Source organism: Bradyrhizobium sp. CSA112, assembly GCF_029051645.1.
In the GTDB taxonomy this organism is placed as follows: domain Bacteria; phylum Pseudomonadota; class Alphaproteobacteria; order Rhizobiales; family Xanthobacteraceae; genus Bradyrhizobium.
In genome coordinates, this window is the sequence record NZ_JAACFS010000011.1 from 56376 (window position 1) to 171718 (window position 115343).

Sequence of the window (115343 nt, forward strand, 5' to 3'; positions counted from 1 at the left end):
CTATGGCGATCCGTACGATCCGCCGAATCCGAATTTTCCATTTCTCGATCCGACGCGGCGTACCGTGGAGCGCTTTATCTACAGCCGCGAAACCAGCAAGGACAGTTTGACCTCGGACAGCAACGTCGAGCTGAAATTCGGCACCGGCCCGGTGCTCCATAAGGCGCTGGTCGGCCTCGACTACCGCGTTCTCAAGGAGCGCGCGCGATCCGGCTCCGGCTACGACACCACGCCGTTCGACCTCTACGCTCCGGTTTATACGGCTCTGACCCCACCGGTGCTTTCGCCCGAGCCTGACCTGCGGCAAAGCCAGCTCGGGCTTTACGCGCAGGACCAGATGCGGCTCGGACCGTGGCTCGCTGTTCTCGGCGTTCGTCAGGATTTCGTCGGCAACAATGTGCAGGGATCGCCGAGTGAGGACACCAAGGCGACCACCGGCCGCGCGGGATTGATGTACGAACTGCCGTTCGGGCTGACGCCCTACGTCACTTATGCACAGTCGTTCACGCCGGTCTTCGGCTCCGCTTGCGTTGGCGGTACCTGCAAGGCGCAGCAGGGCGAAATTGTGGAACTCGGATTCAAGTACAATCCAATGCCCGGCACGGCGATCAACGGTGCGATCTTCGACACCACCGAGAAGAACCGGCTGGCGAGCGATCCCGGCGGCTCCGTGTTCTCGGTCCAGACCGGCCAGGTGCGGATTCGCGGCGCCGAGCTCGAAGTGATCAGCCGTGTGACCCCGGACCTCGATCTGATTGGCGCCTATTCCTATCTCAACGCAGTGATTGAAAGCGGCGACAATGCCGGCAAGCGTGTCGAAGCCGTTCCCGATCATCAGGCCTCGCTATGGGCGAAGTACCGTCTCACCGCGCTCGGCCTGCCGGGTGTCACGATCGGCGGCGGCGTGCGCTACATCGGCGAATCCTGGGACGGCACCGACACGCTCCGCACGCCTGATTACACCCTGTTCGATGCGATGATCCGTTACGAGACCGGGCCGTGGCGGTTTCAGGTCAACGCCAGCAACCTTGCCGACAAGCGTCATGTCACCACGTGTCTTTCCCGCGGCGATTGCTTCTTCGGCATCGGCCGCACCGTGCTGGGGAGCGCGACGTACAGGTTCTAGGTTGGTCCGGAAAAGGCGAAGCCGATCTTAGGCCGGCTTCGCCCGATATGTCGCCAGAAACATCCGCGTCGCGCTGTCGACTACATGCGCGATGCGCTCCGCCGATGGCGCCGGCTCTGCCTGAAACACGAACGGCAGAAACAGCGTCGCCTGACACATCTGCAGGAATTGCGCGGCGGCTAATCCACAGTCATCGATCGCAAGATCGTCCGTCCCGACATGGGCCCGCAGATATTCAGCAAGACCGTTGATCGTCTTCGCCAGTACGTTCTCGTAGAACTGGCGTCCGACCTCCGGCATCCGCTCCGCGATCGCCATCACCGTGCGGATTGACGATCCGCCGCCTGGCCGGCAGATCGATCCGATGTAGGTTTGGCCGAATTCCCGCAGCGTCGTTTCGACATCGCGCCGGGGATCGAGATTGTAGGCGATCTTGCCCTTTTCGAGCGCTTCGTCCTCGACGATGGCCTCGAACAGCCGGCTCTTGTCGGCGAAGTAGACGTAGAGTGTGCCCTTGGAGACGCCGGCGGCGCGCGCGATCTCGTTCATGCTCGCGCCGTCAAAGCCCAGATCCATGAACACCTTTCGCGCGCCGTCCAAAATCTGCCGGCGCTTCGAACTGTCCTCCTCGCCGAAGGGATGAATGGTGTTTGTCGTTGATGCAACCATTGGTTTATCTTCTCGCGCGAGAATTCAACCCGCGATAGGACAGGAAGCTCTTCTCGCGTTATGGTCCTATCGTAGCAATGTATCTTGACCGAACCGTTCGGTCAATGGTAGTTTTCGATCAGTGTGGCAATGCGGCCGGTTTCCTGGCCTCACCAGCATCGTGACGTTCGGAGTGGGGGAGGCCGGCAATGGCCGCAGCGAGAGACCAGGCCGCACGCATCGTTCGCGCCGGATCGGAAACGGCGAACGATGAAGCTGCGCCCGAGGCCGGCGCCCAGCTTGCGGACCAGTTGCGGACTAACGTCGCGGAAGAAACCCGGCGTCGTCCCGCCGAGTCGCCCGGCGCCGAGCGGCCAGTCGCGCCATCCACCGGCACCGATGCAGCGGCGGCGAAATCGGGCAAGCGCAAATTCGTCATGATAGGCGCGCTTGGACTGCTCGCGCTGGCCGCGATCGGTTACGGCGTCTACTTCGTCATGGTCGGGCGCTTCTATGTCTCGACCGATGATGCCTATGTCCGCTCCAACAACACCATGCTCGGCGCCCGGGTGTCCGGCCATGTCGCGGCAATCCTGCCTCGCGACAATTCGCTCGTTGGCGCCGGCGATGTAATTTTCAGGATCGACGACGGCGATTACCGGATTGCTGTGGAAGCCGCGCGCAGCAAGATCGCGACCCAACAGGCCACCATCGACCGCATCGGCCGTCAGGTCACGGCGCTCGAAAGCGCCGTCGAGCAAACCAAAGCGCAGCTCGCTTCCGCGGAAGCCGCGATGAAGCGCGCCGGCCTCGACTTCGATCGCCAGCAGGCGCTGAGCACCAAGGGTTTTGCCTCGCGCGCCGCCTTCGAGGTCTCTGAAGCCAGCCGCGATCAGGGCGTCGCTGCGGTGAGGTCGGCGCAAGCGGCCTTTGACGCCGCGCGCGACAATGTCGAGGTGACGAAAGCGCAACAGGCCGAGGCCCGCGCGCAGCTTGCGGAATTGCAGACCCAGCTCGCCAAGGCGGAGCGCGACCTCGCCTTCACCTCGGTGCGTGCGCCCATCGACGGCACCTTCTCCAACCGCCTCGTCAATGCCGGTGATTTCATCCAGGCCGGGCAGCGGCTTGCCAATGTGGTGCCGCTCAACGACGTCTTCATCGACGCCAACTACAAGGAAACCCAGCTCAAGCGCATCCGGCCCGGCCAGCCGGTGAAGATTTCGGTCGACGCCTACGGTCACCGCAAGTTCGCCGGCGTCGTCGACAGCATTTCACCGGCGGCAGGCTCGGTGTTCACGCTGCTGCCGCCGGACAACGCCACCGGCAATTTCACCAAGATCGTACAGCGGCTGCCGGTTCGTATTCGCGTGCCGAAGGAAGTCGCAAAGCAGAACCTGCTGCGCGCCGGCATGTCGGTCTACACTACCGTCGACACCCGCGAGGGCGCGGCCGACGCGGACAGCGAGGCCGATCTCGATGCGCCCGGGATGGTTCAACCGCAGTAATTGTTCCTGAAGCCCGGGCGAAAGCCCGGCGCCCGTGCCGAGCTGACCATGGCCGACGCCACCGCCGCATCGCCTCCCGCGATGAATGCCGCGAACGACGCATCCGAGCGCATCCCGCCGCGGCGGCTGTTTGCGTTTCTCATCATGGTGTTCGGGATGTTCATGTCGATCCTGGACATCCAGGTCGTCTCGGCGTCGCTGTCGGAGATCCAAGCCGGCCTGTCGGCCAGCTCCAGCGAAGTGTCGTGGGTGCAGACCTCTTACCTCGTCGCCGAGGTAATCGCGATCCCGCTGTCCGGCTTCCTGTCGCGCGCGTTCGGCACCCGCCTATTGTTTGCGATTTCCGCCTCCGGCTTCACGATCGCGAGCTTCTTCTGCGGATTTGCCTCGACCATCGAGCAGATGATCCTGTGGCGCGCAATCCAGGGATTTCTCGGCGCCGGCATGATCCCCACCGTGTTCGCATCCGCCTACACGGTATTTCCGCGCTCGAAATTCCACATCGTCGGTCCGATCATCGGGCTTGTCGCGACGCTGGCGCCGACCATCGGGCCCACCGTCGGCGGCTACATCACCGGCATGATGTCGTGGCACTGGCTGTTCTTCATCAACATCGTCCCCGGCATCGGCATCACCATCGGCGTGCTGGCGCTGGTCGATTTCGACCGGCCGAACTTTGCGCTGCTCGAGCATTTCGACTGGTGGGGCCTCCTGTTCATGGCGGGCTTTCTCGGCACGCTCGAATATGTGCTGGAAGAAGGCCCGCAGTCGCAGTGGCTGGAAGACACCTCGATCGCGGTCTGCGCAGCGATCTGCGTGGTCTCGGCGATCGCGTTCTTCTGGCGCGTGCTCAGCGCGCGCGAGCCGATCGTCGACCTCAGAACCTTCACCGACCGCAATTTCGCCGTCGGCTGCCTGATCTCGCTCTGCGTCGGCGTCGGCCTTTACGGTCTCACCTACATCTATCCGCGCTATCTGGCCGAAGTCCGCGGCTACAGCGCGCTGATGATCGGCGAGACCTTGTTCATCTCGGGTCTCACCATGTTCCTCACCGCGCCGATCGTGGGGCGGCTGATGACGAAATACGACATGCGCTATTTGATCGCGATCGGCCTCGTCCTGTTCGGGCTCGGCACCTACCAGATGACGTGGATCACCAAGGACTATGATTTCTACGAATTGCTGATCCCGCAGCTCCTGCGCGGCGTCGGCATGATGCTCGCAATAGTGCCGACCAACACCATCGCGCTCGGCACGCTGGCGCCGGAGCGGGTGAAGAACGCCTCCGGGCTGTTCAACCTGACGCGCAACCTCGGCGGCGCGGTCGGGCTTGCCGTCATCAACCAGGTGCTCAACGAGCGCACTGATCTGCACATCTCGCGCCTGCACGACCGCGTCACCTGGGGCAACGCGACCGCGGTCGAAACGCTCAACATGTTGACCCAGCGCATGCAGGGCATGGGCGATTCCGCACTGATGGCGATGAAGCAATTGTCGCAGATCGTGCACCGCCAGGCGGTGGTGATGGGCTATGGCGATGCCTTCTTCATGCTGACGGTGTTTTATTTCGGCCTGAGCCTGTTCGTGCTGGTGCTGAAGAAGCCATCCGCAGCGGTGGCTGGCGGCGACGCCCATTAGTACGAGTGGCAACACGCGATCACGCTGATGTCATGTTGCAAATCACCCGCGATGCATTTATAAGCAGCGCATTGTCGCTCGAACCGGGGAGATTTGCATGATTTCGATGTATTCGCAGATCGCGCCCTCGCGTCCGATGCTCGTGCTGGTATTTCGGTCGCGTCGCTGAGCGCGATCTCCGCCGGCCCTGATCGGGTCTGACACCCGATCTCCAAAGCTTCCCAACGACTTAACGCTATTGTTCAACGACGCTTGCGTTCGGCCTGAAGCCACCGCGCGTCAATTCAGATGGAGCCGGCGTGTGTCTGCGCACAGCCGGATGAGGCCATGACCGTTCAAACAGACAAACGACCCGCGGCGATTCGCGTGGTGATCCCGTTCGTGTTCCGCCACTGGCTGCAACAGCCCGGCCGCGCCGTCGTCGTCGCCGGCGGGCTGCTCGGCGCGACCGCGGCCGACCTGTTCATGCCGATCTTCTCCGGCCGCCTGGTCGATGCGCTGACCTCGGGCGCTTCGGACGCGGCGGCGCGACATGCCGCGTTCGTTGCCTTCGGTGGGATCGTGGCGCTCGGCCTGTTGTCGATGATCCTGCGACTGACCGGCCTGCAGGCGATCGTGCCGTTCACGCTGAAGACCATGTCAGACGTGTCGCGCGATGCTTTTGCGCGCGTGCAGCGCTTTTCGACCGACTGGCACGCCAACAGCTTTGCCGGCTCAACCGTGCGCAAGGTCACGCGCGGCATGTGGGCGCTCGACCTGCTTAACGACACCATCCTGATGGCGCTGGCGCCGTCGCTGCTGGTGCTGCTGGGCTCGATGATCCTGCTCGGGCTGCACTGGCCCGTGCTCGGCGCGGTCATCGCAGTGGGCACCGTGATCTACGTGTCGATGACGCTGGCGTTCTCGGTGAACTACATCGCCCCCGCTGCGCGTGTCTCCAATGCCTGGGACACCAAAGTCGGCGGCACGTTGGCGGACGCCCTGACCTGCAACGCGGTGGTAAAATCCTTCGGCGCGGAAGCGCGCGAGGATGCGCGGCTTGCCGGCGTCATTGGCCGATGGCGCACGCGCGTACGTCGAACCTGGCTGCGCTACAATTACACCTCCACCGCGCAGCTCGCGGTGCTGCTGTGCTTTCGCGCTTCCGTGATCGGCGGGGCGATCCTGCTGTGGATCGCGGGTCGCGCCACGCCGGGCGACGTCACCTATGTGCTGACCAGCTACTACATCATCCACGCGTATCTGCGCGACGTCGGCATGCACATCAATAACCTGCAGCGTTCGGTGAACGACATGGAGGAGCTGGTCGCGATCCATGGCGAGCCGATCGGCATTGCGGACGCGCCTGATGCGAAGCCGATCGACATCCAGGGCGGCCGCATCGTGTTCGACGACGTGACGTTCCACTACGGCGGCCATCGCGCGCCGTTGTATGGCGGCCTGTCGGTAGAGATCCGCGCCGGCGAGCGGGTCGGCCTGGTCGGCCGTTCCGGCTCCGGCAAGACCACCTTCGTCAAGCTGGTGCAACGGCTCTACGACGTCAGCGGCGGCAAGATCCTGATCGACCATCAAGATATCGCTTTAGCCACGCAGCAATCGCTGCGCAGCCAGATCGCAATCGTGCAGCAGGACCCGATCCTGTTTCATCGTACGCTGGCCGAGAACATCGCTTATGGCCGGCCGGGCGCCAGCATGGCTGCAATCGAGCAGGCGGCCCGGCTCGCCAACGCGCACGACTTCATCCTGCGGCTGCCGAAAGGCTACGGCACGCTGGTCGGCGAACGCGGCGTCAAGCTGTCGGGCGGCGAGCGGCAGCGTGTCGCGCTGGCGCGTGCGTTCCTGGCAGATGCGCCGGTTCTGATCCTGGACGAGGCGACCTCGAGCCTCGATTCGGAATCGGAAGGCTTGATCCAGCAGGCGATGGAGCGGCTGATGAAAGGGCGCACCTCGATCGTGATCGCCCACCGGCTATCGACGGTGCGCAGCCTCGACCGCATCCTGGTATTCGACCGCGGCGAGATCGTCGAGCAGGGCACGCACGCGGCGCTGACGGCGCGGCCCGGCGGCATCTATCGCGGGCTGTTCGAGCTGCAGGCCACCGAGTTCGGCCGCATCTCGGCGGCCGAATGAGGTGAGCATTGTTGCGGGCCCGATCCATGTCGGAATATGTTTTCCGGCATCAAGGGGGCTCGCGCGATGCGCTGGTTTGAGAAAGAGCGGAAGCCGGATGTCTGGGAAGTTGCCGACGATCAGCCGTTGGGCGATATCGGCGCGGCCCACAAGATCCGCAACATCTGTGTTTCCGCAGGCGCCATCGCGGAAAAGATGGCGGCGCCCGGCGGGCGCGATGCCGAGAAGAAGCGAGCCGACGACGCTCAACGATACCAGGCCGCCATCAAGTGCGCGCTCGAAATAGTGATGCAAATCTCCCACGATTCGATGCGTGACGTTTCAGTGAGCCAGATCATCAAGCTGTGTGTACAGGTGGATCACCTGAAAACCGCAAGGGTTCTACTCCGCGCCATCCAGTCGGAAAAGATGAGGGCAGAGTTGGTGGCCGATCACCCGAAGCTAATCGATCAGGATGCCGCCAACTGAGGCGGCTTCCGATCGCGTTGCGGCGGTGAGGGCGCCGCCTTGGCGCGCGTTCGCGTCGAGATCGCAACCGTCACCACGACCGCCGCGGCGAACAGCAGGATCTGCAGCGTGATGGTCTCGCCGTTGAAGAACGCTGCGAGCGCAAAGGTGACGAAGGGCTGCAGCAACTGGACCTGTGAAACCCGCGCGATGCCGCCCATCGCCAGCCCGGCGTTCCATGCGAAGAACCCGATCCATTGCGAGAACAGCGCAACGTAGAGCAGCCCAAGCCATGGCTTCAGGGCTATCTGGCCGACATCGTGCGGCATGGTCAGCACTGCGGCCGGGATCGAGAGCGGCAGGCCGATGACGAGGATCCAGCTAATGACCTCCCAGCCCGGCATCTGCGATGTGAGCCGGCCGGAGAACGCATAACCGATCGCAGATACGGCCACGGCCGCAAACAGCAGGAGATCGCCGGTCGAGAACGCGCCGCCGCCTTCCCTTAAGGAAAACGCGATCACCAGCGCAGCGCCGGCGACGGAAGCGATCCAGAACAGCGGCCTCGGCCGCTCATGGGTGATAGCCACGGCGACCAGTGCGGTGGCGATCGGCAGAATCCCCAGCACCACGCCGCCATGCGAGGCATCGACCGTCTGCATCCCCAGCGACATCAGCAGCGGAAACAGGACGGCGACACAGAGCATCGCAATGACGAGTTGCCCCCACAGCGCACGGGGTGGCAACGGGCGGCGCAACACAAGAAGGAGCACCAGCGAGCATAGCCCGGCGATCGCGGTGCGCAGTGAGGTCAGTGCAATCGGATCAATTTCCGCAACCGCGATCCGCGTCGCCGGCAGCGTGCCGCCGAAGATCACCATGCCGATGAAGCCCAGCAGCAGGCCGAGACGTTCGCGCGACGAAGGAGAACTCATGACGCGATTGGTCAGCTGCTTTGCAGGTTAGCGTACAGCAATCTACTCGGAGCACATGGCGGCTATGCGCTTCTATCTCGGAGCAATGCTGCTCCACACCAATCCGATCCCCGACAGAAACAGCAGCGCCAGCACGACGTCGTAGAAGTTTCGGTCGTTCAATGCGTGGTAGGTGCGCATGCCGAGGTGCGCACCGATCAGCGTGCCGGGCATCGCCAGCATCGCCAGCCAGAACACGTCCATCTTGACGAAACCGCTGGCGATCTGCAGGCAGAGCGCAGCGCCCAGCACGCTGCCATTGAAGACCTGAAAAACGCCGCGGCGCTGATCCTTGGTCCAGCCGCGGATGCTGGCCCACAGGGTCGGGAGCGGGCCCGAGAGACCAGCGAGGCCGCCGAGAATGCCGCCGGCAAATCCGACGCATGTGTCGGCTATGCGGCTGCCGAAGCGGAACGCCATCGGCTTGCGGATGAAATAGAGCGCAGTCGGAAACACCAGCAGCATAACGCCGACGCTGAGCTTGAAGTTCTGCGGATCGGCGCGCGCCACCAGCAACGCGCCGATCGGCATGCCGACAAGACCGCCCGCCACGAACGGCCCGGCCAGCTTGAAGTCGATCACTTTCCACATCGACGGCAGCGTCGAGATCTGCGAACTGACCGAACAGATCAGGACCAGCGGCACGGCAATCGCCGGCGGCACAATATAAAGCCAGATCCCCAGCGCCATCAGCGCCGTTCCGAAGCCGGAGAGACCGGAGACAAAACCACCGGCAAGCGCGCCGGCCAGCAGGATTGCGTAGGTGGATACGTCCACTCTTTAATATTCCCCTGTCATTCCGGGGCGCATCGAAGATGCGAACCCGGAATCTCGAGATTCTCGGATGTGCAATCGCACATTCCAGTTCGATGCTTCGCATCGCCCCGGAATGACGTTGAATGTTGCCGCGACGTTTACACGAGGCACGGGGAAGGTACTATCGCAATCGAAGCCTTCAACAATAACCTGGTGGATGGCGCTTCTGCAAAAGATCGTCGCGTAGTCGCGTAGCCCGGGTGTAGCGCAGCGTAACCCGGGTCAGCGCGCCGCGAATTCGAAGATCCCGGATTGTGCTACGCTCCATCCGGGCTACGAATTGTCTCCAACAGATTGACTCTCCGACCTGCGCCTAACAAGCTGGGGTACCGGCGGTCGACGTCGATCGTGGAGGCGGTCATGACGGCCAGAACGACGGCAGGCATCGAGACGTGGTCAACCGGTCAGGTTGAGCCGTCCCGGCGCTTGGACTACTGGATTGGCGCGGTCTGCGAATGCTTTCTCGAGATGGACATCACGACGCCGGTTCGGCCGGGATTCGACTGCTCCATCGAGCGCGGGCAGCTCGACACAATCGGCATCAACCGGGTGCAGGGTACCGGCCAGCACGTCTATCGCAGGAAAGCGAGCGTCGAGCGTAGCAAGACCAATTACTATTACCTTCTCTGCAAGACCGACAACGACTGGATGGCAACGCAAAACGGCCATTCGGCGCGCCTGCAGCCGTTCGATCTTGTGCTTCTGGACTCGAGGCGCTGCTACGATTTCAACTTTCCGGTCACGGCGAATACGCTTTCGCTCGAACTGCCGATCTCCTGGGTCGAATCGTGGATCATCAATCCCGAGCGGCGTATCGGGCAACGCATCGACGGTCGCGCCGGCTGGGGCGCGGCGCTCAGCGCATTCGCCTGTCAATTGACACCCGAGCTTGCGGTCAATCGGCCGTTACCCGCGAAGCTTCTCATTGACCAGCTCGGCGCCCTGCTGGCCCTTGGCTACGGCAGCGAGATCCCGGCCTCGGCCTCGGAGCAACGCGACGCCGCAAAACTTCTGGACCAGATCAGTGGCGCCATCCGGCTGCGCTACGCCGAACCGGGGCTGACGGCTGTAGCCGTCGCAGAGCAATTGCGCGTTTCCGAGCGGACCTTGCATCGCTGTCTCAACAACGCCGGGCTGACGTTCAGCGGGCTTCTCAACGATTGCCGGATGGCGGTCGCGCGCAGGATGCTGAGCGAACCCCGGTTCGATTGCATTAGCGTCGGCGGGATCGGGCTGCGGGTCGGCTTGTCCGACCCATCCCACTTCATCCGCCAATGCCGTAGATATCTTGGCATGACGCCAGCCGCGTTCAGGCGGCAGCGCTGACGCCCAGTCGTCGTGTTCGCTGGCGTAAATCGGCGATCGCGATGGCCGAATTCGGCCATCCCCGGCGCAACGCGATCCCTATCAAGGTCTGATTCCGAAATGAGGGGAGACGGAAATGACAGACCTTTACGTCCTCGTGCATGGCGCGTGGCATTCCGGCGCCGAGATGGAAGCGGTGGCCGGCCATCTGCGCACGAAGGGGCACATCGTGCATTGCCCGACCATTGCCGGCAACAACCAAAACGACGATCGCGACAAGATCGGCCTCGAGCACGCGATTGTCTCGATCGCCACTTACATCGAACAGAACAATCTGCGCGACATCAGGCTGGTCGGCCACAGCTATGGGGGAATGGTGATTTCAGGTGTCGCCGACCGTCTGACTGACAGGATCAGGCGCCTCGTCTACGTCAACGCGTTCGTTCCGCTGGACGGGCAGTGCCTCAACGACATGGTGCCGCCGCACTATGTCGGCCTGTTCGATGCGGTGGCCGCCGCGAACAAGAACGCCGTGATGCTGCCGTTCGAAATCTGGCGCGATGCCTTCATCAACGACGCCGACCTTGAGCTCGCGAAGTCTGCCTTTGCCAAGCTCAACCCGCATCCCTACAAGACCTTTACCGACAAGATCGCGCTGAAGCGGGCGCTGGCGGAATTGCCGGTCGGCAAGTCCTACGTCAATTGCCGGCAGGACATTGCGCTGCCTCACGGCCTGCCATGGCATCCGCGCCTGTCCGAGCGTCTCGGTCTGTTTCGCTTGACCGAGTGCGACGGCAGCCATGAGATGTTCTTCAGCAACCCGGCGCGGCTCGCGCAGGCGATCGAAGAGGCGGGGCGCGACTGAGGCATCAGCCAGTCGCGTAGCCCGGATGGAGCGCAGCGAAATCCGGGATCTGTGCACCAGGTTAGCTCAGTAGTTCCGCATATCGACACGGCATCTGAAACTGGCAGCGGCCCATTTCGCTGCGCTCCATCCGGGCCACGGGTTGCGCTGATTGAAATGGCGAGGGGTCCGGCGTGCTTGCGCCGAACCCCTCATTCTCAAAACATCAGCCAGCCTGTAAGCCGGGTTCTGTAGGGCACCATTCTTGCGAATGGTACGTGACGGCCATTCCTCTGGGACCAGGTTTGCACATGGCCTCGAGCAACCTACCCGGACGGCGAGCCTGACATTGCCCTGCGGTGTTATCGCTTTCGCGAACGGACCCGCGTTGCCGTCCCTATTCGGTTTTGCTCCCGGTGGGGTTTGCCATGCCGTTTCCGTTGCCGGATACGCGGTGCGCTCTTACCGCACCTTTTCACCCTTGCTCCGTCCGGAGACGGAGCGGTTCGTTCTCTGTGGCACTTTCCCTGGGGTTGCCCCCGCCGGACGTTATCCGGCACCGTATGTCGATGGAGCCCGGACTTTCCTCCCCCGCAGCCTTTCGACCGTAGCGGGAGCGGCCGTCCGGCCGACTGACACCCTACGAATGGGGATTCCGGCGCGCCGCGTCAAGCGATCGCAATGGTTAATCGGGTTCCATACGTGCAATTTTGACAGAAGCGGCATGGCGGCATTTGATGTTGGCTGATCGATTTGAGGATGAGTAGCGGTGACACGCGATGAATATGCCTGCCGGCCTTGGTGAAGCACTGCTGCGCAGCGCTTCCGACGCGATCATCGCGACCGATCGCGATGGACGCATCAGTTTCTGGAATCCCGGCGCCGAGCGCATCTTCGGATTCCCGGCCGGGGAGACCATCGGCCAGTCGCTTGACCTGATTATCCCTGAGAATTTGCGTGCACGGCACTGGGCCGGCTTTCGGCATACGATGGCGACGGGAACGAGCCGCTACGGCCACGGCGATCTGTTGTCGGTGCCCGGTCTGACAAAAGACGGCCGGCGGATATCGGTCGAATTCACCATCGTATTGCTGCGAAATGAATTGCAGGAGGTCACAGGGACGGTGGCCGTCATGCGCGACGTGACGAAGCGCTTTGCCGAAGTCCGGGAGCTGAAGCGGAAACTCGCCGAGGCCGGCGGGCAGTCCTGAATACCCACTGGCATTGTTCACGTTTCCGGTATGAAGTTGTCCCTCCCGAAAGGGTCGCTCCACCGCCAAAATAAATTTCCCAGACGATGTCGTTTTGCTGGAGGCCCGTTCGACTGGGTGTCGGCGATCCAGCCGGTAAAAGAAGGAGTTTCCAAAATGCAGTATCTGTTGTTGATCTATCGGAGCGAGGCCGAGTTTGGCAAAATGGACGCCGCGGCGCGGAAGGCGAAGACGGCGGAATACGGCGCGTTCACCCAGTCCATTATCCAGAGCGGCCATTTCAAGGCCGGTGACGGCTTGCAGCCGACCACGACGGCAACCACCGTGCGCGTCCGCGACGGCAAGACCCTGACGACGGATGGTCCATTCGCGGAGACCCGCGAACAGCTTGGCGGCTATTATCTGGTCGAGGCCAAGGATCTCGACACCGCGCTGGCGATCGCCGCGCGGATTCCCGAGGCCACGATCGGTTCGATCGAGGTGCGGCCGGTCATGGTTTATGATTGACGGCGCATGACGCCCATCGAAATCGAAAAAGTCTTTCGCGACGAGGTGGGGCGAGCGCTGGCCACGCTGATCCGCCTCGTCGGCGATTTCGATCTTGCGGAAGATGCGTTGCAGGATGCGTTTGCGGTGGCGCTGGAACGCTGGCCCGCCGCCGGCCTGCCGTCCAATCCACGTGCGTGGCTGGTCAATGTCGGGCGTAATAAGGCGATCGACCGCGTTCGCCGCAACGTCGCATTTCGCGGCAAGCAGCAGGAGCTGACGCGCGAAATCCTGCTCAATGCGTCGGCGCCGTGCGAGGCCGCCGATGGCGTGCTCGACGACGACATGTTGCGGCTGATCTTCACCTGCTGCCATCCGTCCTTTGCGGCGGAAGTGCAAGTGGCGCTCACGCTGCGCACGGTGTGCGGGCTCACGACAGCGCAGGTCGCGCGCGCCTTTCTCGCCAGCGAAGACGCGATGGCGCAGCGCCTGTTGCGCGCCAAGCAGAAGATTCGTCTTGCCGGCATTCCTTATGAGGTGCCGGAGCGCGACGCGTTGGAGCCGCGGCTGCGCGGTGTGCTCGCGGTGATCTATCTCGTCTTCACCGAAGGCTACGCGGCAACCTCCGGCGAAGATCTGATGCGGCCTGACCTGGCGCGCGAAGCGGTCCGGCTGGCAAGGCTGCTCGATGCGCTGATGCCCGGGCGCGGCGAGATCAAGGGGCTGCTGGCCCTGATGCTGTTGCACGATTCCCGCCGCGCCGGCCGCGCGACTGCCGGCGGCGACATCGTGCTCTTGGAAGAGCAGGACCGCAGCCTGTGGGACCAGCACCAGATCGCCGAGGGCTTGGTGCTGGTGGAAGACGCGTTGCGGATGCCGGGGCGGCCGCAATCCTATGCGGTGCAGGCGGCCATCGCGGCGCTGCATGCGCGTGCGCCAAGCTATGAAGATACTGATTGGCCGCAGATCGCGGGCCTGTATGAGGTGCTGCTGCGGATCAGCCCATCGCCGGTGATCGAACTCAATCACGCCGCGGCGATATCGATGGTCGACGGGCCGGCGCGGGCGCTTGATCTGGTCAATGCGTTGGAAGCGCGGGGCGGACTGAAAGGTTATGAACTGCTGCCGGCCGTTCGCGCCGATCTGCTGCGCCGGCTCGGCCGGCGCGATGCGGCGCGCCAAGCATATCAGGCGGCGACGGCGGCGACGCAACTCGAGCCGCTGCGGCGATTTTATGCGCGGCGGATCGCGGAGATGGGGTAGCTTTTCACCTCGCCCCGCTTGCGGGGAGAGGTCGGATTGCGGAGCAATCCGGGTGAGGGGTACAGGTCTCACGTCGTTCAGAACTCGTGGATAGAGCCCCTCACCCCAACCCTCTAAGAGCAAGCTTCGCTTGTCTCGACCCCGCAAGAGCGGGGCGAGGGAGTGCAACTACCTCGCCGCCACCGTCGTCGCCGCGCCCGTCGGCAGGCTCGTCAGCAGCGCGTGCAGCGTGCTGATCGTCGAATGATCGGCGATGCCGTCGACGCGCGCGGGACGGAAGTGGCGCTGGAACGCGGTAACTACTTCCATGGTCGGGCCGTCGAACTTGCCGGTGGTCGGGACTTTGTAGCCGTATTTGGCAAGCGCCATCTGCAGGCCTGCGACGTCGTCGCTGATGCTGCCGAGTTTGAGCGTTTCGCCGCGCACGATCGGCGCCGGCTGCACCCAATGTCCGACGCCGGAATTCGCCAGCGAATGCCACGGAAACTTTTCTCCGGGATCCTTCTTGCGCGCCGGGGCGACGTCGGAATGCGCGAGCACGCGATGCGAAGGAATTTTGCGGCGTAGCATGATGCCGCGGCACAGCGCGATCACGGCGGCGATCTGGCGCAGCGGGAAGTCCGGATAGCCCCAGTCGTGGCCGCGGTTGATGATCTCGATCCCGATCGAGCAGGAATTGATGTCTTCCTCGCCGGCCCAGGAGGAGACGCCGGCGTGCCAGGCGCGCTTGGCTTCCGGCACGCATTGCACGATGCGGCCGTCTTCCAGCACGATGTAATGCGCTGAAACGTCGGTGCCGGGGGTGCAGAGCTGGGCAATCGCGCCTTGCACGTCCGGCATGCCAGTGTAGTGCAGCAGGATCATATCGGCGAGGCGGCCGTTGTTGCGCTCGCCATAGTTCGGCGACGCGATGACGTCGGAAGCAATCGATGAATCGGGAGTAAAAGTCTTCATGTCGGCGTTGGCCCTGGGAACGGGAAGGGCGCGTTGACGCCTCGAATCAATACCAGCAGATGCGAACGGACCAGAAGCCATTTTTTGGACCCAAACCGGGCGGGAGAACGGCAGTATCGTGTTATAAGTGGCAATACCATTTACTATTCATTTACCTCGTGCGTGCGCAATCCGGTGGCCGAGTTCCATCACGCATTTTGACCGGGTGTGTGCGGGGCGCATCACCATTTTTCGGCGTCTATAAAGGCGCGCAAAACCTTAATCGAACCATCAACGCTTTCTTAACGCTAAGTGCCGTTACTAAGTGGTGAAGAGCCGAACCGGGTTGGGGACGGCCGAAGCCCTCTTTCGCGCTCGAAATGCCATGGCAACCCAGCAAATTCCGTCTGGAAATGAGCGGGCGCGAGGCCGGGCAGAAGGCAGCAATCGCGCCGAGTCGCGGCCGTTGGGCCGGAACAGCCCGGCGAAGCGCAGAGATTTGAGGCGCAATGGGCTCGTTCGCGTCCAGTTTTCGTACCATCGACTGCAAAGCGCCGGGGGACGGCGCATGAGCCCGGCTGCGCCGCGTCATGTCTCGGTGCTCGGCCGCGAGGCGGTCGAGATGCTCAACCCCAAAGACGGCGGCATCTATGTCGACGCGACCTTCGGCGCCGGCGGCTACAGCCGCACGATCCTTAGCGTCGCGGGAACCCGAGTCATCGGCATCGACCGCGACCGGTCAGCGATTACCGGCGGGTTCGATCTGGTCGAGCAGTCGGAGGGACGGCTGACCCTGGTCGAGGACCGATTCTCCAACCTTGCGGACGTCTGCGCGGCGCAAGGCGTCGCTGCGGTGGATGGCGTCGTGATGGATGTCGGCGTTTCCTCGATGCAGCTCGATCAGGCCGAACGCGGCTTCTCGTTCCGGCTCGGCGGTCCGCTCGACATGCGGATGGGCCATGACGGCCCGACCGCAGCCGATGTCGTGGCGAAGGCCTCCGAAGCCGATCTCGCCAACATCATCTACATCTTCGGCGAAGAGCGCCATTCGCGCGCGGTGGCGCGCGCCATCGTCGCCGCGAGGAAAGAGGCGCCGATCACGACCACGCAGGCGCTGGCCGATATCGTCGGCAAGGTGGTGCGCTCCAAGCCGAACGAGATTCATCCGGCGACGCGCACGTTCCAGGGCTTGCGGATTTTCGTCAACGCCGAGCTCGACGAGCTGCATCTGGCGCTGGTGGCGGCCGAGCGGGTGTTGAAGCCCGGCGGCCGGCTTGTGGTCGTGTCGTTCCATTCGCTGGAAGACCGCATCGTCAAGGATTTCTTCAATGCGCGCGGCAAGACCGGCGGCGGATCGCGACACTTGCCCGAAGTTGCGCGAGTCCCGCCGAGTTTTCAGATCCTGACCAAACGCCCGGTCACACCAGGTGAAGCGGAAGTGGCCGCCAATCCGCGCGCGCGTTCCGCGAAACTGCGCGCTGCCGAGCGGACGGATGCGCCCGCGCATGCCGCAGGCCGCCTGCCGGGCTGGCCCAATCTCGCCGATGTCATGAGGGGAGGCTGATCATGCGGATCATCCACTTCCTCGTCATCGGCGTTCTGGTGTTCGCGGCGGCTTACGTCTACCGGATCAAGATGGAATCGACCTCGCGTGTCGAGCGTGTGCTGCGGCTCAACGCCGAGATCCGCGAGCAGCGCGACGCCATCGCGGCGCTGCGTGCGGAATGGGCCAAGCTCGATGCGCCGCTGCGGCTGCAAGGGCTGACCGAACGCCACCTCGGCCTGAAGCCGCTGAACGCCACGCAGTATGATCAGTTGAGGAATCTGCCGGAGCGGCCGCCGGCCTTTGCGAGGCCCGGCGCGCCCGATCCGATTGGCGCGATGATCAACACCATCGAGGCGGCCGCCGAAGCACCGCCGACAACCGGGTCCGTGCCCAAGCCGGGAGATCAGCAATGACAGGCCGCGCGCTTGCCAACCTCAGGAGGCCCGCGGAACCGTGGCGGCAGCGGTTGATCCGCAGCCTGCTCTACGGGCGCGACGTCGACCGCGCCGCCAAGGCGCGGGCCCGCGTGGGGCTTGCGATCCTGCTGTTTGCGGCGATCTATGCGGTGCTGGCCGGACGTCTGGTGATGTTCGCGGTCGGCGCCGACAGCCACGGCGCGCGCCGCACCGCCTCGCAGGACGCGATTGCGACCGCGCGGCCGGATATCGTCGATCGCAACGGCGAGGTGCTGGCGACCGACGTCAAGGCGCCGAGCCTGTTCGGCGAGCCCAGGCGCATCATCGACAAGGACGAGGCAATCGAGCTCCTGACCGCGGCGCTGCCAGACCTCGACACCGCGGAGGCGCGCACGCGCCTGTCGTCGCGCAAGGGATTTGTGTGGCTGAAGCGCGAGATCACGCCAAAACAGCAGCACGACATTCACAAGCTCGGCATTCCCGGCATCGGATTCCTGCGCGAGAACAAGCGCGTCTATCCGACCGGCGCCGCGGTGGCGCATCTGATCGGCCTCGTCAACATCGACAACGCGGGCATCGCCGGGATGGAGAAGTGGCTGGACAATAACGGTCTGGCCGATTTGCACCGCGCGGGTTTCGCCACCGATCGGCTGCAGAAGCCGGTGGAACTGTCGATCGACCTGCGCGTCGAGCACGCGCTTCGCGACGAACTCTTGAAGGCGAAGGAAAAATACAAGGCGAAGGCGGCTTCCGGCCTCGTCTCCAACGTCCGGACCGGCGAGATCGTGGCCCTGGTGTCGCTGCCGGATTTCGATCCGAACAATCCGAAGGAGGCGCACGATCCCGAGCGCATCAACCGCCTGACCACCGGCGTGTTCGAGATGGGCTCGACCTTCAAGGCGCTGACGCTGGCGATGGCGCTGGATTCCGGCAAGGCCAACCTCAACACGCTCTATGACGGGCGCGGGGCGCTGAAGTTCGGCAAGTTCACCATTCACGACACCCATCCGGTCGGCCGCGCGATCACGCTGTCGGAAGTGTTTACGTTCTCCTCGAACGTCGGCGCGGCCAAGATCGCGCTTGCGCAGGGCGTCGAGGCGCACAAGGCGTTCCTGAAGAAGCTCGGCCAGATGGACCGGTTGCGCACCGAACTGCCGGAAAGCGCCTCGCCGATCGTGCCGAAGCGCTGGACCGAACTCAACACCATCACGGCGGCTTTCGGTCATGGCATCGCGGTGGCGCCTCTGCAGGCGGTGATGGGCATTAACGCCTGCATCAATGGCGGTCTCCTGATTCCCCCGACCTTCCTCAAGCGGTCGGAAGAGGAAGCGAGGGCGATCGCCAAGAAGGTGCTCAGAACCGAAACCTCCGACAAGATGCGCTATCTGATGCGGCTGAACGCCGAGATCGGAACCGCCAAGAAGGCCGACGTGAAGGGCTATTATATCGGCGGCAAGACCGGCACCTCGGAAAAGGTCGTCAACGGTCGCTATTCCAGGAAGCAGGTGCTCAACTCGTTCACGGCGATCATTCCGGCCGACAATCCGCAGTACCAGTTGCTGGTCATGCTGGACGAGCCGAAGGCGCTGCCGGAAACCCATGGCTTCATCACCTCGGGCTGGAACGCGGTGCCGACCGGCGGCAAGGTGATTGCCCGCATCGGCCCGCTGCTGGGCATCGAGCCGCGCTTCGACCTGCCGCCGTCCGACCGCCTTATTCTTGCGGCATCGAAGACAACCCAGTAAGGCGTATGTTACGCGCGCCGCGCTGCGCGCCGGGCCGGACTGGAGCACTATGAAACTTCGCGAACTCTTCAGCGATGACGCTGCGATCGAGCCGCAGGCGGAAGCTGTCGATGTGAAAGGTCTTAGCGTCGACAGCCGCGCGGTGAAGCCGGGCGACCTGTTCTTTGCGCTCGCCGGCAGCAAGACCGACGGTTCCCGGTTTATCGATGCGGCGATAAACGCGGGCGCGGTTGCAGTAGCAGGTGACCGCGCTTCGCCGGACCGCCGCGTGCCGTTCATCGTCACGCTAAATTCGCGCCGGGCGCTGGCGCTGGCCGCGGCGCGATTCTATCCGCGGCAGCCCGCGACCATCGCGGCGGTGACCGGGACCAGCGGCAAGACCTCGGTCGCCGCGTTCACGCGCCAGATCTGGGAACGGCTCGGCCACGCTTCCGCCAGCATCGGCACCATCGGCCTCGTTTCGCCAAAGCGCACGGTCTACGGCTCGCTGACGACGCCGGACCCGATCGCGCTTCACAGGCAGCTCGACGAGATCGCGGGCGAGGGCGTCACGCATCTGGCCTTCGAGGCATCCTCGCACGGGCTCGACCAGTTCAGGCTCGACGGCGTACGCATCGCCGCCGGCGGCTTCACCAATCTCACGCGCGACCACATGGATTATCATCCCGATGTCGCGCACTACCTCGCCGCCAAGCTGCGGCTGTTCCGCGATCTCGTTGCGCCAGGCGGCGTGGCGGTGATCTCGGCCGATCATGATTGCTCGCCGGAGGTGATTGACGCGGCGAGGTTACGATCCCTGCGGATCATCGACGTCGGCCGCAACGCGGATGGCGAGGGTGAAGGCATCCGCCTCGTTGGTGCGATGGTCGAAGGATATGCCCAGAACCTTGCACTGGCGCATCGCGGGCGCAGTTACACCGTCAAGTTGCCGCTGGTCGGCGAATTCCAGATCGAGAACGCGCTGGTTGCCGCCGGGCTCGCGATCGGCACCGGCAGCGAGCCGGCCGAGGTGTTCGCTACGCTCGACCATCTCGAAGGCGCCAAGGGGCGGCTGGAGCGGGTCGGCGAGCACAATGGCGCGCCGATCTTTGTCGATTATGCGCACAAGCCGGACGCGCTGGCGAAGGCGCTGCAGGCGCTGCGGCCCTACGCCAAACGCAAGCTTGTCGTTATCTTCGGGGCCGGCGGTGACCGTGACGCCGGCAAGCGCCCGATCATGGGCGCGATTGCGGCCGAGAATGCCGACCAGGTCATCGTCACCGACGACAATCCGCGCAGCGAAAATCCGGAAGCCATCCGCGCCGCTATTCTGGCAACGGCGAAGGGCGCCAGCGACATCGGCGATCGTGCTGAAGCGATCAGGGCCGGGATATCGGCGCTGCAGCCCGGCGACGCGCTCTTGATCGCCGGCAAGGGTCACGAGACCGGCCAGATCGTCGGCGACAAGGTTTTGCCTTTTAGCGATCACGAGGCGGTGGCGGCCGTGCTGGCGGCGAGGGTGGCATGAGCACGACGCCATTGTGGACCATTGCCGAAGTCGCGCAGGCGCTGGGGCTGTCCGGCGAATACCCCGCCACGCCGATTGATTTCGTCACGCAGGACAGCCGTCTGGTGAAACCCGGCTGCCTGTTCGTGGCATTGAGCGGCACGCCGAGCGGCGGCTTCATCTCCAGCTTCGCCAGCGCACGCGACGGCTGGGAATTCGCCGAAAAGGCCGAGGCGGCCGGCGCGGTGGCGATGATCGTTCCACACCGAATTGCCGGCGTGAGTGTTCCCCAATTGGTGGTCGGGGACACGCTGATCGATGGCCTGTGGGGCCTTGCGCGCGCGGCGCGGGCGCGGTTCAAGGGCCCGGTGATCGGCCTGACCGGCAGCGCCGGTAAGACCAGTACCAAGGAATTCCTCGCCGCCTACCCGAACGCCTATGCCAGTCCGAGCAGTTTCAACAATTTCTGGGGCGTGCCGCTGACGCTGTGCAATGCCAGTCCCGCCGCGAGCGTCTGGGTGGTCGAAATGGGCATGAACCAGATCGGCGAGATCGCGCGGCTCAGCGAACTGACCAGGCCGACGGTCGCTCTTGTCGTGAACGTGCAACCGGTGCATCTGGAAAAGCTCGGCAGCCTGGAAGCGATCCGGCGCGAGAAGGTCAGCATCGCGCAAGGTCTGCCAAAGGGCGGCGTGCTGGTGTTGCCTGGGGATGTCGAGGCGCCGGAATGGAACGGCAGGGTCGTTCGCTTCGGCGAGGGATCCGATGTGCGGGAGCTGAACCACGCGGCCCAGGGCGAGAGCTGGAACGTCACAGCGCAGGTGAACGGCGGGCCAATCGAATTCGGCCTGACGCCCGGCGCACCGCATCGCCTGCAAAACGCATTGGCTGCGCTGGCGTCCATCCATGCCGCCGGGCTCGAACCCGCGGCGCTGGCCACAGAACTCAGCCGTGTCGGCATCATGACCGGCCGCGGCGTGGAGCAGGCGGCCCATGGCGTCACCGTGATCGACGACAGTTTCAACGGCAACCCGGCCAGCATGGTGGCCGCGCTCGGCAGCCTGAAAGCACGGCCGGTGAAGGCAGGCCGGCGCGTCGCCATTCTCGGCGACATGCTGGAATTGGGCGCTGATGCGCCTGCCTATCACGAGAAGCTCGCGACCGACCTGCCCGGCATTGACGGCATTTACTGCGTCGGCCCGCTGATGCGCCATTTATACGATCTCGTGCCGGCGGAGCGGGCGCTCGGCTGGCATGAAGACCCGGCTACGCTCGATCCCCAACAAATCGCCGCATTGCTGCGGGACGGGGACGTGGTGGTCGTCAAGGGCAGCAAAAAGATGTTCTGGGTGAACAAGTTTGTGCCAAGGCTGCTGGCCGCCTTGCAGGCAAAGGCGTAAACTGGCCGCACTTGACGGCTGTTGTTTCCGCCAGACGCGATTCGTCAATACCCCATGCCTGAGCAAGATTTGCTTGGTTTGAGGATGAAAACGATTATCAAGGCGTTCCCGGAACGAACGCGCTCCCGGAGCGCTTCCCGTTAAGGACGGCGCAACCAAGCCGCGTGATAGGGCCTACCTGAATGTTTTACTGGCTGATCGAGCTTTCCAACACCGTTCCCGGTTTTGGTATCTTCCGCGGCGCGTTCAACGTGTTTCGCTACATCACTTTCCGCACCGGCGGGGCGATGGTGACGGGCGCGCTGTTCGTATTCCTGTTCGGGCCCTGGATCATCGATCATCTGCGGCTGAGGCAAGGCAAAGGCCAACCGATCCGCACCGATGGCCCGCAATCGCACCTGATCTCCAAGAAGGGCACGCCGACGATGGGCGGGCTGATGATCCTGTCGGGCCTCGTGGTGGCGACGCTGTTATGGGCCAATCCGCTCAACCCCTACGTCTGGATCGTGCTGGCGGTGACGCTCGGCTTCGGCTTCGTCGGATTTTACGACGACTATTTGAAGGTGACTAAACAGAGCCATAGTGGCTTTGCCGGCAAGCTGCGGCTCCTGATCGAAGCGGTGATTGCGCTCGCGGCCTGCTACGCGCTGGTGCGGCTCGGCCGCGACGCAACCTCGACCTCGCTTGCGATACCCTTCCTGAAAGACGTGGTGATCAATTTCGGTTGGTTCTTCATCATCTTCGGCGCGTTCGTGATCGTCGGCGCCGGTAACGCGGTCAATCTGACCGATGGTCTCGACGGGCTTGCGATCGTGCCTGTCATGATCGCCGCCGCCAGCTTCGGCATGATCTCGTATCTGACCGGCAACGCGGTCTTCTCCGACTATCTGCAGATCAGGTACGTTGCCGGAACCGGTGAGCTCGCGGTGCTCTGCGGCGCGGTGCTCGGCGCCGGCCTCGGATTCCTCTGGTTCAATGCACCGCCGGCCTCGATCTTCATGGGCGATACCGGCTCGCTCGCGCTCGGTGGCATGCTCGGCGCCACTGCGGTCGCAGTAAAGCATGAGATCGTGCTCGCCGTGATCGGTGGGTTGTTCGTGCTGGAAGCCGTCTCCGTGATCGTGCAGGTGGCATCGTTCAAGCTGACCGGAAAACGCGTGTTCCGGATGGCGCCGCTGCATCACCATTTCGAGCAGAAGGGCTGGACCGAGCCGCAGATCGTGATCCGGTTCTGGATCATTTCGGTGATGCTGGCACTGGCCGGCCTCTCCACGCTGAAGCTGCGCTGATGATCGTGCATTTCTACGGCCGTCATTCCGGAGGCCGCGCAGCGGCAATCCGGAATCTCGAGATTCCGGGTTCGTGCTTCGCACGCCCCGGAATGACCGTGGAGGCGTTATGATCCCCGTCACCTCCTTTGCAGGCAAGACGGTCGCCGTCTTCGGTCTCGGCGGTTCGGGCCTTGCGAGCTGCCACGCGCTGAAGGTCGGCGGCGCGGAAGTGATTGCAGGCGACGATAGTGCCGACAATATCGCAAAGGCAGCCCAGGCCGGCTTCACCACCGCCGATCTGCGCACGGTGTCGTGGTCGAATTTTGCCGCGCTGATTTTGACGCCCGGCGCGCCGCTCACCCATCCGGCGCCGCACTGGTCCGTGCTGATGGCGCGGCAGGCCGGCACTGAAGTGATCGGCGACGTCGAATTGTTCTGCCGCGAGCGCCGCCGTCATGCGCCGGACGCGCCGTTTATCGCCATCACCGGCACCAACGGCAAGTCGACCACCACGGCCCTGATCGCGCATCTAATGAAGGTCGCCGGCTATGACGCCCAGATGGGCGGCAATATCGGCACGGCGATCCTGTCGCTGGAGCCGCCGCGGATGGGACGCGTGCATGTGGTCGAGATGTCGTCCTACCAGATCGATCTGGCGCCGTCGCTCGATCCTTCCGTCGGCATTCTCCTTAATATCAGCGAAGACCATATCGATCGCCACGGCACGCTGGAGCATTACGCCGCCGTGAAAGCGCGGCTGGTCGCTGGCGTGCAGCCGCAGGGCACGAGTATTGTCGGCGTCGATGACGGCTGGTGCCGCAACATCGCCGACCGGCTCGATCAGGCCGGCAAGCGCGTGGTGCGGATCTCCGTGAGGAACCCGCTGCCCGATGGCGTCTATGTCGAGCGCGAAACCATCGTGCAGGCGGCGGGTGGCGCGCGCAGCGAGATCGCAAGGCTGGGCGGCATCGGTTCGCTGCGCGGCCTGCACAATGCACAGAACGCAGCTTGCGCTTCGGCCTGCGCGCTGGCGATGGGCATCTCGACCGACACCCTGCAAAACGGCCTGCGCAGCTTTCCCGGGCTCGCGCACCGCATGGAGCAGGTCGGCCGCCGCGGCAACGTGCTGTTCGTCAACGACTCCAAGGGCACCAATGCCGACGCCGCCGCGCATGCGCTATCGTCCTTCGCCGACATCTTCTGGATCGCCGGCGGCAAGCCGAAGCAGGGCGGCATCACCGGCCTGTCAGAATATTTCCCGCGCATCCGCAAAGCCTATCTGATCGGCGAGGCCGCACAGGAGTTTGCGGGAACCCTGGGTGAACGCGTGCCGCACGAGATTTCGGAGACGCTCGATGTTGCCGTGGCCAGCGCCGCGCGTGACGCAGAGGCGTCGGAGTTCGTCGATCCCGTGGTGCTGCTGTCACCCGCCTGCGCCTCGTTCGACCAGTACCGCAACTTCGAAATCCGCGGCGCTGCGTTCCGCGATCTGGTGACGGCGCTGCCGGGCGTGAAGCCGGTGGTTTGACTGTAGGATGGGTAGAGCGCAGCGAAACCCATCATCTTTCGCGAACCCCTGCATGATGGGTATCGCTTCGCTCCACCCATCCTACGCGCTAGATTGCCGCTCGGGCTCGTTCGAAGGCGTCGCAAATGGCAATTCATTATCCCTCGCATCGCCGTATCAGCTTCGCGTTTGCGGTTCTTTCGGCGACCTTTGCGTTTAATGCCGTCGTGCATGCGGCGTCGCCGGTGCCCGACAGCGTGTCTCTCAGCGAGTCGACGATTTCGTGGAGCACGGTCAAATACGCGACCTCTGCGGAGAACGGATTCGTCAGCGGGTCGCTCGACAAGACGGCCATCGTCGATCGCACGTTCAAGACCTACGTGCTCGAGAACCGTTATCTGAAAGTAACGCTCGTCCCCGAATTTGGCGGGCGCATTCTTTCCATTATCTACAAGCCGACCGGCCACGAACAACTTTATCGCAACGAGGTAGGCGTACCCTACGGAATGAAGGCCGGCGTCTTTTATTACGACTGGCTGATGGTGTATGGCGGCATCTTCCCTACCTTCCCGGATCCCGAGCACGGCAGGACGTGGCTGAAGCCGTGGGATTTCAAGGTAGTGAAGGAGAGCGCCGGCGAAGTGACGGTGTCGATGTCGCTCAAAGATGATTTCGCGTATTCCGCGGCACCAACGCAGTTTCTCAAGGGGGCGACGGGTATCGAAGCGACTTACTACGTCACGCTGAAAGCCGATCGCGCCGCGCTCGATACGCGCGTGGTGCTGAAGAATCCGCAAGCCCAGGCGGTCGATTACGAGTACTGGACCTGCACGACGCTCGCGCCAGGATCGGACCCGAACAATCCCAAGACGACCGGCGGCGCTGAAATCATCGCACCGATCGAGGCCTACAGCACGCCCGCCTGGTCGGCGAATCTGGCCGGCGGCGACGAGAGCTTAGGTCAGGGCAGGAGCCGTTTCGAAAAACTGCGCTACTTCAAGAACTGGCCGACGATGGGCATCGCGTACGCGGCGCCCGATATGCAGGGTGGCAACTTTTGGGGTGTCATCAATCACGACAACGAAGAGGGAATCATCCGCATCGCTGACAACACAGTCACGCCGGGCCTGAAGATGTGGACGTGGGGATATCCGTCGTTCACGAACGAAACTGACGCACGCAAGGACCCGAACGAATCGCGGCCTTACGTCGAATTGTGGGCCGGCGTATCGGACCAGTTTTTCCACCGCGCTCAGCTTCTCGCGCGAGGTGAGGTGTCGATTCCGGAAACCTACAGCCCGATCGTCGGCATGAATAATGTGACACATGCGAACGAGAACATCTTGATCAATCTCTCGACCGCAGCCTCCGGTGTGAATCTTCAGTTCTTCAGCATCGAGCTGGCCACGCCGCTACGCGTCACGTTGAAACGCGGCGATGCGACATTGTTCAATGATGCCGTGAAAGCCGACCCGAAAAACGGAAATCGCATTTTTGCGACGATTCCGGCCGGTGGCAACGGCGAACAGGTGCGGCTGGCGATCACGACCGCGGATGGGAGAGAGCTGATCGCGGCCGAGACGAAAATAAGGTAATTTTATTGTAGGATGGGTAGAGCGCAGCGAAACCCATCATCTTCGCCAAATGCAATTGATGGGTATCGCTTCGCTCCACCCATCCTACACAGCGTTGCTGGTGTCCCGGACGCGTTGCGGCATGTAATGCCGCTACGCTGAGCCGGGACCCACAGCGCCCTGGGCCCCGGCCTAGCAGCGCATCGCTCCGCGCTGGGCAGCATCCGGGGCGCCCGCTCGCCTCAAATCATTCCCAATTCATTAACCCCCCATAAACCATCCTGCCTCACCAATGGGCGTTACCTCTGCCATTTTGGGGACGCCCATGCTCGCCCGTGACCAACGCACCCCGTTTTCGGACTGGTGGTGGACCGTGGATAAGCTGCTGTTGGCGGCGATTTCCGCGCTGATCCTAGGTGGCGTTATCCTGTCGCTGGCGGCGAGCCCGCCGGTGGCGACCAGGATCGGCCTCGATCCCTTCCACTTCTTCAGCCGGCACATGCTGTTCCTGCTGCCGTCTTTCCTGGTGCTGATCGGGGTGTCGTTTCTGTCGCCCAAGCAGATCCGCCGGCTGGCGCTACTGGTGTTCGTATTGAGCGTTATCTTGATCGTGGCGACGCTGGTCTTCGGCGCGGAGGTGAAGGGATCGCGGCGCTGGATCACGCTGCTCGGCGTCAACATCCAGGCTTCCGAATCCGCCAAGCCCGCCTTCGTCGTGATGGCGGCTTGGCTGTTTGCGGAATCGACCAAGCGGCCGGAAATGCCGGCGACCTCGATGGCGATGGTGCTGCTGCTAACGCTGGTGGCGCTATTGGTGATGGAGCCGGATTTCGGCCAGACCATCCTGATCCTGATCGTGTGGGGCGCGCTGTTCTTCATCGCCGGCATGCGGATGATCTGGGTGGCCGGCCTTGCCGGCGCCGCGGCTGCCGGATTGTTCAGCGCCTATCTGTTGGTTCCGCACGTCGCGGGCCGCATCAGGCGCTTCATGAATCCGGCATCCGGCGACACCTTCCAGGTCGACATGGCGATGGAAGCGTTCTGGAACGGCGGTTGGTTCGGGCTCGGGCCGGGCGAAGGTATCGCCAAGCGCAGCCTGCCGGACAGCCATACCGACTTCGTGTTTGCGGTGGCCGCCGAGGAGTTCGGCATCATCCTGTGCCTGGCGCTGGTTGGGCTGTTCGCCTTCGTCGTGATCCGCACGCTGACCCGCGCCTATGCGACCGAGGACATGTTCGCGCGCTTTGCAGCGTCAGGTCTTGCCATTCTGTTCGGCATGCAGGCCGCGATCAATATGGCGGTCAATCTGCAACTGATCCCCGCCAAGGGCATGACGCTGCCCTTCATCTCCTATGGCGGCTCCTCGATCATCTCGCTGGCCTATGGCGTCGGCATGATGCTGGCGTTGACGCGACAGCGTCCGCGCACCGAGGTGGAATCGATGAACGCCGCCGGCGTGGCGCGTTACGCCTAGAGCACGCTCTGTATAGGTTGCATCAATTCTTAAGTAAAACCCTGTAAAACTCCGATCCAATTCCTAAACGATTTTATCGCATGCTCCAATTTCAGCGTGCAGCAAAGGGTTTGGTAGAATGGGGACGCATCACGGCGACGGCGCACATGGAATGGGGGACGCCAATCGCAGGCTCGTTCGCTTCTTCAGCATCTGTCTGAGCACACTCCTGTTCGTCTATTCGATTCTGGCGGTTCGGCTGTTTCTGGACCGGGCGTCGTTCGACGCGGTCGATTTGTTGCTGCTCTCGGTTCGTGTCCTGCTGGGCGGGGCGGCGCTGCTGGTTGTCATCGATCCACCCTGGCTCGCGCGCCGGCTGGATCGTCAAATCGATCTGATGGGCAGCCTCTTCGAACAGGCATTTGCAAATGCCGGCACGAAGGAAAAGATCAGATTGATCGTGCTGGTGACGATGGTCAGTCTGCTCCTCGAGCTGGTCATGATCCGCTGGCTGGCATCGGTATTCCCGGTATTTTCGTTCTTCAAGAATTTCACCCTGCTGGCCTGCTTCCTCGGCCTGGGCGCGGGGTACGCGGTCGCGGACAAGCAGCCCTGCGCGCCGGCGCTGGTGTTACCGATGCTTGCATTGTTTGTCGGCGTCGTCACGCTGCTGCGCTACGACGTCAGCGCGGCCAATGGTTTCTTTGCAGCCCTGCCGATGCACGAGCAAACTGCTGTCGGTGGCACAACGGACGGCCCAAACTGGTTGGTTCTGCTCAAGTCGGGCGCGCCGGTCTATGTGCTGCTGGCGATGAGCTTTGTGCTTTGTGCGTGCATTTGTTATCCGGTCGGCCAGCTTTGCGGCAAGTTGCTGCAAAGCACCGATGCATTGAAAGCCTACAGCCTGAATCTGATTGGCAGCATTCTCGGTGTCGTGGCGTTGTGCGTGATGAGCCTGTTCTGGCTGCCCCCGGCAGTCTGGTTCACCGTAACAGGCGGCGTCCTTCTGGTATTCGTGTTGTCGCGCGATACCCGCCTGCCGGTCGGGGTGGCCAGCTTTTGCCTGCTGCTCGCAGTCCTGTCCTGGCCGGTCCAGCAGGAAATCCAGCGGATCTATTCTCCGTATCAATTGCTGGAGCGCATGGCCAAATCGGACGGGCTGATGAACCTCCTGTCGGGCGGCGCCTATTATCAGAAGGTGTTCAACCTGGCGGAGAGCAATCGCGGGCATGAATCCGAGGAAGACCGTTACGTTCGCGCGTATTACGAATTTCCGTTCAACTTCAAGAACAGGCCGCAGCGCGTCGCGATTGTCGGCGCCGGCAGCGGTAACGACGTGGCGGCGGCGCTCCGCATGGGCGCCTCACACGTCGATGCGATCGAAATTGACCCGGCCATTGCCCATCTCGGCAAGCACTACCACCCCGAGCATCCCTATGACGATCCGCGCGTCACGCTGCGCATCAACGATGCGCGCAACTTCTTCCGCACGGCGGACCAGCAATACGATCTGATCATATATGGCGTGCTGGATTCCCACACGGCGCTAAGCCACGCCTCCAACCTGCGCGTCGATTCCTACGTCTATACGCGCGAGGGAATTGCAGAAGCCTTCAAGCTGCTCAAGCCGGACGGCGTCATGTCCGTTGCGTTCGCGCTGCCGAACGAATCGCTCGGGTTCAAGCTGTCGCATATCCTCCAGGGATTGCCGGGCGCCGGCAAGCCGCTGGCGGTTCGCGTGCGTTACGACTCGAGCACGACCACCGCCTTCATTGCGCAGAAGGGCCGGGACGTCGCCATGCCCGATATAAATGCGTTCGCCGCGATCGGATTCACCGACGTCTCGAAGCATTTCGCGCAGCCCTATCCGGAGGCGAGCATCCCGACCGATGACTGGCCGTTCTTCTACATGATCGAGCGCACCTATCCGGTCAGCTACATGATTGCGCTCGGCATGGTGCTGCTTCTGAGCTATATGTTCGTGCGCAAGACCATCGGTCTGACCGGCCCGATCGAACGCGGCTATCTGCCGTTCTTCTTTCTCGGCGCCGGCCTCATGCTGGTGGAGACCAAGGCCATTACCGAATTGGGACTGCATCTCGGCGGCACCTGGTTTGTCATTGCCGCGACCATAATTCTGGTTTTGGTGATGGCGTTCCTGGCCAATCTGATGGTGCAGGGGAAGATCGTTCAGCAAACCGGCCTTGCCTATCTCGGGCTCCTGGTCAGCCTGCTCGTTGGATACTTCTATGCCCGCAACCACGGACTGGTTACCCTGGGTTCGCCTCAGGTGAGCCTGGCGGTGAGTTGTGTATTGCTCACGCTTCCGTTGTTCTTTTCGGGTATTGTCTTTTCGACCCTGATCGGCAGGGCCGATATCAACATCTCCACCGCGCTTGCCTACAATCTGATGGGAGCTCTGTTTGGCGGGTTGATGGAATACAACTCGATGTATTTCGGATTCTCGTTCCTGTATCTGCTGGCGATGGGTTTCTATTTCCTAGCATGGATGTTTTCCTGGGATCCGGCAGCGGTATGGACGCGGCGGCGGCTCGGCATTCTTACGCAGGATTCAGCGCCTTAAGAACGTTAAGGGCACCGGAATATCCGTCATGGCGCCCCGGTCGAGAGATCGGGGCGTTCGACGTTTGGAACGCCTTGATGACGAACGCCGCGCCGTCGGCTATCTGAGGCCATGGATAACGCTCCTTTGATTCTGCTGGCCGCGGGCGGCACCGGCGGCCATCTGTTCCCGGCAGAGGCGCTCGGCGTCGAGCTCATCAAGCGCGGCCTGCGCGTGCGGCTCGCGACCGATGCCCGCGCATTGCGCTACAGTGGCCTATTCACCCCCGACAATATCGACGTGGTGCCGAGCGAGACGTTGCGCGGCCGCAATCCTGTAGCGCTGGCGCGCACCGGCTTCATGCTCGGCTATGGCATGCTGGTCGCGGTCAATCTGGTGCGGCGGCTGAAGCCTGCGGCCGTGGTCGGCTTCGGCGGCTATCCGACGCTGCCGCCGTTGATCGCAGCAAGGCTGCTCGGCGTGCCCGGCGTTATTCACGATGCCAATGCGGTGCTCGGCCGCGCCAACCGTTTTCTCTCCGGCCGCGTCAATGCGATCGCGACCTCGCTGCCTGGCGTTCTCGATCGCGATCCTGATCTTGCGGGAAAAGCCGCGACGGTCGGCACGCCGATGCGGCCGGCGATACTCGCGGCCGCCGCGATCCCGTTTGCGTCGCCCGAACCGAACGGCTCGCTGCGTCTGCTGGTGGTCGGCGGCAGCCAAGGCGCGCGGGTGATGAGCGACATCGTGCCATCAGCCGTCGAACGGCTCGAGCCGGTGCTGTGGAGCCGCCTGGTCCTGACGCAGCAGGTGCGCGAGGAGGACATGGCGCGGGTGCGGGCGGTCTATGACCGGCTCAAGATCAAGGCCGAACTGGCGCCGTTCTTCAGCGACCTGCCGGCGCGCCTTGCGTCCAGCCACCTGGTGGTCTCGCGATCCGGCGCCGGCACGGTGGCCGAACTCGCCGCGATCGGCCGTCCCTCGATCCTGGTGCCGCTGCCCGGCGCGATCGATCAGGACCAGTTCGCCAATGCCGGCGTATTGGCGCAGGTGAACGGTGCGTTGCGGATTCCGCAAGGAGAGTTCACGCCCGACCGGCTGGCGGCGGAAATCTCCGCTTTTGCCGCCGAGCCTGCGCGGCTGACCGCGATGGCGGAGGCCGCCCGTCAGGTCGGCCGGCTCGATGCCGCCGAGCGGCTGGCCGATCTGGTGCTGAAAACGGCCGGAATCTAGGCGGTTGTCCGCAAAATTGCCCCTTGTCATGCCCCGCGAAAGCGGGGCATCCAGTACTCCGCGGCGCCTGATTTGAGCCTCGGCTTCGCGGAACACTGGATCGCCCCGCCCTTGTGCGCAATCGCGCAAGGCGGGCGATGATGTCCAAGGAAACATTCATGAGACTGCCGCGCGAAATCGGACCCATTCACTTCGTCGGGATCGGCGGCATCGGCATGAGCGGCATCGCCGAAGTTCTCTGCAATCTCGGTTACACCGTGCAGGGCTCGGACGCCTCCGAAAGCGGCAATGTCGCGCGGCTACGGGAGAAGGGCATCACCGTCTCGATCGGCCACAACGCCGAGAATGTCGACGGCGCCGACGTGGTCGTGGTCTCAACCGCGATCAAGCGCGACAATCCGGAACTGATGTCGGCCCGCGCGCAGCGCATTCCGGTGGTGCGCCGCGCCGAGATGCTGGCCGAATTGATGCGGCTGAAGAGCTGCGTCGCAATTGCGGGTACCCACGGCAAGACCACGACCACGTCGATGGTGGCGGCGCTTCTGGATGGCGGCAATCTCGACCCCACCGTGATCAATGGCGGCATCATCAACGCCTACGGCACCAATGCGCGGCTGGGGGCCGGCGATTGGATGGTGGTTGAAGCCGACGAGAGCGACGGCACGTTCCTGAAACTGCCGACCGATGTCGCCATCGTTACCAATGTCGACCCCGAGCATCTCGATCATTTCAAGACTTTTGAGGCGATCCAGGACGCGTTTCGCAACTTCGTCGAGAACGTGCCGTTCTACGGTTTTGCGGTGATGTGCATCGACCATCCCGTGGTGCAGAGCATCGTCGGCAGGATCGAGGATCGCCGCATCATCACCTATGGCGAGAACCCGCAGGCCGATGCACGATTGATGGACCTGACGCCGATCGCCGGCGGATCGAAATTCAAGGTCGCGATCCGCAATCGCAAGACTGACGCAACCCACGAGATATCAGACATCACGCTGCCGATGCCTGGGCGGCACAATGCCTCGAACGCAACGGCCGCGATTGCAGTCGCGCATGAGCTTGGCATTTCTGACGAGGCGATCCGCCAGGCCATCGCCGGTTTCGGCGGTGTCAAACGGCGCTTCACCCGCACCGGTGAGTGGAACGGCGTCACTGTTATCGACGACTATGGCCATCACCCCGTCGAGATCGCGGCGGTATTGAGGGCCGCGCGCGACTCCTATAGCGGCAAGATCATCGCGGTGGTGCAGCCGCATCGCTTCACCCGGCTGCAGTCGTTGTTCGAGGAATTCTGCACCTGTTTCAATGACGCCGACGCGGTTGTTGTCGCCGAGGTTTATCCGGCCGGCGAGGCGCCGATCGCAGGGATAGACCGCGACAATTTCGTGCTCGGCCTGCGCGCCCATGGCCATCGCGAGGTGATCCCGCTGCCGAGTTCGGCGGAACTGGCAAAAGTCGTTCGCGGTCTCGCCAGTCCCGGCGACCTCGTCGTGTGTCTTGGTGCCGGCAACATCACGCAATGGGCTTACGCGCTGCCCGGCGAATTGAAGGCGTTGGGGTGATGGGACATTCGCTCTCGGTCTCGTCATGGCCGGGCTTGTCCCGGCCATCCACGTCTTCACTTTGCGATGGTCTCGAAGAGATCGTTCCAATCCGGGTTCATGGCGATAATCTTTCGAACCTTCCAGGCGCGAGGCCAATGCTTGATGTTGTGCTCGCGTTGGATCGCGTCTCGGATATCGTCGAATTGTTCGAAATATACCAGTCGCTTCAATCCGTACCGCTTGATAAAACCATCGACGAACCCGGAACGATGCTCGAATATCCGGCGGACAAGATCACTTGTGACCCCGACATAGAGAACGCCGTTGGGACGATTGGTCAGAATGTAGACGTATCCACCTGCCATGCCGAGATACTGCAAGACGTGGATGGCCGGGACAAGCCCGGCCATGACGAATTGAGAGAGCTCGCATGACCTTCCCCGACATCACCTCTGAGCTGAAAGCCGCGATGCCGGAGCTGCGCGGGCGGTTGCTGGCGAACCAGTCGCTGGCGGAGTTGACATGGTTTCGCGTCGGCGGCTCGGCGCAGGTGCTGTTCACGCCGGCGGATGAAGATGATCTCGCCTATTTCCTCAAAGCTCTGCCGAAGGAGTTGCCGGTCTATGTCGTCGGCGTCGGCTCCAACCTGATCGTGCGCGATGGTGGCATGGCGGGGGTGGTGGTCCGCCTGTCGCCGCGGGCGTTCGGCGAGACCTCCGCTTCAGGCGATATCGTCACCGCCGGCACGGCGGCGCTCGACAAGCGCGTCGCCGAGACTGCGGCCGCCGCAAACATCGGCGGCATGGAATTCCTCTTCGGCATTCCCGGCACCATCGGCGGCGCGCTGCGGATGAATGCCGGCGCCAATGGCCGCGAGACCAAGGACGTGCTGGTCCAGGCCACAGGCATCGGCCGCGACGGGACGAAGCACGTCTTTGCCAACGCCGACATGAAGTTCGTCTACCGCAACAGCGGCGTCGACCCGTCGATCATCTTCACGTCGGCGCGCTTTCAAGGCGCCATCACAGATTCTGAAACCATCCGCGCGCGGATGAACGAGGTTCAGACCCATCGCGAGACCGCGCAGCCGATCCGCGAAAAGACCGGCGGTTCGACCTTCAAGAATCCGCCCGGTAACAGCGCGTGGAAACTGATCGACGCCGCCGGCTGCCGCGGCCTTCGCGTGGGCGGGGCGCAGGTCTCGGAAATGCACTGCAATTTCCTCATCAACACCGGCAACGCTACCGGCCATGATATTGAAACGCTGGGCGAAACAGTGCGGGAGCGGGTTAAAGCGAATTCTGGAATCGAGCTACACTGGGAAATCAAGCGGATCGGAATTCCGGTCTAGTAGTCATTCCGGGATGCTCCGAAGGAGCAGACCTCAGATGCGCAATTGCGCATCGGGGAATCTCGAGATTCCGGGTTCGATGCTTCGCATCGCCCCGGAATGACGGATAGGTAGAGACTGATGCGAACGACCATTCTCTTCGGCGGTACCAACAAGGAGCGCCTCGTCTCGGTTGCGAGCGCGCAGGCGCTGCATCGGGCCTTGCCGGAAGCCGATCTCTGGTTCTGGTCGGTGGCGGATACTGTGCACGAGGTCAGCTCGAAGATCCTGCTCGAGCACGCGCGTCCGTTCGAAGACGAATTCAAGCCGGGCAACCGCGGCGTTGCTCTCGAGGCGGCGCTCGACAAGGCCAAGGCCGAGGATCGCGTGCTGTTGCTGGGCCTGCACGGAGGCCGCGCCGAGAATGGCGAACTGCAGGCGATGTGCGAAATGCGCAGGATCCCCTTCACCGGGTCCGGCTCGGCGTCGTCGAATCTCGCCTTCGACAAAGTTGCGGCCAAGCGTTTTGCGGCGATTGCGGGCGTCGCGGCGCCGGCTGGCATTACCCTGGAAAATCTGGACGCGGCCTTTGCCGAACACGGCAAGCTGATCGCAAAGCCGGCGCGCGACGGTTCGAGCTACGGCCTGATCTTCGTCAACGCCAAGCAGGATCTCGTCGCCGTGCGCAACGCCGCCCGGTCCGAGGAATATCTGATCGAACCGTTCGTCTCGGGGGTGGAGGCGACATGCGGGGTGCTGGAACGGTCCGACGGTGAGGTGTTTTCGCTGCCGCCGATCGAGATCGTGCCGGGGGAGGGCACCTTCGACTACACGGCAAAGTATCTGCTCAAATCGACCCAGGAGATCTGTCCGGGGCGCTTCTCGCCCGAGGTCAGTGCCGCGATCATGGATCAGGCGCTGCGGGCCCACCGGGCGCTATCGTGCAGCGGCTATTCCCGAACCGATTTCATCATCTCGCCGAAGGGGCCGATTTTCCTGGAAACCAATACGCTGCCGGGCCTCACCGCGGCCTCGCTCTACCCGAAGGCGCTGAAGGTCCAGGGCATCGAATTTCCGGATTTCCTGCGTGATCAGATCACTCTGGCCGTGCGGCGCAGCCGGGAACGGGCGTGACCGGCCGGCCGGCCCGTTAACAGGCCGTTAACCGGGAACTAACCTCGACACGAGAATTGTTGCTAAAATCCTAAGAATTGTCCGGCAAACCACTCAAAAGACGGGTCAAAGCGCGGCGCGAGCCCCCCGTTTTTACACTTTGTTTACCAGGAAGAACGAAGGTTAACGCTGGCGGCGCATGTGGCGCTTGGCTGCCGGGGTGTGCGCTGTTCCGACTTCAGGTCAGCACTTAAGTCCGGCACCGCCGAGACGTCATCTGAGCCAGGACTCGCAAAAACCCTTGCGGGAACAACACTTGGACAGGCTCGTGCAATGGATGGTGCAGGACGCCTCGGGCGGTCACTGAGATCGCGGGGGCCCCAGGCTGACCTGAAAGCAGCCGCTATTGGAGCGGTCGTGCTGCTGCGCGAGCGGCTGGGCCGTCCTGCCCGTGTCCCGGCGCGGCCCGTGATCGATCGCGCGCCGTCGAATCGCGTGATCCTGCTGATCGAACGCTACCTTCCGAATCGCCTTGGCGTCGCTTTGACCGTGATGATGCTGCTCGGCAGCGCCGGCTTCGGCATCGTCAAGGGCGGTCACCTCGACGACTTTTTGGCTGCACTCAGCGACACCCGCAACGCGCTGGCCAATTCGGCCGGCTTCCGCATCACGACCGTCGTCATCAACGGCCGCAAGCAATTGAGCCAGGACGAGGTACTTGCGATCGGCGGCGTCAACGGCCGCTCCTCGCTGCTGTTCCTCGACGCCGCCACCGTGCGCGACAAGCTCAAGGCCAATGCCTGGATATCGGACGCGACTATCCTGAAGCTTTATCCCGGCCAGTTGCAGATTGACATCGTCGAGCGCACGGCTTTCGCGCTGTGGCAGCAGGACGGCCGGCTGTCCGTGATCTCGGAGGACGGCGCGGTGCTGGAACCCTACGTGTCGCGCCGCTTCGTGACGCTGCCGCTGGTGGTGGGCAAGGGCGCCGATGTCAGGGCCCGCGATTTCCTTGCGCTGCTCGACCGCTATCCGCACGTTCGCTCGGTGACCAAGGCCGCGATCTTCGTGGGCGAACGACGCTGGAATTTGCGGCTGAAGGACGGCCTCGACATTCGCCTGCCGGAAAACGACATTGGCAATGCGCTTGCCGTGTTGAGCAAGCTCGACAAGGAGGAGCGGCTGTTCTCGCGCGACATCGTCGCCGTCGACATGCGCCTGCCGGACCGGTTGACGGTGCAATTGTCGGAGGACGCGGCCAAGGCCCGCGAAGAACTGTTCAAGGACAAGAAGCCTAAGAAAAAGGCCGGTGACGCATGACCGGCCTCGATCGCAACCAGACCCCGAAGACGCGGCCCGTCGACCACAAGCGCACGGCGCTGGTGGCGTCGCTCGACATCGGCACCAGCAAGATCGCCTGCATGATCGCGCGGCTGAAACCGTCGCCGCCGAGCGAGGCGCTGCGCGGCCGCACCCATGCGGTGGAATTGATCGGCTACAGCCAGATCCAGTCGCGCGGCGTCAAGGCCGGCGCAGTGGTCGATCTCGCCGAATGCGAGCAGGCGGTGCGTCAGGCGGTGGCGCTTGCCGAGCGCATGGCCAAGGTCCGCGTTGAGTCAATATTGCTGTCGGTTTCCGGCGGCCGCCTGCAGGGGCAGTTGGTCGAGGCCGCCGCCGATATTCGCGGCGGCTCGGTCACCCCTGAAGACGTCACCCGGGTGACCTCCACCGGCATGCGCCACGCCACCGGCGAGGGTCGCACGGTGCTGCATGCGCTGCCGGTCGGCTACGCGCTGGATGGCGTCAAGGGTATCCGCGACCCCCGTGGCATGGTTGCCCGGCAGTTCGGCGTCGACATGAACGTGGTGACGGCGGACGCGACGGTCGCCCGCAACCTGATGCTGGTGGTCGAACGCTGCCACCTCAATGTCGAAGCCATGGCGGCGAGTCCTTATGTCGCAGGTCTGTCGGTGTTGACCGATGACGAAGCCGATCTTGGCGCCGCCGTGGTCGAAATGGGTGCCGGATCGACCACGATTGCAACCTATTCCGCCGGGCGCTTCGTGCATGCCAGCGGATTTGCGCTCGGCGGGCAGCACGTCACGATGGATCTTGCCCGCGGCGTCGGCGCATGCATTGCGGATGCCGAGCGAATCAAGACGTTATATGGCACCGTGCTGACCGGCGGGTCCGACGCGCGCGAGTTGATGTCTGTGCCGGCTGCTGGCGAAGAACACGATGCGCCGCAGATCGTCTCGCGCGCCACGATTGCCAACATCGTCCGGCATCGCGCCGAGGAGATTTTTGAAATGGTCCGGGACCGGCTCGCGGATTCCCCCTTTGCGGCAGAGCCGCGGGCGCGGGTTGTCTTGAGCGGCGGGGCCTCCCAGCTCACCGGCACCGTGGAACTCGCTACCCGCATTCTCAACCGGCAGGTCCGGATCGGCCGGCCGCTCGGTTTCGGCCGGCTGCCCAACGAGGCCAAGAGCGCCTCGTTCTCGGTGCCTGCCGGCCTCCTGGTCTATCCGCAATACGCTCATCTTGAACACGTCGAACCGCGGCATACGCGGCAGCTCAGGACAGGGACTGACGGCTATTTTGGAAAGGTCGGACGATGGCTTCGCGAGGGCTTCTGATGACCGGTCCTGTGACCAAACGATTTTCACCAAATCCCGCGGCCGCCGGCCGGGGCGAACCAACGCGCGCGTCGTAAGAGAGGCAATCATGGCACTCAATCTGACCCCCCCTGACATCAGCGAGCTGAAACCGCGGATTACTGTCTTCGGCGTCGGTGGAGCAGGCGGCAATGCCGTCAATAACATGATCACCGCCGGGTTGCAGGGCGTCGATTTTGTCGTCGCCAATACCGACGCGCAGGCGCTGACCATGTCGAAGGCCCAGCGCATCGTGCAGATGGGCACGCAGGTGACGCAGGGCCTCGGCGCAGGTTCCCAGCCCGATGTCGGCGCGGCGGCGGCGCAGGAAGTCATCGACGAGCTCCGCGACCATCTCTCCGGCGCCAACATGGTGTTCGTCACCGCCGGCATGGGCGGCGGCACCGGCACCGGCGCCGCACCGGTGATTGCCAAGACCGCGCGCGAAATGGGCATCCTCACCGTCGGTGTTGTGACCAAGCCGTTCCACTTCGAAGGCCAGCGCCGCATGCGCACCGCCGAATCCGGCATCGCCGAACTGCACAAGGTGGTCGACACGCTTCTGATCATCCCGAACCAGAATCTGTTCCGGGTTGCCAACGAAAAGACCACCTTCGCCGATGCCTTCGCGATGGCCGACCAGGTGCTCTATTCGGGCGTCGCCTGCATCACCGACCTGATGGTCAAGGAAGGCCTGATCAACCTCGACTTCGCCGACGTCCGCGCCGTGATGCGCGAGATGGGCAAGGCGATGATGGGCACCGGCGAGGCGACCGGCGAGAAGCGCGCGCTGACCGCGGCCGAAGCTGCGATCGCCAATCCCCTGATCGACGATAGCTCGATGAAGGGCGCGCGCGGCCTGTTGATCTCGATCACCGGCGGCAAGGACCTCACGCTGTTCGAAGTCGACGAGGCCGCCACGCGGATTCGCGAGGAAGTCGATCAGGACGCCAACATCATCGTCGGCGCCACCTTCGACGAGACGCTCGACGGTATCATCCGCGTCTCCGTCGTTGCCACCGGCATCGAGCAGGCGCAGATCGCGCGCAACGCGGCCGCTCCCGCCGCCGCTGCCGCCACCGCGACCGCCACCACGTCTGCGCCGGACAGCCGGCTGGCCGAACTGACCGCTCGCCTGCGCGCCGATAATGCGCGCCTGGCCGAACGCGCCCAGAAGCTCGAGCCGGCGTCTGCGCCGCAGGGGGCTGCTCCGGCTCCCGCTGCGCCGGCGCAGCGCGGGTCCAACAATGTCGAGCGTGCGGCGCTCGCCGCGATCGCAGCGGCGGTTGAGACGCCGCAACAGGCGCCGGTCCAACCGGCATCCTACGGCGACGTCACGGTTCGCCCGATCGCGCAGAAGCCGACGCTGTTCCCGGACCACAGGGAGGCCGCTCGCATCGAGCCCGAGACGCCGGCGACGCCCGAAAACTTCATCCCGCAGGCGGCAGAACGTGCGCCCGTCCGCGCGCCACGGATGCCCAAGTTCGAGGACCTTCCGATGCCGGCTCAGGCCGAGATCCGGCAGGCCCGCGGCGAGCCTGAGGAAGAGCATCCGCAGAAGACCCGGCTGTCGCTATTGCAGCGGCTGGCCAATGTCGGCCTTGGCCGCCGTGACGAAGAGACCGAGCCGCCGATCGCGGCGCGCGCCTCCGGCCCGGCGATGGCGCCGCTGCCCGAGCGCAGGCCGCAGCGGAGCGTCGCCCAGCAAATGGCCGCGAATCACGAGCCGGTATCGGAGTACGCAAAACGCCCGGCGCCGCAAGGTTTGGATGTTCATGGCCGCCCGGCGCCTGTTGCGCCGGCGCCACAGGGCGACGACCATCTTGATATCCCGGCCTTCCTCCGACGCCAGGCCAACTGAGGTTTTGTTACAATCGAGGTGAACCAAAGGGCCCCGGCTGATCCAGCCGGGGCCCTTCTCTTTGGCTCGGCGGCCAGTCTCGCAGGCCAGCCAAGCAACTGATTTTAAATCATTAATTATTCATTCCGTGATCAGATATCGCAGCTTGAACCGCGTCCGGCCGAGCCGGAGTTTGGTTAACCCTTGGCGCGAATGCGGCAGAGATAGGGTAACAATCCGTAAAGAAGCGTGAGTTGTGCGCTTTGGGGCTATGACTATGGTCTGCCGTGACTTGGGGATGCCTGAAACGCGAATCGTTGCTTACGTGCGGTTCCCGTCTTTGGGTGAAGTCGGTAGTGGGCAGTTATCAATGAAATTCAGCCGGCAAACTACGCTTCGGGCGCAAGCCACCGTCACGGGTGTTGGCGTTCATTCCGGTTTACCTGTTAGCCTGACGCTCGGACCTGCTCCTGTGGATGCGGGTTTTATTTTTGTCCGTACCGGCCTTGAAGAGACCGACCGCGAAGTTCCCGCGGTCGCGGGATCCGTTGTCGCCACCGATCTTGCGACCGTTCTTGGCGACCGTGAAGGGCCGCTCGTTTCCACCGCCGAGCACGTGCTCGCCGCTCTCCGCGGCATGGGCGTGGACAACGCCATCATTGAAGTCGACGGCCCCGAAGTTCCGATCATGGACGGCAGCGCTGCCGCCTTCGTCGCTGCCATCGATCAGGCCGGTATCGTCACCCAGTCGGCCTCCCGCCGCTTCATTCAGGTGCTGAAGCCGGTGCAGGCTGCGATTGGCGATAGCTTCGGCGAGTTGCGGCCGCATGCGAACGGGTTCCGCGTCGAGGTCGAAATCGACTTCGCCAATCCCGTGATCGGGCGTCAGAATTATTCCATCGATCTCAATCCCGAAGCCTTCCGCCGCGAGATTTCCCGCGCACGGACTTTTGGCTTCATGAACGAAGTCGCGCGGCTCTGGAGCGCCGGTTTTGCGCGCGGCGCCTCTTTCGAGAATACGGTGGTGCTCGACGACAGCCGTCTGCTCAACAGCGAAGGGCTGCGCTTCAGCAACGAATGCGCTCGCCACAAGGCGCTGGACGCGGTTGGCGATCTCACCCTGGCTGGTTTGCCGCTGCTCGGCGCCTACCGCTCGGTGCGTGGCGGTCACAAGCTGAACCACGCCGTACTGACGGCCCTGCTGGCCGATCGCAGCGCCTGGCGGGTGGTCGAGGCCGAACCGGCGCGCCGTCCCCGCGGCCATGTCGAGGCTGGCGCAGGCATGGTGGGCGGCTTGATCGCCCCGGCCTATGGTCCGGACGTTTCCTGACTGACGCTTGCGAAACGTCCTGACTTTCGGCTTCGGGTTATTTTTGCGCCCTATCGGCGCCTTTCCGTAGTAACCACAACCGGTAACGATGCCGTTCAGCCGCCTTAATCCGGGCGAATTGGCTGCGTATTCGGTTGGTTGAGGACCATTTTTCGGCTACAGAGCCTGCAGTTGCACGACAAGGCGGCCACGGGCCATTGAAGAATTGGGCACGGCATTGGGCACGGGGAATATGGCTCCATGACCGCGGTTCATGGACAGGCGGGCTCGGTCATCAACCGCATCAAAGGCGTCAGGTCACAGATTCCATGTCGGCACAGCGTATGACGCTCGAACCACGCAAATCACTTAGGTCTGCCAGCCTCGCTCGCGCCGGACGGTCGCTGCGGCTGGCGGCAGGCCTGATCGCGCTTTCCATTCCCTTGAGCGGATGCGGCACGGGCGCGCTCTGGGACAAGTTCACCGCCAAGGACGATACGTTCGTCGAGGAACCCGCGGACAAGCTCTACAACGAGGGCTTGTACCTGATGAACCAGCGCAAGGATAACAAGGCGGCGTCGAAGAAATTCGAGGAAGTCGATCGCCAGCATCCTTATTCCGACTGGGCGCGCAAATCGCTCTTGATGTCGGCCTATTCCTTCTACAATTCCGGCGATTACGACAGTTGCATCGGCGCCGCGACCCGTTACGTCACGCTGCATCCCGGCAGCCCTGACGCGGCTTACGCGCAATATCTGATTGCGGCCTCGCATTACGACCAGATCCCGGACATTTCCCGCGACCAGGGCCGCACCGAAAAGGCGATCGCGGCGCTGGAAGAGGTGATTCGCAAATATCCGACCTCGGAATATTCGACCTCCGCCAAGGCCAAGCTCGAAGGCGCGCGCGACCAGCTCGCCGGCAAGGAAATGGACGTCGGCCGCTACTACATGGAAAAGCGCGACTACACCGCCGCCATCAACCGCTTCAAGACAGTAGTCACCCGCTACCAGACCACGCGGCATGTCGAGGAAGCGCTGGCGCGCCTGACCGAGGCCTATATGGCGATCGGAATCGTCGGCGAGGCGCAGACGGCGGCGGCCGTACTTGGGCACAATTTTCCTGACAGCCGCTGGTACAAGGACGCCTATAATCTTGTAAAGTCGGGCGGTCTCGAGCCGAGCGAGAACAAGGGTTCCTATATTTCCAGGGCCTTCAAGAAATTGGGTCTCGGCTAGGAATTTACTTCGCATGCTGGCGCGTCTGTCGATCCGTGACATCGTCCTGATCGAACGGCTCGATATCGAATTCTCCCGTGGCCTCGCGGTGCTGACCGGCGAAACCGGCGCGGGCAAATCCATCCTGCTCGATGCGTTCGCGCTGGCGCTCGGCGGCCGCGGCGACGCTGGCCTCGTCCGTCACGGCGCGGAGCAGGGCCAGGTGACGGCCAGCTTCGATGTTCCCAAGGGCCATCCGGCCGCAAAGATCCTTTCCGAGAACGGCCTCGATGATACCGGCGAGATGATTCTCCGCCGCGTGCAACTCGCCGACGGCCGCACCCGCGCCTTCATCAACGACCAGTCGATCAGCGTGCAGACCTTGAAAGCAGTGGGCGCGGCGCTGGTCGAGATCCACGGCCAGCATGACGAACGCGCCCTCGTGGATACCTCGACGCACCGGCAATTGCTCGACGCCTTTGCCGGGCTGGATAAGGAGGTCGCGGCGCTGGAAATGCTATGGGAGGCGCGGCGCACCGCCAACACCGCGCTCGACGCGCATCGCGCCAGCATGGAGCGCGCCGCGCGTGAGGCGGATTATCTGCGCCACGCCGCCGACGAACTGAAGACGCTGAAGCCGAAGGACGGCGAGGAGACGGCGCTCGCCGAACGCCGCACCATCATGATGCAGGGCGAGAAGATCGCAAGCGACCTGCGCGAGGCGCAGGAGGCGGTCAGCGGCCCTCATTCGCCGGTGCCGGCACTGGCGGCGGCGGTGCGCCGCCTCGAACGCCGCGCCGCCAATTCGCCCGCCCTGGTCGAGCCGGCGGTGAAGGCGATCGACATCGCGATCAACGCGCTGGAAGAAGCCGACCAGCATCTGAGCGCGGCGCTGGTCGCGGCCGATTTCGATCCGGCCGAGCTGGAACGCATCGAGGAGCGGCTGTTTGCGCTTCGCGCCGCCTCGCGCAAATACTCGACGCCGGTCGATGGGCTCGCGGCGCTCGCCGCCAAATTCGCCTCCGACGTGGCACTGATCGATGCCGGCGCGGATCAGTTGAAGAAACTGGAAGCCGCCGCTGCGGAGGCCGATCAGCGCTACGGCGCGGCGGCGACGAAGCTATCTGCAGCCCGAGCTAGGTCCGCCGACAAGCTCAACAAGGCCGTGAACGCCGAGCTGGCGCCGCTGAAGCTCGATCGCGCGAAGTTCATGACGCAGATCGATACCGATGCCAACGCGCCCGGGCCGCAGGGCATCGACCGCGTCGAGTTCTGGGTGCAGACCAATCCCGGCACCAAGCCGGGACCGCTGATGAAGGTCGCTTCCGGCGGCGAGCTGTCGAGATTCCTGCTGGCGTTGAAAGTCGTGCTGGCCGACCGCGGTTCGGCGCCGACGCTGGTGTTCGACGAAATCGATACCGGTGTCGGCGGCGCGGTGGCGGACGCGATCGGCTCGCGGCTTTCGCGGCTTGCCGGCCAGGTGCAGGTGATGGCTGTGACGCACGCGCCGCAGGTCGCCGCACGCGCCGACCAGCATCTCTTGATCTCCAAGGATGCGCTCGACAAGGGCAAGCGCGTCGCCACCCGCGTCAACGCGCTCGCCGCCGATCACCGCCGCGAGGAAATCGCCCGCATGCTGGCCGGCGCGGAGATCACGGCGGAGGCCAGGGCCGCCGCGGAACGGCTGTTGCGCGCGGCGACCTAGCCGTCATTCCGGGGCGATGCGAAGCTTCGAACCCGGAATCTCGAGATTCCGGGTCTGGTCCTTCGGACCATCCCGGAATGACGAGCCTAGTTGCAGATCGAGTCGTACAAATCTTCCCATTGCGGATTCTGTGTTTCGATCAACTGCGTCTTCCAGCTCCGCTTCCACTTCTTGAGTTCTTTTTCACGGGAAATCGCGGAGATCGGATCGTCGTAGATTTCGAACCAAACAAGGCGTGTGATATTGTATCTGGAGGTGAAGCCGGGCACGGCCTTTATTCGGTGCTCGTAGACGCGGCGCACAATGTCATTGGTCACGCCGATGTAGATTGCTCCATCCTTTCGGCTTGCGATGATATAGACGTAGTAGCTCATGATTGTCTGCAAATGCCTGTTAACAACCAGTCATTCCGGGGCGCGCAAAGCGCGAACCCGGAATCTCGAGATTCCGGGTTCGATGCTGTGCATCGCCCCGGAATGACGGGGACTTAGCTTTTAGCATGATAGCAAAATCCAAGACGAAAGCCCCCACCGACGTTGCCAAGCTCACCAAGGCGCAGGCCAAGGTCGAGCACATGCGGCTGGCGCTGGAGCTCGAAGGCCACGACAAGCGCTATTATCAGGAAGACGCGCCCAGCATCAGCGATGCCGAATATGACGCGCTGCGGCAGCGCTTTAGCGCCATCGAGAAGCGATTTCCCGAATTTGTCACGTCGGAATCGCCGTCGCAGAAGGTCGGCGCGGCGCCATCGGGACGCTTTAAAAAGGTCCGGCATGCGGTGCCGATGTTGTCGCTCGACAACGCGTTCGCGGAGCAGGACGTGCTCGACTTCATCGGCCGCATCGAGCGCTTTCTCAAGCTTAGCGACGACAAGATCAATTTTTCCGCCGAGCCGAAGATCGACGGGTTGTCGATGTCGCTGCGCTATGAGGGTGGCGAGCTTGTAACGGCGGCGACCCGCGGGGACGGCGCCGTAGGCGAGGACGTCACCGCCAACATCCGCACGCTGGAAGATGTGCCGCAGAAGCTGAAAGGCCGCAACGTGCCTGATGTCTGCGAGGTGCGCGGCGAGGTCTACATGACCAAGAAGGCGTTTCTCGCGCTGAACGAGCGCCAGAAGGCCGCGGGCGATACCATCTTCGCCAATCCGCGAAACTCCGCCGCGGGTTCGCTGCGCCAGAAAGATCCTTCCATTACCGCTTCGCGCCCGCTCGGCTTCTTCGCCTATTCCTGGGGGCAGATGAGCGCGATGCCGGAAAACACGCAGACCGGCATGATCCACTGGTTCGAGCGCTGCGGCTTCAAGACCAACCCGCTGACAAAACTCTGTCACTCCGTCGAGCACTTGATCGCGTTTCATCACGAGATCGAGGAGCAGCGCGGCGAACTCGACTATGACATCGATGGCGTCGTCTACAAGATCGACCGCATCGACTGGCAGGAGCGGCTCGGCTTCGTCTCGCGCACACCGCGCTGGGCCATCGCGCACAAATTCCCGGCCGAGCGCGCCATGACGGTGCTCAAGGACATCGAGATCCAGGTCGGGCGCACCGGTTCGTTTACGCCGGTCGGCAAGCTCGAGCCGGTCGGCGTCGGCGGCGTGATCGTGCAGAACGTCACGCTGCACAACGAGGACTACATCAAGGGCATCGGCAACAAGGGCGAGCAGTTGCGCGAGGGGCGCGACATCAGGATCGGCGACACCGTCGTGATCCAGCGTGCCGGCGACGTGATTCCGCAGGTCGTCGATGTCGTGATCGACAAGCGGCCGAAGAGTGCGAAGGAATTTCAGTTCCCGAAGAAATGCCCGTGTCCGCTGCACACCGACGTCGTGCGCGAGGAGACGGCGACAGGCGAGGAAGGCTCGCGCGCCCGCTGCACCGGCGAGTTCGCCTGTCCGTTCCAGAAGATCGAGCATCTGAAGCTGTTCGTGTCGCGCCGGGCGTTCGATATCGACGGGCTCGGTGAGAAGCAGCTCCAGTACTTCTTCGACCGCGAATGGGTGCGGGAGCCCGCTGATATCTTCACGCTGCCGAAACGTAACGCCAAGCTGAAGCTCGAAGAGATCGAGGGCTATGGCAAAACGTCGGTGCAAAATCTGTTCGCCGCTATCGAGAACCGCCGGAGGATAGCTCTGGAGCGCTTCATCTACGCGCTTGGCATGCGCCATGTCGGCGAGACCACCGCGCTGGCGCTGGCGCGCGGTTATGGTTCGTGGGACGCCTTTCACGATGCCTGTCTCAGGATCGCCAAGGGCGACGAAGACACCATCGCCGAGATGGATGCGCTCGACCAGATCGGCGACACCGTGATCAAGAGCGTCGCCGCCTATTTCGGCGAAAACCATAACCGCGGCATCGTCGAGCGGCTGGTCAAGGAGCTCAACGAGATCGTTGACGCCGAAAAGCCCAAGAGCACTTCGGCGGTCGCGGGCAAGACCGTGGTGTTTACCGGCTCGCTGGAAAAGATGACGCGGGATGAAGCGAAGGCGACGGCCGAGAGGCTGGGCGCCAAGGCAGCCGGTTCGGTGTCGAAGAAGACGGACTACGTTGTCGCTGGGCCGGGGGCGGGATCGAAGCTCGCGGAAGCCAAGAAACATGGCGTGCCGGTGCTGACGGAAGATGAGTGGTTGAAGCTGATTGGGGAGTGAGGGGCGCTACGCGCTCCGTCATTGCGAGGAGCGAAGCGGACGAAGCAATCCATGACTCAGCTCGTGGCGCTATGGATTGTTTCGCTTCGCTCGCAATGACGGGCGACGCACCGTGCGATTGTATTAGGCGCTGTCATTCCGGGATGGTCCGAAGGACCAGACCCGGAATCTCGAGATTCCGGGTTCGGCTCTTCGAGCCGCCCCGGAATGACGGGGCCTACAACATCCCCTGTTCTTCCTCCTCCGCCTTTTTTACCAATTCCTCGCTCACCACGACGCCCCGCCGCGGCACCAGAAAGAACATCGCCGACGCGCACGCGATCGAGAGCGCGAAGATGGCCGCTGTCAACGGCAGCGTGGTGGTGGAGTGGCCGCCGAGATAGGCGCCGAATTGCGAGACCAGCGCGCCGATGCCCTGCTGCAGAAAGCCCATCGCGCCGGAGGCGGTGCCGGCGGCCTCGGGCCTCACGCTGATGGCGCCGGCCGCGGCATTGTTCATCACGAAGGCGTTGGCGATCATGACGATCATCTGGGTGCCGAACAGCCAGGCCGGCGCCTGGTTGGTCCCGGCAATGCTGAAGGCCAGGTTCAGCAGGGCACCGGCGAATTGCAGCGCCAGCCCGAACCAGATCAGCTTTTCCAGCGAATGGCGCGGCGCGAAGCGGACGCAGAACACGTTGCCGATGAGGTAGGCAAATCCCGTCGCTGCGAACCATGCGCCGTATTCGGCGGTGGTGCGGCCCATCTGCGTCACCACGATGTAAGGCCCGCCGCCGGCGAACGCGAAGATGATCTGCGAAGCCAGCACCTGGCACAGCACATAGCCGATGAAAGCGCGACTTCGGAGCAGGTTGCCGAGATCGCCGCGGAAGCTGCCGTCTTCGCTGCGCTCACGGCGGGTCTCGGGCAGCGCAATCGTGATCAGGACAGCGACGCTGAGGGAAGCGGCCGTGATGAAATAGAAGATCGCACGCCAGCCGAACGCAGTCTCGAGGAGGCCGCCGACGAGCGCGCTCAGCATCTGCGCCATCATCATGACAGCGATGACGAGGCTGATCATGGAGCTGATGCGGTGGCGGCTGTAGAGATCGCGGATGATGGCGCGGCTCACCACCATGCCGGTGGCGCCGCCGAGCGCCTGCAGGAACCGCGCCGCGATGAGTTGCGGCAGCGTCTGCGCCATCGAACAGCCGATGCTGGCGGCCACCATCAGGGCGAGGCCTGCCAGCAGCACCGGGCGGCGGCCGAATTTGTCCGACAGCGGTCCCATGATGAGCTGCGAGCAGGCGATGCCGACCATGTAGAGCGACACCGTCATCTGCGCGACCGAAATGTCGCCGCCAAAGGTCGTCGCCAGCACGGGCAGCGCCGGTACCAGCATGTAGAGCGAGATCGGCGCGACGCCGGTCATCGCGACCAGCATCAGCAGCATGATTTTCGATGTCACGACGGCATGATTGTCCGTCGCGCCGGGCGGCTTGCCCACGACGCCGTGCATTCAGTTCCGACCCTGTTTTGCTTGGATCGGACTCTTAACCAGATGGCTCAGCGCGAACAGGGATGTTTTGGCATGCGGCCATGCTGAATTGGGGAGGCGGGTAGGAGGCTGGACCGCCGGAGTCTACTTTGCATGGGGTTGTTTTCGCGGTTTTTGTGCCCGGCGCCCACGCCGTATCGCCGTAGCGGGGCGGGCCACGGCGTACCGGATCCTCCGCCGTCGGCGGGGCGACTGGTGGAAAGTAGGACGGGTGGAGTGCAGCGATGCCCATCGTCTCACCACGCGCACCGGCATTGATGGGTATCGCTGCGCTCCACCCATCCCATGGCCGCATGAGGCAGCAGTGATTAAAGCGGCAGCATCGCTGCCGTTGCCTCATCCAGCCACAGTTTCGTGGCGTTGTCGTCGAGATGCGGGCGCACGGCGCGACTAACGCGCTCATGGTAGTCGTTCAGCCATTTCAGCTCTGTCGCGCTCAGCATATTCACGTCGATCAGGCGGCGGTCGATCGGCGCCAGCGTCAGCGTCTCGAACGCGCTAACCGGCTTCTCGGCGCCGGCGACGTCGGTGCCGATGACGAGTTCGAGGTTCTCGATCCGGATGCCATAGGCGTCGGTCTTGTAATAGCCGGGCTCGTTGGAAAGGATCATGCCGCGCTTCAATGGCGTGGTGCCGATTTTTGAAATTCGCGCCGGGCCTTCGTGCACCGAGAGATAGCTGCCGACGCCGTGGCCGGTGCCGTGCTCGAAATCGAGCCCGGCCTGCCACAGGAATTGGCGCGCAAAGGAATCGAGTTGCGCACCGGTGGTGCCGTCGGGAAACACCGCGCGCGCAATCGCGATATGCCCGCGCAGCACGCGGGTGAAGCGGTCGCGCATTTCGTCGGTGGGCGTGCCGATCGCAATGGTGCGGGTGACGTCGGTGGTGCCGTCCTCATACTGCGCCCCCGAATCGATCAGCAGGAGGTCGCCCGGCACGATGCGCCGGTTGCTCTTGCGGGTGACGCGGTAATGAACGATGGCGCCGTTCGGGCCGGTGCCGGCGATGGTGGGAAAGGAAACATCCTTGAGTGCGCAGGTCTGACGCCGGAACGTTTCCAGCGCCTCGACGGTGTCGATCTCCGTCAGCGCGCCCGAAGGCGCCTCCCGGTCGATCCAGGCGAGGAAGCGCGTCAGCGCCACGGCATCGCGCTGGTGCGCCGTCCGCGTGCCCTCGATCTCCGTGCTGTTCTTTACCGCCTTGAGCAGGCTTACCGGGTCGTTGCCGCGCACCGGTTTTCCGCCGGCTGCCGTGATCAGGCGGCTCAGGGCGTCCGCTGCGGTAGCGCTGTCGAGGGCGATTTCGCCGCCGCCGCGCGCGAGTTCCGTCAGTGTGGGCACCAGCGTGTCGGGCTCCCGGACATCGGCGGATTGTTCGAGATGGTCGCGCGTCAGGTTGGAAAGCTTGCGGTGATCGATGAATATGGTGGGGCGGCCGTCCTTCGGCACCAGCGCATAGGACAACGGCAGCGGCGTATGCGAGACGTCGGTGCCGCGGATGTTGAAGGTCCATGCCACGGCGTGGCTGTCCGAGAGCACCAGCGCATCGACGCCGAGCTTGCTGATCTCCAGCCGGATCCGCTTGAGTTTTTCGGCTTCGATCTCGCCGGAAAATTGCGGGCCATGAACGGCGACGGGGCCGAGCGGCGGGGCCGGGCGCTCATGCCACACCGAATCCAGCGGGTTGCTGTCCACCGCGATCAATTCGGCGCCGGCCTTGGCGCAGGCGGCGGCCAGCCGCTCGGCTGCCGCCGAAGTGTGCAGCCACGGGTCAAAACCGAGGCGGTCGCCGGCCGCAAGATGCTTGGTCAGCCAGTGTTCCGGCGGCGGATCGGCCAGCGGCTCGATGTGCCAAGCCTTGCGGTCGACCTGCTTGGCGGCCTGCAGCGTGTAGCGGCCGTCGACGAAAACGGCGGCCTCGCGCGTCAATACGATCGCCATGCCGGCCGAACCGGTGAAACCGGTGAGCCAGGCCAGCCGCTCTTCGGAGGCCGGGACATACTCGTTTTGCTGCTGGTCCGCGCGGGGAATCACGAATCCCGTCAGTTTCCGCCGCGCCAGTTCCTCCCGGAAGAGGGCCAGCCGTGCGGTCAGTGCCACGCCGCTTTCGGGTTCTTCGAATGTCTGGAAATGGGCTTCGAACATCGCGTCGTCACTTTAGATGTGGGCGGAGAGGTCCGCAATGCAGGCCGACATCGCCACAATTTGGCATAATCCGTGCTCCAATATATCCGTCCGCGCTAGTCGGACGAAACGGTTCTGCGATGCAGGCTGTTCTGCTCAAGATACCGGGAGGCTCCAGGAGTGTTTCAACTCAACGAAGAGGGGATACACCATGCCTGCTTTCACATTTGAGAAAATTTCGCCGCCGGTTGACGGCGGCCCCATCGCGCCGGTCGCCAACAAGAAGCAGCGCGGCGTGGTCGTGCAGATCCTCGACCGGCTTGCGGAAGCGCGCGTCAAGCGGTCCTTGAAGCGAGAAAAGGGTGTGATCGCCCGCAATCGGCGCAGACCACGCGATTAGAGTTTCAATTCACCTTGCGCAGCAGGAGGCTGCTCCAGCCTTCGATGCGAATGTGCCGCACCGGCACCAGGCCGCGGTCGCGATAGGCGGCGATGACGCCGGGCGCCTGATGCGTCAGCAAGCCCGACAGAATGACCAGCGCCGATGGCGCCAGATGCTGCCTCATTGGCGCTGCCAGTTGCCGCAATGGATTGGCGAGAATATTCGCCAGCACAAGGTCGAACGGCGCGGCTTTCGCGAATTGCGGGGCCGAGAAGCCGGTGGCGCGGACCGCCTGCACCAGATGTCCCGCCACGTTCAGCCGCGCATTTTCGCGGGCGACCTGTACCGAGGGCGGATCGATATCGCTTGCCAGCACCTTTTCATGAAGCGCCCTGGCTGCGGCGATCGCCAGCACGCCGGTGCCGGTGCCGAGATCGAGCACGCGGCGGGGACGCCAGGCTTTCAGGACATGATCGAGCAGCAGCAGGCAGCCGCGTGTGGTGCCGTGGTGGCCGGTGCCGAATGCGAGCGCCGCCTCGATTTCGATGCCAATCTTGTTGGCCGCGATCCTTTCGCGATCATGCTGGCCGTGGACCACGAAGCGCCCGGCTGGCACGGGGACGAGGTCTTCGAGGCTGGCCTTGACCCAATCCTTGGCCTCGACGGTGTCGAAGGCGATGCCCTCTGCGACTTCCGTACCGGCCGCATTGGTCACGAGTTCGCGGACCAGGGCCTGATCGGGCGGCTCGGCAAAATGCGCCGTGACGTCCCATCGGCCATCCGGCCGTTCGAACGCGGCGATCGCGGCCTGGCCTTCAAAGAAATTTTCGGTCAGGGCATCGACGACGCCCTTGGCGGTGTGCTCGTTACCGATTGCAAAACTGACGCAGTGCGTAGGGGCGATGGAAGTCATTGAAAGACCTGGAGAAACGGGAAATGGCGCGAGGGATGGCACCGCCGTGAACGGTCTCGGCACCAAACTCAGCACGAACTTCGATATCATCAGCACTTCGCTGAAGTAACCGCCCATTTCGGGGGCCCGGGCGCGCAAGCCGGTCCCGTCATTTTTGGGCTGGAGTTGGCGCGCGCCATCTCCACCGCTTATCCACAGGCGGGCGTGGAGGTTGCCAGCCCGTTATCCGCGGAAGCATACCGATGCTTTCCACAGGCGCGGTGGCAAGGTTTCCACAGCCGCCGCGGCAGGTTTCCACAGCCGCCGCGGTGATTTTTCGACAGCCAATCCACAGGCTTCTCCGGTCATTATCCACCGGGTTTACACACCTTGTCCCCATCCAGCCGCATGCGTGAGCGGCTCCGTATACCTGCGATTGCCGCATCCCCAGATAGTTCCCTCCACTAAGATGCGACGCCGATCCCGGCGTTGCGCCTTGCGCGTTCCATCAGCCTATCCGAACAGCGCGCGGTGATCGCCGAGGATGGTCCGCGCGGCGTTGTGGCCGGGGGCGCCGGTGACGCCGCCGCCGGGGTGGGCCCCTGAGCCGCAATGATAGAGGCCCTTCAGGGGACCACGATAATCGGCATGGCCCAGCATTGGCCGCGCCGAGAACAATTGGTTGAGCGTCAGGGCGCCATGAAAGATGTCGCCGCCGAGCAGGCCGAATTGCCGCTCGAGGTCGAGCGGCGACAGCACCTGGCGGCCGATCACGCTTGCCGCAAAGCCGGGCGCGAATTTATCCACCGTCGCTATCATGAGGTCGGCGACCTCTTCGCGATGGTCGTCCCATGATTTTCCGTCCGGCAATTCCGGCGCGACATGCTGGCAGAACAGGCTCGCGACATGCCGGCCCTCCGGCGCGAGCGAGGAGTCGAGCGTCGAGGGGATCAGCACTTCGACCACCGGCTCGCGGCTCCAGCCATGGGCACGCGCGTCCTGCCAGGCGCGGTCCATGTAGTCGAGGCTGGGCGCAAGGATGATGCCGGCGGTCAGATGGTCGCCGGCGCCGGGCAACGCGGTAAAGGAAGGCAGGGCGTTCAGCGCGACATTCATCCGGAAGGTGCCGGAACCGTTGCGCCAGCGCGAGATGCGTTCGAGGAATTCGGGCGCCAGCGCGCCCGGCGGCACGAGCCGCGTATACAGCAATTTCGGATTGACGCCGGAGACGACGTATTTCGCGCGGACGGTCTCGCCATTGTCGAGGACGACACCCGCCGTGCGCCCGCCCTCGACGATCACTTCGCGGACGCCGGCTTCCGTTTCGATCTCGGCGCCGTGCCCGCGCGCTGAGCGCGCCATCGCCTGCGTGATCGCGCCCATGCCGCCGATCGCGTGGCCCCATACGCCCTTCTTGCCGTTCACCTCGCCGAACGCGTGGTGCAGCATCACATAGGCGGAGCCGGCCGCGTAGGGGCTGGCGTAATTGCCGACGATGGCATCGAAACCGAACAGCGCCTTCACCAAGTCGTTCTCGAAACGCTCGTCGAGCATCTCGCCGGCCGAGCGTGTGAACAGGTCGAGCAGACTGCGCTGCTGCTCCAGCGAAAGCTTGCGCAGGATGCTGGCGCTGCCCAGCGCGTTGAAGGCTTCGCGGATCGCGCCGATGCCGAACCCCTCGACGATGTTCGGCGGCGCGCGCAGCACGAATTGCCGCAGCACGTCGGCGATAGCCTCCAGCTCGCGCGAGAAAGTATCGATCGCGCCGGCATCGCGCTGGCTGAGTTTTTCAACCGACTGCCGGGTGCGGCCCTCGCCGGTCAGGAGATAGCTGCCGTCAGGCGCGGGCAGAAAATTCTGTGCGCGGCGTTCGACAATGCGCAGGCCGTGTTCGGCGAGCTTCAGGTCGGCAATGATCTGCGGGTTGAGCAGGCTGACGGTGTAGGCGGCCACCGAATTGCGGAAGCCGGGATGGAATTCCTCGGTCACGGCGGCGCCGCCGATCACCTTGCGGCGCTCGACCACCTTTACGCGCAGTCCGGCCATCGCGAGATAGGCCGCGCAGGTGAGGCCGTTATGCCCCGCACCGATGATGATGACGTCCGTCTCGTTCATGCCAGCTTCAACTTCAAGAAGGTTTGATTAGTGTGGATCCGTCATTCCGGGATGGTCCGAAGGACCAGACCTCAGGGGTGCAATTGCACCCCGGGGAATCTCGAGATTCCACAATGTGCAATTGCAGATTGGGGTTCGATGCTGCGCATCGCCCCGGAACGACACTTCTTATCCCGCATTGCTCGCCGTGTCGCCCTATGCTCCATTGCGCCCCTCCGGCGGCCCTGCCGGGGATCCCGCCACCGGCACCCGCCGGTTTCCAGCCGGAGTTTTGATGACTTCTACCGATATGTCCGTTTCAGCGGACCAACCTTCCGAAAGTCGGAACCGGCTGGTCCTGGTCGTCTACACCGCCGCGATCTTCGTCAGCGCGCTGCTGCTATTTTCGGTGCAGCCATTGTTCACCAAGATGGTGCTGCCGCGGCTCGGCGGCTCGCCGGCGGTTTGGTCGGTGGCGATGGTGTTCTTCCAGTCGCTGCTGCTCGGCGGCTATGCCTATGCTCATTTTCTGATGCAGCTCCGCAATCGTACGCTTCCCGTGGCGATACATCTGGCGCTGCTCGCAGTTGCGATGCTGACGTTGCCGCTGTCGATCGCGAGCGGGTGGGGCGATCCGCCGACTTCAGGCTATGCGCTCTGGCTGCTCGGTCTGTTTGCAGTGTCGATTGGGCTGCCGTTCTTCGCACTCGCCGCCAACAATCCGCTGCTGCAGGCCTGGTTCGTCCGTACCGGCCACCCCAACGGCCCTGACCCGTACTTCCTCTACGCTTCCTCGAATATCGGCAGCTTCCTGGCGTTGTTGTCCTACCCGGTTCTGTTGGAGCCGATGTTCACGCTGCGCACCCAAAACCTGATCTGGGCCGGCTGTTATGGCCTCTTGATCGTGCTGATCGCAACCTGCGGCGTGTTGCTGCTGCGCTCGCCGGCGAAGGCGGCGGAACTGAACTTGGCGCCCGACGATCGCGAGGTGCCGGCGCCGTCATGGATCTTGCGCGCCCGCTGGATATTCCTCGCGGCCGTGCCGTCGGGGCTGCTTATCGCAGTAACAGCCCATATTTCCACCGACGTCGCCGCAGCGCCGCTATTGTGGGTGCTGCCGCTGTCGCTCTATCTCCTGACCTGGGTGCTGGTGTTCCAGTCACGCCCGCTGTTGCCGCACAAGTTCATGCTGATGCTGCAACCGTTGGCGATCATGGGGGTGATCCTGCTGTTGGCGATAGGCGGCGAGCAGAACCTGTTGCTGACACTCGGCGGCCACCAGCTTTGCTTCTTCGTCATTGCGATGGCCTGTCATGGCGAGTTGGCGCGCACCCGCCCCGCCGCGAAATATCTCACTGGTTTCTATGTCGCGCTGTCGTTCGGCGGCATGATCGGCGGACTGTTCACGGGGCTAATCGCGCCGTTCACGTTCTCCTGGGTCGCGGAATATCCGATCCTGGTGGCGCTGGCGGTGCTGTGCCGGCCGCCGGCCGACGAGCGGTGGCCGCAATGGACCCGCTGGTTCTGGCCCCTGCTGGCCATCGCTGCGGTGGCGCTGATCGCGCCGTCCTACAGCAGCGGCAAAATTTTCACATGGCTGGATACCAATCGAGTCTACGTGGTAGGCGCAGTTGCGGTCCTCTCGATGATATTGGCGATCCTGCTCAAGGCGGATCGCTGGAAGCTGACCGCCGTGGTGACGTTGGCGCTGGTGCTGATCCGGATGTATCCCCCCGACGAGGGGCGCGTGGAGACGGTGCGCAGCTTCTTCGGCGTCCACAAGATCGTGGTCACGCCGAACGGCCAGTATCACGTGCTGATGCACGGCACCACGATCCATGGCGCCGAGAAATTCAAGAACGACGACGGCACGCCGGTCACCGGCCAGCCGGAGCCGATCACCTACTACTACAGGGACGGCGGCATCGGCCAGGCGATCAGGGCTATCCGGGAACGCAAGGGCGCGCCGCTGCGCGTGGCCGTAATCGGGCTCGGCTCCGGCACGCTGGCCTGCGCCTCGGAGCCCGGCGAGGAATGGAAATACTTCGAGATCGACCAGACGATGGTCGATACCGCGCGCGACCCGAAATATTTTACCTATATCCAGGTCTGCGAGCCGAACATGCAGCCCGTGATCGGCGATGCGCGGCTCACCTTCGCGCGTGAGCCCGACGGCGTCTATGACCTGATCATCGTCGACGCCTATTCGTCGGATGCGATCCCGGTTCACTTGGCGACCGAAGAAGCCATGGAAATCTACAAGTCCAAGCTGGCGCCGCAGGGGGCGGTCGTGATGCACGTCTCCAACCGGCATCTGGAGCTGTCGAGCGTCGTCGTCGGCATCGCCGACGCCAACGACTTGAAGAGCTGGGTCTACAGCGAGGATTCCGGGCGCGACAGCGAATACATCTTCTCGACCTCGGTCGTGGTCTCGGCGAGGGAAGAGACTGACGTCGGCAAGCTGGCATCGTCGGAGCAATGGGCGCTGACGGAAGCCAGGGAAAACCAGCGGGTCTGGACCGACGATTATTCCAACGTGCTGGGCGCGGTATGGCGGCGGTTTAGAAAAGGCGAGGAGTAAGCGAGTTGCAGCCGGGCAGGGTCGGCCTATGATCATGGTCTGCCCTGAACCGATGGAGCGACGATGGCCAATTTCACTCCCGTATCGGCCGCGATCGGCGGCGCCCTGATCGGGCTTTCCGCCGTCCTGTTGATGTTGTCGACCGGCCGGATCGCCGGGATCAGCGGTATCTTCAGCGGGCTATTGAATTTGCGCGGCGAGGACAAGGGCTGGCGTATCGCCTTCGTCGGCGGGCTCATTCTGGCGCCTATCCTCGCTGGCCTGATCGGTTACGGGATGGAGCAACCCAAGCTGCCGTCGAACTGGGCTGTTATTGTCGTGGCGGGCCTGCTGGTCGGATTCGGAACGCGGCTCGGCGGCGGCTGCACCTCCGGTCACGGTATCTGCGGCATAGGGCGGCTGTCTCCGCGGTCGATCGCCGCCACCATCGTTTTCATGGTGATGGCGATCATCACCGTCGCGATCACGCGTCATGTGTTGGGAGGTTAAGCCATGTGGATCATCGCTCCGCTGTTGTGCGGCCTGATCTTCGGCGCGGGCCTGCTGATTTCAGGCATGGTGCAGCCGACCAAGGTCTTAGGTTTTCTGGACATCTTCGGCGCGTGGGATCCGAGCCTCGCGGTGGTGATGGCTGCGGCGCTCGCGGTGTCGGTGCCGGGCTTCATGCTGGCGGGTCGCCGTTCGCGGCCGTGGCTTGCCGGGCAATATTTCTGGCCGGGCAAGTCGGGGATCGATTCGCCGCTGGTTACGGGCGCCGCGCTGTTCGGAATTGGATGGGGCCTTGTCGGACTATGCCCAGGGCCGGCTCTGGAGAGCCTGGCGACACTGTCTCCCGGCGTCATCGTCTTCGTCGTTGCGATGGCCGCCGGCATGATAGCTCACGATGCCTGGCAACAGTCGCGGCTGACGGCGCAACGCGAGCCCCTGCTGGCGCGTGCGACGGACGGCTGAGATGCCGGCAGCGGACGTCCTGCGACCACGATGAAGTCGCCGGCTAATCCTGGTAGGTAGACAGCCCGCGCTGCTGATAATACGGGCGCGGCTGCTGGTAATAGCCCTGCGGCGCCGGCGCGTAGCCGCGGTTGTCGTAATATTGCTGCGGCTGTTGCTGCTGATAGGCTTGGGTGTCGTAGACGCGGCGGCTCGGCGGCGCCGGATAGCGCGCTTCGTTCGACGTACCATCGGCGGGATAGATGTAGCCGTCGTCGGCCCGGGCCTGCGGCGCGACGCGCTGCTGTTGCGGCGTGATTACGACGGGATCGCCGGCAGCGCCATATTGCTGCTCATACTGTGGCAGCGGCGCGCGGCGCGCGACGGCGGTGTTGCCGCGCGGCCGCGGATTGCGCGCCAGCGCGACCTGGGACGAGCCGGTCAGCGTTACCGTGGTGTTGAGAACGCCTTGCTCCTTGACCAGCGCATAGAGCTTCGCGGCATTGTCGCGCGACAGCCGCACGCAGCCATGCGAGGCCGGGCTGCCAAGGCGGTTGACGGAATCCGTGCCGTGAATGGCGTGGCCGATCTTGGTGAAGAAGATCGAGTGCGGCATCGGCGCCTCGTCGAACTCCTTGGAATAGTGGTCTTCCTCCATCCGGAAGGCGCGGAAGCTGCCGTTCGGCGTTTCGTAGGAGGGAAGGCCCGACGATACCGGCCACCGGTACTGCTCGACGCCGTCGACGGCGACGGTCATCTGCTGATTGTCCTTATCCACAGTGATGGCGACTTTGGCTTGGGCGGGGCCCGCGGCAAACAGCGTCAGGGCGGCGACGGCAATGAGGAAGGAACGCATTTTACCTTTGGCCTCCAGGCCTCTGTACTAAAACGCCGGCTCTCCGTCCCCGGCATCACTATGCCCGGAAACCGCTACTGGTTCCAGTGGCCTGCACTTGCAATCGTTAACGCCCCCCGCGGCGCAAACAAGGCAGCAGGACGGCGCGGGGCTGCTGTGACGCTGACTTTTTCGCGAGCGGTGTTCTCGTCGGATGTGAGTTGGGAGCGTTATCGATTGGGCCGTCATTCCGGGATGGTCCGTTAGGACCAGACCTCAGATGCGCAATTGCGCATCGGGGAATCTCGAGATTCTCGGATGTGCAATTGCACATCCTAGTTCGCTGCGCGCCCCGGAATGAGGCTGCGCGTCAGTTCTTCAGACGGTAACCGGTCCGAAAAATCCACCACACCAGGGCCATGCAGATGGCGAGGAAGCCGAGCGTCATGCCGAGGCTCAAGGCCACGCTGACGTCGGCGATCTCGTAGAAGCTCCATCGGAAGCCCGAAATCAGATACACTACCGGATTGAGCAGCGTGACGGTGCGCCAGCCCGACGGCAGCATGTTCACCGAGTAGAAGCTGCCGCCGAGGAAGGTCAGCGGCGTCACGATCAGCATCGGGATCATCTGCAGCTTTTCGAACCCGTCGGCCCAGATGCCGATGATGAAGCCGAACAGGCTGAAGGTCACCGCCGTCAGCACCAGGAAGGTCAGCATCCACCAGGGGTGATGGATATGCAGCGGCACGAACAGCGCTGCGGTCGCCATGATGATCAGCCCGAGGATGATGGATTTGGTCGCGGCTGCGCCGACATAGCCGATCACGATCTCGATATAGGAAACCGGTGCCGACAGGATTTCGTAGATGGTGCCGACGAATTTCGGGAAGTAGATGCCGAACGAGGCGTTGGCGATGCTCTGCGTCAAGACCGACAGCATCACCAGCCCGGGCACGATGAACGTGCCGTAGCTGACGCCCTCGACCTCGGTGATGCGGGAGCCGATCGCGGCCCCGAACACCACGAAATAGAGCGAGGTGGAGACCACCGGCGAAACAATGCTCTGCAGCAGCGTGCGCCAGGTGCGGGCCATTTCGAACAGATAGATGGCGCGGATCGCACGGTAATTCATGGCGCCCTCACCAGGCTGACGAAGATGTCTTCCAGGGAAGACTGGCGGGTATCGAGGTCCGAGATGCGAATGCCGGCATTGCGGAGATCGTTGAGCAGGCTGGTGATGCCGGTGCGGTCGCCCTTGGTATCGTAGTCGTAGATCACTGCGTGGCCGTCGTCGGACAGTTCGAGATTGTAGGCGGCGAGCGAGGCGGGGATCGCGTCGATCCTGCCTTGCAGATGTACTTTCAATTCCTTCTTGCCGAGCTTGTGCATCAGCCCGGCCTTGTCCTCTACCAGGATGATCTCGCCTTTGTTGATGACGCCGATGCGGTCGGCCATCTCCTCAGCTTCCTGAATGTAATGCGTGGTCAGGATGATGGTGACGCCGGAGGCCTGCAGCCCGCGCACCACATCCCACATGCCCTTGCGCAATTCGACATCGACGCCCGCGGTCGGCTCGTCGAGGAACAGGATCTGCGGCTCGTGCGACAGCGCCTTCGCAATCATCACGCGGCGCTTCATGCCGCCGGACAGCGTGATGATCTTGGAATCCTTCTTGTCCCACAGCGACAGGTCCTTCAGCACTTTTTCGATGTGCGCGGGATTCTTCGGCTTGCCGAACAGGCCGCGGCTGAAGCTGACGGTCGCCCATACGGTCTCAAAGGAGTCGGTGTGCAGTTCCTGCGGCACCAGCCCGATCAGCGAGCGCGCGGCGCGATAATCCCGGTTGATGTCATGGCCGCCCACCATAACGTTGCCCTCGCTCAGATTGGCGATGCCGCAGATGATGCTGATCAACGTGGTCTTGCCGGCGCCGTTCGGCCCGAGCAGCGCAAAAATCTCGCCGCGTTTGATGTCCAGATTGATGTTGTTCAGCGCCTTGAAGCCGGAGCCGTAGGTCTTTGAAAGATTTGAGACGGATATGATGGGGGGCATCGCGAGCATGGCAGTCTGAAAACGGATATGGGCGACGACACAGCGGCGCTTTCGGCCGGATCGACGCGGGGGAGGGGTGGGAACCGGGAGATAGGAACGCTGTGCTACTTATGCAATCGCATGGGGAAAAATTATCGCTCCTACACCCGCTCCACGAAACTATCGACCACCTTCTTCTCGCCGGCCTTTTCGAACGCGATCGTCAGCTTGTTGCCGTCGATTTTCACCACATGGCCGTAGCCGAATTTCTGGTGAAACACGCGATCATCCAGCGAGAATTCCGAAACGGTGCCGGTGGATTTTGCCACCAGCTCGCCTTCGATCACCAGCGGGCCACGCTTGTTGCGCGAAAAGCCGCCGCCTGAGAAGGCATCGCTGCGCGAGCCTGAAAATGACGATTGACCTTCTTCAAAACCGCTGCGCGCCTGTCCGCTGCGGCCAGCCTGGCCGCGGTTGCGGTTGGCCTGCGCGCGCTGCCAGCCCGGCGTGGCGTAGCTGGAGCCGAAGGATTCGACATTGTCGAAGCGCGACGGGCCGTAGCCGCCGGCGCCGCCCCAGCCGGAGCCGCCCTTGGATTCCGTGATCTCGACATTGGCCGGCGGCAGTTCGTCGAGGAAGCGCGACGGGATCGTGGTCGACCACGTGCCGTGAATGCGGCGGTTGGTGGCGAAATAGAGCTTTGCGCGGCGGCGCGCGCGTGTCAGGCCGACATGGGCCAGCCGCCGCTCTTCTTCGAGGCCGGCGCGGCCCTGTTCGTCGAGCGTGCGCTGGCTCGGAAACAGGCCTTCCTCCCAGCCCGGCAGGAACACGTTGTCGAACTCCAATCCCTTGGCCGAGTGCAACGTCATCAGCGACACCGCTTCGTCCTCGGCGCCGCCGTCGCGGTCCATCACCAGCGAGATATGTTCGAGGAACCCTTGCAGGTTCTCGAACTCTTCCATCGAGCGCACCAGTTCCTTGAGGTTGTCCAGCCGGCCCGCGGCATCGGCCGAGCGGTCCTTCTGCCACATCTCGGTATAGCCGCTCTCGTCGAGGACGATTTCGGCGAGCTCGGTGTGCGCGGTCACCTCGCGCTGGGCGCGCCAGCGGTCGAATTGCAGGATGAGGTCGCGCAAGCTTCCGCGCGCCTTCGGCTTCAATTCGTCGGTTTCGACCACGGCGCGGGCGGCCTCGAATAGCGGGATGCGCCGCTTGCGGGCGTGGTCGTGCAGCAACTGCACGGTGGCGTCGCCAAGCCCGCGCTTCGGGACATTGACGATGCGCTCGAAGGCGAGATCGTCGGCCGGCGAATTGATCACGCGCAAATAAGCCAGCGCATCGCGGATTTCGGCGCGCTCATAGAACCGCGGACCGCCGATGACGCGGTAGGGCAGGCCGAGCGTGACAAAGCGATCTTCGAACTCGCGCATCTGGAACGAGGCCCGCACCAAGATCGCGACCTCGTTGAGGTTCTCGCCCGCGCGCTGCAGCTCCTCGATCTCCTCGCCGATGGCGCGGGCTTCCTCTTCCGAATCCCAGGAGCCTGTTACGGTGACCTTTTCGCCGTCGACATCCTCGGTGCGCAGCGTCTTGCCGAGCCGGCCTTCATTGTGCGCGATCAGATGTGATGCAGCGGCGAGGATATGGCCGGTGGAGCGGTAATTGCGCTCGAGGCGGATGACCTTCGCGCCGGGAAAATCGTGCTCGAAGCGCAGGATGTTGTCGACCTCGGCGCCGCGCCAGCCATAGATCGACTGGTCGTCGTCGCCGACGCAGCAGATGTTTTTTGGCGGCGTCTGTGATTGGGACGGCGTCATTCCGGGATGCGCTGAAAGCGCAGACCCGGAATCTGGAGCTGAGTCCTCTTTACTTCTAGATTCTTCGATGTGCGATTGCACATCGGAGTTCACGCCTTCGGCGTGCCCCGGAATGACGGGAGTGTCGGTGTGCCCCGGGATGATCGCCGAGAGCGGAACGCCCGGCCGCGACGGTGCCTGCGACAGCAGTCGCAGCCAGAGATACTGAGCGACGTTGGTGTCCTGATATTCGTCGACCAGAATGAACTTGAACCGGCTCTGGTACTGCCGCAGCACATCGGGGTTTTCACGAAACAGCCGGATGTTCTCCAGCAGCAGATCGCCGAAATCGGCGGCGTTGAGAATCTTCAGCCGCTCCTGGTAGCTGGCGTACAGCTTGCCGCCCTTGCCGTTGCCGAACATCGCGGCTTCGCCTGACGGTACCTGGCTGGGTGCCAGGCCGCGGTTCTTCCAGCCGTCGATCAACCCGGCCAGCATGCGCGCCGGCCAGCGCTTGTCGTCGATGCTCTCGGCCTGCAGCAATTGCTTCAAGAGCCGCACCTGATCGTCGACATCGAGCACGGTGAAATTGGATTTGAGCTGCACCAGCTCGGCATGGAAGCGCAGGATGCGTCCGCCGATCGAGTGAAAGGTGCCGAGCCACGGCATGCCCTCCACGGCCTGGCCGAGCATCTGGCCAAGCCGCAGCTTCATCTCGCGCGCCGCCTTGTTGGTGAACGTCACCGATAGGATTTCATGCGGCCGGGCGCGGCTCTGGCTCAGGATGTGGGCGATGCGCGTGGTCAGCACGCGGGTCTTGCCGGTGCCGGCGCCGGCCAGCACCAGAACCGGCCCATCCAGCGTCTCGACCGCCTCGCGCTGCTCCGGATTGAGCCCGTTGAGATATTGCGGACCGGCCGCGGCCCGCGCACGCGCGGCGATGCCGCCAGCCGCAGGCTGGTGCTCGGGGACGCCGCGATGGGGCAGTTTGTTCGGCTCGGTCATTCTCGAATCGTGTTGGCCCCACGATGGCACCGTGAGGCGGTAAAGGGGAGCCTTCTTAGCAGGGATTGAAGGCCATATAGGGCCTGTCCGGCCGTTTTGACAGGTTTTATCCGATCGCGTTTGCAGGCCTGATCTCAGGGCTTTGCTGCGATTTTGTTCCGCTTAAATCGACAAATTTCGCGATTTTGCGGCCCGGAACCATCATTCCCGGCCCGGATTGGTCCTGCAGGCGATGCGCGACGCGTCAGCCGCCGCCATCGCAAGAGCAACAGCCAATCGAAGTCATGCTGAGCTGGGTCGTTACGTTTCTGATCATTGCGTTGATCGCGGGTGTTCTGGGCTTCGGCGGCATCGCCGGTGCCTCCGTGAAAATCACCAAGGCGATCTTCTTTATAGCCGTGATCCTGTTTCTGATCTCGGCGGTGGTCGGATTGGTGCGCGGACGCAGCAATGTCTAGCGACCGGATGGCTATCTCTGGGGCATCGCGACCTTGCGGCCGATGCCTTCGGGCCGCGGCACGGCTGCATGGGACTCCCCCACCGCCTGGATGCGCGCGCGAATGTCCGGCGGAAAGGCAGCAACCTTCCGCTGCGTCATGTCCATATGGAGCGTCATGTTTTCCGAGGTGGCGGAGAGCCAGCCTTCGGTGGCGTGGCGCAGTTCCTCGAACGTATGCAGCCGCTTCTCGTCGCTGTCGAGCAGGTAGATTGTAACCTGTACGGGATCGCCAAGGTGAATCTCGCGTATGTAGCGTACATGGCATTCGGCGGTGAAGGTCGAGCAGTGACGTTCCTTCATGTAGGCCGGTCCGATCCCGAGCTGCAGCCACATTTCGTCGATCGCGCGGTCCATCATGACGTTGTAATAGGCCATGTTGAGGTGGCCATTATAGTCGATCCATTGCGGCTCGATCTGCATCACCGACGACAGGAACGGGGCGGGCGGCAGCGGCATCGTCTTCAGGCGGTCGCCGGCGGCGGCAGCAGCGGTGTTCATCATCCATCCCTTTGTTTTTGCGGGTCTCTTGACCCCCCTTATATCCTTTGCCACGGTCCGCTCAAATCCGGAGGAATTGGCGTGGCGACGACGATATCGGGTAGTGTGAAGCGGCCGGAGCCGCAGGCGCTGGCAAGCGCGGTGGAGGCGCTGGCGGCGCGATTCGGCAACCGGCTGATCACCTCGCAGGCGGTGCGCGAGCAGCACGCCCATACCACCACCTGGCTGCCGACGCAGCCGCCCGACGCGGTGGTGATGGCGCAGGAAACCCAGGACATCCAGGACGTGGTGCGGATCTGCGCCAAACAGAGCGTTCCCGTGATCGCCTTCGGCACCGGCACGTCGCTGGAGGGCCAGGTCAACGCGCCGGCCGGCGGCGTCTGCATCGATTTGCGCGACATGAACCGGATTCTCGAAGTTCATGCCGAGGATCTGGATTGCGTGATCCAGCCAGGCGTCACCCGCAAGGCGCTGAACGAGCATCTGCGCGACCAGGGATTGTTCTTCCCGATCGATCCCGGCGCCGACGCGTCGCTCGGCGGCATGGCTTCGACGCGCGCCTCCGGCACCAACGCGGTGCGCTACGGCACCATGCGCGACAATGTACTGGCGCTCAAAGTCGTGCGCGGCGACGGCGAGATCATTACGACCGGCACGCGAGCGAAAAAATCGGCGGCCGGTTACGACCTGACGCATCTGTTCGTCGGCGCCGAAGGCACGCTCGGCATCATCTCCGAACTCACCATGAAGCTGCGCGGCATTCCTGAGACGATCGCAGCCGCCGCCTGTTCGTTCGAGACGGTGCGCGGCGCCTGCCAGGCTACCATACTGGCCATCCAGACCGGCATTCCGCTGGCGCGGATCGAGCTGCTCAACGCCGAGCAGGTCCGCGCCTGCAATGCCTATTCGAAGCTGACCTTGCCGGAGACGCCACTGCTGCTTCTGGAATTTCATGGCAGCGAGGTCGAGGTGGCCGAGCAGTCGAGGAATTTCAGCGAGATCGCCAAGGAATGCGGCGGCGGCGATTTCACCTGGACCACCAAGCCCGAGGACCGCACAAAACTCTGGCAGGCGCGGCACGACGCCTATTGGTCTGTCAAGGCACTGCGCCCCGGCGCGGGGGTGGTGGCGACCGACGTCTGCGTGCCGATCTCAAGGCTGGCTGATTGCGTCACCGAGACCGAGGACGACCTGAGGCGGCTCAATTTGCTGTCGCCGATCGTCGGCCATGTCGGTGACGGCAATTTCCACTGCTCGCTGGTCTGCGACGTCGACAACAAGGAAGAAATGGCGCGCGGTGAAGACTTCATGCACCGCCTGGTCGAACGGGCGCAGTCGATGGGCGGCACCTGCACCGGCGAGCATGGCATCGGGCAGGGCAAGCAGAAATACCTCGAGGCCGAGCTCGGCCCCGCGGCGATCGACGCCATGCGCGCGCTGAAGCAGGCGCTCGATCCGCAGAACATTTTCAATCCCGGAAAGATCGTGCCGGTGGGGTAGGGGAACGCGTTAACGCGGAGCGGACGTCAGCGGCGAGGCACCTTCATCGAAAGGATGTTGTTTCCGCTTCCTTGACAACCCAGTCAACAAACAGCGCGACACGCCGGTCATTCGCCAGCGCGGCAGGCCAGCGGATGATGTGCGCCTTGCTGGATGTCATATCCCAGTTTGACGACACGACGCGGCAAAGCCGCTTTTCCGCGAGTGCATCATGAACAAGCAAAGACCTGGCTAGAACGACGCCGCTGCCCTGCAAGGCGGCAGCGATTGCCGTACCGAGATTATCGAAGCGAAGCCCGGCCTGAACCGGAGCCGTGACGCCCAGCCGCTCGAACCACACCGGCCACGACCATTCCGCGCCGTCGTTCCGGCCAACGAGGCCCTTGTGCAGTACTGGTAAAGTGCCGAGCACGTGCGGCTCCCGCAATGGCCGCCCACGCGGCAGCAGAGACGGGATCGCAACCGGGAAAACCATCTCGTCGAACAGCAGGCGCTGGGTCGATGTGGCGCGCGCGCCAACTTTGGGAAGCCATCGGATCTGCACGTCGAGATCGAGGGCGCGCGCCTGAACATCGCTTTCGATGATGCAAAGTTCGATCGCAATATCGGGATATGCGGACGCAAACGCCGTCAGACGCCGCACCAGCCAGTAGTTCGCAAGGGCGGAGCCTAGTCCGATCTTGAGTGTCAGCGGCTGCACCGACGCACGCGAGCGGGCGCGTAGCTCTGCCATCTCGTCAAGCATCCGCCCGAGTCCCTCGGCCAAGGTAACGCCAGCCGCGGTCGGCAACAGACCGCCCCCTGTACGATCAAGCAACCGCGCGCCCACAAAGCCCTCAAGTTTCTTCAGTCGATGGCTGATCGCGCTCTGTGTGAGCCCCAGCTCACCGGCCGCGAGCGTCATGCTGCGATGGCGCAGCGCCGCGTCGAACGCAATCAGGCCATCAAAAGGGGGAAGAGCACGCATGCCAGCACTATGAAGGATATTCATGGCGATGTGAACAATTGGCGTTGGCAAAAAGCGGCAATCCACGACACGAGTAGCCGTCACGCAGATCAGTGCTCGCACGACGACACAGCCAACAAAGATGACACAGCCAACAAATATGTCCGACAGCGGCTCCGGTCGGCCTGCACAATCCATGATGCCGGCCCTGCTCTTAGGGATGGCGGCTTTCCTCACCAACTTTGATGTGACGGCGGTGGTCATCGCGTTGCCGACGGTCGCGCGTGAACTCGGGTTCGACATTGCTGGATATGCTTGGGTCATGGATGCCTACAGTTTGGCCTTCACAGCTTGCTTGTTGTTTGCCGGGGCGTTGGCGGATCGGTATGGACGACGGCGGGCGATGCTTGTTGGCAATGGCATCTTTGCTCTCGCGTCTTTGGCGTGCGGGATGGCATGGGACGGACCGACGCTATGGGGCGCTCGCGCACTGCAGGGGATCGGGGCTGCATTCATCGTGACTGGCGGCTTCGCCCTGATCGCCAGTGTCTATGTGCAAGCAAAGGCGCGCACAGACGCGTTTGCGTTGCTTGGTGTCATGTCCGGCGTCGCCATGGCGCTTGGTCCGACGATTGGCGGACTTGTCTCATCGTGGATCGGCTGGCGCTGGATTTTCCTCATCAACTTGCCAGCCTGCGCTTTGGTCGCGTGGGGCGTACCGCGGCTGGTCGCGGAAGCGCGTCAGGCGGTGCCCCGGCCGCTCGACATCCTGGGCGTCGTATTGTTTACCTCCGCGCTTACCGCGCTTGTCGAGGCACTGTTACATGGCCGCACGTCGACGTCACATATGGTGGCGGGTCTCGCGCTAAGTGCGGTGTTTCTAGCTGTATTCGGCATACAGCAGAGAAGCCGTGGCGACCCGATCCTCGATCCCGGCATATTCGTTCAGCGGGCCATGATCGGAATTGCGATCCTCCTGTGCGCCGTGTCGATCGGCTACTGGGCGATCCTCGTCTACTTGCCACTCTTCTTTGCTGCCGCTTTCGACTGGTCCTCGGAAGTGGCCGGCATCGCGCTGCTGACGGCCACGCTGCCGATGCTGTTCCTGCCGCCATTGGGCTGCCGGCTCGTCGATCGTCTAGGATGGCGGCTTCACTTCGCCTTGGCGCTCGCGATTTTGGCCGCCGGCAATGCCACCATTGTGATCGCGCTGATCCTAGATAGTTCAGCGCCGCCACTAATTCCGACTTTCTGCGGGATTGTTGCTATTGGGGTCGGCGTCGCTTTGGCTCACCCGCAACTGTCCGGTGCGGCCGTGTCGCTTGTGCCGCCGGATCTTGCTGGCCTGGCATCTGCCGTGACAGTCGTCATGCGCCAAGCCGGCTTCGCGGTCGGCATCGCAGTTCTCGGCGCGATGCTTCATATCCAGGGATCGGCGATCAGCTACATCTGCCTGTTCTCGGCGGCGGCAATGGCATCAGCGGCGGGACTGGTCGCGGCGCTCGTCTTGCTGCCCGCACCAGCAGCCGCGTCAAAAAAGTAGCAGCGCCAGGAATGTCAGAATCTGAAACCGCAGGTGGCGGTCGAAGTCCTGCAACGACGTTCTTCGCTCAAGGGTTGTACATTGTGGCGGCAATCGCAGTTTGGTTCCAAACATAGCCTCGTTTCACCACAGCGCCGCCCGACTTAAACATCGTCGCGCCCGAAGTTCCCTCTTCAGCTTGGTTCCGCAACATGTGTTGCGTGTGTCGTGCGTGATGAGGTGCGTTGATGCGTTTTGTTTCCTGGGGGATTGTTGCGGCTTGTGGTTTTTTACTGACAGTACCGGCGGCCAAGGCTGCCGATTTTCGTGTTCCGGACCTGCCTTCGCCCCACTACAACTGGACCGGATTTTATGCGGGCGTTTACGGCGGCGGAGCGTATGCGGCATGGGCCGCCGATTACTGCCGAAATGGTGCTTGCCGTCATGCGGAGGGGCAGGCGGGCGGCTTCGCCGTCGGCGTCTACGGCGGCTACAACTATCAGTTCGCCAACCGTTTCGTGATCGGCGGTGAATTCGATTGGGGCAAGTCCACCTCGTCACAGGACGAACTCGTCTTTGGCGACAGCGCGCTGCTGTCGAGGTTCGGCGCGTTCGGCTCCGCTCGCCTGCGCGCAGGCTATGCGTTCGACCGCCTGCTGGCGTTCGGTGCGGTCGGTGTCGGCGTGGCCAGCATCAGCAACGGCTATCGCTATACGGTTCAGAGGGGCTGCGATACCCTGGAGCAGGCTATCTGGGACGAGCAAGTCAAGGCCGGGCTGATCGCGGGCGTGGGCATCGAATATGCTTTCACCAAGCATTTCGTCGCCCGCGGTGAATATCTCTACGCCGATTATGGCAGCGTCACACTGTCCAGCCGGGACCGCACGCGGGCTGAATTCCGCAACGAGATGCATTTCGTGCGCGTGGGCGCCAGTTATCGGTTCTGATACTTCGCTCAATATGGTCCGGTAGCGATCGGCTGCCGGATCGTCGGCGTCTCCAGGCGCTTTATTGGAAGTGCGGCGCGGTGATCGCCTTGCGGATCGCCGCGAGCGGCGCGGCGTCGTCGAACTCAATGTCTTCGCCGATCTGCTTCAATCCGAGGTCGCGCCATAGCGCAGCAAGATCTGGCGTCACCGGCCTCGGTCCCATCTCATCGTGAAGCCGGGTCAGCACGTCGACGCCGACGGCTTTGTCCGCGGTTGCAAGAATGCGCTCGATCGGCCAGTCCTGCTCGTGATTGCCGCCGGCGGCGAGCACGCCACGCATCGCGTCCTGCAAGCCGAGGCGGTTACTGGTGCGCTTGCGGATTTCGATATCGGCGAGCAGGCAGAACATCGCGCCGCCCCAGTACTTCCGTCCCCAGGTGCCGGTATTGTCGAGGCCCTCATCGCCGGCCTGCGGCAGCCCCTTCGGCATGTCGCGCATCATCGCCTGCCAGATTTCCCGCGCCGTGAGGTCGCCGGCCTGCACCCGCGCGACCGGCTCGACATAGACAGCCAGTCCCTCCGACAGCCACGCGTAGCGGTCGGGCATGTTGGGCAGGGCGGTATGCACCATCTCGTGCACCATCACCCAGTCGCGCCGCAAGACATCCTCGGTGGAATCGCGGCCGAAGGGAATCCGAATGGCGGCGCCGCGATAGCCCCACGTCGTGCCGCCGCGGATGCGGGCGCCGTCGACGGGCACCAATAGCAGTCGCAGCGAATTGACGGGAAGCCGCCCGTAATAGGTCGTGACGGCGCGGGCCGACATCCTGATCCAGTCGAGCAGTTTTTCCCTGGGCAGCGTGATCTCGCCCGGCGCGAACGCGACATTGATGGTGCCACCGGGTACTTCAAGATCGGTCCTGGGCAGCCGGTCGAACGCGTCGTACGGCATGCGGCCGCCGCGCATATATTCCGATTGCGCGTCGGCGCGGAACGATATGGCGCTTGCCAGCATCGCAGCGGCGACGGCGGCGGCAACGATCCAGCGAAAGGCGCTGGCGGTTTTCATCGGAGCACGCTTTGCACCGCGGCCGACCGATGCTCGCCGGTGCCTTGCGCGATGAACGCGGCGACCTGTTCGTGGAGATCGTCAAGCATGGCGGCCAGCAAGGCCTCGCCCTTGGCCGCTGTCGCCCGTGTCGGATCGCCATAGCTGCCGGATCGGCTGTAGTTCGGCGAATTCGGATCCGACGGCGTCAACGCGCCCGGCGTCTCCTGTTTCAGGCCGGGGCTGGCTTCGGCGCGGGTCATGTCGACCAGATGCGGCGCCAGCGCCAGCATCAACGACGTTTCCAACTCGTCGGCATGGCTGCCATGGCTCTGCTCCGCCAATTGCTTGGCCACGCGGGGATAGCGCGGGCCTTCGTGGATCCACAAATGCCTGATCCGCGTGTTCTCAAGACGTGCCAGTGCGCGATCGACCGGGGCCAAGGTGCTGATCCCGGTGTTGAGCACGAGCAGCTTTCGGCATCCGCCGCCGAGAATCTGCCCGGCAATCTCGCGCACGAGGGCCTCAAAGGTCGAAATCGACAGGCTGCTGCTGCCCGCATAGTCGACGAAGGCGGGGTAATGGCCATAGGTCAGCGTCGGCCAGATCAGCGCGTCGATCCTTTCCGCGATGCTGCCCGCGAGCCATTCGGCCTGAATGCGGTCGGTATTGAGGGGGAGGTGAAAGCCGTGCTGCTTGGCGGCGGCGCCGATCGGCAATATCGCCACCGCGCCAGCACTGATGCGCCGTGCGACTTCGTCCCAATGCATGCGCTCGATGAAATGGCGATCGGTGTCCGTTCCCATTCGCCGAGCGCTCCCCCTTCACGAGCCGACGGAAACATCCGTCAAAAGTCCTGCGGTGATCCAGCCGTGCAGATAGCCCGCGCCGCGGCCCGCCGCGCTGTCGGGGTCGTCATAGGTCGCGAGCATTTCGCATAGCACGCCGAAGGGAATGCCGTTCGCGGCCTCGTCCCACATCATCGCCTCTTCTGTCGGAAGTTCGCGGAACATCGGCGTGACGTCCTGACGCCAGATCAGGAGATGCGCGGGCTGCTCCAGTTCGGTCGTGTCCGGCGGTGTTTCGTCGTTCTTGAGCGCGAGCCAGATCGCGGCCGCATTGGTCGCAAGGTCGAGCCTGGATGCGCTCGGATGCGGCCGGAATCGGAGACCCGACCATGCTTCGGGCGCAAAGCCCGCCATGTCGCGCAGTTCGACGACCTTGCCTTCCGCGGCGTCGAAGGCGTCATTGAGCGCCTTTTCGAGCGCGGCGAGATCGGACAGCACGGGGTGCTCGGAGTAAGGCGCGGTCGATTTCAGGAACTCCGGCAGGCCTTGCGAGAACCAGCGCAGGTTCGGGTGCCCGGACGGGCGCGCCTTGACGTATGCGTGCCCCATCTCGTCGAACATTTCGTCGCCGAGATAAAGATGCAGCAGCTCATGGTCGTTGCGCATTGTCTCGACCAGCCGCGAGCCGTAGGCATAGCGATAAACCCCGAAAAGCGCTTCACGCTTCTCGCGGGGGCTGTCGAGAATTTGAGCCAGCACCGTGTCGTCGCCATCAAGGATGCCGCGCTGAAACTCAGCCTGCTGTCGCGCGAAGTCGCTCATTCCGCCTGCTTTGCCGGCAAAACTTTGTCCGCCATCTCGCGGGTCCTGACAACCTCGAGCAGAAGTTCGTCGAGCGGCGGAATGTTGTCGTCGCGCTCGATCATGGTCGAGACCCGGCCGAAGCGTTTCAACGCCGCGGCATAGAGGTCCCAGACATCCTCGCACACCGGATGGTCGTGGGTGTCGATGATATGGGTGCCCATGTGGCTGTGGCCGGCCATGTGAAACTGCACCACGCGATCTGCCGGAATTCCATTGAGGAAAGTCATGGGATCGTAGCCGTGGTTGAAGGCGCTGACATAGACGTTGTTGACGTCGAACAACAGCCAGCACCCGGCGCGTCGCGACAACTCGGACAGGAATTCCCATTCCGTCATTTCGGAATTGCTGAACTGGACATAGGTCGAGACGTTTTCGAGCACGATGGCGCGGCCGAGGAAATCCTGCACCAGTTGGACGCGGCTGACGACGTGGTCGAGCGCTTCCCTGGTGTAGGGGATCGGCAAGAGATCATGCAGGTTCTTGCCGTGGACGCCGGTCCAGCAGAGATGGTCCGATACCCACTTCGGCTCGACGCGTCGCGCGAGGTCCTTCAGGGCTTGCAGATATTCGAAATTCGGCGGTGCGGTGGAGGCGATCGACATCGACACGCCGTGCATCACCACGGGGTAGCGTTCGCAGATGCGATCGAGCGTGCGCAGCGGCTGGCCGCCGGGCAGCATGTAGTTTTCGCTGATCACTTCGAACCAGTCGATCGGCGGATTGCCGCTGAGAATCTCGTCGTAATGCTGGTGACGCAGGCCGAGACCGAAGCCGAGGAAGGGCGGCTTGCCCGATTTCACCGTACGGTCTGCACGCGCCGCCGCCGAACTGTCTGGCAATCTGCTTGCGACGTTCATCTCGTCTCCGCTCCACCGCCAAAACGAGGCTGCGTGCCTCAAACTATGCCATCAACCTAGCATGGATACGAGGCCCGGCCTACACCGGGCCTCGATCGAGCCGTAACTAGGACGGCGTGAACTTGCCCTTGGCCGCGGCGCACTTTTCCTTGGTCATCTCCGAGAAGCCCTGGCCCTTGCAGGCGTTCTGACCCTTGCAGGCATTGGCCGCGCCCTTGCAGGCGCTCTGACCTTTGCAGGCATTGGCGCCGACGCACTTACCTTCGCCGGCAGCGTAGGTCGGGGTCGACATGGCGGCGCCAGCCAGGAACAAGGTGGCGGCAGCGGCGGCAATGGCGGCGCCGGACTTGGAAGTCATCTTCATGGGTATCCTCCGTTAGAAGTGTGAGGGTGCATCACCCGCGAGCCGCAACGGTTCCGGCCGACAAACTGCACCCAGCGATAGCTACGCGGTAGCTCTGGATTTCGTTACACGGCTTGCGGACTTTATTTTGGCCGTGGGTCCTTTTCGCCGTGGGGTCGAGACAACGAGGGCCCGGCAACGCCGAGCCCTCTTTGCACTGATCAGATGGATCAACCCTTGACGAACTTGGCGCCCTTGGCGGCGCACTCTTTTTCCGAGGCCATCGAGAAGCCGGTGCCCTTGCAGGCGTTCTGGCCTTTGCAGGCATTCGCCGCGCCCTTGCACGCGCTCTGGCCCTTGCAGGCGTTGCCGGCCATGCACTTGCCCGGGGCGGCGTTCGCTGATGTCGACACCGTCGACACCACCGAGCCGGCAAGGAACAAGGTGGCGGCGGCAGCGGCGAGCGTCGCACCGGATTTGGAATTCAACTTCATGACGATCTCCTCGATGACTGTTTGAAGACAAAACGCCGCGAGCATCCGTCGATCGTTTGATCACGGACCCCACGACGCGGGGCAGGACGGATGCCATTCAGATCGTGATGACTTGCCGGAGGACGTCAGGTCGCCGTGATGTGAGTGCTCATCCAAAGCCAGCTACGGGGCATCAAGCGATTTGGTTACAAAGTTTCGAAAGAAAATTTTCTTTTTTGCAGTTGGACATCCCGGATGTTTAACCCGGCGCTGCCGGAGTATTTGCGACGCAACACGATCGCAGAAGCGCATTCACCCGGAAAGCGTGCAGCTTCAACCGATTAGACCGGATGCTCTTGCGCTTGGTGTGCGTCGCACAATGAACTTCCGCTAGCCGCGCACAGGTTTCAACTTGGCCATCTGCGCGACCGTGGCCCGCAACTCCTCGGCATTGAAGGAGGGAAACGAGCAGATGCGGTTGCTGCAGGCGAACGCTGCGGGTTCGCCAAGGTCCGGATATTCGACGTCGGGATTGGGCAGCTTGCCCTCGCGCAGGTCGAGCCATTCCAGGCGCTTGTAGCGGGCCGGCAGCGCGCGCGCCAATGCATGCAGGTTCTTTGCGCGGGCGTCGTCCTTGTTTCCAACGATTGTCATGTGAGTGGGCTCGACGGCGAGCTCTTCGTCGGCGAGCAGAACGCCGGGCAGGGGACGCATCATCCCGGCCGAGGCGCTCGCGAGATAACGCATCGCGTGCACGGCCTGCTCGCGATAGTCCTCATTGCCGAAGTAGCGGTTGAGCAGGTTCATGAACCTTGCGACCTGCACCTGATCGTCGATCAGCTTGGCGGGTTTCGCGAGCACACCGGTCTTGCCTTCCGCCGTTTTTGAGGTCGCGAAGCCGCCGGCCTCATCCCGAAAGGTCGCGACGAAATCGCCGGCCTTCCCTGCCGAGGTGAGCCAGTCGCGATTTCCCGTAGCGGCATAGAGATCGAGAAAGGCCTGGCCCATCGCCAGCGTGTCGCCGAGGAACGGACCGCCGCGATCCCTCTCGCCATGGCGAAAGCCGCCGTCCGGCAGCGCGCGATTGTCTATCACCGACTTTGCGGCGCGTTCCGCAATTGCAATTATCCTGGGATCGTTGGTGACGTTGTAATAGGCCGAAAGCCCCGAGATCGCCCAGCCGTTTTCGCGCGCATAGAGGTTCCTGTCGATGCGCGGCATGCCGAGCTTGCGGCGCTCGCCATCCGGCAGCGCGTAGTATTTGTGCCCGTCGGTATCGTGGTCGAGATCGGCGTCCTGGCTGACATAGAACGCGCCCTCCGGGCTCGTCAGAAAATTCGCGAGATAGCGTTCGATGTTGCGTGCGGCGGCAAGGTATTTCGGATCCTTCCACAACGCATAGGCCTGGCTGTATTGCCGGAGATATTGCGCCTGGAATGACATGATCTTTTCGAAATGCGCGCGGGTCCAGGAGCCGCCTTCGGAATATTGGTACACGCCGCCCCAGACCGGATCGATCAGCGCAATGGCGGCATCCAGGGTTTGCCGGGCGCGTTTGATGGCCACGGCGTCGCCGGCCTCGGCGCGGGTGATCGCGAGATCCATACTGTCGGCGTCGATGTATTTCTGGTTCTCGCCCCAGCCGCCGAGTTTCTCCTCGTAGGATTCGTCGAAATTCCTTGTCAGTGTGGCGCGCTGTTCCTTGTCGAGGAAGGCCGAGGTCGACGGCTTCACCTCGAAGGCTTCGCCGACCGACGGCCCTGGCGAAGGATCGTCGATGATGGCCTTGAGCAGCGCCTGCATCCGCTCCGGCTCGATATATCCCCTGATCTTGGCGATCTCGCTGCCATCAGGGCCGAACACGATGGTCGCCGGCCAGCCCCAGTCGCCATAGCGGCTCGACAGATCAGGGTTGGCGTCCTGATCGACCCGCACCGGCAGATATTTCGCGGCCAGCAATTCCTTGACCTCGGGATTGGCGTAGGTCGTCTTCTCCATGAGGTGGCACCAGTGGCACCACACCGCCTCGAGATCGAGGATGACGAAGCGCCGTTCGGCCGCGGCGCGGGCGAACAGATCGTCGGTCCATTCACTCCATTTGGGCCCGTCGGCGGCAAACGATGGCGACGCCGCAAGCGCGAGGGCAACGGCGGCAATGCGAACGAACTTCATGGCGGCTCCCGGAAGCGCTGGCGTTTCGATAGCTACGTGCGCGGCAAAATCCGGGCTCAGCTTTTCGGCGATGTCACGGCATTGTGAGATCAGGCCGATTTCTCGCGATGCCCGGTTGCATTTACCAGCAGCCGATCCAGCGACGCCGCGCCGGCACCGGCGATCGCGAGCCACATGAAGGCGGCGAAGTAGGTCGCTTCCTCGAACCCGAGCAGCGTCTCCAGGGAATCGACGTCGTCCCATTTCGCCGCCTTGATGGCAACGACCATGACCACCGCCAGCATCGCGGCCGGAATTCGCGTGAACAGGCCGAGGATCAGCATCGCACCGCCGAAAAATTCGACGCCCGCCACGAAGGGGGTGAGGATTTGGGGAAACGGAATGCCCCAGCCGACGAAGTTCTCGGTTACCTGCGCCAGATGATTGAGCTTGCCCCAGCCGGACAGCATGAAGGTATAGCCGACGATGATCCGCATGATCAGTGGCCCGGCCCAGGAAAAATACGATGCGATTTGTGCGGGGAACAGGATGAGAAGATTGACGAGGAAATACATGCAAAGCCCCCTTAACATTCTGGCGACGTGAAGCCGCGACCTGCGGCTCTTCTGTCCATCTCGCGCGGAAAACGTCGCGGCCGCGGTGGCGGCAATCTGGTCCTGTCAGGAGATACGCAACAGCCGGCCCGCTTGTTACGGGGCCTTAGCCGAAACTTTGCAGTGCGGGGAAAGTCTCCAGCAGCCAAATGCTGACGCTGGTAACGGCGCCGGTCAGGAAGCCGATCCCGGTGATCACCATCAGGACGCCCATGGCACGCTCGACCTTGCCGAGGTGCCGCTTCATCCGCGCAAACAGCGAGGAGAACTGCTCGATCATGAAGGCTGCCAGCAGGAACGGGATACCGAGCCCGGCGGAATAGACCGCGAGCAGGCCCGCGCCCTTGACGACGGTCGCTTCCGCCGCCGCGATCGACAGGATCGCCGCCAGAATGGGGCCGATGCAGGGGGTCCAGCCGAAGGCGAAGGCGAGCCCCATGGCATAGGCGCCCCAGAGGCCGACCGGTTTTGGCATCGGCATCCGGCCCTCGCGCATCAACAGGCCGATCCGGGTGAGGCCGAGGAAATGCAGGCCCATGATGATGATGACGATGCCGGCCAGGATCGAGAGCTCTGCCGACCATGCACGGATCAGGCCACCGATCAGGGAGGCGCTGGCGCCGAGCGCCACGAAGACCGTGGAAAATCCGAGCACGAACATCAGCGCGGACGCCATCACCGCGCGCTTGGAGGCCTGCGTCGGTCCGTCATTGGCGACATGCTCGATGGTCGCGCCGGTGAGATAGATCAGGTAGGGCGGCACCAGCGGCAGCACGCAGGGCGAGAGGAAGCTGACGAGACCGGCAATCAGGGCTGCCGGGATGGAAACATCGTGCATTGCATGACCTTCGAGAATTGCCGCAAGGCATAGCGCCCTCCTGGCTTGTACGGAACAGACAATCGGTAAGTTTCGTCGCCATTGCGGCTCAAGTTCGGTCACAGAGCCGTGTCCGGAGCGCCAAATCGGCCTCGCGGACGAAACGGACGCTGGTATGGTCGCGTAAGGCCGGTAACGGCCCCGCGAAACAGGACCCTGTATGCGCCTTGGCATCCGCACCGCCATTTCCGCCCTCGTGCTGACGTCCATCGTCGTCAGCGCCGTCGGCGTGCATTTATTGTGGTGGCGCACCGCCCATCAGGTCAGCCAGACGCTCGCCAACACCATCAACGACCAGATCGTATCCGCGGTCGGCGATGAGCTGCAGTCGGTCACGACGGAGGCTCGGTCGTCCATGATGGCAGTCCGAACGCTGCTCGCCGAAAAAGTGTTCGAGCCGCGCGACGCCAGCAAACGCGAAGTGGTTTTCCGGTCGCAATTGCTGTCGCAGCCGACCATCTCCTGGGTGGCGTTCGGATGGCCGGACGGATCGTTCTTTGCCGGGCACAAGGCCGGCGATGGCGTCATCGAAATGCTGGAGATCACCCCGGATCGCAAGATGCGAACCGACCGGTACGAATTCGTCGGCAACGATCTTCAGTTCAAGAACAACCATGTCGAGGACACAAAATATTCCGTCACCGATCAGGAATGGTTTCGCACCGCCATCGAAACGAACGATGAACTCTGGACGACCTTCACGACGCATCCCAAGGGCGAGCGGCTGGCGGCGGCCTTCGCAGCTCCCATCGATATCGACCAGAAGCCTGCCGGCGTCATCGCCATCATCATCGAACTGACGCGTGTCTCGAATTTCCTGTCGCAGCTCACCGTCGGAAAATCGGCCGGCGCCTTCATCCTTGAGCGCAATGGCAAGGTGGTTGCCGCGCCCGATCCGGACGCCAACGAGGCGGTGGCGCTAAAAACCGATCATCCGCTGTTTCCCATAGCTGTCGAGGCGATCCGGAACGCCAGCGCCTATGAACCCGGCGAAGGCGAGCCTTTCCACACCACCGTGACGCGAGACGGCAAGGGCTATCAGGCGGTGCTGACGCCGATCTCGTTTCCGGGCTGGTCGCTGGTGACGGTGGTGCCGGAATCGGAATTTCTCGGCCCGGTGCAGATGACGATCCGGAATTTGCTGATCGGCCTTGCGGTCCTGATCGTTTTCGCTGGGCTGTTATCGGCATGGCTCGCTCAGCGCCTGATCGCAGCGCCGCTGATCAAGGTGGTCAACGAGATCAGGCATGTCGAGCGTTTTGACCTCGACAAGGTGCAGCGCTATCCGTCACGGCTGACCGAGATCGGGAATCTTTCCGGCGCCATCGGCGACATGGCGCAGGGGCTTGCCGCTTTCCGCAAATATATTCCGGCTGACCTGGTGAAGCGGCTGATCAGCGACGGCAACGGGGCGCGTCTTGGCGGCGCGGTGCGGCCGATGAGTGTGATGTTCATCGATCTCGCCGGCTTCACCGGCATGTCGGAGCGGCTCGGCGACCGCATCATTCCGCTGCTGTCGCGCTATTTCGACAGCGTCTCGGCGGAAATTCAGAACCACAACGGCACCATCGACAAATTCATCGGCGATGCCGTGATGGCGTTCTGGGGCGCGCCGGCGCCCAATCCCGATCATGCCGTCGATTGCTGCCGCGCCGCGCTGGCGTGCCGGCGCGCCACGGAGCAGGCAAATCTAGTCGACGATCACGGCCAGCCGGTCAAAATTCGTATCGGCATCAATTCCGGCGACATGCTGGTCGGCAATATCGGATCGGAAGTCCGGCTGAACTACACCGTGATCGGCGACGCCGTGAATATCGCGAGCCGGCTGGAGAGCACCAACAAGGTTTACGGCTCCACGATCATCATCGGCCCCGAAACGCGCCGGCTGGCGGGGAAAAGGATCATCGTTCGCGAACTCGACCGGCTGGCGGTCTATGGCCGCGCCGGCGGACTGCAGATCTACGAATTGCTTGATATGGCCGGTGATATCGGCGCGCCCGCCTGGGTGGCTTCATATGAGGCCGGGCTTGCCGCCTGGCGCGCTCGGGATTTCTCGGCTGCGATCGGCGCGTTCGAGAAAGTACTGGAGGCCCGCGAGCACGATGCAGCCTCATTGACGATGATCGAACGCTGCCGGCAGCAGCTCGAACATCCCGCCGGTGAAGATTGGGACGGCACGACGATCGCGCGATCCAAGTAGCCCGACGCGGCCTTGCGCGAGGCGGCGGCTTGGCCATAGATGGGCCGGCCTTGACGCCACGGGTCATGGCGATTGAACAGGGAAGCCGCCAGCGTTGAAAATCCTGCTGACTCATACGCCGCAGTCTCGCGCCCAGTATTACGGCGAGCATAGCCTTGAGGGGCTGCAAGCCATCGGGCAGGTAAAGCTGCATGAATTAAATGATGCGCTCGACGCCGCCGGCCTGATCGAGGCCGCGCGCGACGTCGATATCATCGTGGCCGACCGCCTCACAGCGGGTCCGGGAGAGATCTTTCCGGCGCTGCCAAACTTGCGCGCCTTCGTCCGCTGCGCGGTCGATATCCGCAACATTGATGTCGACGCCGCCTCCGCCGCCGGCGTCCTGGTCACGCGGGCCGGGCCGGGCTTCGTCCAATCGGTCGCCGAACTCGCGCTCGGCTTCATGATCGACCTGTCGCGCGGCGTTTCACGCGCGACGGCCGACTATCATGCCGCGCGCAAGCCGGAGATCGTCATGGGCCGGCAACTGGCCGGCAGCCGTCTCGGCATCATCGGCTATGGCAGCATCGGCCGCTACCTGGCTGAGATCGCGAAGGTGCTGGGCATGGAGGTCCTGGTCGCCGATCCTTATGCCGCCGTGAGCGATGCCGCGATCCGGCACGTGCCGCTCGACGATCTGCTGGCGCGCGCCGACTACGTCGTCTGTCTCGCTATCGCCAACGAGCAAACCGAAAATCTGATCGGGCAGGCGGCGCTGGCGCGCATGCAGAGGCATGCCTTCTTCATCAACTTGTCGCGCGGCAACCTCGTCGATGAGGCCGCGTTGTCAGCGGCGCTCCGCGAAAACCGCATCGCCGGCGCCGCGATGGACGTCGGCCGCGCTCTGGACCAGATGCCGACGCCCGAGCTCGCAAAGCTCCCCAACGTCATCGCCACGCCCCATATCGGCGGCCTGACGCCGCCGGCGATCGAGAGCCAGTCGCTGGAGACTGTGCGGCAGGTGGAGGCCATTATTGCGGGCGAGGTACCGGTTGGTGCGGTGAATGGCGAGCAGTGGAAACGGCGGGCCTGATTCAAGTGCGGGCGATCGCGGCATTTCGCGCGATGCGTATAGCGCTCGCCGCGATCGAGTAACTACGGCTAACCACCGTCAGCCGTGAGTTGTCCGGTCTTAACCGAAACGATGAGCGCAACGCACCGGCTGGTATATTTCCTGGCTGCTGTCTGCGCCGCGCTCACGGTCGCGGTAGGAGCACAGTTCGTTAACAAGTCGGGCAAACTCCGATCCGGTATGGATGGAGTCACTGAAGGTCTCCAGCGCAGCAAGCGTTCTGAACGACCAGATCGTGCGATACAGCCCACTGTGCTTTTCGCTTGTCGCTGAAACTGCATAGGTGCCGCGGTAGTACACGCCCGTTGGCTGCTCGGCTACAATTTGTGCCTCCTTAGTGACCAGCCAGGTTTTGAAATCTTCGTGCTTGTTGAATGGAACGTCGTAACCCCATTCAATCACAAGCGCGCCCAACAGGACGCTGTCCGCAACGAGCTGGTCAGTGTCCGCGCCCGCACTATGCTTAAGGAGGTCGCAGAACGGGAAATAGCCGCCCGATCTCACCTCCGGCTCGATCGGCTTGACGGTCGGAGTGGTCAGCCGCTCACCGGCGATAAGGTCGGCGACGAGCCGTGTCGGATCGACGTTGCTCATTCAGTCCTCCTGCAATCAATCTGTTACCTTCAACTCAATCAAGCCCTTGTCATGCAGATTTTTGATGCCAATCGAAAAGTGCCGATCGGCTTCGCGCTCGGACATCTGATCCGCCACGCTTTTTCGATACCTTTGCGAAGCGTGGTCGGGACTGCTGCCATCGCAGAGCTCAAATATGAGCCAAGCATTGAGGTTCAGCATGAAGAGCTTCGGCGGATTAGGCCGAAACACCACGCAACTCTTCATCTCTTCAACGGGGCGGACCCGGAGGTTTGGGGTGTGGCTGTAGCAGCCATTCGGGGAGGACACGCAAGTCGACTCCATGGTTGAGCGTTCGGTCAAATGGATCCGGCGCGTCCCACGCGCCATGAAATGCGTAAGCAGTAGAACGGCATCCACCGTGAGAGCCTTGACTCGATGAGCAGCTAGGGCAGGTCTCCTTAACCCGACCTGATCTCAACTCGCGGTACAGCGGATGCTCCCACGTCTCCATAAAGGAGACACTCTTGATATTTCCGTAGTCAACATATTCCCGGAGATAGGCGCATCCTATCGAGTCCCCGAATGCATTGACCGCGGCCATTTGCCAGCACGAGTTGCCGTCATTTGGATGCCATGACTGCATCAGTTTCATGCCGGCAGGCAATCGCAGCGAGTCGAGCGCCGCATGCATTTCGTCGAGCGACAGGGAAAATTCATTCCAACGGTATTTAAAGCGACCAAGTGGATAGGGCCGCAAGACGCCGGCCGTCTTCACGCCGAGCCGGTGAGCCAAGTCAACGTAACCTTGCAGGTCATCGACGTTTTTGCGGTTAAGGATGGTGAGCAGTTGTGTTTCAATTCCTGCTTCCACCAAGTATGTGACGGCTTCGCAGGCGCGCGCATGGCTGCCCTGCGTGCCTGTAAAGTAGTCGTGCACCTCGGCATGTGGGCTAAGAATATCGACGAGCACGATGCCGACGCCGATCTCTTTAAGTCTGGCGGTGATATCGCGCGTTATGAGTGTGCCGTTGGTCCGAATCTCGGTGAAGAAACGGTTCGATGCGGAAGCGAGGAAGGGCAGGAAGTCCGGCCGATGAAAAGGTTCGCCTCCCTCAATGTAGAGATAAACCACGCCCAACTCGGCAATTTCACCGAGGAAGCTATTCCACTCCTCACTGCTCAACTCAGCCGACGCCTTTTCCGATGAACAATCGGCATAGCAATGCTGGCAGGAGAGATTGCAGGTCTCGGTGTAGCAAATCGTAAGCTTGAGCGGCTTCTGAAGCGCAAAGGGATTTTGTATCGGGGCCATGACGGCTGACCCTGTTTCTGCGAGGCGATCCGATCGCGTCGTGGGCCTATCTCGCGCAAGCTTGGGATGCTAAGCTGGCATAAGATATATTAATTCGCAAGCCTTAAGCCTGCAGTCATCCATATGCAATGCCCCAGTTGCGGTCGTTCGAACCCGGAAACAGCGCGCTTCTGCTCCCAATGTGGCGCGAGGCTGCATCTGGTCTGCGAGGCCTGTGGTTTCGAAAGCCCAGCCGGGTCTCGATTTTGTGGCGGGTGTGGTGCGCCACTTTCAGATCCCTTGGATGTTCAGCGCCTGGATCATTCCACATCAACGGGGACGCCTGGCACTGCGAACAGTGATCAGCGTCCCGAGCGACGCCAGGTTACCGCGCTTTTCATTGATATGATCGGATCGACCGATCTGTCAGTTCAACTCGATGAGGAGGAGTTCAGGGATCTCATCTTCAGCTATCGCGACACCTGCGCGAACGCCGTACGACGCTTCGATGGCACCATTATTCGCTATATCGGAGATGGACTTCTTGTATGTTTCGGTTTTCCTGTAGCGCATGAGGATGATCCCGTCAGAGCCGTGCGCGCAGCGCTGTCGCTTCTGAACGACATGCGTCAGCTCAACAGCCGGGAATCGTCTTCCAAGCCGCTGATCCACGTGCGCATGGGCATGCATACAGGCATCGTCATTGCAGGTGATTTGCGATCATCAGGAACGTTCGAGACGATGGGTATCCTCGGCGACACGCCCAATATTGCGTCCCGCCTGCAGCAAATGGCACCTCCGGATACATTGGTAATTTCCGAAACGACCGCTCGGCTCGTTGGCAACCTGTTCGAACTTCAAAGCCTTGGTTCGCACCAAATTCGCGGTACACAGGGAGCAGCCAACCTCTACCAGGTTATCGCCGAAAGGTTGGACTTCGGTCGTGATACGCTGCGCGCTGTCCATCCGATGGTTGGGCGCGGTCAGGAGCTTGCCCTTCTGCAGGATCGCTTCACTCAGACGATCAATGGAGAGGGACAACTCGTCCTCATTGCGGCTGAAGCTGGTGCGGGCAAGACACGCTTGGTACGCGAGTTCAAGGAAGCGCTTGCAGGCGCGAAAGTATCGTCCGTCACCTGCTATTGCTCCGCGTACAATCAGTCGAGTGCGCTGTACCCAATTATTGAGTTGATTCGCCGCGCGCTGAGACTGGATAGTCTCGGCACTGTCGAGGACAAGCTCGCAAGTATTGCAGAGGCGTTTTCCGGATTGGAGTCCGTTACCCCCGATGCAGTTGAGCTGATAGCTGAACTCCTCGAACTGCCGGTGTCGTCATCGAAACGCGAGTTGGCCCCTTCTCAACGTCGCGAGCTCCTGCTTGATGTTCTCACGCACTGGCTGCTTAGACAATCTGAACAGCTACCTGTCCTGTTTACTGTTGAAGATCTTCATTGGGCTGATGCTTCGACCAGCAGCCTGCTCGCCCGGCTAATTCAGCGAATTTCGGTTCGGAAGGTGATGGCAATCTTCACGTTCCGGCCGGAATTTAAGGCTGAGTGGATGCTGGAAGCGCAGGGGACGCGCCTTGGCCTTCGCCGACTCTCTCCGATTGAGGCTCGAACCCTGGTCAAGCAGACCGTCGGTGCCGCGACCCTGCCGACTGATGTGATCGAGCTAATCGTCACAAAGACGGGTGGCATCCCGCTTTTCATCGAGGAACTGACCAAGACGGTGCTTGAGGGCAATGTGTCCGCGAGCAGCGAGGATGATCTGCGACTCGCATCTGCCGTGGACAGCATTCCCTCGACGCTGCGGGGTTCACTGGCTGCCCGGCTGGATCGTCTTAAGGTCGCGAAGCCCCTGGCGCAAATTGCTGCAACATTCGGGCGGGTTTTTGATGGGGAAGTTCTAAGTGCGGTCACCGGCGAGAGCGAGATGGAACTTCGCGATCGACTGGCTGAGCTCCTGCGCGAGGACTTCCTGCAGCAGCACGGAATACTCGGCCAAGCCAAGTATTCGTTTCGGCACGCGCTCATTCAAGACGCCGCATACGACTCGCTACTGAAAAGCGAGCGTCAGGCACTTCATCGCAAGATTGCGGAGGTTCTGTCGAGCCGGTTTCCGGCCGTGGTCGCGGCGACGCCCGAAGTCGTTGCTCAGCATTACGCGGCCGCGAACCTCATTGAACCCGCCATATTGCATTGGGAAGCAGCGGGAAAAAAGGCTGCGGAGCGTTCGGCGAACGTGGAAGCCGCCAGTCACTTTGCGAGCGCACTGGCTGCACTGCGGCGCCTTCCTGATACAGTCGAGCGCGCGCGTCGCGAGCTCTCGCTGGAGATTGATCGGGGATCGCAGCTTCTCGCCACAAAGGGTAATGCTGCACCCGAGGTCGAAACGGTATTTTCCCGCGCTTGCGAACTGAGTGAGCGGCTTGGGGAGCATCACATGCTCTTTCGAGCCCTCTACGGACTCATGATGTTCTGCATCGTTCGAGGTCAGCTTGAGAAGGCGAGGACGCTGGGCATGCGTCTGGTTGAACAAGCAGAACTGGCAAATGACCGCGATCTTCTGCTGCAGGCAAAGCGGCCGCTTGGGCTGACTCTTTTCTATCTTGGTCAATTCGCAGTTGCAAAAGCAACTCTTGAGGAGGCGCTCCGGCTATATGATCCGGACCGGCACCATCATCACCGTTTTGAGTATGGTTCGGATCCTGCTGTTCTAGCCCAATGCAATCTCGCGTGGACTGAGTGGTTTATGGGCTTGGCAGACAGCGCCGTTGCGGACAGCGCTCAGGCGATCGATAGAGCTGTTCAACTCGATCACCCCCACAGTCTTGGGTTTGCGTTGAGCTTCGAAGCTTCGATTCGACAGGCGCGAGGCGAGCCAGTCGAGGCCCTCGAAGCTGCCGAGCGAGCCATCAATGTTGGGCGTAAATATCGCTTTCCATATTGGAGTGCGTGGGGCCAAATGCTGCGGGGCTGGGCTGTCGGCAAACTCGGCGACTTGCGAGAAGGCGCTGCAGAAATCGAGCAGGGTCTTGCAGACTATCGTGCAACAGGCGCGGAGCTCATGCGGCCATATGGACTCATGTTGCTCGCCGAGACTGTTGCGGCAGCCGGCGATGCGCAGCATGCACTTCATCTGCTCGATGAAGTCGCGGTGACCATATCGACGAACAAGACGTTATTCTGCGAACCGGAATTACATAGACTCCGAGGCGAATTTTTCCTTGCTGGAAATCGCGGGAATCCAAAGGCTCTCGATCTTATCCGAAGAGCTGCTGATCTCGCGCGCGAGATGGGTGCTCAGGCGCTGGAATTGCGCGCGCTACTCAGCTTGGCGTCGTCTATACAGGGCGCTGAACGCGCTGCTACCTTGGAGAGACTAGGCCGGCTCTACGGCCAAATGACCGAGGGATTGGGCACTGCAGATATGATTTCGGCGGCAAGTCTGCTTAGTCAGACAACGGGACAGAATACGAACGCCTGATCCGAGGCTCGAAGAACAGCACTCCACACAGGCATGATCGCCCCTAACTCAGGCGACGAAGGCAAAATAACCATTGGGCGCCTTTCGGACATGGCCATAACAAGGTCGATCCACTTCCATTACTCCAAATAGAAATCCCCGATGCCTCTCCCCTTCTTCTACGGCTGGCTGATCGTTGCGGTGACGTTTGTCACCATGGCGATCGGCGTCAATGCCAGGACGGCGTTCTCGCTGTTCTTTCCGCCTGTTATCGGTGAGTTCGGATGGGATCGCGGCGTTACCGCGGGCGCGTTTTCGTTCGGCTTTGTGGTTTCGGCGGGCGTCAGTCCGCTGATAGGGCGCATGATGGATCGCTTCGGGCCGCGCGGGGTGATGCAGCTTGGTGTCGCGCTGATGGGCGGCGGGCTGTTGCTCGCGCCGCTGACGACGCAGCCCTGGCACCTCTATCTCACCATCGGCGTGTTGGTCGGGGCGGGGAGTGTGTGTCTCGGCTATTCCGGCCAATCGCTGTTTCTGCCGAACTGGTTCATTCGCCGCCGTGGGCTCGCCATGGGGCTCGCCTTTGCCGGCGTCGGCATCGGCTCGGTGACCCTGCTGCCGTGGGTGCAGCATATGATCGAGCAGACCGGCTGGCGCACCGCCTGCACCGCGATGGGCATTCTGGTGCTCGCGGTGCTCGCGCCGATCAATCTCCTGCTGCGCAAGCGCCCCGAGGATATCGGGCTATTGCCGGATGGCGACGCAGCGCCGTCGGCGACATCGGCCGCACCTCGCTCGAACGTCGTCGATCCCGCGTGGGCCAATACCGACTGGACGCTGCGCCGGGCGTTGCGTACCGCGCGATTCTGGTGGATCTCGCTCGGTTACTTCTGTGGCCTGTACATCTGGTATGCGGTGCAGGTGCACCAGACCAAGTTCCTGCTCGACGTCGGTTTCAGCGCGAACGTGGCGGTGTGGGCGCTCGGCGTCGTCAGCCTGCTCGGCATTCCCGGCCAGATCTGGCTCGGACATCTCTCCGACCGTATCGGGCGCGAATGGATCTGGGCGATCAGTTGCGCCGGCTTTGCGATCTGCTTTGCGGCGCTGATCGCCTTGAAATTCGCGCCGGTGTTGCCGCTGGTTTATCTCATGATCTTCACGCAGGGCGCCCTCGGCTATGGCCTGACGTCGATCATGGGCGCGGTGGTGCTGGAGATCTTTCAGGGCAAGCAATATGGCAGCATCTTCGGCACCATTATGCTGGCGGCGCTGGCCGGAGGCGCTGCAGGCCCGTGGGCGACCGGGCTGCTCTACGATCTGTCAGGCAGCTACACGTCGGCCTTTGCGATCGGGATTGCCGTCAGCATCCTGTCGGCGGTGGCGATCTGGCGAGCCTCGCCGCGCAAGGTGAGGGCGGTCGCGGGACAAATGCACAAGCGCCAAATCAAGCGGGAGGCGGGCTAGCTGCCGCAATTGCACCGCGCTCGATCGCGGCTCATCGAGCGCGCTCTGCAATGTCGAACGGTTTCGACAGCACGCCTCAGGCCGATGAAATTCCCATCGCCCTCTGCAGATCGCCGATGGCGCGAAAAAAGCTGTCGGGCGATGTGGTCTCGGGATCGATCAGGCGGTGCAGGCGGAAGCCGTCCTCCAGCGCCAGCACCAGCGCGCCGGCCCATGTCGGATTGAGAATTGTCGTTCTGCCGGCGTTCCTGGCCGTGGTCTCGATGATGTCGGTGACCAGTTTTCGCCGGGCGCGCAGCCGCTTGGCGAGTTCAGGCCGGCGCTTTTCAGCGCGCGCCACGAACAGGATCATTTCCATATGCAGCAGAGGAGAGCGGCCGAGCGGGTCCTGCTGGCTGCGATCCATGGTCTTCAATGCATCGATGAAGTCCGCAAGGTTCTTGTGCCTGTCGAGCAGTTCGCGGATGCGCCCGATGGATTGCTCGACGTGATCCTCGAGCATCGCGATGATCAGTTCGTCCTTGCTTTTGAAGTTTGAATAGAACGCCCCGCGCGTGAAGCTGGCTGCCGCCGCAATCGCCTCGATGCTGGCGCCGCCGATTCCCTGTTCCTCGAACACGCGGGCCGCCGCTTCGAACAGCCTTTCGCGGGTATCGTCCCTTGTGGGTCTCGTTCGCACTCTTGACATCCGCCCAGTTTAGGCGAGAATGCAACTCAATACAATAATGTATCGAGTTTCCGATCGATGGCCGGGGGGAACGCGCTGAGCTGCGCATAGCAACCAGTTGAGGTCACCATGAACGAGCATGTTCAGACTGCCAGCAGCGCGCCGCTGTTCAATCCGCTGGCCCCGGAATTCATTCGCAATCCCTATCCCCATTACGAGCGGATGCGGACCACCGATCCGGTGCACCTGGCGCCGCTTGGGATGTATGTCGCGAGCCGCCATGCCGAGGTCAGCCTCGTGATGCGCGACAAGCGGTTCGGCAAGGACTACGTCGAACGCACGATCCGCCGCTATGGCCCGAAGATCATGGACGAGCCGGTGTTCCGCAGCATGAGCCACTGGATGCTGCAGCAGGATCCGCCGGACCACACCCGCTTGCGCGGGCTGGTGGTGAAGGCTTTCACCGCGCGCCGGGTCGAGGATATGCGCCCACGCATCCAGCAGGTCGTCGACGAAACGCTCGACCGAATCATCCCGCAGGGCAAGATGGACCTGATCGAGGATTTCGCGTTCCGCCTGCCGGTCACCATTATCTGCGACATGCTCGGAATCCCGGAGGATCATCGCGAGGCGTTTTACACCGGCTCGCGCGATGGCGGACGCCTGCTCGATCCGGTGCCGCTGTCGCCGGAGGAGATCAAGCAGGGCAACGCCAGCAACGCGTTGGCTGCGATGTATTTTCAGCAGCTCTTCGATCTCAGGCGAAAGAACCCGGGCGACGACCTGATCACGCAATTGGTGCAAGCCGAGGAGGACGGCAGCAAGCTCTCCAACGAGGAACTGACCGCCAATATCATTCTCCTGTTCGGCGCGGGCCACGAGACCACGGTCAACCTGATCGGCAACGGCCTGCTGGCGCTGCATCGCAATCCTGACCAGCTTGCGCTGCTCAAGGCCAAGCCCGAGCTCATCACCAACGCGATCGAGGAATTCCTTCGCTACGACTCATCCGTGCAATTGACCGGCCGGGTGGCGCTGGAAGACATCGACGACCTCGGGGGAAAACGCATTCCGAAGGGCGAGAGCGTGCTCTGCCTGCTCGGCTCGGCCAACCACGACCCTGCGGTCTATCCTGATAACCCGGAGCGGCTCGATATCACCCGGGCGAATGTGAGGCCGCTGTCCTTTGGCGGCGGCATCCACTTCTGCCTCGGCGCCCAGTTGGCGCGAATCGAGGCCGAGGTTGCGATTTCGACCCTGCTTCGACGGATCCCGGACCTGCGGCTGGATGACGCGCTCAATCCGGAATGGCGGCCGACCTTCGTGCTGCGCGGCCTGAAGCGCCTGCCGGCGAGCTGGTAGCCGCCTCGCGGCAGTTTTTAGTCCCGGCTCCGGCCATAGCGTTTTCCAGCGAAGTGGATCCCGGTTCGCGTAAAGAAAACGCGTCAAAACACAAACCTAGAGCCCCGGTTCTGATTAAATCAGAACCGGGGCTCTAGTTGGAGAGCCGGGCGGGGCGCCTGTCAGTATGCCACTGTGACTTCGCCACACTTCTCTCTATATTCCGGGCTGCTCCGGGGCCGGGTTCGGCGTAGCGCGGCCTGCGCGCCGGGGCGGTTCAAGGGGAGACACCGTGCAGACGACACTGCTCGGCCTGGCAATCGCCTTCATCATTGCATTGATTGCCGCGCTCGTCGGGCCGTATTTTATTGACTGGAACCAGTTCCGGCCGCAATTCGAAGCCGAGGCGACGCGGATCATCGGCGCGCCGGTTCGGGTCGGCGGCAAGCTGGACGCGCGGCTGTTGCCCGCGCCGTCGCTGCAACTGCGCTCGGTCGCGGTCGGCGGCGCCAACGATCTCGGCAAGGTTCGCGCCGATAAGATCGACGTGGAATTCAGCCTGGGCTCGCTGATGCGCGGCGAGGTGCGCGCGACCGAATTGACGATCAACGGCATGTCGCTCGATCTCGGGCTCGACGCCAAGGGGCGGATCGATTGGCCGGCATCGACCGGGACGGTCAATCTGGGGTCGCTGGCGATCGATCGGCTCAATCTCACCGGCCGCATCGCCCTGCATGATGCGGCCAGCCGCTCTACGCTCGAACTGAACGACATCGCTTTCAGCGGCGACGTGCGTTCGCTGGCCGGCTCGGTCCGTGGCGACGGCAACTTCATGCTGCAGGGCACGCGCTATCCGTTTCGCATCTTCTCGGGGCAGGGCCCCGACGGCAACGGCACCCGCGTTCACCTCAATATCGATCCGGGCCAGCGCGCGCTCGCAATCGATCTCGACGGCGTCTTGAATTTCGACGCCCGCGTGCCGCGCTTCGACGGCGCGATAACGCTCGTCGCTCCTCCCGGCCAGAAGGGTAAGGGCAACGATCCACCGTGGCGTATCGCGGCGAAGGTTAAAACCGATTATTCGGCGGGGCGCCTCGAACAGGTCGAGGTGACCTACGGCCCTGAGGAGCGCGCGCTGAAACTTTCAGGCAGCGGCGACATCCGTTTCGGTGCAACGCCGCTATTGCGCGCGGCGCTGTCGGCGCGTCAGCTCGACGCCGACAGGTTCGTCGCCAAAGAAAACAGCAAGGAAAATACGACGGACAACTCCCCTGAACCGGCGCGCGCGCTGCCGGCGCTGCGGGCGCTCACGTCCGTCACTCCGCATTTGCCGATCCCCGCGCAAATCGAGCTCGCTTCCGAGCAGGTCATGCTGGGCGGACGCCCATTGCAGGACATCGCCGCCGAGCTGGAAGGCGATGCCAAATCCTGGCGCATCCACAGGCTTGAGTTCCGCGCGCCCGGCGCGACGAAGGTTTCGCTCAGCGAGGCCACTGCGAAGAGCGTTGCGCCGGATCGGTTCAGAGCCGCGCTCAGCGTCGAATCCTCGGACCCCGAGGCGCTGCTGACCTGGCTGCAGGGCCGCGGCGAGACCGCCTATCGCAGCCAGAAGCCGCTTCGCCTGCGCGGCGACATCACCGTGGCGCCCGAAGGTTTTGCCATCGACGCCATGAAGGCCGATATCGAAGGCGGCACGGTGGAAGGGCGGGTGGTGATGTCGCACCGGCAGGCGGATCGCGGCTCCCGGGTCGATGCGGAACTGAAGGCGGCGCGTCTCGATCTCGATGCCGCCACGGCCTTTGTGCGGTCGCTGGCGGGACCGCAAGGCGAGTGGCCGGATGAGGGAAAGCTTTCGCTCGACGTCGGCCGGGCCATGTCCTCCGGCCAGGAGCTTAGTCCGCTGCTCGCCAGACTGGCCTACTCGCCGACGAAGCTGGCGCTTGAGCAGTTGAAGATCGGGCAGTTTGAGAACGTGACGCTGGATGGCGCGGGCAATTTCGACCGCGTCAACGCGACCGGATGGTTTGCGCTCAACTCGAGCGCTGCCTCGCTCGGTCGGTTGAACAGCCTGATCGTGCCTTTTTCACCGGCGCTGGCCGCGCGGCTCAATGCAATGGGGAACAGCCCGGGACCGGCGCGCCTGAAACTGGCGCTCGATCTCAACCGGAATGGCGGGTCCGATCGCCTCCAGGCGCGCGCCACGGCCGATCTCGACTCCCCGCAGCTCAAGGGCGTCACCACAATCACCGCAAGACCAGCCGTCGCGGCAGTCCAGGGCATCGATCTCGCCACGCTCCAGCACAGCGAAGTTGGGATCGAGTCGAAATTGTCGTCCGAGCAAGGCCGCGCGCTGCTGGCGTTGCTCGGGCTCGATCGCGCCGTCACGGCGGGCGACGGCCCGGCGCGATTCGAGGGCACAGCGACGGGCGCGTGGGGCGCGCCGTTGCGGCTCAAGGCCAAGATCTCGGGAACGGGACTCGATGCCGAAGCAGAAGGCTCCGCTGAACCTTGGGCGCAGGAGGCCAAGGCCAGTCTCTCCTTAAAAGTTCGCAGCGCCGATTTCGGGCCGCTGCTCGACCTCAAGCCGGCGGATACGCTGGCGCAGAATATCGGCCTGTCTTCGCGCGTGTCGCTGGCCGGCAACAGGCTGACCTTCGACGATCTCGACAGCAGCATCGGCGGCTCGCGCCTGCGCGGCCGCGTGGCGGTGACGCTTGGCGAGGAAAAGGACATCGAGGGTGAAATCGGCGCCGAGCAACTCGCGCTGGCGCCGGCCTTTGCCTTGGCGCTCGGCGCTGCCGGACACGATGCGGCCGAGCCGCTCGGCACCGGGCTCGCAAAGGGATGGCGCGGCAGAATCGCGTTTCAGGCGTTGCGCGGCCTGCTGCCGGGCGGAAGCGAATTGCAGCCGGTGAGCGGGATCGTCAAGAGCGACGGCCGGTCGCTGACCTTCGATGCCATCAAAGGCAAGATCGGCGGCGGCGATGTCGCCGCAATTGTCGATGTGAGGCCGGGCGCGAACGGAATTGCGATGAACGCAAGCGTCCAGTTCTCCGACGTCGACGGCACGGCGCTTCGCTATCGCAACCTCGCGATGCCTGCCGGCCGCGCGTCGATGCAGATGACGCTGACGAGCCAGGGCCGCAGCGCCTCGGCGCTGGCGGGCGCGCTGGCCGGCAGCGGAACGCTGACGCTGGAGGCGGCCAGGATCTCAGGCCTCGATCCGCGCGCCTTCGAGGTGGCGGTGCGCGCCAATGACAGCGGGCAGGCCAAGGACGACGTTCGATTGAAGCAGATCGTCGAATCCGCGTTGCCGGCCGGCGCGCTTGCGGTGCCTTCCGCGCAAATCCCGTTTACCGTCAGGGACGGCCGGCTTCGTGTCGGAGCCACGACGCTGGACGGAAATGGTGTGCGGGCCACCGTTTCCGGCGGCTACGATATTGCCGCCGATCAGGCCGATATCCGCGCCGCGCTTTCCTTGACAATGACGACCGGGCGCCCGGAGATTCAACTGCTTGCCGTGGGCACGCCCGACGCGCTCAGCCGCAGCGTCGATGTTGCCCCACTATCTTCGTGGCTGGCGGTGCGCGCGATCGATCACGAAACCCGAAGGCTCGATGCCATCGAACGCGGCGAGCCGCCGCCGCCGATGCCGCCGCCGATCGTACTGCCCGCGGATGGACAATTGCCGATCCCGGAGGCGACGGCACCGACCGCGCCGGTGATCCAGCCCAAGGGTGGCCGCGACCCGCGGCGGCCTCCGGCGAAGAAGACGACAGCGCCGCGTCCGCCCGTCGTCAATGCGCCGCCTGCGCCCGTCGCCGGCCAGCCGCAGGTCGCGCCGCTGCCGCCGCCGATCGACGTGAGGCCCGCACCGGGCGCTGCCAGGCCGAAGCCACGTCCGCCGCTTGCGCTGACGCCGCAAGTCGCCAATCCGCCGCAGCGGTCCAATTAACCAAGCACGATCTCCCGCCCGATTCCGATCGCCCGCAAAAACGTCTCGTCGTGGCTGACCGCGATCAACGCGCCGTCGAATCCTTTCAGCGCATTTTCCAATTCCTCGATCGAGGCGAGATCGAGATGGTTGGTCGGCTCGTCCAGCAACAGGAGGAAGGGCGATTGCGGGCGCGCGAAGACGCAGGCGAGGCCGGCGCGCAGCCGCTCGCCGCCGCTGAGCGTGCCCGCGATCTGCAGCGCCGCCCGGTTACGGAACGCAAACCGCGCCAGCGCAGCGTGAGCCTCGTTGGCCAAGAGCTCCGGATTCAGCCGACGCAGATTGTCGAGAATGCTTTGCCCAGGATCGAGCAGGCCGACATGCTGATCGAGCACGGCAACGCGGTCGGTGAGGCGGCTGATGTCGCCGCTCGCAGGGTTCAATTCACCGGTGAGCAGGCGGAACAAGGTGGTCTTGCCGCTGCCGTTGGCGCCGCGGATGGCGATCCGCTCGGGTCCGCGAACGTCGAATGACAGCGGTCCGAACAGATGGCGCTCCCCGAAGGCCATCACCACGTCCTTCAACGCGATCAGTTCGCGGCTGCCGGGCAGATGGGTGCGCGGCAGATCGATCGAAAGCGGCGTCAGGACCTCGACCTGAGCCCTGGCCATTTCGAGCGCCTCGGCGCGCTCGCCGAGCAGCCGGCCGGCGAGCTGGCTTTCGCGCGCGGCGCTGTTCTCGGCGCGCTCCTTCTCGCGATCCATGAACATCTTGTCCTCGATGCCCTTGGCGCGCCAGGCGCGGCCGGCCTTGTCGCGGCGCGCCTTCTTTTCCCGCGCCTTCTGCAGGGCGCGTTCGGTATTGCGCAGCGCGTCCGAGGCGCGGTCGAGGTCATCAGCGGCGCGGACGCGGGCGGCCTCACGTGCTTCGGTAAACGCCGACCAACCGCCGCCGAATGTGGTGATGCCGATCGGCGTCAGCTCGACGATACGGTCGACGCGTTCCAGCAGCGCGCGGTCGTGGCTGGCGACGAGGACGCCGCCCCGCCAGCGTTCGAGCAACTGCGCCACCGCCTGCCGCCCGCAGGAGTCGAGATTGTTGGTCGGCTCGTCCAGCAGCAGCAGATCCGGCGCCTCGATCAGCAGGCGTGCCAGCGCGAGGCGCGTTCGTTCGCCGCCGCTTAAGGAGACGATCGGGCGATGCAGCGGCAACGACGGCAGTCCGGCTTCGATCAGCGCTGTCTGTATCCTGGTTTCCAGCGTCCAATCCGCCTCCGTCGTATCATCAAGCGATCCTTCGCCGCGTTCGAGCCGTCGCAGGCGGGCAAGATCGCCGGCAACGCCGAGCGCCTCAGTGACCGTCAGCCGTTCGTCGGTCAGTTGCGCGAGCATGCCGATCGAACCGATGCGTTGGAGCGATCCGCCTGCAGGTTCGACCTCGCCCGCGATCAGCCGAAGCAATGTAGATTTGCCGCAGCCGTTGCGGCCGACAAGTCCGGTGCGCTCGCGCCCCATGGCGAGCGTCAATCCATCGAACAGGGGGCGGCCGTCAGGCGTGACGAGGGAGATGGAATCCAGAACGAGAAAGGCAGGCATGGAGAGCTTCCGAAAATGGACTGAGGTCGCAGGGCGCGGTCAGCTTTGCGATGTCCATTGCTCTCTCCAGGATTTCTCTGTGACGGTCTTCTTCAGTCGGCCGTTGTCGGGGTTCCGCCTGCGGTTTGCGGGGGAACTGCAACGATTATCAATTAGATACGGATTGCGGTCATCCGTCCAGCATGCCGCAAGGCGCATGTTTCCGCATGATCCGCCGGAATACTTCCCTCGCGGCGGGGTCTGTACCTGCGGCTGACATGGCTTCGCTCTCGCAGGAAAACCGGAGGTTCGCATGATGAAATCCGCAATCAAGCTCGCAACGCTGGCATTGTTTTCAATGGCTCTGATCGCTTCGCCTCCATCCGTTCCGGCCTTCGCCGCGGGAGGTGGCGGCGACCCGCCTTCGGCCGCCCCGCCGCCGCCGGACAGCAGATCCGCGCCCAAATCGACGTCCAAGAAGAAGAAGTCGACCAAGCAGTCGAGCGCCGACGATGCTGACTTCAGGCAGGGATACCGTGCCGCTCATGCGACGATCTATCAACGCAATGACTATGCTGCGGCCATCGAACAACTCAAGGCGCTCGGCCGCGACGACAACGCCGGCGTCGCCAATCTGATCGGCTATTCCTATCGCAAGCTCGGCGATTACAAGCTCTCGCAAGCCTGGTACGAGCGCGCGCTGAAGGCGGACCCGAACCACGTTCTGACGTGGCAGTATTACGGCCTGTGGCAGATCGAGCAGGGTAATCGCGACCAGGCATCCTATCATCTGACCCGGATCGCAGCGATTTGCGGGACGGGATGCGAGGAGTATCGGTCGTTGGCCGCGGCGCTGGAAAAACCGCCCGGCACCGGGCTTGTTTACTGAGATTGCGACGTGACAGGAGCGGGCGCGTTTCCGACGCGCTCGCTCTGAAGCGAAGCCTAAGCCTGCGGCCGCGGAGCGTCCTGCGCGGCAGGCGGCATGGCGCGGGTGCGAAAATAATCCAGCACGAAGAGACGGATCGCCGAGGACAGATTGCCCTGCTGGCGATTGCTGTCGATCTCGCCGACTAGCTCGGACAAGGTCATGTTCCGCAGGCCCGAGATTTCCTTCATGCCGTTCCAGAAGGCTTCTTCGAGGCTGACGCTGGTCTTGTGGCCGGCGACCACGATGGAGCGTTTGACGACGGGTGACTTCATGACGCGTCTCCGTCATCGAGCTTGTGCTGGTCCAAAAGATCGCCGGCGCGATCCTTGCGACGATCGTCGAGCGCGCGTTCGGCCTTGGTCCGGCCAAACCGCGCGCGGTTGGCATCGGCTTGTCTTGCCGCTTGTTCCCGTTCGTTACGCTTCTTGAATCGCTTCAGATTGATCACGTCTGCCATGTTCGCCTCCATCAGCCGGCGACTCGAAGGCATGATAATTCATTGTTGGGAAAAACGTCGTCACATCGTGCGCATGCAAACTGGATCGTCATTCGGAATCCCCGTGTAACGGTCACTGATAGCATCAAAAAATATATTTCGCCCTGCGAAAACCGAATAATTCCTGCTCCTACCATGCGTCAACGCAACGGCGATAGATGATCCACTTCATTCTTCAGGTCTGATGCAACAAATTATATCTCTCACCCGTAGTTTCCCGGGGGCTGCTATGGCGATCAGCCCGGGTGTGTCATTTTGTCCGGCTGCACCAGGCTTTCGAATTCGGCGTCGTTCACAAAGCCGAGGCGCACAGCCTCTTCCTTCAATGTTGTTCCGCGCGCGTGCGCCGACTTGGCGACCTTCGCCGCGTTATCGTATCCGATTTTCGGAGCCAGCGCGGTAACCAGCATCAGCGAGCGCTCCATCAACTCGCGAATTCGTTTTTCGTCGGCGCGTATGCCCACCACGCAATGTTCGGTGAACGAGCGCGCCGCGTCCGACAGCAGTTGAATGGAATTTATCATACAATATGCCAGAACGGGCTTGTAAACATTCAGCTCGAAATGTCCCTGGCTCCCGGCAACAGTGATGGTTGTCTGGTTGCCGAAGACCTGACAGCAGACCATGGTCATCGCTTCGCACTGGGTCGGATTGACCTTGCCGGGCATGATCGACGAGCCCGGTTCGTTTTCCGGCAGGATCAATTCGCCGAGACCGGAACGCGGGCCCGAGCCCAGCAGGCGAATGTCGTTGGCGATCTTGAACAGGCCGGTTGCCACCGAATTGATCGCGCCATGCACCATGACATAGGCGTCGTTGGAAGCCAGCGCCTCGAATTTGTTGGGCGCGCTGGTGAAAGGCAGTTTTGTGATTTTCGCGACATGCCTGGCGAACAGTTTTGCAAATCTCGGTTTCGAGTTGAGACCGGTGCCGACAGCAGTTCCGCCCTGCGCCAGCGGGAACAAATCCTTCACCGCGATGCGCAGGCGCGCGATGCCGCTCTCGATCTGCGCGGCGTAGCCCGAGAATTCCTGTCCGAGCGTCAGCGGCGTCGCGTCCTGCGTATGGGTTCGCCCGATCTTGATGATCCTGGCGAACGCCTTTTCCTTCTTCCGTAATTCGCGATGCAGTTCGCTGAGCGCCGGAATCAGGTCGGCGGCGATGCGTCCCGCGGCGGCGATATGCATCGCCGTCGGAAATGAATCGTTCGACGACTGACTCATGTTGACGTGATCGTTGGGGTGAACCGGCACCTTGGCGCCGAGTTTGCCGCCCAGCAACTCGTTGGCGCGGTTGGCGATCACCTCATTGAGGTTCATGTTGCTCTGGGTGCCGGAGCCGGTCTGCCAGACGACCAGAGGAAAGTGATCGTCGAGCCTGCCTTCGGTCACCTCGCGTGCGGCGCGGATGATGGCGCCGGCGCGACGCGCATCGAGCAATCCGAGTTCCTGATTGGTTTGGGCGGCGGCAAGTTTGACGAGGCCGAGCGCATGGACGATCGCGATCGGCATGCGGTCCTGACCGATCTTGAAATTCTGCCGCGAGCGTTCGGTCTGCGCGCCCCAATAGCGGTCGGCGGGAACGTCGATCGGACCGAAGCTGTCGGTCTCGCTGCGGGTAGATTTGTTTCCGGATATTGCTGATCGAGCCATACGTAATGTCCGTTGCGCCGCGAAATGGCGGAACGTGCGTCGCGGTTTTTCCCGCGCGTAGATTATTTCTTACGAAAGCGATCCAGCCGCACCACTTCCGCGCCTTCGCTCGTCTTCCCCGGTTCGTCCTTGCTTTCCGCGGCGGGCTCCGGCCCGGCGACCGACAGGGCGGACGGAGCGGGGACCGTCGGCAACTTCGCTGCAGGTGCCTCCGCCACGGCTTCCGATGCCTCTGCTATGGCTTCCGACGGTTCGAATTGCAGACCGAACTGCACCGAAGGATCGAGGAAGCTCTTGATCGCCGCGAACGGCACCACCAGCCGCTCGGGTATGCCGCCGAACGACAGGCCGACCTCGAAACGATCCTCCGTCACCACCAGATCCCAGAACTGATGCTGCAGGATGATCGTCATCTCTTCCGGGTATTGCGCCAGAAGCCGCGGCGACAGCTTCACGCCGTCGGCGGTGGAGAGGAAGGTGATGAAGAAGTGATGCTCGCCGGGCAGGCCGTGTTCGGCGGCGTCGGCCAGCACGCGGCGGAGCACCCCGCGCAGCGCGTCGCGCGCTAGCACGTCATAACGGATATGATCGGTCGCCATGGTCGTCCTGTTACGTTGGATGGCCGCCGGTCTCCCGACTCGCCCCTTTGCCCATATGCTACCCCGGCGGGAGCCGCAGGTCAGCAGGCGTGACGAAGCGATTTTGCTGCGGAGCGGCTCTCGGCCCGGACATGAAAAGAATCCCGGACATGAAAAGAATAAAGTGGAGGCTTCTGTTGCCAGGTGCCTCCGGACCCCGCCTAGCGGAGCTTAACCCGCTAGGACTTTAGATTGGTCTTTCAAACTGCGTTACGCAGCCTGAGCAACCGGAGCATAGTTGTCGTTTGCAACTATTGCATAGCCCGATAACGGCGGAACCATACCGGGAAAAAACTCGCCCTTTACGCCCTCGTCGATCCTGGTTCGCCCCCGCCGAAACCCATCCTCCGGGGAGTGGGCTTCGGTGGAGGCGCCGGGTACTGCCCCCGGGTCCGAATGGTTTATTGCGACGGTCATTTATTTCCATAGCCGGCGAACCGGCACCCCCAATATAGGGTGCAAGTCTGGAGAAAAATAGGGCCGAAGGCGCTGAACGGGGGGGAACACGGGCCTTCCGGACTTTCGGTTTGATGTCGCTCAGTTGCGGTTTCGCCACGAATTCGACAATTCTCGAAATGCACCGGGTCACCTCCCAGGCGCTGCATGATTTTTAGCCAGCATGAATGCTTGGATCGTGCCGCTGATTGGCTAATCGTCCCGGGTGTTGTGCCGCTCCAATCGCAAAGGTTGCGATCTGCGGCACGCTTGGTGGGCCTGATTGCAGCTTTGCGATGTCATTTGCCATTCGGCCCGGAAGCGTTTTGAGTTTTGCTGGCGTTGTCTAAGGAAACTCGCTAGGCAGTTTCTGGGACAAGCATCCAGGTTATCCAATCAAACGGGCGAGAAACCCGTCTTTGGGGGGAGGAGATATCCATGAACGCCACGCCGGGCCATGCGCCGGTCAAATCCATCATACCGAAATGGGTTCGCAACCCGCAGGAGTTCGTCGGCGGAATTGCCTTGATGGCGATTGCCGTGTTCGCCCTTTGGGCGTCGAGCGACCTGCAGGGCATGCGCGGATTTTCGTTCGGCGCCGGTACCGCGCCGCGGATGTTCGGATTTTTGTTGCTGGGACTGGGCGCCCTCATCACTGTTGTCGGCGTTGTCACCGAAGGTCCCCACCTTGCGAAATACCATTGGCGGGGACCCTTCTTCGTGACGGTCGCGATCTTGACGTTTGCCTTCACGATCCGACCCATGGGAATGATCTTTGCCGCCATGGCCGCCTTCTTGATCGCGGCATGCGGGTCGCCGGAAACCCGGTGGACGGAGACACTGATCGTTGCCGTCTGCCTTACGGCGTTTTGCGCCCTGTTGTTTCCATATGCGCTCGGTCTGCCTTTGCAGCTCCTGCCGACGTTCATGATCCGGTGAGGGCGTGATGGGAGATGTCTTTTCAAATCTTGGACTCGGCTTCGGCGTCGTTTTCCAGTTCGTGCAGTGGACACCCGCCTTTCTTGGCGGCGCCTCCATCCCGATCCCGGTAAACATTCTGTTGTGCCTGATCGGCGCGCTGGTGGGCACGCTGGTCGGCGTGCTGCCGGGCATCGGCACCATCGCCACCGTGGCCATGCTGCTACCGATCACCTTTGGCCTGCCCCCGGTCGGCGCGCTGATCATGCTGGCCGGCATCTATTACGGTGCCCAATATGGCGGCTCGACCACGTCGATCCTGGTCAACATTCCAGGCGAGGCCGGGTCCGTGGTTACCGCGCTCGACGGTTTCCAGATGGCGAAAAAGGGCCGCGCCGGTCCGGCGCTCGCGATTGCCGCGATCGGATCGTTCTTCGCCGGCTGTGTCGCGACCGTGCTGATTGCCCTGCTGGGCGCGCCGCTGACCAAGATTGCGCTGGCGTTCGGTCCTGCCGAATACTTCTCGCTCATGGTGCTCGGCCTGATCTTCGCGGTTGTGCTCGCGAAAGGCTCGGTGCTGAAGGCGATCGCGATGATCGTGATGGGCCTGCTGCTTTCCATGGTCGGGTCCGACATTGAGACTGGCGCCTCGCGCATGGCCTTCAACATTCCCGAACTGGCTGACGGTCTTGGTTTTGCGACGCTGGCGATGGGACTGTTCGGCTTTGCGGAGATCATTCGCAATCTCGATGCCGGCGGTGAAACCGATCGCAAGTTGGTTCAGGAGAAGGTTTCGGGACTGATGCCGACGCGGCAGGATCTCAAGGAGACGGCTCCTGCGATCCTGCGCGGCACCGGGCTCGGATCGATTCTCGGCATTCTGCCGGGCGGCGGCGCCGTGATCGCCTCGTTCGCGGCATACACGCTCGAGAAGAAAGTCGCGAAAGATCCCTCGAAGTTCGGTCATGGCGAAATCCGCGGCGTCGCGGCACCCGAGAGTGCCAACAACGCCGCCGCCCAGACCTCCTTCATCCCGTTGCTCACGCTCGGCATCCCGCCCAACGCCGTCATGGCGCTGATGGTCGGCGCAATGACGATTCACGGCATCGTGCCGGGCCCGCAGGTGATGCAGAAGCAGCCCGAGCTGGTGTGGGGCATGATTGCCTCGATGTGGGTCGGCAATCTCATGCTGCTGATCATCAACCTGCCTTTGGTGGGCATTTGGGTGCGGCTGTTGCGGGTGCCTTACCGGTTGATGTTCCCTTCGATCGTGGTCTTCTGCTGTATCGGCATCTACTCCGTGAACAACGCGCCAACCGACGTCATGATCGCAGGTGCGTTCGGGCTGGTCGGCTACTGGCTGATCAAGCACGATTTCGAGCCGGCGCCGCTCCTGCTCGGGATGGTGCTCGGGCCGCTGATGGAAGAAAACCTGCGCCGCGCACTTCTGATCTCGCGCGGTGATTGGTCGGTCTTCCTGACGCGTCCATTGTCGGCAGTGCTGATGGCGATTGCCGCCGCGTTGCTCATCCTTGCGGTGCTGCCATCGCTGCGCAAGAAGCGCGATGAGGTGTTTGTGGAATCGGAGAACTGACCCTGCGTCGGTGCGCCGCAGCCCGAAGTCTGGTCGACTTCGGGCTAATTTTCTATGCCATGGAAAATGCCGGCAGGTAAGTTCGGCATTTCCAAACGATTTCGGGAGGAGATCAAAATGAACTGGTACGGTCGCTCGCTTGCGAGCGCTGGCTTGGCCGCGCTTGCCGGACTGGGGTTTCTCTCTGCACAGGCGCAGGCTCAAGCCTATCCGACGCGCAGCATCACCATGATCGTGCCGTTCGCGGCGGGAGGACCGACCGATGTCATCGCGCGCATCGTCACCGGCCATATGGCGCAGACGCTCGGTCAATCCATCATCATCGAGAATGTCGTCGGCGCCGGCGGTACTACCGCCACCACGCGCGCCTCGAAGGCTGCCAATGACGGCTATACGTTGATCACCGGGCATATGGGAACGCATGCGGCATCCGTGCCGCTTTATCCCAAGCTCGCCTATCATCCGGAGAAGGATTTCGAGCCGGTCGGCCTGCTCGCCGGCACCCCGATCCTGATCCTGGCGCGGAAGGATTTCCCGCCGAAGGACCTCAAGGAATTCATCACCTATGTGAAAGCGAATGAGTCCAAGGTCAACGCGGCGCACGCCGGTGTAGGTTCGGTCTCGAATGTGTCGTGCGAATTGTTAAACTCGATCCTGGGAGTCAAGCCGATCGGTGTTCCCTTCAACGGCACCGGTCCTGCGATGAACGCGCTTGTGGGCGGGCAGGTCGATTACATGTGCGACCAGATCGTCAACGCGGTGCCGCAGATCAACGGCGGCACCATCAAGGCCTATGCCGTGGCGACGGCCGAGCGCAATCCGTCATTGCCCAATGTTCCCACCACCGCCGAGGCCGGCTTGCCGGCCTTCCAGGCGCAGGCGTGGAACGCGATCTTCGCGCCGAAGGGAACGCCCGCGGACGTTGTCGCAAAGCTGAATGCCGCGATCGTCAAAGCGCTGGATGACGAGAACGTGCGCAAGCGCCTGCTCGAGCTAGGCAGCGTCATCCCGGCTGCCGCAGACCGCACTCCGGCTGCGCTCGGAACTCTGGTGAAGAACGAGATCGCGAAGTGGACGCCGGTGCTCAAGGCGGTGAATTAATCCACGTAATCAAGACGATGGCGAGGGGCGGGACGCGGGTTCCGCCCCTTGTCGTTTGCGTGGGGGATGATCATTTTTCCGGGTATAATCGGTGTGCGAAGCCGAATCGGCGTGTCGATCGGATGTTCCGGCCGTTAAATTCGCCGTTCTGATAAGGCCTGAAGCACCAGCCATGAACCAATATCACGACCTGCTCGAACGTATCCTCAGCGACGGCGCGGAGAAGCACGACCGCACCGGCACCGGCACGCTGTCGATCTTCGGTCACCAGATGCGGTTCAGCCTGTCGGCCGGATTTCCGATGCTGACCACCAAGCGGTTGCCGCTGAAGGCGATCGTGCACGAATTGCTGTGGTTCCTCGCTGGCGACACCAACATCAAATATCTCAAGGACAACGGCGTTTCGATCTGGGATGAATGGGCCGACGCCAATGGCGATCTGGGCCCGGTGTACGGGTCGCAATGGCGGTCATGGCCGGCGCCGGACGGGCGCAGCATCGATCAGATTTCCAACGTCGTCGAGATGATCAGGCGCAACCCGGATTCGCGGCGGCTGATCGTCAGCGCCTGGAATCCGGCGGACGTCGACAAGATGGCGCTGCCGCCCTGTCACTGCCTGTTTCAGTTCTACGTTGCCAACGGCAAGCTCTCCTGCCAGCTCTATCAGCGCTCGGCCGACGCGTTCCTCGGCGTGCCCTTCAACATCGCTTCCTATTCGTTGCTGACCATGATGGTCGCGCAGGTGACGGGGTTGAAGCCAGGCGATTTCGTGCATTCGCTCGGCGACGCGCATCTTTACTCCAATCACCTCGAACAGGCGCGGCTGCAACTGACGCGGCCGACCAGGCCGCTGCCGGTCATGAAGATCAATCCGGAAGTGAAGGATATCTTCGCGTTCCGTTACGAGGATTTTGCGCTCGAAGGCTACGATCCGCACCCGCATATCAAGGCCGAGGTTGCTGTATGAGCCGCCGTGTGAGCGCTTGATGTCCCTCACGATCCGCCGCGCGCGCCCGGGCGAAGCCGGACTTGTCCTGTCCTTCGTTCGCGAGCTCGCCGAGTACGAAAAGCTGCTCCACGAAATGGAGGCGACCGAGGTCGATATCGACGCGGCGCTGTTTGGAGCGAGCCCGCGACTGTTCTGTGAGATCGCCGAGTGGGACGACGTTCCCGCCGGCTTTGCGGTCTGGTTCGTCAATTTCTCGACCTTCAGCGGCCGCTCCGGAATCTACCTGGAAGATCTGTTCGTCCGTCCGGCGCTGCGCGGCAAGGGCATCGGCAAGGCGCTGCTGGTGCATCTCGCAAAAGAATGCGTGGCGAACGGCTGGTCGCGTCTGCAATGGTCGGTGTTGGACTGGAACACCCCGTCGATCGCGTTCTACAAATCGCTCGGCGCCGAACTGATGGACGAGTGGACGATTTGCCGGGTCGGCGGTCCGGCGCTGACGGCGCTGGCGCAAGGGACGCGGTAATGGAAATCGTTCTCATCGTTGCAGTGGCCGAGAACGGCGTGATCGGGGCAGGTGGCGCCATTCCGTGGCGGCTGAAGTCCGACATGGCGCGCTTCAAGGCGCTGACGACGGGCAAGCCTGTGGTGATGGGGCGCAAGACCTTCGCCTCGATCGGCCGGCCGCTTGCCGGACGGACCAACATCGTCGTCACCCGCGATGCCGGCTATCGCGCCGATGGCGTGGTGGTTACCCGATCCTTCACCGATGCGAGGGCGATCGCTACCGGCGATGCGCTGCGACGTTTCGCCACTGAGATCGCGGTGATCGGCGGCGCGGAAATCTACGCGCAATGGATGGACAGCGCCGATCGCCTGGAGATTACCGAGGTACACGCCCGGCCCGACGGCGATACACGTTTCCCGGCAGTCGATCAGGCCGCATGGGAAGAGGTGGCACGCGTGCGGAATCCGGCCGGTCCGGACGACAGCGCCGATTTCTCCTATGTGACATTTCGCCGGCGCAAACAGCGTTAACCTCCCTAACCAATGTTTGCATTGACAATTATGGCCTCAAGCATAGCTGCTCGAAGGGGTAAGCTTGCGTTGTAAGGGCCCGGGTGGTCCCCTATAAAGCCGGGCGGATATGCGAGGCTTAAGGCATCCTGCCCAAACAGGCGGACCCGGGCCCCCCGCAGAGGAGAGTTTATATGCCGTGGAAGAATCAAGGCGGGGGCCCATGGGGCTCAGGTCCGAAGGGACCGTGGGGTTCGGGTCCGCAATCGACCGGGCCGAGGCCGCCCGATCTCGAGGATTTGCTGCGGCGCGGCCAGGACAAGCTGCAGCAGCTTCTGCCGGGCGGACATTTCAGCGGCATGGGCATTGCGCTGGTGCTGGCCGGCGCGCTGGCGATCTGGGGCTTGTCCGGATTCTTCCGCGTGCAGTCGGAAGAACTCGGCGTCGTGCTGCGCTTCGGCAAGCATGTCCGCACCGTGCAACCCGGCCTGAACTATCATCTGCCCTATCCGATCGAGACCGTGCTGCTGCCGAAGGCACTGCGCGTCTCCACGATCTCGATCGGGATGTCGCTGATCGACGATCCGGCGCGGCGCGGCCGCACCATGCGGGACGTGCCGGAAGAAAGCCTGATGCTGACCGGCGACGAAAACATCGTCGACGTCGACTTCACCGTGCTGTGGCGGATCAAGCCCGACGGCGTCGGCAACTACCTCTTCAACATCCAGAACCCTGAAGGCACCGTGAAGGCGGTGGCCGAAAGCGCGATGCGCGAAGTGATCGGCCGGTCTCTGATTCAGCCGATCCTCACCGGCGCCCGGACCACGAACGAGCAGGGCGTGCAGGAACTGATGCAGCGGACGCTCGACAGCTACGGCTCCGGGGTCCAGATCACGCAGGTGCAAATGCAGAAGGTCGACCCGCCGGCGCAGGTCATCGATTCGTTCCGCGACGTGCAGGCCGCGCGCGCCGACTTCGAGCGTCTGCAGAACGAGGCGCAAACCTACGCTAACCGCGTCATCCCCGACGCCCGCGGCCGCGCTGCGCAGATCCTGCAGGTCGCCGAGGGTTACAGGGAACAGGCGATCGCCGAGGCCAAAGGCCAGAGCGCGCGCTTCACGAAGGTGTTCGAGGAATACAACAAGGCCAAGGAAGTGACGCGGCAGCGAATTTATCTGGAGACGATGGAACGAATTCTCGGCGGGTCCGAGAAACTGGTCTATGACGGCGGCAACTCGGCACAGAGCATCGTGCCTTATCTGCCGCTCAGCGAATTGACGCCGCGGCGCCCGCCGCCGACGGCCGGTCAGCAGCAGCAGCAGCAGGGAGGCACGCGATGAGGTCTCCGGTTGCAGGTATTGCCACCCTGATCCTGCTGTTACTCGTGGTGATCGTGGGCTACAGCTCGATCTTCACGGTGTCGCAGACCGAACAGGCGCTCGTGGTCCGGCTCGGCCGGCCGGTCGACGTCGTGTCCGAGCCCGGCCTGAACTTCAAGGCGCCGTTCATTGACACCGTCATCAGCATCGACAAGCGCATCCTCGATCTGGAAAATCCGTCGCAGGAAGTCATCGCTTCCGACCAGAAGCGGCTCGTCGTCGACGCCTTCGCCCGCTACCGGATCAAGAACCCGCTGCGCTTCTATCAGAGCATCGGCTCGATCCAGGCCGCCAACATCCAGCTCACCACGCTGTTGAACGCGGCATTGCGCCGCGTGCTGGGCGAGGTCAACTTCATCAATGTGGTGCGCGACGAACGCGAGGGCCTGATGACGCGCATCCGCGAGCAACTCGACAGGGAGGCCGATCAGTACGGCATCCAGGTGGTCGACGTGCGTATCCGCCGCGCTGATCTGCCGGAGGCCAACAGCCAGGCGGTCTATCAGCGCATGCAGACCGAACGGCAGCGCGAGGCGGCGGAGTTCCGCGCCCAGGGCGGCCAGAAGTCGCAGGAGATCCGCTCCAAGGCCGATCGCGAGGCCACGGTCATCATCGCGGAGGCCAATTCGACCGCCGAGCAGACGCGCGGCGTGGGCGACGCAGAACGCAACCGCCTGTTCGCCGAGGCCTATGGCAGGGATGCGGACTTCTTCGCCTTCTATCGTTCGATGTCGGCCTATGAGACCGGGCTCCGCTCCAACGACACCCGTTTCCTGCTGCGCCCTGATTCCGAGTTCTTCCGCTTCTTTGCCAATCCGTCCGGCCACCCGCCGGCGGCTGCGGCTGCGGCAGCGAAGCCTTAAGCCTCGGGGTCGGATACGCGAGTTACGGCGAAGCGGGTTCCGCTTCGCCGGCACAAAGCAAAAGGCGCTAGAATAGCGGGGGGTTGCCATCCGATGAGGTCCATAGCGTTCGCCGACTTCCTCATCGGTGTGGGCATTCTCTTTGTGCTCGAAGGCCTAATGTTCGCCGCCAGCCCGGCCTGGATGCGCCGGGCGATGAAGAGCGCGCTGACAACGCCGGACAATATCCTGCGGATCGTCGGCATCGTCTCGGCGGTCGTGGGTCTGCTCCTGATCTGGTTCGTGCGGCGGTAGGTTTTCACCGTCATTTGCGGGATGGTCCGCGCGCATCGGGGAATCCTGGGATTCTCAGATGTGCGCACATCTGAGTTCGCTTCGCGCCCCGGAATGACGGCAATAAACCGCCGCAAATTGCTGTGGCGTCAACGAAATCGTGAGCCGCCTGGAGCCGATTTTTCGCCGGAATATCCAGCGCAGATGCTTGCGCGTCCGACCCGTTCGGGCGCACTGTGGACTCGAATCCGCCCCTTTGGAGACACGCCGACATGACCGCACCCGCTTTGAGCCGCCGCCTGCGCCTGATGGGGATTGCGATCTCGCTCAGTGCCGCCAGCTTGCTGGCCTCAGTGCCGGCGAGCGCGCGCGGGCCGGACGGCATCGCCGACATTGCCGAGAAGGTGATCGACTCCGTCGTCAACATTTCGACCTCGCAGAGCGTGGAGGCCAAGGGCGGCGGCAGGGACGCGATGCCGCAATTGCCGCCGGGCTCGCCGTTCGAGGAGTTCTTCGATGACTTCTTCAAGAACCGCCGCGGCGGTGCGCCCAAGGGCGGCGACAAGAGCGGCGAAATGCAGCCGCCGCGCAAGACCAATTCGCTCGGCTCCGGTTTCATCGTCGATGCTGCCGGCGTCGTCGTCACCAACAATCACGTCATCGCGGATGCCGACGAGATCAACTTGATCATGAACGATGGCACCAAGATCAAGGCCGAGTTGGTCGGCGTCGACAAGAAGACCGATATTGCGGTCTTGAAGTTCAAGCCGGTGAAGCCGGTGACCGCGGTGAAGTTCGGCGATTCCGACAAGCTGCGGCTCGGCGAATGGGTGATTGCGATCGGCAATCCGTTCAGCCTCGGCGGCTCGGTGACGGCCGGGATCGTGTCGGCGCGCAACCGCGACATCAGCCAGGGGCCGTACGACAGCTACATCCAGACCGATGCATCCATCAACCGCGGCAATTCCGGTGGTCCGCTGTTCAACCTCGAAGGCGAAGTGGTGGGCGTCAACACGCTGATCATCTCGCCGACCGGTGGTTCGATCGGCCTCGGTTTCGCAGTGCCGTCGAAGACGGTAGCCCGCGTGGTCGATCAGCTCCAGCAGTTCGGCGAATTGCGCCGTGGCTGGCTCGGCGTGCGGATCCAGCAGGTCACCGAGGAGATCGCTGAAAGCCTCAACATCAAGCCCGCCCGCGGTGCGCTGGTCGCCGGCATCGACGACAAGGGGCCGGCCAAGCCCGCCGGCATCGAGCCCGGCGACGTCGTCGTCAAATTCGACGGCAAGGACGTCAAGGATCCGAAGGACCTCTCGCGCGCGGTTGCCGACACCGCGGTCGGCAAGGAAGTCGACGTCGTGATTATCCGCAAGGGCAACGAGGAAACCCGCAAGGTCACGCTCGGCCGCCTCGAGGATACCGAAAAAGTGCAGCAGGCCGCTGCCAAGACCAAGGAAGACCCCGTCGAGAAGCCGGTGACGCAAAAGGCGCTCGGCCTCGATCTCGCCGCGCTGAGCAAGGACCTGCGTACGAGGTACAAGATCAAGGACAGCGTCAAGGGCGTGATCATCACCGGTGTCGACGGCTCCTCCGACGCCGCCGAAAAGCGGCTGTCCGCCGGCGACGTCATCGTCGAGGTGGCGCAGGAAGCGGTAAGCAACGCCGCCGACATCAAGAAGCGCGTCGATCAGCTCAAGAAGGACGGCAAGAAGTCGGTGCTGATGCTGGTGTCGAACGGCGAGGGCGAACTGCGCTTTGTCGCGCTGAGTGTGCAGTAGTGGTGTGACCACCGCTGGCTGCTCCAAACGACCATGTCGTCCCTGCGAACGCAGGGACCCATACGCCGCGGCACCAATTGCTTTGGAAGACGTCAGCCATCTTGCTTTTATCGATAGGACAACGCGGTATGGGTCCCTGCGTTCGCAGGGACGACGTAGAGAGTCTTATCCCCCCACAAACTCCTCGCGCCGATAGCCCTGCGCATACAACAGCGCCGTGAGGTCGCCGTAGTCGATCCGCGCGGCGGCGGCAGCGGCCACTGCGGGCTTGGCGTGATAGGCGACGCCAAGGCCAGCCGCCTCGATCATGCCGAGGTCGTTGGCGCCGTCGCCGGTCACCAGCGTATCGATCTCGTCGAGGTCGAAGGATTCGCGAAGCTCGATCAAAGTGGCGAGCTTGGCGGCGCGGCCGAGGATCGGTTCGGCCACTTCGCCGGTGAACTTACCGTCGCGGACCTTCAATTCGTTGGCGCGGTTCTCCTGGAAGCCGATCCTCGCGGCGACCGCATGGGTGAACAGCGTGAAGCCGCCGGAGATCAGGCAGGTCCAGGCGCTGTTGGCGCGCATGGTCATGACCAGCTCCAGCCCGCCCGGCGTCGGCGTGATGCGTTTTGCCAGCACCTCGTCGACCACGCCGACCGGCATGTCCTTCAGCAGTGCGACGCGTTCGCGCAGCGCCGGCTCGAATTCGATCTCGCCGCGCATCGCCCGTTCGGTGATGGCGGCGACGTGCGCCTTGAGCCCGGCGAAATCGGCCAGCTCGTCGATGCATTCCTGGCCGATCATGGTGGAATCCATGTCCGCCAGAAAAAGCTTCTTGCGCCGGAAGGCCGCAGGCTGCACGACGATGTCGATCGGGAGGTCGCCGCGCGCCTGTTGCAGGCGGGCTTCGATCGCCTTGATATCGTCCCGGCTGTTGCTTTGGCCCTCGAAGGGAATGTCGACGGCAACCTCGTCGAACAGCCATTGCGCCGTGCCGGGCGAGGGGAGAACGGCCAGCGCGCCGTCGACAATCGTGGTGTCGAGCGCGGGATTGGCCGGATTGCAGATGAGGGTGGCGACCAGGGACATGCAGGCGCATCAGCTAGATTTGAGCAAGGCCGTGCTTATCGCAGGGCCGACCGCCAGCGGCAAGTCGGCGCTGGCGCTCGAATTGGCACAAAAAGCCGGCGGAATCGTCATCAACACCGATTCCATGCAGGTCTATCGCGATCTCCGCATCATCACGGCGCGGCCGACCCCGGAGGAAGAGGCGCTTGTTCCGCACCGCCTCTATGGTCACGTCGATGCTTCGGTCAATTTCTCGGCGGGCGCCTGGGTGGCGGATGCCGGAAAGGTGCTGTCCGAGGCGCGCGCGGCAAAGCGTCTGCCGATTTTCATCGGCGGCTCCGGCCTGTACTTCAAGGCGTTGACGCGCGGTCTCTCCGCAGTGCCGCCGATCCCAGCGCAAGTGCGCGAAGCCGTTCGCGCGCGGCTGGAGCGCGATGGCGTCGAAGCGTTGCACACTGAGCTGGTGCGGCGCGATCAAATATCGGCCGAACGTCTGAAGCCGCGCGATCGCACCCGGATTGTCCGCGCGCTGGAAGTGATCGAAGCCACCGGCCGCGCGCTGCCTGACTGGCATCGCGAAGGGCTGCCGCCGCTACTGCCGCCGGGCGAATTCAGCGCGCTGTTTCTTGCGCCGGAGCGCGCTGAGCTTTATGCGCGGATCGATGCGCGGTTCGGCGCGATGCTGGCCGCAGGCGCGCTGGAGGAAGTCGCCGCATTGGCCGCGCGAAAGCTCGATCCCTTGCTGCCGGCGATGAAGGCCCATGGTGTGCCGGCGCTGATCCGCTACCTCGGCGGCGAGATCACGCGCGAGGCGGCCGCCGAAATCGGCCGTGCCGACACCCGCCATTACGCCAAGCGGCAATTCACCTGGTTCAGGCACCAATTGCCGGAGTTCGAATGGATGGCGCCGGAGGTGGCGAGGGGGTGGCTAAGCGCACGAACCTCTTCCTGAGGAGCCGCCAACGGGTCCGCGCGCAGCGCGGCCCGATGACAGGCTCCGCGGCGTCTCGAAGGATGGGCCACGGGCCTCATGGTTCGAGACGCGCGAAGACGCGCTCCTCACCATGAGGAGAGGGAAGCGCATGGCTGGAACCGCAAATTCCCACTCGCCGAACGACCGGAACACAGTTACACTGCCAAAACCGCGCTAATGGCGTCCCTTCCCTTGACTTCCGGGGGCCGGACGGTATAACGCGCGCAACCTTTGGGAAGCCGAGCCGCGAAATGCGTAACATTATTACCAAACTCCTTATCGTAGTCGTACCCAGGCGCACCGCCGGGGGTGGCTGAAGGCCATCCAAATTCAGGCGGTGTGCATGGGGCCTCTCGGGCCCTTTTTTATTTCCCGAAACAGACACTGAGAAAGCCGCGCCAAAAGCGCATCCGGAGCAGACCATGACCGACAAGAGCCACGACCCCAATCAGATGACCGGCGCCGCGATGATCGTGCGCGCGCTCATCGATCATGGCGTCCAGCACATCTTCGGCTATCCCGGCGGCGCGGTGCTTCCGATCTATGACGAGATTTTCCAGCAGAGCGAGGTCGAGCACATCCTGGTGCGCCACGAGCAGGGCGCCGGCCATGCGGCGGAGGGCTATGCGCGCTCGACCGGCAAGCCGGGCGTCGTGCTGGTGACCTCGGGCCCAGGCGCCACCAACATGGTGACGCCGCTGACGGATGCGCTGATGGATTCGATTCCTCTGGTCTGCATCACCGGCCAGGTCCCCACGCACTTGATCGGCAATGACGCGTTCCAGGAATGCGACACCGTCGGCATCACCCGTCCCTGCACCAAGCACAACTGGCTGGTGCGCGACGTCAACGATCTAGCCAAGGTGCTGCACGAGGCGTTCTATGTCGCAACGACCGGCCGTCCCGGCCCGGTCGTGGTCGATGTCCCCAAGGACGTGCAGTTTGCGATCGGCACCTATCATCCGCCGCGCAAGTCCGACGTGCATGTCTCGTATACGCCGCGGGTGAAGGGCGACGCTGCGCAGATCCGAAAAGCCGTGGCGCTATTGGCTTCCGCCAAGCGGCCGGTGATCTATTCCGGCGGCGGCGTGATCAATGCCGGACCCGAGGCGTCGAAGCTGTTGCGCGAGCTGGTCGAGGTCACCGGCTTTCCCATCACCTCGACGCTGATGGGGCTGGGCGCCTATCCCGCGACCGGCAAGAACTGGCTCGGCATGCTCGGCATGCACGGCACCTACGAGGCCAACATGACGATGCATGGTTGCGACGTCATGCTGTGCGTCGGCGCGCGCTTCGACGACCGCATCACCGGCCGCACCGATGCGTTCTCACCGGGCTCGAAGAAGATCCACATTGATATAGATCCCTCCTCGATCAACAAGAACATCCGCGTCGACGTGCCGATCATCGGCGACGCTGCCAATGTGCTGGGCGACCTGCTGCAGGTGTTCAAGGCGGAAGCCAAGAAGCCCGACATCAAGCCGTGGTGGCAGGAGATCGCCAAATGGCGCGCGCGCAATTCGCTCGCCTACAAGAAGAACAACGATGTCATCCTGCCGCAATACGCCATCGAACGCCTGTTCGCGGCGACGCGCGGCCATGACACCTACATCACGACCGAGGTCGGCCAGCACCAGATGTGGGCGGCGCAGTTCTTCGGCTTCGAGCAGCCGCACCGCTGGATGACGTCGGGTGGCCTCGGCACCATGGGCTACGGCCTGCCGGCAGCGCTCGGCGTGCAGGTCGCGCACCCTGACAGCCTCGTGATCGACATTGCCGGCGACGCCTCGGTGCAGATGACGATGCAGGAGATGTCGACGGCGGTTCAGTTTGAATTGCCGATCAAGATCTTCATCCTGAATAACCAGTACATGGGCATGGTGCGGCAGTGGCAGCAGCTCCTGCACGGCAACCGGCTGTCGCATTCTTACTCCGAAGCGCTGCCGGATTTCGTCAAGCTCGCGGATGCATTCGGCTGCGTCGGCCTGCAGGCGATCAAGCCCGGCGATCTCGACGGTGCGCTCAAGGAGATGATCAGCGTCAAACGTCCGGTGCTGTTCGATTGCCGCGTCGCGGCGCTGGAAAATTGCTTCCCGATGATTCCGTCCGGCAAGGCGCACAATGAAATGCTGCTGCCGGTGGAAGCCACCGACGAAGCCACCGCCGCAGCGTTTGCCGGCGGCAAGGCGCTGGTGTGAGGACGCCGATGCAGCCTTCACGACGAGCTCTCTCTCTTCGCCTCTCCCCGCGCGCGGGGAGAGGTCGGCGCGTAGCGCCGGGTGAGGGGGACTCTCCGCGTACTCACATCTATCGGGTTTGCGGATGCAGCCCCTCACCCCGACCCTCTCCCCGTAAGAACGGGGAGAGGGAGCCTAACGCCGGGTGCTTCCATGTTTAACCTCGCCGAGCTCGAACGCGCGCACGGGATTGTGGGGCAGGCGGTGCCGCCGACGCCGGCGCATGTCTGGCCGCTACTGGCCGAACGGCTGGGTACGCGCGTCATCGTCAAACATGAGAACCATACGCCGACCAGCGCTTTCAAGGTGCGCGGCGGACTGGTCTATCTCGACCGCCTGAAGCGTGAACGGCCCAACACGCCCGGGATCATTTCGGCGACGCGCGGCAATCACGGACAGAGTCTGGCATTTGCGGCAGGTCGTCACCGCTTGCCGGTGACGATCTATGTTCCGCACGGCAATTCGGTCGAGCAAAATCGCGCGATACGCGGATTTGGCGCCGAGCTTGTCGAGCACGGCGAGGATTTTCAGGCTGCACGCGAGGAAGCCTATCGTCGCGCGGAGACGAATGGGCTGGAAATCGTGCCGGCCTTCCATCCTGATCTCGTCCTGGGCGTCGCGACCTATGCGCTCGAACTATTGCGAAGGGCGCCGGATCTCGACGTTCTCTATGTTCCGATCGGGCAGGGCTCCGGCATTTGCGGCTGCATCCTGGCGCGTGATCTGCTTGGCCTGAAAACGGAAATCGTCGGCGTGCAGTCGACCGAAGCGCCGTCTTTCGCACTGTCGTTCGCGGCCGGCGCCGTCGTGACGACCAAAACCAGCAACACGCGCGCCGACGGTGTGGCGACACGCATTCCCGATGCCGCTGCGGTTGCGATCATCTGCAAGGGCGCTTCCCGCGTAGTACAGGTGACCGACGACGAAATCGCCTCGGCGATGCGGGCCTACTGGACCGATACCCACAATCTTGCGGAAGGCGCCGGCGCGGCTGCGCTGGCGGCGGCTCTGCAGGAGAAGAAGAAACTTCAAGGCAAGCACGTCGGACTTGTTTTGAGCGGTGGCAATATCGATTTTGACCGGTTCCGCCGCTGGGTCGGGCCGGATGCTGTTGCCGCAGATCAACCGGCGATGGCGTGACGAGAGGACATGTAAGGGGACGACAATGAACCAGCCCGCATCCGCCTACTTCCTGGAAGACCGCCACGATCCCAACGAGACGCATACGCTGTCGGTGCTGGTGCAGAACGAGCCCGGCGTGCTCGCGCGCGTGATCGGCCTTTTCTCCGGCCGCGGCTACAACATCGAAAGTCTCACAGTGTCGGAAACGGAGAGCCAGAAGCACCTCTCCCGCATCACCATCGTCACCACGGGCACGCCGATGGTGATCGAGCAGATCAAGCACCAGCTCGACCGCATGATTCCGGTCTACCGCGTCGTCGACATGACCCTGACCGGCCGCTCGATCGAGCGGGAACTCGCGATGGTGAAGGTGCAGGGCCGTGGCGACAGCCGGGTCGAGGCGCTGCGGCTGGCGGATGCGTTCCGCGCCCGGGTGATCGACGCCACAACGGAGAGTTTTGTGTTCGAGATCACAGGCAATTCGTCCAAGATCAGTCAATTCATTGACCTGATGCGCCCGCTCGGCCTTGTCGAGGTGTCGCGCACCGGGGTCGCCGCGATCGGGCGTGGGCCTGAGGGGATGTGAACATGCTGGCGCGTGACTGGTACTACACTCAAAGACGGCAGCTCGGACTCGATTCCGCGGTCGCCTCGATCTACGACCGCCATGACGACAGCGATGACCGCGCCCGTGCCGCCCTCACCATGCTCGGCGTGCAGCGCGGCTGGCGGGTGGCCGATATCGGTTGCGGCAACGGCGTACTGGCCTGCGAGGCGGCGCTGATTGGGGCCGAGGTCGACGCAATAGACATTTCACCGGCGATGCTGGCGCTCGCCAACATCCAGGCGCGCGACCGCAAGGTCGCGATCCGCACCCAGTCCGCGGGTCTATTGAGCTTCGCCTACCAGCCGAATTCCTATGATCTGATCGTCAGCGAGTTCACGCTGCATCATTTACCGGATTTCTGGAAAGCGGTGGCGCTGGCCCGGATCTATGCCGCGCTGAAGCCCGGCGCGAATTTCTACCTGCGCGACATCGTGTTCGTCAGCATGCCCGACGGCGCCGAGCGCGATGTCGACCAGTGGGCCGATTTCACCATCAAGAACCACGATTTCCAGCGCGAAGGCGTGGTGACCCACATGCGCGACGAGTACTCGACCTTCGGCTGGGTGATCGAGCGCATGCTGACCGATATCGGCTTCACACTGGAATCGGTCGACTATCACGCCCCGCTGCACGGCACCTATCTCCTGCGCAAACCAAAGCCGGACCAACAGAGCTAGAAAAAAATGAAACCGGCCGATGTCTGCATCGCCGTG

At 63.2% G+C, this 115343-nt stretch carries 97 protein-coding genes and 2 other RNA genes (2 of these 99 cut by a window edge); 62 read left to right on the top strand and 37 right to left on the bottom strand.

Features of this window, described 5'->3' with window-relative positions; genetic code table 11:
- On the top strand, positions 1 to 1126 hold the 3' portion of the coding sequence (locus tag GWE18_RS19880) for a TonB-dependent siderophore receptor (protein WP_275187392.1). The gene continues 1139 nt to the left of window position 1, outside the view; the window shows 1126 of its 2265 coding nt (coding positions 1140-2265); the start codon falls outside the window, past its left edge; the stop codon is at positions 1124 to 1126.
- 27 nt (positions 1127 to 1153) lie between these two features.
- Here GWE18_RS19880 and GWE18_RS19885 read toward each other — a convergent pair whose 3' ends face one another.
- Positions 1154 to 1795, bottom strand: a complete 642-nt coding sequence (locus tag GWE18_RS19885) for a TetR/AcrR family transcriptional regulator (protein WP_275187393.1) — start codon at positions 1793 to 1795, stop codon at positions 1154 to 1156.
- A gap of 188 nt (positions 1796 to 1983) precedes the next feature.
- Here GWE18_RS19885 and GWE18_RS19890 point away from each other — a divergent pair, with 188 nt between their 5' ends.
- The 4 genes from GWE18_RS19890 to GWE18_RS19905 all read left to right on the top strand — a co-directional run bounded on the left by GWE18_RS19890 (position 1984) and on the right by GWE18_RS19905 (position 7515).
- On the top strand, positions 1984 to 3279 hold the full coding sequence (locus GWE18_RS19890) for an HlyD family secretion protein (RefSeq protein WP_275187394.1): 1296 nt from the start codon (positions 1984 to 1986) through the stop codon (positions 3277 to 3279).
- 48 nt (positions 3280 to 3327) lie between these two features.
- The gene (locus tag GWE18_RS19895; RefSeq protein ID WP_275187395.1) at positions 3328 to 4917 is read left to right on the top strand and encodes a DHA2 family efflux MFS transporter permease subunit; all 1590 of its coding nucleotides are present in this window, start codon (positions 3328 to 3330) and stop codon (positions 4915 to 4917) included.
- Between the two features lie 327 nt (positions 4918 to 5244).
- Entirely contained in the window at positions 5245 to 7047 is a 1803-nt protein-coding gene (locus GWE18_RS19900; protein ID WP_275187396.1) for an ABC transporter ATP-binding protein, read from the top strand.
- A 36-nt stretch (positions 7048 to 7083) separates the two neighbouring features.
- Positions 7084 to 7515: a hypothetical protein gene (locus tag GWE18_RS19905; RefSeq protein ID WP_275187397.1), complete on the top strand. Its 432-nt coding sequence runs from the start codon at positions 7084 to 7086 to the stop codon at positions 7513 to 7515.
- Here the strand turns inward: GWE18_RS19905 and GWE18_RS19910 are convergent.
- Positions 7497 to 8429, bottom strand: a complete 933-nt coding sequence (locus tag GWE18_RS19910; RefSeq protein WP_275187398.1) for a DMT family transporter — start codon at positions 8427 to 8429, stop codon at positions 7497 to 7499. The two genes, GWE18_RS19905 and GWE18_RS19910, sit on opposite strands and share 19 nt — an antisense overlap.
- A 72-nt stretch (positions 8430 to 8501) precedes the next feature.
- Positions 8502 to 9245 (bottom strand): sulfite exporter TauE/SafE family protein, encoded by a 744-nt coding sequence (locus GWE18_RS19915; RefSeq protein WP_275187399.1) that lies wholly within the window; start codon positions 9243 to 9245, stop codon positions 8502 to 8504.
- Between the two features lie 399 nt (positions 9246 to 9644).
- On the opposite strand from GWE18_RS19915, the gene GWE18_RS19920 reads away from it, so the two are divergent.
- Both GWE18_RS19920 and GWE18_RS19925 read left to right on the top strand, forming a co-directional pair.
- Entirely contained in the window at positions 9645 to 10610 is a 966-nt protein-coding gene (locus GWE18_RS19920) for an AraC family transcriptional regulator (RefSeq protein ID WP_275187400.1), read from the top strand.
- Positions 10611 to 10725: 115 nt separating this feature from the next.
- Positions 10726 to 11454, top strand: a complete 729-nt coding sequence (locus tag GWE18_RS19925; protein ID WP_275187401.1) for an alpha/beta hydrolase — start codon at positions 10726 to 10728, stop codon at positions 11452 to 11454.
- A 201-nt stretch (positions 11455 to 11655) separates the two neighbouring features.
- On the opposite strand, the gene rnpB is transcribed toward GWE18_RS19925, so the two are convergent.
- Positions 11656 to 12069: RNase P RNA component class A (rnpB, locus tag GWE18_RS19930), an RNA gene on the bottom strand.
- A gap of 143 nt (positions 12070 to 12212) precedes the next feature.
- Here rnpB and GWE18_RS19935 point away from each other — a divergent pair.
- The 3 genes from GWE18_RS19935 (at position 12213) to GWE18_RS19945 (ending at position 14393) form a co-directional block, all read left to right on the top strand.
- A complete protein-coding gene (locus tag GWE18_RS19935; RefSeq protein WP_275187402.1) occupies positions 12213 to 12644 on the top strand; it encodes a PAS domain-containing protein in 432 nt (143 codons plus the stop codon).
- 156 nt (positions 12645 to 12800) lie between these two features.
- Complete coding sequence (locus GWE18_RS19940) at positions 12801 to 13151, top strand: YciI family protein (protein WP_057848320.1); 351 nt, start codon at positions 12801 to 12803, stop codon at positions 13149 to 13151.
- A gap of 6 nt (positions 13152 to 13157) precedes the next feature.
- Complete coding sequence (locus GWE18_RS19945; protein WP_275187403.1) at positions 13158 to 14393, top strand: RNA polymerase sigma factor; 1236 nt, start codon at positions 13158 to 13160, stop codon at positions 14391 to 14393.
- Positions 14394 to 14561: 168 nt separating this feature from the next.
- On the opposite strand, the gene GWE18_RS19950 is transcribed toward GWE18_RS19945, so the two are convergent.
- Positions 14562 to 15428 carry an N-acetylmuramoyl-L-alanine amidase gene (locus tag GWE18_RS19950; RefSeq protein WP_275187404.1) on the bottom strand — a complete coding sequence of 289 codons (867 nt, stop codon included), beginning with the start codon at positions 15426 to 15428 and terminating at the stop codon, positions 14562 to 14564.
- Positions 15429 to 15825: 397 nt separating this feature from the next.
- On the opposite strand from GWE18_RS19950, the gene rsmH reads away from it, so the two are divergent.
- The 12 genes from rsmH to murC all read left to right on the top strand — a co-directional run bounded on the left by rsmH (position 15826) and on the right by murC (position 33082).
- On the top strand, positions 15826 to 16890 hold the full coding sequence (gene rsmH / locus GWE18_RS19955) for a 16S rRNA (cytosine(1402)-N(4))-methyltransferase RsmH (protein ID WP_342804276.1): 1065 nt from the start codon (positions 15826 to 15828) through the stop codon (positions 16888 to 16890).
- A 2-nt stretch (positions 16891 to 16892) separates the two neighbouring features.
- Positions 16893 to 17285 carry a hypothetical protein gene (locus tag GWE18_RS19960; RefSeq protein ID WP_275187406.1) on the top strand — a complete coding sequence of 131 codons (393 nt, stop codon included), beginning with the start codon at positions 16893 to 16895 and terminating at the stop codon, positions 17283 to 17285.
- Positions 17282 to 19033, top strand: a complete 1752-nt coding sequence (locus GWE18_RS19965; protein WP_275187407.1) for a penicillin-binding protein 2 — start codon at positions 17282 to 17284, stop codon at positions 19031 to 19033. Before GWE18_RS19960 ends, GWE18_RS19965 begins: the two co-directional genes overlap by 4 nt.
- Before the next feature lie 49 nt (positions 19034 to 19082).
- Positions 19083 to 20540 (top strand): UDP-N-acetylmuramoyl-L-alanyl-D-glutamate--2,6-diaminopimelate ligase, encoded by a 1458-nt coding sequence (locus GWE18_RS19970; RefSeq protein ID WP_275187408.1) that lies wholly within the window; start codon positions 19083 to 19085, stop codon positions 20538 to 20540.
- The gene (gene murF, locus GWE18_RS19975; RefSeq protein ID WP_275187409.1) at positions 20537 to 21919 is read left to right on the top strand and encodes a UDP-N-acetylmuramoyl-tripeptide--D-alanyl-D-alanine ligase; all 1383 of its coding nucleotides are present in this window, start codon (positions 20537 to 20539) and stop codon (positions 21917 to 21919) included. The genes GWE18_RS19970 and murF overlap by 4 nt, the downstream gene beginning before the upstream one ends.
- 182 nt (positions 21920 to 22101) lie before the next feature.
- Entirely contained in the window at positions 22102 to 23208 is a 1107-nt protein-coding gene (gene mraY, locus GWE18_RS19980; RefSeq protein ID WP_275187410.1) for a phospho-N-acetylmuramoyl-pentapeptide-transferase, read from the top strand.
- A gap of 109 nt (positions 23209 to 23317) precedes the next feature.
- Positions 23318 to 24718 carry a UDP-N-acetylmuramoyl-L-alanine--D-glutamate ligase gene (murD, locus tag GWE18_RS19985; RefSeq protein WP_275187411.1) on the top strand — a complete coding sequence of 467 codons (1401 nt, stop codon included), beginning with the start codon at positions 23318 to 23320 and terminating at the stop codon, positions 24716 to 24718.
- Positions 24719 to 24843: 125 nt separating this feature from the next.
- The gene (locus GWE18_RS19990) at positions 24844 to 26292 is read left to right on the top strand and encodes a DUF5107 domain-containing protein (protein WP_275187412.1); all 1449 of its coding nucleotides are present in this window, start codon (positions 24844 to 24846) and stop codon (positions 26290 to 26292) included.
- A gap of 304 nt (positions 26293 to 26596) precedes the next feature.
- Positions 26597 to 27745: a putative lipid II flippase FtsW gene (gene ftsW / locus GWE18_RS19995; protein WP_275187413.1), complete on the top strand. Its 1149-nt coding sequence runs from the start codon at positions 26597 to 26599 to the stop codon at positions 27743 to 27745.
- Positions 27746 to 27896: 151 nt separating this feature from the next.
- Complete coding sequence (locus tag GWE18_RS20000) at positions 27897 to 30308, top strand: hypothetical protein (RefSeq protein ID WP_275187414.1); 2412 nt, start codon at positions 27897 to 27899, stop codon at positions 30306 to 30308.
- Between the two features lie 111 nt (positions 30309 to 30419).
- The gene (murG, locus tag GWE18_RS20005) at positions 30420 to 31520 is read left to right on the top strand and encodes an undecaprenyldiphospho-muramoylpentapeptide beta-N-acetylglucosaminyltransferase (protein ID WP_275187415.1); all 1101 of its coding nucleotides are present in this window, start codon (positions 30420 to 30422) and stop codon (positions 31518 to 31520) included.
- A 158-nt stretch (positions 31521 to 31678) separates the two neighbouring features.
- Positions 31679 to 33082: a UDP-N-acetylmuramate--L-alanine ligase gene (murC, locus tag GWE18_RS20010; protein ID WP_275187416.1), complete on the top strand. Its 1404-nt coding sequence runs from the start codon at positions 31679 to 31681 to the stop codon at positions 33080 to 33082.
- Between the two features lie 56 nt (positions 33083 to 33138).
- Here the strand turns inward: murC and GWE18_RS20015 are convergent, their stop codons facing one another.
- Positions 33139 to 33474, bottom strand: coding sequence for a GIY-YIG nuclease family protein (locus GWE18_RS20015; protein WP_275187417.1), 336 nt, complete (start codon positions 33472 to 33474; stop codon positions 33139 to 33141).
- A 20-nt stretch (positions 33475 to 33494) separates the two neighbouring features.
- Between GWE18_RS20015 and murB the strand changes: the two genes are divergently transcribed.
- The 8 genes from murB (at position 33495) to recN (ending at position 44232) form a co-directional block, all read left to right on the top strand.
- Complete coding sequence (gene murB / locus GWE18_RS20020; protein WP_275187418.1) at positions 33495 to 34415, top strand: UDP-N-acetylmuramate dehydrogenase; 921 nt, start codon at positions 33495 to 33497, stop codon at positions 34413 to 34415.
- Between the two features lie 120 nt (positions 34416 to 34535).
- Positions 34536 to 35528 carry a D-alanine--D-alanine ligase gene (locus tag GWE18_RS20025; protein ID WP_275187419.1) on the top strand — a complete coding sequence of 331 codons (993 nt, stop codon included), beginning with the start codon at positions 34536 to 34538 and terminating at the stop codon, positions 35526 to 35528.
- A gap of 312 nt (positions 35529 to 35840) precedes the next feature.
- Positions 35841 to 36827, top strand: coding sequence for an FtsQ-type POTRA domain-containing protein (locus GWE18_RS20030; protein WP_275187420.1), 987 nt, complete (start codon positions 35841 to 35843; stop codon positions 36825 to 36827).
- A complete protein-coding gene (gene ftsA, locus GWE18_RS20035; RefSeq protein ID WP_275187421.1) occupies positions 36824 to 38143 on the top strand; it encodes a cell division protein FtsA in 1320 nt (439 codons plus the stop codon). The genes GWE18_RS20030 and ftsA overlap by 4 nt, the downstream gene beginning before the upstream one ends.
- Before the next feature lie 88 nt (positions 38144 to 38231).
- Positions 38232 to 40022 carry a cell division protein FtsZ gene (gene ftsZ, locus GWE18_RS20040; protein WP_275187422.1) on the top strand — a complete coding sequence of 597 codons (1791 nt, stop codon included), beginning with the start codon at positions 38232 to 38234 and terminating at the stop codon, positions 40020 to 40022.
- A gap of 349 nt (positions 40023 to 40371) precedes the next feature.
- Positions 40372 to 41331: a UDP-3-O-acyl-N-acetylglucosamine deacetylase gene (gene lpxC, locus GWE18_RS20045; protein WP_275187423.1), complete on the top strand. Its 960-nt coding sequence runs from the start codon at positions 40372 to 40374 to the stop codon at positions 41329 to 41331.
- Positions 41332 to 41639: 308 nt separating this feature from the next.
- The gene (locus GWE18_RS20050; RefSeq protein ID WP_275187424.1) at positions 41640 to 42548 is read left to right on the top strand and encodes an outer membrane protein assembly factor BamD; all 909 of its coding nucleotides are present in this window, start codon (positions 41640 to 41642) and stop codon (positions 42546 to 42548) included.
- Between the two features lie 13 nt (positions 42549 to 42561).
- A complete protein-coding gene (gene recN, locus GWE18_RS20055; protein WP_275187425.1) occupies positions 42562 to 44232 on the top strand; it encodes a DNA repair protein RecN in 1671 nt (556 codons plus the stop codon).
- 86 nt (positions 44233 to 44318) lie between these two features.
- On the opposite strand, the gene GWE18_RS20060 is transcribed toward recN, so the two are convergent.
- Complete coding sequence (locus GWE18_RS20060) at positions 44319 to 44606, bottom strand: GIY-YIG nuclease family protein (RefSeq protein WP_275187426.1); 288 nt, start codon at positions 44604 to 44606, stop codon at positions 44319 to 44321.
- Between the two features lie 125 nt (positions 44607 to 44731).
- Here GWE18_RS20060 and ligA point away from each other — a divergent pair, with 125 nt between their 5' ends.
- Entirely contained in the window at positions 44732 to 46882 is a 2151-nt protein-coding gene (ligA, locus tag GWE18_RS20065; RefSeq protein WP_275187427.1) for an NAD-dependent DNA ligase LigA, read from the top strand.
- Positions 46883 to 47099: 217 nt separating this feature from the next.
- On the opposite strand, the gene GWE18_RS20070 is transcribed toward ligA, so the two are convergent.
- Together GWE18_RS20070 and GWE18_RS20075 are read right to left on the bottom strand one after the other, a co-directional pair.
- Positions 47100 to 48380: a multidrug effflux MFS transporter gene (locus tag GWE18_RS20070; protein WP_275187428.1), complete on the bottom strand. Its 1281-nt coding sequence runs from the start codon at positions 48378 to 48380 to the stop codon at positions 47100 to 47102.
- Between the two features lie 347 nt (positions 48381 to 48727).
- Entirely contained in the window at positions 48728 to 50563 is a 1836-nt protein-coding gene (locus tag GWE18_RS20075; RefSeq protein ID WP_275187429.1) for an aminopeptidase P family protein, read from the bottom strand.
- A gap of 190 nt (positions 50564 to 50753) precedes the next feature.
- Between GWE18_RS20075 and GWE18_RS20080 the strand changes: the two genes are divergently transcribed.
- Entirely contained in the window at positions 50754 to 50942 is a 189-nt protein-coding gene (locus GWE18_RS20080; RefSeq protein ID WP_275187430.1) for a hypothetical protein, read from the top strand.
- 4 nt (positions 50943 to 50946) lie between these two features.
- On the opposite strand, the gene GWE18_RS20085 is transcribed toward GWE18_RS20080, so the two are convergent.
- Both GWE18_RS20085 and GWE18_RS20090 read right to left on the bottom strand, forming a co-directional pair.
- On the bottom strand, positions 50947 to 51837 hold the full coding sequence (locus GWE18_RS20085) for a 50S ribosomal protein L11 methyltransferase (RefSeq protein WP_275187431.1): 891 nt from the start codon (positions 51835 to 51837) through the stop codon (positions 50947 to 50949).
- A 492-nt stretch (positions 51838 to 52329) separates the two neighbouring features.
- The gene (locus GWE18_RS20090; RefSeq protein WP_275187432.1) at positions 52330 to 53931 is read right to left on the bottom strand and encodes an NAD(P)/FAD-dependent oxidoreductase; all 1602 of its coding nucleotides are present in this window, start codon (positions 53929 to 53931) and stop codon (positions 52330 to 52332) included.
- A gap of 274 nt (positions 53932 to 54205) precedes the next feature.
- On the opposite strand from GWE18_RS20090, the gene GWE18_RS20095 reads away from it, so the two are divergent.
- The 3 genes from GWE18_RS20095 to GWE18_RS20105 all read left to right on the top strand — a co-directional run bounded on the left by GWE18_RS20095 (position 54206) and on the right by GWE18_RS20105 (position 57442).
- Complete coding sequence (locus tag GWE18_RS20095) at positions 54206 to 56491, top strand: fused MFS/spermidine synthase (protein ID WP_275187433.1); 2286 nt, start codon at positions 54206 to 54208, stop codon at positions 56489 to 56491.
- 63 nt (positions 56492 to 56554) lie between these two features.
- Entirely contained in the window at positions 56555 to 56980 is a 426-nt protein-coding gene (locus GWE18_RS20100) for a YeeE/YedE family protein (protein WP_275187434.1), read from the top strand.
- 3 nt (positions 56981 to 56983) lie between these two features.
- The gene (locus tag GWE18_RS20105; protein WP_275187435.1) at positions 56984 to 57442 is read left to right on the top strand and encodes a DUF6691 family protein; all 459 of its coding nucleotides are present in this window, start codon (positions 56984 to 56986) and stop codon (positions 57440 to 57442) included.
- A 43-nt stretch (positions 57443 to 57485) separates the two neighbouring features.
- Here GWE18_RS20105 and GWE18_RS20110 read toward each other — a convergent pair whose 3' ends face one another.
- The 4 genes from GWE18_RS20110 to GWE18_RS20125 form a co-directional block, all read right to left on the bottom strand.
- Positions 57486 to 58277: a L,D-transpeptidase family protein gene (locus GWE18_RS20110; protein WP_275187436.1), complete on the bottom strand. Its 792-nt coding sequence runs from the start codon at positions 58275 to 58277 to the stop codon at positions 57486 to 57488.
- A gap of 349 nt (positions 58278 to 58626) precedes the next feature.
- A complete protein-coding gene (locus GWE18_RS20115; RefSeq protein ID WP_275187437.1) occupies positions 58627 to 59388 on the bottom strand; it encodes an ABC transporter permease in 762 nt (253 codons plus the stop codon).
- Positions 59385 to 60308 carry an ABC transporter ATP-binding protein gene (locus GWE18_RS20120; RefSeq protein ID WP_275187520.1) on the bottom strand — a complete coding sequence of 308 codons (924 nt, stop codon included), beginning with the start codon at positions 60306 to 60308 and terminating at the stop codon, positions 59385 to 59387. The genes GWE18_RS20115 and GWE18_RS20120 overlap by 4 nt, the downstream gene beginning before the upstream one ends.
- Before the next feature lie 140 nt (positions 60309 to 60448).
- Positions 60449 to 63088 carry a UvrD-helicase domain-containing protein gene (locus GWE18_RS20125; RefSeq protein WP_275187438.1) on the bottom strand — a complete coding sequence of 880 codons (2640 nt, stop codon included), beginning with the start codon at positions 63086 to 63088 and terminating at the stop codon, positions 60449 to 60451.
- 284 nt (positions 63089 to 63372) lie between these two features.
- Here GWE18_RS20125 and GWE18_RS20130 point away from each other — a divergent pair, with 284 nt between their 5' ends.
- On the top strand, positions 63373 to 63546 hold the full coding sequence (locus tag GWE18_RS20130) for a DUF1328 domain-containing protein (RefSeq protein ID WP_275187439.1): 174 nt from the start codon (positions 63373 to 63375) through the stop codon (positions 63544 to 63546).
- 11 nt (positions 63547 to 63557) lie between these two features.
- On the opposite strand, the gene GWE18_RS20135 is transcribed toward GWE18_RS20130, so the two are convergent.
- Entirely contained in the window at positions 63558 to 64043 is a 486-nt protein-coding gene (locus GWE18_RS20135) for a thioesterase family protein (RefSeq protein WP_275187521.1), read from the bottom strand.
- 123 nt (positions 64044 to 64166) lie between these two features.
- Between GWE18_RS20135 and GWE18_RS20140 the strand changes: the two genes are divergently transcribed.
- Positions 64167 to 65585 carry an FAD-linked oxidase C-terminal domain-containing protein gene (locus tag GWE18_RS20140; protein ID WP_275187440.1) on the top strand — a complete coding sequence of 473 codons (1419 nt, stop codon included), beginning with the start codon at positions 64167 to 64169 and terminating at the stop codon, positions 65583 to 65585.
- Positions 65586 to 65628: 43 nt separating this feature from the next.
- On the opposite strand, the gene GWE18_RS20145 is transcribed toward GWE18_RS20140, so the two are convergent.
- A complete protein-coding gene (locus GWE18_RS20145; RefSeq protein WP_275187441.1) occupies positions 65629 to 66729 on the bottom strand; it encodes a LysR substrate-binding domain-containing protein in 1101 nt (366 codons plus the stop codon).
- Here GWE18_RS20145 and GWE18_RS20150 point away from each other — a divergent pair.
- Together GWE18_RS20150 and GWE18_RS20155 are read left to right on the top strand one after the other, a co-directional pair.
- A complete protein-coding gene (locus GWE18_RS20150; protein ID WP_275187442.1) occupies positions 66728 to 68074 on the top strand; it encodes an MFS transporter in 1347 nt (448 codons plus the stop codon). The genes GWE18_RS20145 and GWE18_RS20150 overlap by 2 nt on opposite strands.
- A 227-nt stretch (positions 68075 to 68301) precedes the next feature.
- A complete protein-coding gene (locus GWE18_RS20155) occupies positions 68302 to 69000 on the top strand; it encodes an outer membrane beta-barrel protein (protein ID WP_275187443.1) in 699 nt (232 codons plus the stop codon).
- A 61-nt stretch (positions 69001 to 69061) separates the two neighbouring features.
- On the opposite strand, the gene GWE18_RS20160 is transcribed toward GWE18_RS20155, so the two are convergent.
- The 9 genes from GWE18_RS20160 to GWE18_RS20200 all read right to left on the bottom strand — a co-directional run bounded on the left by GWE18_RS20160 (position 69062) and on the right by GWE18_RS20200 (position 76958).
- Positions 69062 to 70051 (bottom strand): hypothetical protein, encoded by a 990-nt coding sequence (locus GWE18_RS20160; protein WP_275187444.1) that lies wholly within the window; start codon positions 70049 to 70051, stop codon positions 69062 to 69064.
- Positions 70048 to 70836, bottom strand: coding sequence for a creatininase family protein (locus tag GWE18_RS20165; protein ID WP_275187445.1), 789 nt, complete (start codon positions 70834 to 70836; stop codon positions 70048 to 70050). Before GWE18_RS20165 ends, GWE18_RS20160 begins: the two co-directional genes overlap by 4 nt.
- 18 nt (positions 70837 to 70854) lie before the next feature.
- A complete protein-coding gene (locus tag GWE18_RS20170) occupies positions 70855 to 71640 on the bottom strand; it encodes a DNA-binding domain-containing protein (RefSeq protein ID WP_275187446.1) in 786 nt (261 codons plus the stop codon).
- Complete coding sequence (locus GWE18_RS20175; protein ID WP_275187447.1) at positions 71637 to 72539, bottom strand: DUF692 domain-containing protein; 903 nt, start codon at positions 72537 to 72539, stop codon at positions 71637 to 71639. Before GWE18_RS20175 ends, GWE18_RS20170 begins: the two co-directional genes overlap by 4 nt.
- Before the next feature lie 106 nt (positions 72540 to 72645).
- Positions 72646 to 72903, bottom strand: a complete 258-nt coding sequence (locus tag GWE18_RS20180) for a hypothetical protein (protein ID WP_275187448.1) — start codon at positions 72901 to 72903, stop codon at positions 72646 to 72648.
- A gap of 209 nt (positions 72904 to 73112) precedes the next feature.
- Positions 73113 to 73421 carry a hypothetical protein gene (locus tag GWE18_RS20185; protein ID WP_275187449.1) on the bottom strand — a complete coding sequence of 103 codons (309 nt, stop codon included), beginning with the start codon at positions 73419 to 73421 and terminating at the stop codon, positions 73113 to 73115.
- A gap of 324 nt (positions 73422 to 73745) precedes the next feature.
- Complete coding sequence (locus tag GWE18_RS20190; RefSeq protein WP_275187450.1) at positions 73746 to 75527, bottom strand: DUF255 domain-containing protein; 1782 nt, start codon at positions 75525 to 75527, stop codon at positions 73746 to 73748.
- 89 nt (positions 75528 to 75616) lie between these two features.
- On the bottom strand, positions 75617 to 76081 hold the full coding sequence (locus GWE18_RS20195) for a DoxX family protein (RefSeq protein WP_275187451.1): 465 nt from the start codon (positions 76079 to 76081) through the stop codon (positions 75617 to 75619).
- Between the two features lie 145 nt (positions 76082 to 76226).
- Positions 76227 to 76958 carry a cytochrome c biogenesis protein CcdA gene (locus tag GWE18_RS20200; protein ID WP_275187452.1) on the bottom strand — a complete coding sequence of 244 codons (732 nt, stop codon included), beginning with the start codon at positions 76956 to 76958 and terminating at the stop codon, positions 76227 to 76229.
- Positions 76959 to 77157: 199 nt separating this feature from the next.
- Between GWE18_RS20200 and GWE18_RS20205 the strand changes: the two genes are divergently transcribed.
- Together GWE18_RS20205 and GWE18_RS20210 are read left to right on the top strand one after the other, a co-directional pair.
- Entirely contained in the window at positions 77158 to 79197 is a 2040-nt protein-coding gene (locus GWE18_RS20205) for an adenylate/guanylate cyclase domain-containing protein (RefSeq protein WP_275187453.1), read from the top strand.
- A 94-nt stretch (positions 79198 to 79291) separates the two neighbouring features.
- Positions 79292 to 80269 carry a hydroxyacid dehydrogenase gene (locus GWE18_RS20210; RefSeq protein WP_275187454.1) on the top strand — a complete coding sequence of 326 codons (978 nt, stop codon included), beginning with the start codon at positions 79292 to 79294 and terminating at the stop codon, positions 80267 to 80269.
- A 99-nt stretch (positions 80270 to 80368) separates the two neighbouring features.
- Here GWE18_RS20210 and GWE18_RS20215 read toward each other — a convergent pair whose 3' ends face one another.
- The 3 genes from GWE18_RS20215 to GWE18_RS20225 are packed head-to-tail and all read right to left on the bottom strand — an operon-like array spanning position 80369 to position 82196.
- Positions 80369 to 80902: a hypothetical protein gene (locus GWE18_RS20215; RefSeq protein WP_275187455.1), complete on the bottom strand. Its 534-nt coding sequence runs from the start codon at positions 80900 to 80902 to the stop codon at positions 80369 to 80371.
- 15 nt (positions 80903 to 80917) lie between these two features.
- Positions 80918 to 81103 carry a PqqD family protein gene (locus tag GWE18_RS20220; protein ID WP_275187456.1) on the bottom strand — a complete coding sequence of 62 codons (186 nt, stop codon included), beginning with the start codon at positions 81101 to 81103 and terminating at the stop codon, positions 80918 to 80920.
- Between the two features lie 49 nt (positions 81104 to 81152).
- Complete coding sequence (locus tag GWE18_RS20225) at positions 81153 to 82196, bottom strand: radical SAM protein (RefSeq protein ID WP_275187457.1); 1044 nt, start codon at positions 82194 to 82196, stop codon at positions 81153 to 81155.
- A 123-nt stretch (positions 82197 to 82319) separates the two neighbouring features.
- On the opposite strand from GWE18_RS20225, the gene GWE18_RS20230 reads away from it, so the two are divergent.
- Together GWE18_RS20230 and GWE18_RS20235 are read left to right on the top strand one after the other, a co-directional pair.
- The gene (locus tag GWE18_RS20230) at positions 82320 to 85664 is read left to right on the top strand and encodes an adenylate/guanylate cyclase domain-containing protein (protein ID WP_275187458.1); all 3345 of its coding nucleotides are present in this window, start codon (positions 82320 to 82322) and stop codon (positions 85662 to 85664) included.
- A gap of 141 nt (positions 85665 to 85805) precedes the next feature.
- A complete protein-coding gene (locus tag GWE18_RS20235; RefSeq protein ID WP_275187459.1) occupies positions 85806 to 87107 on the top strand; it encodes an MFS transporter in 1302 nt (433 codons plus the stop codon).
- Between the two features lie 76 nt (positions 87108 to 87183).
- Here the strand turns inward: GWE18_RS20235 and GWE18_RS20240 are convergent, their stop codons facing one another.
- Positions 87184 to 87795 (bottom strand): TetR/AcrR family transcriptional regulator, encoded by a 612-nt coding sequence (locus GWE18_RS20240; RefSeq protein ID WP_275187460.1) that lies wholly within the window; start codon positions 87793 to 87795, stop codon positions 87184 to 87186.
- A gap of 108 nt (positions 87796 to 87903) precedes the next feature.
- Here GWE18_RS20240 and GWE18_RS20245 point away from each other — a divergent pair, with 108 nt between their 5' ends.
- Both GWE18_RS20245 and GWE18_RS20250 read left to right on the top strand, forming a co-directional pair.
- Positions 87904 to 89136, top strand: coding sequence for a cytochrome P450 (locus GWE18_RS20245; RefSeq protein ID WP_275187461.1), 1233 nt, complete (start codon positions 87904 to 87906; stop codon positions 89134 to 89136).
- A 271-nt stretch (positions 89137 to 89407) separates the two neighbouring features.
- Positions 89408 to 93070 carry an AsmA-like C-terminal region-containing protein gene (locus tag GWE18_RS20250; RefSeq protein ID WP_275187462.1) on the top strand — a complete coding sequence of 1221 codons (3663 nt, stop codon included), beginning with the start codon at positions 89408 to 89410 and terminating at the stop codon, positions 93068 to 93070.
- Here the strand turns inward: GWE18_RS20250 and GWE18_RS20255 are convergent.
- The gene (locus GWE18_RS20255) at positions 93067 to 94644 is read right to left on the bottom strand and encodes an ABC-F family ATP-binding cassette domain-containing protein (RefSeq protein WP_275187464.1); all 1578 of its coding nucleotides are present in this window, start codon (positions 94642 to 94644) and stop codon (positions 93067 to 93069) included. The genes GWE18_RS20250 and GWE18_RS20255 overlap by 4 nt on opposite strands.
- A 292-nt stretch (positions 94645 to 94936) precedes the next feature.
- Here GWE18_RS20255 and GWE18_RS20260 point away from each other — a divergent pair, with 292 nt between their 5' ends.
- On the top strand, positions 94937 to 95512 hold the full coding sequence (locus tag GWE18_RS20260) for a tetratricopeptide repeat protein (RefSeq protein WP_275187465.1): 576 nt from the start codon (positions 94937 to 94939) through the stop codon (positions 95510 to 95512).
- 56 nt (positions 95513 to 95568) lie between these two features.
- On the opposite strand, the gene GWE18_RS20265 is transcribed toward GWE18_RS20260, so the two are convergent.
- The 5 genes from GWE18_RS20265 to ssrA form a co-directional block, all read right to left on the bottom strand.
- On the bottom strand, positions 95569 to 95826 hold the full coding sequence (locus tag GWE18_RS20265) for a ribbon-helix-helix domain-containing protein (protein WP_275187466.1): 258 nt from the start codon (positions 95824 to 95826) through the stop codon (positions 95569 to 95571).
- Positions 95823 to 96011 (bottom strand): DUF4169 family protein, encoded by a 189-nt coding sequence (locus GWE18_RS20270; RefSeq protein WP_275187467.1) that lies wholly within the window; start codon positions 96009 to 96011, stop codon positions 95823 to 95825. The genes GWE18_RS20265 and GWE18_RS20270 overlap by 4 nt, the downstream gene beginning before the upstream one ends.
- Before the next feature lie 275 nt (positions 96012 to 96286).
- Positions 96287 to 97702 carry a class II fumarate hydratase gene (gene fumC / locus GWE18_RS20275; RefSeq protein WP_275187468.1) on the bottom strand — a complete coding sequence of 472 codons (1416 nt, stop codon included), beginning with the start codon at positions 97700 to 97702 and terminating at the stop codon, positions 96287 to 96289.
- A 62-nt stretch (positions 97703 to 97764) separates the two neighbouring features.
- Positions 97765 to 98301: a ClpXP protease specificity-enhancing factor SspB gene (locus tag GWE18_RS20280; protein WP_275187469.1), complete on the bottom strand. Its 537-nt coding sequence runs from the start codon at positions 98299 to 98301 to the stop codon at positions 97765 to 97767.
- A 162-nt stretch (positions 98302 to 98463) separates the two neighbouring features.
- Positions 98464 to 98821: a transfer-messenger RNA gene (ssrA, locus tag GWE18_RS20285) on the bottom strand.
- Between the two features lie 392 nt (positions 98822 to 99213).
- Between ssrA and GWE18_RS20290 the strand changes: the two genes are divergently transcribed.
- The 10 genes from GWE18_RS20290 (at position 99214) to GWE18_RS20335 (ending at position 108641) form a co-directional block, all read left to right on the top strand.
- Positions 99214 to 99714, top strand: coding sequence for a tripartite tricarboxylate transporter TctB family protein (locus GWE18_RS20290; protein WP_342804277.1), 501 nt, complete (start codon positions 99214 to 99216; stop codon positions 99712 to 99714).
- Between the two features lie 7 nt (positions 99715 to 99721).
- Positions 99722 to 101287 carry a tripartite tricarboxylate transporter permease gene (locus tag GWE18_RS20295; RefSeq protein ID WP_275187470.1) on the top strand — a complete coding sequence of 522 codons (1566 nt, stop codon included), beginning with the start codon at positions 99722 to 99724 and terminating at the stop codon, positions 101285 to 101287.
- A gap of 117 nt (positions 101288 to 101404) precedes the next feature.
- The gene (locus GWE18_RS20300) at positions 101405 to 102388 is read left to right on the top strand and encodes a tripartite tricarboxylate transporter substrate binding protein BugD (protein WP_275187471.1); all 984 of its coding nucleotides are present in this window, start codon (positions 101405 to 101407) and stop codon (positions 102386 to 102388) included.
- A 172-nt stretch (positions 102389 to 102560) separates the two neighbouring features.
- Positions 102561 to 103355, top strand: a complete 795-nt coding sequence (locus GWE18_RS20305) for a thymidylate synthase (RefSeq protein WP_275187472.1) — start codon at positions 102561 to 102563, stop codon at positions 103353 to 103355.
- Positions 103356 to 103374: 19 nt separating this feature from the next.
- On the top strand, positions 103375 to 103860 hold the full coding sequence (locus tag GWE18_RS20310) for a GNAT family N-acetyltransferase (RefSeq protein ID WP_275187474.1): 486 nt from the start codon (positions 103375 to 103377) through the stop codon (positions 103858 to 103860).
- On the top strand, positions 103860 to 104372 hold the full coding sequence (locus GWE18_RS20315) for a dihydrofolate reductase (protein ID WP_275187475.1): 513 nt from the start codon (positions 103860 to 103862) through the stop codon (positions 104370 to 104372). Before GWE18_RS20310 ends, GWE18_RS20315 begins: the two co-directional genes overlap by 1 nt.
- A gap of 173 nt (positions 104373 to 104545) precedes the next feature.
- Positions 104546 to 105691, top strand: coding sequence for an FtsH protease activity modulator HflK (gene hflK, locus GWE18_RS20320; protein WP_275187476.1), 1146 nt, complete (start codon positions 104546 to 104548; stop codon positions 105689 to 105691).
- Positions 105688 to 106593, top strand: coding sequence for a protease modulator HflC (locus GWE18_RS20325; RefSeq protein ID WP_275187477.1), 906 nt, complete (start codon positions 105688 to 105690; stop codon positions 106591 to 106593). Before hflK ends, GWE18_RS20325 begins: the two co-directional genes overlap by 4 nt.
- A 93-nt stretch (positions 106594 to 106686) precedes the next feature.
- Positions 106687 to 106887: a DUF2065 domain-containing protein gene (locus GWE18_RS20330; RefSeq protein ID WP_275187478.1), complete on the top strand. Its 201-nt coding sequence runs from the start codon at positions 106687 to 106689 to the stop codon at positions 106885 to 106887.
- 251 nt (positions 106888 to 107138) lie between these two features.
- The gene (locus GWE18_RS20335) at positions 107139 to 108641 is read left to right on the top strand and encodes a Do family serine endopeptidase (protein ID WP_275187479.1); all 1503 of its coding nucleotides are present in this window, start codon (positions 107139 to 107141) and stop codon (positions 108639 to 108641) included.
- A gap of 165 nt (positions 108642 to 108806) precedes the next feature.
- Here GWE18_RS20335 and serB read toward each other — a convergent pair whose 3' ends face one another.
- The gene (gene serB, locus GWE18_RS20340; RefSeq protein ID WP_275187480.1) at positions 108807 to 109712 is read right to left on the bottom strand and encodes a phosphoserine phosphatase SerB; all 906 of its coding nucleotides are present in this window, start codon (positions 109710 to 109712) and stop codon (positions 108807 to 108809) included.
- Here serB and miaA point away from each other — a divergent pair.
- From miaA to GWE18_RS20370, 6 genes are all read left to right on the top strand, one after another.
- Entirely contained in the window at positions 109690 to 110643 is a 954-nt protein-coding gene (gene miaA, locus GWE18_RS20345) for a tRNA (adenosine(37)-N6)-dimethylallyltransferase MiaA (protein WP_275187481.1), read from the top strand. The two genes, serB and miaA, sit on opposite strands and share 23 nt — an antisense overlap.
- Before the next feature lie 443 nt (positions 110644 to 111086).
- The gene (locus GWE18_RS20350; RefSeq protein ID WP_275187482.1) at positions 111087 to 112862 is read left to right on the top strand and encodes an acetolactate synthase 3 large subunit; all 1776 of its coding nucleotides are present in this window, start codon (positions 111087 to 111089) and stop codon (positions 112860 to 112862) included.
- A 192-nt stretch (positions 112863 to 113054) separates the two neighbouring features.
- Complete coding sequence (locus GWE18_RS20355) at positions 113055 to 114041, top strand: threonine dehydratase (RefSeq protein WP_275187483.1); 987 nt, start codon at positions 113055 to 113057, stop codon at positions 114039 to 114041.
- A 25-nt stretch (positions 114042 to 114066) separates the two neighbouring features.
- Positions 114067 to 114609, top strand: coding sequence for an acetolactate synthase small subunit (gene ilvN / locus GWE18_RS20360; protein ID WP_275187484.1), 543 nt, complete (start codon positions 114067 to 114069; stop codon positions 114607 to 114609).
- A 2-nt stretch (positions 114610 to 114611) separates the two neighbouring features.
- Positions 114612 to 115307, top strand: a complete 696-nt coding sequence (locus GWE18_RS20365) for a class I SAM-dependent methyltransferase (protein WP_275187485.1) — start codon at positions 114612 to 114614, stop codon at positions 115305 to 115307.
- 6 nt (positions 115308 to 115313) lie between these two features.
- Positions 115314 to 115343 carry the 5' end (the start) of an EamA family transporter gene (locus tag GWE18_RS20370; RefSeq protein WP_275187486.1) on the top strand. It continues 876 nt past the right edge of the window, so the window shows 30 of its 906 coding nt (coding positions 1-30); the start codon lies at positions 115314 to 115316; its stop codon lies off the right edge, out of view.

Excerpts from the sequence above, each read along its gene's own strand:
- GWE18_RS19885 (WP_275187393.1), bottom strand. The coding sequence starts at position 1,795 with ATGGTTGCATCAACGACAAACACCATTCATCCCTTCGGCGAGGAGGAC.
- GWE18_RS19890 (WP_275187394.1), top strand. The coding sequence starts at position 1,984 with ATGGCCGCAGCGAGAGACCAGGCCGCACGCATCGTTCGCGCCGGATCG.
- GWE18_RS19895 (WP_275187395.1), top strand. The coding sequence starts at position 3,328 with ATGGCCGACGCCACCGCCGCATCGCCTCCCGCGATGAATGCCGCGAAC.
- GWE18_RS19900 (WP_275187396.1), top strand. The coding sequence starts at position 5,245 with ATGACCGTTCAAACAGACAAACGACCCGCGGCGATTCGCGTGGTGATC.
- GWE18_RS19905 (WP_275187397.1), top strand. The coding sequence starts at position 7,084 with ATGTTTTCCGGCATCAAGGGGGCTCGCGCGATGCGCTGGTTTGAGAAA.
- GWE18_RS19910 (WP_275187398.1), bottom strand. The coding sequence starts at position 8,429 with ATGAGTTCTCCTTCGTCGCGCGAACGTCTCGGCCTGCTGCTGGGCTTC.
- GWE18_RS19920 (WP_275187400.1), top strand. The coding sequence starts at position 9,645 with ATGACGGCCAGAACGACGGCAGGCATCGAGACGTGGTCAACCGGTCAG.
- GWE18_RS19925 (WP_275187401.1), top strand. The coding sequence starts at position 10,726 with ATGACAGACCTTTACGTCCTCGTGCATGGCGCGTGGCATTCCGGCGCC.
- GWE18_RS19935 (WP_275187402.1), top strand. The coding sequence starts at position 12,213 with ATGAATATGCCTGCCGGCCTTGGTGAAGCACTGCTGCGCAGCGCTTCC.
- GWE18_RS19940 (WP_057848320.1), top strand. The coding sequence starts at position 12,801 with ATGCAGTATCTGTTGTTGATCTATCGGAGCGAGGCCGAGTTTGGCAAA.
- GWE18_RS19945 (WP_275187403.1), top strand. The coding sequence starts at position 13,158 with ATGACGCCCATCGAAATCGAAAAAGTCTTTCGCGACGAGGTGGGGCGA.
- GWE18_RS19950 (WP_275187404.1), bottom strand. The coding sequence starts at position 15,428 with ATGGCTTCTGGTCCGTTCGCATCTGCTGGTATTGATTCGAGGCGTCAA.
- GWE18_RS19960 (WP_275187406.1), top strand. The coding sequence starts at position 16,893 with ATGCGGATCATCCACTTCCTCGTCATCGGCGTTCTGGTGTTCGCGGCG.
- GWE18_RS19965 (WP_275187407.1), top strand. The coding sequence starts at position 17,282 with ATGACAGGCCGCGCGCTTGCCAACCTCAGGAGGCCCGCGGAACCGTGG.
- GWE18_RS19970 (WP_275187408.1), top strand. The coding sequence starts at position 19,083 with ATGAAACTTCGCGAACTCTTCAGCGATGACGCTGCGATCGAGCCGCAG.
- murF (WP_275187409.1), top strand. The coding sequence starts at position 20,537 with ATGAGCACGACGCCATTGTGGACCATTGCCGAAGTCGCGCAGGCGCTG.
- mraY (WP_275187410.1), top strand. The coding sequence starts at position 22,102 with ATGTTTTACTGGCTGATCGAGCTTTCCAACACCGTTCCCGGTTTTGGT.
- murD (WP_275187411.1), top strand. The coding sequence starts at position 23,318 with ATGATCCCCGTCACCTCCTTTGCAGGCAAGACGGTCGCCGTCTTCGGT.
- GWE18_RS19990 (WP_275187412.1), top strand. The coding sequence starts at position 24,844 with ATGGCAATTCATTATCCCTCGCATCGCCGTATCAGCTTCGCGTTTGCG.
- ftsW (WP_275187413.1), top strand. The coding sequence starts at position 26,597 with ATGCTCGCCCGTGACCAACGCACCCCGTTTTCGGACTGGTGGTGGACC.
- GWE18_RS20000 (WP_275187414.1), top strand. The coding sequence starts at position 27,897 with ATGGGGGACGCCAATCGCAGGCTCGTTCGCTTCTTCAGCATCTGTCTG.
- murG (WP_275187415.1), top strand. The coding sequence starts at position 30,420 with ATGGATAACGCTCCTTTGATTCTGCTGGCCGCGGGCGGCACCGGCGGC.
- murC (WP_275187416.1), top strand. The coding sequence starts at position 31,679 with ATGAGACTGCCGCGCGAAATCGGACCCATTCACTTCGTCGGGATCGGC.
- GWE18_RS20015 (WP_275187417.1), bottom strand. The coding sequence starts at position 33,474 with ATGGCCGGGCTTGTCCCGGCCATCCACGTCTTGCAGTATCTCGGCATG.
- murB (WP_275187418.1), top strand. The coding sequence starts at position 33,495 with ATGACCTTCCCCGACATCACCTCTGAGCTGAAAGCCGCGATGCCGGAG.
- GWE18_RS20025 (WP_275187419.1), top strand. The coding sequence starts at position 34,536 with ATGCGAACGACCATTCTCTTCGGCGGTACCAACAAGGAGCGCCTCGTC.
- GWE18_RS20030 (WP_275187420.1), top strand. The coding sequence starts at position 35,841 with ATGGATGGTGCAGGACGCCTCGGGCGGTCACTGAGATCGCGGGGGCCC.
- ftsA (WP_275187421.1), top strand. The coding sequence starts at position 36,824 with ATGACCGGCCTCGATCGCAACCAGACCCCGAAGACGCGGCCCGTCGAC.
- ftsZ (WP_275187422.1), top strand. The coding sequence starts at position 38,232 with ATGGCACTCAATCTGACCCCCCCTGACATCAGCGAGCTGAAACCGCGG.
- lpxC (WP_275187423.1), top strand. The coding sequence starts at position 40,372 with ATGAAATTCAGCCGGCAAACTACGCTTCGGGCGCAAGCCACCGTCACG.
- GWE18_RS20050 (WP_275187424.1), top strand. The coding sequence starts at position 41,640 with ATGTCGGCACAGCGTATGACGCTCGAACCACGCAAATCACTTAGGTCT.
- recN (WP_275187425.1), top strand. The coding sequence starts at position 42,562 with ATGCTGGCGCGTCTGTCGATCCGTGACATCGTCCTGATCGAACGGCTC.
- GWE18_RS20060 (WP_275187426.1), bottom strand. The coding sequence starts at position 44,606 with ATGAGCTACTACGTCTATATCATCGCAAGCCGAAAGGATGGAGCAATC.
- ligA (WP_275187427.1), top strand. The coding sequence starts at position 44,732 with ATGATAGCAAAATCCAAGACGAAAGCCCCCACCGACGTTGCCAAGCTC.
- GWE18_RS20070 (WP_275187428.1), bottom strand. The coding sequence starts at position 48,380 with ATGCACGGCGTCGTGGGCAAGCCGCCCGGCGCGACGGACAATCATGCC.
- GWE18_RS20075 (WP_275187429.1), bottom strand. The coding sequence starts at position 50,563 with ATGTTCGAAGCCCATTTCCAGACATTCGAAGAACCCGAAAGCGGCGTG.
- GWE18_RS20080 (WP_275187430.1), top strand. The coding sequence starts at position 50,754 with ATGCCTGCTTTCACATTTGAGAAAATTTCGCCGCCGGTTGACGGCGGC.
- GWE18_RS20085 (WP_275187431.1), bottom strand. The coding sequence starts at position 51,837 with ATGACTTCCATCGCCCCTACGCACTGCGTCAGTTTTGCAATCGGTAAC.
- GWE18_RS20090 (WP_275187432.1), bottom strand. The coding sequence starts at position 53,931 with ATGAACGAGACGGACGTCATCATCATCGGTGCGGGGCATAACGGCCTC.
- GWE18_RS20095 (WP_275187433.1), top strand. The coding sequence starts at position 54,206 with ATGACTTCTACCGATATGTCCGTTTCAGCGGACCAACCTTCCGAAAGT.
- GWE18_RS20100 (WP_275187434.1), top strand. The coding sequence starts at position 56,555 with ATGGCCAATTTCACTCCCGTATCGGCCGCGATCGGCGGCGCCCTGATC.
- GWE18_RS20105 (WP_275187435.1), top strand. The coding sequence starts at position 56,984 with ATGTGGATCATCGCTCCGCTGTTGTGCGGCCTGATCTTCGGCGCGGGC.
- GWE18_RS20110 (WP_275187436.1), bottom strand. The coding sequence starts at position 58,277 with ATGCGTTCCTTCCTCATTGCCGTCGCCGCCCTGACGCTGTTTGCCGCG.
- GWE18_RS20115 (WP_275187437.1), bottom strand. The coding sequence starts at position 59,388 with ATGAATTACCGTGCGATCCGCGCCATCTATCTGTTCGAAATGGCCCGC.
- GWE18_RS20120 (WP_275187520.1), bottom strand. The coding sequence starts at position 60,308 with ATGCCCCCCATCATATCCGTCTCAAATCTTTCAAAGACCTACGGCTCC.
- GWE18_RS20125 (WP_275187438.1), bottom strand. The coding sequence starts at position 63,088 with ATGACCGAGCCGAACAAACTGCCCCATCGCGGCGTCCCCGAGCACCAG.
- GWE18_RS20130 (WP_275187439.1), top strand. The coding sequence starts at position 63,373 with ATGCTGAGCTGGGTCGTTACGTTTCTGATCATTGCGTTGATCGCGGGT.
- GWE18_RS20135 (WP_275187521.1), bottom strand. The coding sequence starts at position 64,043 with ATGCCGCTGCCGCCCGCCCCGTTCCTGTCGTCGGTGATGCAGATCGAG.
- GWE18_RS20150 (WP_275187442.1), top strand. The coding sequence starts at position 66,728 with ATGATGCCGGCCCTGCTCTTAGGGATGGCGGCTTTCCTCACCAACTTT.
- GWE18_RS20145 (WP_275187441.1), bottom strand. The coding sequence starts at position 66,729 with ATGGATTGTGCAGGCCGACCGGAGCCGCTGTCGGACATATTTGTTGGC.
- GWE18_RS20155 (WP_275187443.1), top strand. The coding sequence starts at position 68,302 with ATGCGTTTTGTTTCCTGGGGGATTGTTGCGGCTTGTGGTTTTTTACTG.
- GWE18_RS20160 (WP_275187444.1), bottom strand. The coding sequence starts at position 70,051 with ATGAAAACCGCCAGCGCCTTTCGCTGGATCGTTGCCGCCGCCGTCGCC.
- GWE18_RS20165 (WP_275187445.1), bottom strand. The coding sequence starts at position 70,836 with ATGGGAACGGACACCGATCGCCATTTCATCGAGCGCATGCATTGGGAC.
- GWE18_RS20170 (WP_275187446.1), bottom strand. The coding sequence starts at position 71,640 with ATGAGCGACTTCGCGCGACAGCAGGCTGAGTTTCAGCGCGGCATCCTT.
- GWE18_RS20175 (WP_275187447.1), bottom strand. The coding sequence starts at position 72,539 with ATGAACGTCGCAAGCAGATTGCCAGACAGTTCGGCGGCGGCGCGTGCA.
- GWE18_RS20180 (WP_275187448.1), bottom strand. The coding sequence starts at position 72,903 with ATGAAGATGACTTCCAAGTCCGGCGCCGCCATTGCCGCCGCTGCCGCC.
- GWE18_RS20185 (WP_275187449.1), bottom strand. The coding sequence starts at position 73,421 with ATGCTCGCGGCGTTTTGTCTTCAAACAGTCATCGAGGAGATCGTCATG.
- GWE18_RS20190 (WP_275187450.1), bottom strand. The coding sequence starts at position 75,527 with ATGAAGTTCGTTCGCATTGCCGCCGTTGCCCTCGCGCTTGCGGCGTCG.
- GWE18_RS20195 (WP_275187451.1), bottom strand. The coding sequence starts at position 76,081 with ATGTATTTCCTCGTCAATCTTCTCATCCTGTTCCCCGCACAAATCGCA.
- GWE18_RS20200 (WP_275187452.1), bottom strand. The coding sequence starts at position 76,958 with ATGCACGATGTTTCCATCCCGGCAGCCCTGATTGCCGGTCTCGTCAGC.
- GWE18_RS20205 (WP_275187453.1), top strand. The coding sequence starts at position 77,158 with ATGCGCCTTGGCATCCGCACCGCCATTTCCGCCCTCGTGCTGACGTCC.
- GWE18_RS20215 (WP_275187455.1), bottom strand. The coding sequence starts at position 80,902 with ATGAGCAACGTCGATCCGACACGGCTCGTCGCCGACCTTATCGCCGGT.
- GWE18_RS20220 (WP_275187456.1), bottom strand. The coding sequence starts at position 81,103 with ATGCTGAACCTCAATGCTTGGCTCATATTTGAGCTCTGCGATGGCAGC.
- GWE18_RS20225 (WP_275187457.1), bottom strand. The coding sequence starts at position 82,196 with ATGGCCCCGATACAAAATCCCTTTGCGCTTCAGAAGCCGCTCAAGCTT.
- GWE18_RS20230 (WP_275187458.1), top strand. The coding sequence starts at position 82,320 with ATGCAATGCCCCAGTTGCGGTCGTTCGAACCCGGAAACAGCGCGCTTC.
- GWE18_RS20235 (WP_275187459.1), top strand. The coding sequence starts at position 85,806 with ATGCCTCTCCCCTTCTTCTACGGCTGGCTGATCGTTGCGGTGACGTTT.
- GWE18_RS20240 (WP_275187460.1), bottom strand. The coding sequence starts at position 87,795 with ATGTCAAGAGTGCGAACGAGACCCACAAGGGACGATACCCGCGAAAGG.
- GWE18_RS20245 (WP_275187461.1), top strand. The coding sequence starts at position 87,904 with ATGAACGAGCATGTTCAGACTGCCAGCAGCGCGCCGCTGTTCAATCCG.
- GWE18_RS20255 (WP_275187464.1), bottom strand. The coding sequence starts at position 94,644 with ATGCCTGCCTTTCTCGTTCTGGATTCCATCTCCCTCGTCACGCCTGAC.
- GWE18_RS20260 (WP_275187465.1), top strand. The coding sequence starts at position 94,937 with ATGATGAAATCCGCAATCAAGCTCGCAACGCTGGCATTGTTTTCAATG.
- GWE18_RS20265 (WP_275187466.1), bottom strand. The coding sequence starts at position 95,826 with ATGAAGTCACCCGTCGTCAAACGCTCCATCGTGGTCGCCGGCCACAAG.
- GWE18_RS20270 (WP_275187467.1), bottom strand. The coding sequence starts at position 96,011 with ATGGCAGACGTGATCAATCTGAAGCGATTCAAGAAGCGTAACGAACGG.
- fumC (WP_275187468.1), bottom strand. The coding sequence starts at position 97,702 with ATGGCTCGATCAGCAATATCCGGAAACAAATCTACCCGCAGCGAGACC.
- GWE18_RS20280 (WP_275187469.1), bottom strand. The coding sequence starts at position 98,301 with ATGGCGACCGATCATATCCGTTATGACGTGCTAGCGCGCGACGCGCTG.
- GWE18_RS20290 (WP_342804277.1), top strand. The coding sequence starts at position 99,214 with ATGAACGCCACGCCGGGCCATGCGCCGGTCAAATCCATCATACCGAAA.
- GWE18_RS20295 (WP_275187470.1), top strand. The coding sequence starts at position 99,722 with ATGGGAGATGTCTTTTCAAATCTTGGACTCGGCTTCGGCGTCGTTTTC.
- GWE18_RS20300 (WP_275187471.1), top strand. The coding sequence starts at position 101,405 with ATGAACTGGTACGGTCGCTCGCTTGCGAGCGCTGGCTTGGCCGCGCTT.
- GWE18_RS20305 (WP_275187472.1), top strand. The coding sequence starts at position 102,561 with ATGAACCAATATCACGACCTGCTCGAACGTATCCTCAGCGACGGCGCG.
- GWE18_RS20310 (WP_275187474.1), top strand. The coding sequence starts at position 103,375 with ATGTCCCTCACGATCCGCCGCGCGCGCCCGGGCGAAGCCGGACTTGTC.
- GWE18_RS20315 (WP_275187475.1), top strand. The coding sequence starts at position 103,860 with ATGGAAATCGTTCTCATCGTTGCAGTGGCCGAGAACGGCGTGATCGGG.
- hflK (WP_275187476.1), top strand. The coding sequence starts at position 104,546 with ATGCCGTGGAAGAATCAAGGCGGGGGCCCATGGGGCTCAGGTCCGAAG.
- GWE18_RS20325 (WP_275187477.1), top strand. The coding sequence starts at position 105,688 with ATGAGGTCTCCGGTTGCAGGTATTGCCACCCTGATCCTGCTGTTACTC.
- GWE18_RS20330 (WP_275187478.1), top strand. The coding sequence starts at position 106,687 with ATGAGGTCCATAGCGTTCGCCGACTTCCTCATCGGTGTGGGCATTCTC.
- GWE18_RS20335 (WP_275187479.1), top strand. The coding sequence starts at position 107,139 with ATGACCGCACCCGCTTTGAGCCGCCGCCTGCGCCTGATGGGGATTGCG.
- miaA (WP_275187481.1), top strand. The coding sequence starts at position 109,690 with ATGAGGGTGGCGACCAGGGACATGCAGGCGCATCAGCTAGATTTGAGC.
- serB (WP_275187480.1), bottom strand. The coding sequence starts at position 109,712 with ATGTCCCTGGTCGCCACCCTCATCTGCAATCCGGCCAATCCCGCGCTC.
- GWE18_RS20350 (WP_275187482.1), top strand. The coding sequence starts at position 111,087 with ATGACCGACAAGAGCCACGACCCCAATCAGATGACCGGCGCCGCGATG.
- GWE18_RS20355 (WP_275187483.1), top strand. The coding sequence starts at position 113,055 with ATGTTTAACCTCGCCGAGCTCGAACGCGCGCACGGGATTGTGGGGCAG.
- ilvN (WP_275187484.1), top strand. The coding sequence starts at position 114,067 with ATGAACCAGCCCGCATCCGCCTACTTCCTGGAAGACCGCCACGATCCC.
- GWE18_RS20365 (WP_275187485.1), top strand. The coding sequence starts at position 114,612 with ATGCTGGCGCGTGACTGGTACTACACTCAAAGACGGCAGCTCGGACTC.